Origin of the sequence: Oricola nitratireducens, from assembly GCF_014904745.1 — a bacterium.
In the GTDB taxonomy this organism is placed as follows: domain Bacteria; phylum Pseudomonadota; class Alphaproteobacteria; order Rhizobiales; family Rhizobiaceae; genus Oricola; species Oricola nitratireducens.
In genome coordinates this window covers 111,742-206,906 of sequence record NZ_JACZCS010000023.1, presented here as the reverse complement: position 1 = coordinate 206,906, position 95,165 = coordinate 111,742, and the positions used below count along the sequence as shown (strand labels likewise).

Annotated in this window: 91 protein-coding genes and 1 other RNA gene (1 of these 92 running past the window's edge); 47 read left to right on the top strand and 45 right to left on the bottom strand. The window is 64.4% G+C overall.

Annotation, left to right across the window (positions count from 1 at the left end):
- The coding region (locus IG169_RS12790) for a hypothetical protein (RefSeq protein ID WP_210325987.1) at positions 1–392 on the bottom strand (392 nt) is incomplete at its 3' end.
- 153 nt (positions 393–545) lie between these two features.
- On the opposite strand from IG169_RS12790, the gene IG169_RS12785 reads away from it, so the two are divergent.
- The 3 genes from IG169_RS12785 (at position 546) to IG169_RS12775 (ending at position 3,212) form a co-directional block, all read left to right on the top strand.
- Entirely contained in the window at positions 546–977 is a 432-nt protein-coding gene (locus IG169_RS12785; RefSeq protein ID WP_193176589.1) for a potassium channel family protein, read from the top strand.
- A 146-nt stretch (positions 978–1,123) separates the two neighbouring features.
- Positions 1,124–2,050, top strand: a complete 927-nt coding sequence (locus IG169_RS12780; RefSeq protein WP_193176588.1) for a glycosyltransferase family 25 protein — start codon at positions 1,124–1,126, stop codon at positions 2,048–2,050.
- A 16-nt stretch (positions 2,051–2,066) separates the two neighbouring features.
- Positions 2,067–3,212: a radical SAM protein gene (locus IG169_RS12775; RefSeq protein WP_246717345.1), complete on the top strand. Its 1,146-nt coding sequence runs from the start codon at positions 2,067–2,069 to the stop codon at positions 3,210–3,212.
- On the opposite strand, the gene IG169_RS12770 is transcribed toward IG169_RS12775, so the two are convergent.
- Positions 3,209–3,961: a pyridoxine 5'-phosphate synthase gene (locus IG169_RS12770; protein ID WP_193176586.1), complete on the bottom strand. Its 753-nt coding sequence runs from the start codon at positions 3,959–3,961 to the stop codon at positions 3,209–3,211. The genes IG169_RS12775 and IG169_RS12770 overlap by 4 nt on opposite strands.
- 293 nt (positions 3,962–4,254) lie before the next feature.
- Here IG169_RS12770 and IG169_RS12765 point away from each other — a divergent pair, with 293 nt between their 5' ends.
- Positions 4,255–4,737 (top strand): sulfocyanin-like copper-binding protein, encoded by a 483-nt coding sequence (locus tag IG169_RS12765; protein WP_246717344.1) that lies wholly within the window; start codon positions 4,255–4,257, stop codon positions 4,735–4,737.
- A gap of 74 nt (positions 4,738–4,811) precedes the next feature.
- Here IG169_RS12765 and IG169_RS12760 read toward each other — a convergent pair whose 3' ends face one another.
- Positions 4,812–4,976: a DUF1328 family protein gene (locus IG169_RS12760; protein ID WP_193176585.1), complete on the bottom strand. Its 165-nt coding sequence runs from the start codon at positions 4,974–4,976 to the stop codon at positions 4,812–4,814.
- A 127-nt stretch (positions 4,977–5,103) separates the two neighbouring features.
- Here IG169_RS12760 and IG169_RS12755 point away from each other — a divergent pair, with 127 nt between their 5' ends.
- On the top strand, positions 5,104–5,493 hold the full coding sequence (locus IG169_RS12755) for a SpoIIAA family protein (RefSeq protein ID WP_193176584.1): 390 nt from the start codon (positions 5,104–5,106) through the stop codon (positions 5,491–5,493).
- Positions 5,494–5,547: 54 nt separating this feature from the next.
- A complete protein-coding gene (locus IG169_RS12750) occupies positions 5,548–6,435 on the top strand; it encodes a hypothetical protein (protein ID WP_193176583.1) in 888 nt (295 codons plus the stop codon).
- A 9-nt stretch (positions 6,436–6,444) separates the two neighbouring features.
- Here the strand turns inward: IG169_RS12750 and IG169_RS12745 are convergent, their stop codons facing one another.
- The 3 genes from IG169_RS12745 to IG169_RS12735 form a co-directional block, all read right to left on the bottom strand.
- Positions 6,445–6,714, bottom strand: coding sequence for a hypothetical protein (locus IG169_RS12745; protein ID WP_193176582.1), 270 nt, complete (start codon positions 6,712–6,714; stop codon positions 6,445–6,447).
- Positions 6,715–6,777: 63 nt separating this feature from the next.
- Complete coding sequence (locus IG169_RS12740; protein WP_193176581.1) at positions 6,778–7,905, bottom strand: ATP-dependent DNA helicase; 1,128 nt, start codon at positions 7,903–7,905, stop codon at positions 6,778–6,780.
- Positions 7,906–7,986: 81 nt separating this feature from the next.
- Positions 7,987–8,475: an HXXEE domain-containing protein gene (locus tag IG169_RS12735; protein ID WP_193176580.1), complete on the bottom strand. Its 489-nt coding sequence runs from the start codon at positions 8,473–8,475 to the stop codon at positions 7,987–7,989.
- Between the two features lie 256 nt (positions 8,476–8,731).
- Here IG169_RS12735 and IG169_RS12730 point away from each other — a divergent pair, with 256 nt between their 5' ends.
- Positions 8,732–9,466: a hypothetical protein gene (locus tag IG169_RS12730; RefSeq protein ID WP_210325986.1), complete on the top strand. Its 735-nt coding sequence runs from the start codon at positions 8,732–8,734 to the stop codon at positions 9,464–9,466.
- Positions 9,467–9,475: 9 nt separating this feature from the next.
- Here the strand turns inward: IG169_RS12730 and IG169_RS24075 are convergent, their stop codons facing one another.
- Genes IG169_RS24075 through IG169_RS12710 form a run of 4 tightly spaced genes read right to left on the bottom strand, consistent with a single transcriptional unit; the run spans position 9,476 to position 13,095 of the window.
- A complete protein-coding gene (locus tag IG169_RS24075; RefSeq protein ID WP_343225648.1) occupies positions 9,476–9,790 on the bottom strand; it encodes a putative quinol monooxygenase in 315 nt (104 codons plus the stop codon).
- Positions 9,787–10,359 carry an acetolactate synthase small subunit gene (ilvN, locus tag IG169_RS12720; protein WP_193176579.1) on the bottom strand — a complete coding sequence of 191 codons (573 nt, stop codon included), beginning with the start codon at positions 10,357–10,359 and terminating at the stop codon, positions 9,787–9,789. Before ilvN ends, IG169_RS24075 begins: the two co-directional genes overlap by 4 nt.
- A complete protein-coding gene (locus IG169_RS12715; protein ID WP_193176578.1) occupies positions 10,356–11,273 on the bottom strand; it encodes a DMT family transporter in 918 nt (305 codons plus the stop codon). The genes ilvN and IG169_RS12715 overlap by 4 nt, the downstream gene beginning before the upstream one ends.
- A 16-nt stretch (positions 11,274–11,289) precedes the next feature.
- Positions 11,290–13,095, bottom strand: a complete 1,806-nt coding sequence (locus IG169_RS12710) for an acetolactate synthase 3 large subunit (protein WP_193176577.1) — start codon at positions 13,093–13,095, stop codon at positions 11,290–11,292.
- A 310-nt stretch (positions 13,096–13,405) separates the two neighbouring features.
- Between IG169_RS12710 and IG169_RS12705 the strand changes: the two genes are divergently transcribed.
- The gene (locus tag IG169_RS12705) at positions 13,406–15,349 is read left to right on the top strand and encodes an ATP-binding protein (protein ID WP_246717343.1); all 1,944 of its coding nucleotides are present in this window, start codon (positions 13,406–13,408) and stop codon (positions 15,347–15,349) included.
- Positions 15,350–15,480: 131 nt separating this feature from the next.
- On the opposite strand, the gene IG169_RS12700 is transcribed toward IG169_RS12705, so the two are convergent.
- Complete coding sequence (locus tag IG169_RS12700) at positions 15,481–16,260, bottom strand: GGDEF domain-containing protein (RefSeq protein ID WP_193176575.1); 780 nt, start codon at positions 16,258–16,260, stop codon at positions 15,481–15,483.
- 118 nt (positions 16,261–16,378) lie between these two features.
- Entirely contained in the window at positions 16,379–17,266 is an 888-nt protein-coding gene (gene miaA / locus IG169_RS12695) for a tRNA (adenosine(37)-N6)-dimethylallyltransferase MiaA (RefSeq protein ID WP_193176574.1), read from the bottom strand.
- 41 nt (positions 17,267–17,307) lie between these two features.
- Here miaA and serB point away from each other — a divergent pair, with 41 nt between their 5' ends.
- A complete protein-coding gene (gene serB, locus IG169_RS12690) occupies positions 17,308–18,210 on the top strand; it encodes a phosphoserine phosphatase SerB (RefSeq protein WP_193176573.1) in 903 nt (300 codons plus the stop codon).
- A complete protein-coding gene (locus IG169_RS12685) occupies positions 18,207–18,776 on the top strand; it encodes a GNAT family N-acetyltransferase (RefSeq protein WP_193176572.1) in 570 nt (189 codons plus the stop codon). Before serB ends, IG169_RS12685 begins: the two co-directional genes overlap by 4 nt.
- A gap of 31 nt (positions 18,777–18,807) precedes the next feature.
- Here the strand turns inward: IG169_RS12685 and IG169_RS12680 are convergent, their stop codons facing one another.
- The 4 genes from IG169_RS12680 to hflK all read right to left on the bottom strand — a co-directional run bounded on the left by IG169_RS12680 (position 18,808) and on the right by hflK (position 22,738).
- A complete protein-coding gene (locus tag IG169_RS12680; RefSeq protein WP_193176571.1) occupies positions 18,808–20,325 on the bottom strand; it encodes a Do family serine endopeptidase in 1,518 nt (505 codons plus the stop codon).
- Positions 20,326–20,465: 140 nt separating this feature from the next.
- On the bottom strand, positions 20,466–20,654 hold the full coding sequence (locus IG169_RS12675; protein ID WP_193176570.1) for a DUF2065 domain-containing protein: 189 nt from the start codon (positions 20,652–20,654) through the stop codon (positions 20,466–20,468).
- Between the two features lie 12 nt (positions 20,655–20,666).
- Entirely contained in the window at positions 20,667–21,581 is a 915-nt protein-coding gene (hflC, locus tag IG169_RS12670) for a protease modulator HflC (protein WP_193176569.1), read from the bottom strand.
- Entirely contained in the window at positions 21,581–22,738 is a 1,158-nt protein-coding gene (gene hflK / locus IG169_RS12665; RefSeq protein WP_193176568.1) for an FtsH protease activity modulator HflK, read from the bottom strand. The genes hflC and hflK overlap by 1 nt, the downstream gene beginning before the upstream one ends.
- Before the next feature lie 213 nt (positions 22,739–22,951).
- Here hflK and IG169_RS24350 point away from each other — a divergent pair, with 213 nt between their 5' ends.
- The 6 genes from IG169_RS24350 (at position 22,952) to IG169_RS12635 (ending at position 30,774) form a co-directional block, all read left to right on the top strand.
- A complete protein-coding gene (locus tag IG169_RS24350; RefSeq protein ID WP_193176567.1) occupies positions 22,952–24,760 on the top strand; it encodes an ATP-binding protein in 1,809 nt (602 codons plus the stop codon).
- Positions 24,757–26,103, top strand: a complete 1,347-nt coding sequence (locus IG169_RS12655; RefSeq protein WP_193176566.1) for a sigma-54-dependent transcriptional regulator — start codon at positions 24,757–24,759, stop codon at positions 26,101–26,103. Before IG169_RS24350 ends, IG169_RS12655 begins: the two co-directional genes overlap by 4 nt.
- 205 nt (positions 26,104–26,308) lie before the next feature.
- A complete protein-coding gene (locus tag IG169_RS12650; RefSeq protein ID WP_193176565.1) occupies positions 26,309–27,331 on the top strand; it encodes a TAXI family TRAP transporter solute-binding subunit in 1,023 nt (340 codons plus the stop codon).
- A 124-nt stretch (positions 27,332–27,455) separates the two neighbouring features.
- Positions 27,456–29,549 (top strand): TRAP transporter permease, encoded by a 2,094-nt coding sequence (locus IG169_RS12645; RefSeq protein ID WP_193176564.1) that lies wholly within the window; start codon positions 27,456–27,458, stop codon positions 29,547–29,549.
- A gap of 251 nt (positions 29,550–29,800) precedes the next feature.
- The gene (locus IG169_RS12640) at positions 29,801–30,226 is read left to right on the top strand and encodes a hypothetical protein (RefSeq protein WP_193176563.1); all 426 of its coding nucleotides are present in this window, start codon (positions 29,801–29,803) and stop codon (positions 30,224–30,226) included.
- 83 nt (positions 30,227–30,309) lie between these two features.
- Positions 30,310–30,774 (top strand): hypothetical protein, encoded by a 465-nt coding sequence (locus tag IG169_RS12635; protein WP_193176562.1) that lies wholly within the window; start codon positions 30,310–30,312, stop codon positions 30,772–30,774.
- Positions 30,775–30,885: 111 nt separating this feature from the next.
- On the opposite strand, the gene IG169_RS12630 is transcribed toward IG169_RS12635, so the two are convergent.
- The 6 genes from IG169_RS12630 to IG169_RS12605 all read right to left on the bottom strand — a co-directional run bounded on the left by IG169_RS12630 (position 30,886) and on the right by IG169_RS12605 (position 35,095).
- On the bottom strand, positions 30,886–31,734 hold the full coding sequence (locus IG169_RS12630) for a class III extradiol dioxygenase subunit beta (RefSeq protein WP_193176561.1): 849 nt from the start codon (positions 31,732–31,734) through the stop codon (positions 30,886–30,888).
- Complete coding sequence (gene ligA, locus IG169_RS12625; protein WP_246717342.1) at positions 31,734–32,126, bottom strand: protocatechuate 4,5-dioxygenase subunit alpha; 393 nt, start codon at positions 32,124–32,126, stop codon at positions 31,734–31,736. Before ligA (IG169_RS12625) ends, IG169_RS12630 begins: the two co-directional genes overlap by 1 nt.
- 201 nt (positions 32,127–32,327) lie before the next feature.
- Complete coding sequence (locus IG169_RS12620) at positions 32,328–32,882, bottom strand: dihydrofolate reductase (RefSeq protein ID WP_193176559.1); 555 nt, start codon at positions 32,880–32,882, stop codon at positions 32,328–32,330.
- Positions 32,879–33,880: a DUF4424 domain-containing protein gene (locus tag IG169_RS12615; protein WP_193176558.1), complete on the bottom strand. Its 1,002-nt coding sequence runs from the start codon at positions 33,878–33,880 to the stop codon at positions 32,879–32,881. The genes IG169_RS12620 and IG169_RS12615 overlap by 4 nt, the downstream gene beginning before the upstream one ends.
- Complete coding sequence (locus tag IG169_RS12610) at positions 33,877–34,671, bottom strand: thymidylate synthase (RefSeq protein WP_193176606.1); 795 nt, start codon at positions 34,669–34,671, stop codon at positions 33,877–33,879. Before IG169_RS12610 ends, IG169_RS12615 begins: the two co-directional genes overlap by 4 nt.
- 112 nt (positions 34,672–34,783) lie before the next feature.
- Positions 34,784–35,095, bottom strand: a complete 312-nt coding sequence (locus IG169_RS12605; protein WP_193176557.1) for a DUF2853 family protein — start codon at positions 35,093–35,095, stop codon at positions 34,784–34,786.
- A 109-nt stretch (positions 35,096–35,204) separates the two neighbouring features.
- Between IG169_RS12605 and ssrA the strand changes: the two genes are divergently transcribed.
- The 3 genes from ssrA to IG169_RS12590 all read left to right on the top strand — a co-directional run bounded on the left by ssrA (position 35,205) and on the right by IG169_RS12590 (position 36,503).
- Positions 35,205–35,579, top strand: a transfer-messenger RNA (tmRNA) gene (gene ssrA / locus IG169_RS12600).
- A gap of 129 nt (positions 35,580–35,708) precedes the next feature.
- Entirely contained in the window at positions 35,709–36,257 is a 549-nt protein-coding gene (locus IG169_RS12595) for an SspB family protein (protein ID WP_193176556.1), read from the top strand.
- 15 nt (positions 36,258–36,272) lie between these two features.
- Positions 36,273–36,503 carry a ribbon-helix-helix domain-containing protein gene (locus tag IG169_RS12590; protein WP_193176555.1) on the top strand — a complete coding sequence of 77 codons (231 nt, stop codon included), beginning with the start codon at positions 36,273–36,275 and terminating at the stop codon, positions 36,501–36,503.
- Here the strand turns inward: IG169_RS12590 and IG169_RS24345 are convergent.
- From IG169_RS24345 to IG169_RS12575, 3 genes are all read right to left on the bottom strand, one after another.
- Positions 36,497–40,258: a hypothetical protein gene (locus tag IG169_RS24345; RefSeq protein WP_487345382.1), complete on the bottom strand. Its 3,762-nt coding sequence runs from the start codon at positions 40,256–40,258 to the stop codon at positions 36,497–36,499. The genes IG169_RS12590 and IG169_RS24345 overlap by 7 nt on opposite strands.
- Before the next feature lie 117 nt (positions 40,259–40,375).
- Positions 40,376–41,785, bottom strand: coding sequence for an FAD-linked oxidase C-terminal domain-containing protein (locus tag IG169_RS12580; protein WP_193176553.1), 1,410 nt, complete (start codon positions 41,783–41,785; stop codon positions 40,376–40,378).
- Positions 41,786–41,901: 116 nt separating this feature from the next.
- Complete coding sequence (locus IG169_RS12575; RefSeq protein ID WP_343225647.1) at positions 41,902–43,647, bottom strand: chloride channel protein; 1,746 nt, start codon at positions 43,645–43,647, stop codon at positions 41,902–41,904.
- Between the two features lie 370 nt (positions 43,648–44,017).
- On the opposite strand from IG169_RS12575, the gene IG169_RS12570 reads away from it, so the two are divergent.
- Both IG169_RS12570 and IG169_RS12565 read left to right on the top strand, forming a co-directional pair.
- The gene (locus IG169_RS12570; RefSeq protein WP_193176551.1) at positions 44,018–45,694 is read left to right on the top strand and encodes a chloride channel protein; all 1,677 of its coding nucleotides are present in this window, start codon (positions 44,018–44,020) and stop codon (positions 45,692–45,694) included.
- Positions 45,695–45,794: 100 nt separating this feature from the next.
- The gene (locus IG169_RS12565) at positions 45,795–49,613 is read left to right on the top strand and encodes a response regulator (RefSeq protein WP_193176550.1); all 3,819 of its coding nucleotides are present in this window, start codon (positions 45,795–45,797) and stop codon (positions 49,611–49,613) included.
- Between the two features lies 1 nt (position 49,614).
- Here the strand turns inward: IG169_RS12565 and IG169_RS12560 are convergent, their stop codons facing one another.
- Positions 49,615–50,493, bottom strand: a complete 879-nt coding sequence (locus IG169_RS12560) for a dienelactone hydrolase family protein (RefSeq protein ID WP_193176549.1) — start codon at positions 50,491–50,493, stop codon at positions 49,615–49,617.
- A gap of 490 nt (positions 50,494–50,983) precedes the next feature.
- On the opposite strand from IG169_RS12560, the gene IG169_RS12555 reads away from it, so the two are divergent.
- Together IG169_RS12555 and IG169_RS12550 are read left to right on the top strand one after the other, a co-directional pair.
- Entirely contained in the window at positions 50,984–51,643 is a 660-nt protein-coding gene (locus tag IG169_RS12555) for a class I SAM-dependent methyltransferase (RefSeq protein ID WP_193176548.1), read from the top strand.
- 525 nt (positions 51,644–52,168) lie between these two features.
- Positions 52,169–53,698, top strand: coding sequence for a helicase HerA domain-containing protein (locus IG169_RS12550; protein WP_193176547.1), 1,530 nt, complete (start codon positions 52,169–52,171; stop codon positions 53,696–53,698).
- Between the two features lie 24 nt (positions 53,699–53,722).
- Here the strand turns inward: IG169_RS12550 and IG169_RS12545 are convergent, their stop codons facing one another.
- From IG169_RS12545 to IG169_RS12525, 5 genes are all read right to left on the bottom strand, one after another.
- Positions 53,723–55,177 carry a TrkH family potassium uptake protein gene (locus IG169_RS12545; RefSeq protein ID WP_210325985.1) on the bottom strand — a complete coding sequence of 485 codons (1,455 nt, stop codon included), beginning with the start codon at positions 55,175–55,177 and terminating at the stop codon, positions 53,723–53,725.
- A gap of 188 nt (positions 55,178–55,365) precedes the next feature.
- Positions 55,366–55,767, bottom strand: a complete 402-nt coding sequence (locus tag IG169_RS12540; RefSeq protein ID WP_193176546.1) for a GFA family protein — start codon at positions 55,765–55,767, stop codon at positions 55,366–55,368.
- Between the two features lie 118 nt (positions 55,768–55,885).
- Positions 55,886–56,383 carry a type II RES/Xre toxin-antitoxin system toxin gene (locus IG169_RS12535; RefSeq protein WP_193176545.1) on the bottom strand — a complete coding sequence of 166 codons (498 nt, stop codon included), beginning with the start codon at positions 56,381–56,383 and terminating at the stop codon, positions 55,886–55,888.
- A complete protein-coding gene (gene parS, locus IG169_RS12530; protein ID WP_193176544.1) occupies positions 56,380–56,847 on the bottom strand; it encodes a type II RES/Xre toxin-antitoxin system antitoxin in 468 nt (155 codons plus the stop codon). The genes IG169_RS12535 and parS overlap by 4 nt, the downstream gene beginning before the upstream one ends.
- Before the next feature lie 90 nt (positions 56,848–56,937).
- Positions 56,938–58,584, bottom strand: a complete 1,647-nt coding sequence (locus tag IG169_RS12525) for an acyl-CoA synthetase (protein WP_246717341.1) — start codon at positions 58,582–58,584, stop codon at positions 56,938–56,940.
- A gap of 207 nt (positions 58,585–58,791) precedes the next feature.
- Here IG169_RS12525 and IG169_RS24225 point away from each other — a divergent pair, with 207 nt between their 5' ends.
- A complete protein-coding gene (locus tag IG169_RS24225; protein ID WP_281435921.1) occupies positions 58,792–58,926 on the top strand; it encodes a hypothetical protein in 135 nt (44 codons plus the stop codon).
- 22 nt (positions 58,927–58,948) lie between these two features.
- On the top strand, positions 58,949–59,431 hold the full coding sequence (locus tag IG169_RS12520; protein ID WP_193176543.1) for a PRC-barrel domain-containing protein: 483 nt from the start codon (positions 58,949–58,951) through the stop codon (positions 59,429–59,431).
- 147 nt (positions 59,432–59,578) lie between these two features.
- Here IG169_RS12520 and IG169_RS12515 read toward each other — a convergent pair whose 3' ends face one another.
- Positions 59,579–60,475: a LysR family transcriptional regulator gene (locus IG169_RS12515; RefSeq protein ID WP_193176542.1), complete on the bottom strand. Its 897-nt coding sequence runs from the start codon at positions 60,473–60,475 to the stop codon at positions 59,579–59,581.
- Positions 60,476–60,571: 96 nt separating this feature from the next.
- Here IG169_RS12515 and IG169_RS12510 point away from each other — a divergent pair, with 96 nt between their 5' ends.
- A complete protein-coding gene (locus tag IG169_RS12510) occupies positions 60,572–60,790 on the top strand; it encodes a hypothetical protein (RefSeq protein WP_193176541.1) in 219 nt (72 codons plus the stop codon).
- Between the two features lie 55 nt (positions 60,791–60,845).
- Here the strand turns inward: IG169_RS12510 and IG169_RS12505 are convergent, their stop codons facing one another.
- Positions 60,846–61,907, bottom strand: a complete 1,062-nt coding sequence (locus tag IG169_RS12505) for an aminopeptidase (RefSeq protein WP_193176540.1) — start codon at positions 61,905–61,907, stop codon at positions 60,846–60,848.
- A gap of 75 nt (positions 61,908–61,982) precedes the next feature.
- Positions 61,983–62,804, bottom strand: a complete 822-nt coding sequence (locus IG169_RS12500) for a hypothetical protein (RefSeq protein ID WP_193176539.1) — start codon at positions 62,802–62,804, stop codon at positions 61,983–61,985.
- A 116-nt stretch (positions 62,805–62,920) separates the two neighbouring features.
- On the opposite strand from IG169_RS12500, the gene IG169_RS12495 reads away from it, so the two are divergent.
- The gene (locus IG169_RS12495) at positions 62,921–63,580 is read left to right on the top strand and encodes a Fe2+-dependent dioxygenase (protein WP_193176538.1); all 660 of its coding nucleotides are present in this window, start codon (positions 62,921–62,923) and stop codon (positions 63,578–63,580) included.
- A 77-nt stretch (positions 63,581–63,657) separates the two neighbouring features.
- The gene (locus IG169_RS12490; RefSeq protein WP_193176537.1) at positions 63,658–66,264 is read left to right on the top strand and encodes an ATP-dependent helicase; all 2,607 of its coding nucleotides are present in this window, start codon (positions 63,658–63,660) and stop codon (positions 66,262–66,264) included.
- Positions 66,265–66,305: 41 nt separating this feature from the next.
- Here IG169_RS12490 and IG169_RS12485 read toward each other — a convergent pair whose 3' ends face one another.
- Positions 66,306–67,403, bottom strand: a complete 1,098-nt coding sequence (locus IG169_RS12485) for a pPIWI-associating nuclease domain-containing protein (RefSeq protein ID WP_193176536.1) — start codon at positions 67,401–67,403, stop codon at positions 66,306–66,308.
- Positions 67,404–67,638: 235 nt separating this feature from the next.
- Between IG169_RS12485 and IG169_RS24220 the strand changes: the two genes are divergently transcribed.
- The 3 genes from IG169_RS24220 to IG169_RS12475 all read left to right on the top strand — a co-directional run bounded on the left by IG169_RS24220 (position 67,639) and on the right by IG169_RS12475 (position 69,354).
- Positions 67,639–67,764 carry a hypothetical protein gene (locus IG169_RS24220; RefSeq protein WP_281435919.1) on the top strand — a complete coding sequence of 42 codons (126 nt, stop codon included), beginning with the start codon at positions 67,639–67,641 and terminating at the stop codon, positions 67,762–67,764.
- A gap of 232 nt (positions 67,765–67,996) precedes the next feature.
- Positions 67,997–68,236, top strand: a complete 240-nt coding sequence (locus IG169_RS12480; protein WP_343225646.1) for a Flp family type IVb pilin — start codon at positions 67,997–67,999, stop codon at positions 68,234–68,236.
- A gap of 341 nt (positions 68,237–68,577) precedes the next feature.
- Positions 68,578–69,354: a hypothetical protein gene (locus IG169_RS12475; protein ID WP_210325984.1), complete on the top strand. Its 777-nt coding sequence runs from the start codon at positions 68,578–68,580 to the stop codon at positions 69,352–69,354.
- A 259-nt stretch (positions 69,355–69,613) separates the two neighbouring features.
- Here the strand turns inward: IG169_RS12475 and IG169_RS12470 are convergent, their stop codons facing one another.
- Positions 69,614–71,002: an MFS transporter gene (locus tag IG169_RS12470; RefSeq protein WP_246717340.1), complete on the bottom strand. Its 1,389-nt coding sequence runs from the start codon at positions 71,000–71,002 to the stop codon at positions 69,614–69,616.
- 282 nt (positions 71,003–71,284) lie between these two features.
- Between IG169_RS12470 and IG169_RS12465 the strand changes: the two genes are divergently transcribed.
- Together IG169_RS12465 and IG169_RS12460 are read left to right on the top strand one after the other, a co-directional pair.
- A complete protein-coding gene (locus tag IG169_RS12465) occupies positions 71,285–71,623 on the top strand; it encodes a hypothetical protein (protein ID WP_193176535.1) in 339 nt (112 codons plus the stop codon).
- Positions 71,624–71,702: 79 nt separating this feature from the next.
- Positions 71,703–72,881 (top strand): cytochrome c oxidase assembly protein, encoded by a 1,179-nt coding sequence (locus tag IG169_RS12460; RefSeq protein WP_193176534.1) that lies wholly within the window; start codon positions 71,703–71,705, stop codon positions 72,879–72,881.
- Positions 72,882–72,887: 6 nt separating this feature from the next.
- Here IG169_RS12460 and IG169_RS12455 read toward each other — a convergent pair whose 3' ends face one another.
- Together IG169_RS12455 and IG169_RS12450 are read right to left on the bottom strand one after the other, a co-directional pair.
- A complete protein-coding gene (locus IG169_RS12455; protein WP_193176533.1) occupies positions 72,888–73,619 on the bottom strand; it encodes a glutamine amidotransferase in 732 nt (243 codons plus the stop codon).
- Between the two features lie 99 nt (positions 73,620–73,718).
- Complete coding sequence (locus tag IG169_RS12450) at positions 73,719–74,528, bottom strand: trypsin-like peptidase domain-containing protein (RefSeq protein WP_193176532.1); 810 nt, start codon at positions 74,526–74,528, stop codon at positions 73,719–73,721.
- Positions 74,529–74,901: 373 nt separating this feature from the next.
- On the opposite strand from IG169_RS12450, the gene IG169_RS12445 reads away from it, so the two are divergent.
- From IG169_RS12445 to ppk2, 4 genes are all read left to right on the top strand, one after another.
- Positions 74,902–75,366, top strand: a complete 465-nt coding sequence (locus tag IG169_RS12445) for a protein tyrosine phosphatase family protein (RefSeq protein ID WP_193176531.1) — start codon at positions 74,902–74,904, stop codon at positions 75,364–75,366.
- A gap of 215 nt (positions 75,367–75,581) precedes the next feature.
- Positions 75,582–75,800: an EF-hand domain-containing protein gene (locus IG169_RS12440; protein ID WP_193176530.1), complete on the top strand. Its 219-nt coding sequence runs from the start codon at positions 75,582–75,584 to the stop codon at positions 75,798–75,800.
- Between the two features lie 262 nt (positions 75,801–76,062).
- Positions 76,063–77,658, top strand: coding sequence for an isocitrate lyase (locus IG169_RS12435; RefSeq protein WP_193176529.1), 1,596 nt, complete (start codon positions 76,063–76,065; stop codon positions 77,656–77,658).
- A 196-nt stretch (positions 77,659–77,854) separates the two neighbouring features.
- Entirely contained in the window at positions 77,855–78,775 is a 921-nt protein-coding gene (ppk2, locus tag IG169_RS12430; RefSeq protein WP_193176528.1) for a polyphosphate kinase 2, read from the top strand.
- Positions 78,776–78,793: 18 nt separating this feature from the next.
- On the opposite strand, the gene IG169_RS12425 is transcribed toward ppk2, so the two are convergent.
- Positions 78,794–79,708 (bottom strand): diacylglycerol/lipid kinase family protein, encoded by a 915-nt coding sequence (locus IG169_RS12425; protein ID WP_193176527.1) that lies wholly within the window; start codon positions 79,706–79,708, stop codon positions 78,794–78,796.
- Between the two features lie 235 nt (positions 79,709–79,943).
- On the opposite strand from IG169_RS12425, the gene IG169_RS12420 reads away from it, so the two are divergent.
- A complete protein-coding gene (locus IG169_RS12420) occupies positions 79,944–80,684 on the top strand; it encodes a helix-turn-helix transcriptional regulator (RefSeq protein ID WP_193176526.1) in 741 nt (246 codons plus the stop codon).
- A gap of 53 nt (positions 80,685–80,737) precedes the next feature.
- The gene (locus IG169_RS12415; protein WP_193176525.1) at positions 80,738–81,460 is read left to right on the top strand and encodes an acyl-homoserine-lactone synthase; all 723 of its coding nucleotides are present in this window, start codon (positions 80,738–80,740) and stop codon (positions 81,458–81,460) included.
- On the opposite strand, the gene IG169_RS12410 is transcribed toward IG169_RS12415, so the two are convergent.
- The gene (locus IG169_RS12410; RefSeq protein WP_193176524.1) at positions 81,345–82,145 is read right to left on the bottom strand and encodes a DUF2189 domain-containing protein; all 801 of its coding nucleotides are present in this window, start codon (positions 82,143–82,145) and stop codon (positions 81,345–81,347) included. The two genes, IG169_RS12415 and IG169_RS12410, sit on opposite strands and share 116 nt — an antisense overlap.
- Before the next feature lie 154 nt (positions 82,146–82,299).
- On the opposite strand from IG169_RS12410, the gene IG169_RS12405 reads away from it, so the two are divergent.
- The 4 genes from IG169_RS12405 to IG169_RS12390 all read left to right on the top strand — a co-directional run bounded on the left by IG169_RS12405 (position 82,300) and on the right by IG169_RS12390 (position 85,950).
- Complete coding sequence (locus IG169_RS12405) at positions 82,300–82,473, top strand: hypothetical protein (protein WP_193176523.1); 174 nt, start codon at positions 82,300–82,302, stop codon at positions 82,471–82,473.
- Positions 82,474–82,553: 80 nt separating this feature from the next.
- Positions 82,554–83,135 carry an SCO family protein gene (locus IG169_RS12400; protein WP_193176600.1) on the top strand — a complete coding sequence of 194 codons (582 nt, stop codon included), beginning with the start codon at positions 82,554–82,556 and terminating at the stop codon, positions 83,133–83,135.
- An 81-nt stretch (positions 83,136–83,216) separates the two neighbouring features.
- A complete protein-coding gene (locus tag IG169_RS12395) occupies positions 83,217–85,064 on the top strand; it encodes a cation:proton antiporter (RefSeq protein WP_193176522.1) in 1,848 nt (615 codons plus the stop codon).
- A gap of 1 nt (position 85,065) precedes the next feature.
- Entirely contained in the window at positions 85,066–85,950 is an 885-nt protein-coding gene (locus tag IG169_RS12390) for a 50S ribosomal protein L11 methyltransferase (protein ID WP_193176521.1), read from the top strand.
- 55 nt (positions 85,951–86,005) lie between these two features.
- Here the strand turns inward: IG169_RS12390 and IG169_RS12385 are convergent, their stop codons facing one another.
- On the bottom strand, positions 86,006–86,191 hold the full coding sequence (locus IG169_RS12385) for a hypothetical protein (RefSeq protein WP_193176520.1): 186 nt from the start codon (positions 86,189–86,191) through the stop codon (positions 86,006–86,008).
- Positions 86,192–86,402: 211 nt separating this feature from the next.
- Between IG169_RS12385 and IG169_RS12380 the strand changes: the two genes are divergently transcribed.
- Positions 86,403–88,238, top strand: a complete 1,836-nt coding sequence (locus tag IG169_RS12380; RefSeq protein WP_193176519.1) for an aminopeptidase P family protein — start codon at positions 86,403–86,405, stop codon at positions 88,236–88,238.
- On the opposite strand, the gene IG169_RS12375 is transcribed toward IG169_RS12380, so the two are convergent.
- Positions 88,228–88,530, bottom strand: a complete 303-nt coding sequence (locus IG169_RS12375) for an AzlD family protein (protein WP_193176518.1) — start codon at positions 88,528–88,530, stop codon at positions 88,228–88,230. The two genes, IG169_RS12380 and IG169_RS12375, sit on opposite strands and share 11 nt — an antisense overlap.
- Before the next feature lie 3 nt (positions 88,531–88,533).
- Entirely contained in the window at positions 88,534–89,232 is a 699-nt protein-coding gene (locus tag IG169_RS12370; protein WP_193176517.1) for an AzlC family ABC transporter permease, read from the bottom strand.
- A gap of 94 nt (positions 89,233–89,326) precedes the next feature.
- On the opposite strand from IG169_RS12370, the gene IG169_RS12365 reads away from it, so the two are divergent.
- Positions 89,327–90,010, top strand: a complete 684-nt coding sequence (locus tag IG169_RS12365) for a dimethylsulfonioproprionate lyase family protein (protein ID WP_210325981.1) — start codon at positions 89,327–89,329, stop codon at positions 90,008–90,010.
- Between the two features lie 86 nt (positions 90,011–90,096).
- Here IG169_RS12365 and IG169_RS12360 read toward each other — a convergent pair whose 3' ends face one another.
- Complete coding sequence (locus tag IG169_RS12360; protein WP_193176516.1) at positions 90,097–90,933, bottom strand: hypothetical protein; 837 nt, start codon at positions 90,931–90,933, stop codon at positions 90,097–90,099.
- A 422-nt stretch (positions 90,934–91,355) separates the two neighbouring features.
- Between IG169_RS12360 and IG169_RS12355 the strand changes: the two genes are divergently transcribed.
- Positions 91,356–93,239: a caspase family protein gene (locus tag IG169_RS12355; RefSeq protein ID WP_343225645.1), complete on the top strand. Its 1,884-nt coding sequence runs from the start codon at positions 91,356–91,358 to the stop codon at positions 93,237–93,239.
- A gap of 38 nt (positions 93,240–93,277) precedes the next feature.
- On the top strand, positions 93,278–94,183 hold the full coding sequence (locus IG169_RS12350) for a lipase family protein (protein ID WP_193176514.1): 906 nt from the start codon (positions 93,278–93,280) through the stop codon (positions 94,181–94,183).
- A gap of 217 nt (positions 94,184–94,400) precedes the next feature.
- Here IG169_RS12350 and ligA (IG169_RS12345) read toward each other — a convergent pair whose 3' ends face one another.
- Positions 94,401–95,165, bottom strand: the 3' portion of a protein-coding gene (gene ligA / locus IG169_RS12345) for an NAD-dependent DNA ligase LigA (RefSeq protein ID WP_193176513.1). Its footprint extends 1,356 nt past the window's final position; 765 of the gene's 2,121 nt are visible here — the last part of the coding sequence; its start codon lies off the right edge, out of view — the gene reads right to left on this strand; its stop codon occupies positions 94,401–94,403.

Sequence of the window (95,165 nt, the reverse complement as noted above, 5' to 3'; positions counted from 1 at the left end):
GCCCGAGCGGTTCCCGCCGCTTGCGCGGCAAGGCCCCCGGCAGCTGTCGTTTCGGCGGCCGCCGCTTCCAGAGCCGTCGCCTCGACGGCGCCCATATCGGCCTGCGCGGTTTCGGCACCCATGCCCGTTTCCGCTGTGGCTGTCGCCTCGATGGCGGCTGCGGCCTCGGTGGTGGTTTCGGCTTCCAGCGCCGCACGGTCGGCCGCTTCCCTGGCCGCCTGGCGTTCTTCCAGCTCGATCCGGCGCAACTCGGCACGCTTGCGTTCCAGCCGGTCGAGAATGACCGCACTGCGCTCGCGCAGGGCGTCGCGTTGCTCGGCGTCCTTGCTGTGATCGATCGCGTCCTGGACCCGGTCCTCGGGCGCGTTGCGTGCGAACAGGCGATTTAGCATTGCCGCCTCCTTGAATTCGATCCGACAAGCCTAAACGCAAATGGTGAACGGGTTCTTTCCGCTGAGTTAACCTTTTTGCGTCGCCGCGAAGCCTCTGCGAGCCGCGACGCATGAGCCGATTGACACCGCCGAAGGCTCGGTTATGGATCGCTCATGTTCGCCAATCTCGCCCTCGGAACGCTGATCATTTCGGCGACGGTCATCATCCACACCTTCGGGCTGATCTGGGTGACGCATGCCATGAACTGGCTGACCGACAAGATTCGCCCGCAAGCCCACCGCAGCCGCGTGCTCGCCATGAACACGGTCGTGATCGGAATCTTCGCCGTGCTGACGATCGAGGTCTGGCTGTGGGCGGCCTGCTATTATGCGCTTGGCGTCTTCGGCGATTTCGAAACCGCCCTCTACTTCGCGACCGCCACCTTCTCGACGGTCGGTTACGGCGACGTGATCACCAGCCAGGAGTGGCGCATGCTGGCGGGTCTCGAAGGCGTCAACGGCTTTCTGCTGATCGGCTGGTCGACGGCCTATCTCGTTGCAGCGAGCATGCGCGTCGGCCCGTTCAAGGCCGGCGAGCACTTCTGAGTACAATGGCGGGCACATGCGCCGGAGTTGAAATTCGAAAGAACTTCGGGGATCTCCGCATGCGCGGCGCCAAACTACCGTGCGTAAACAAGTATTTCTGAGCCTATCTGGTTGTCTTGCCTCGCGAGCGGCCATAAGACGGCGCTATGTCTGGTCCGACCATGCCGCCCGTTTACTTCATCAACCTCGCCCGCCGCACCGACCGTCGCGAGCGGCTGGAAACGCGTTTGCAGGCGCTTGGATTGACCGGCATCCGGATCGATGCGGTGACCCCGGACACGATTCCTGCGGACGTCATGAAGCGCCATCAGGCATCGCCGAAGGATCGGCGGATGACAAACCCGGAAGTCGCGTGCCTGATGAGCCACCGGCGCGCCCTCGAAACCTTCCTCGACAGCGGGGCGCCCGTAGCCGTGATCCTCGAGGATGACGTGATACTCGCCTCGCGGTTTGCCGAGACCATAGCCTCCCTGGCCGCCGATAGCGCCATCGGCATCGTGCGGCTGGAACGCATGACGCCGCGTTTCAAGGTCGGGGCCGCGAAACGCAGCCATGGCGACCTTGGCGCATTATACCCGGTGCGCCAGTACGACTGGGGCGCCGCCGCCTATCTCCTGACCGCCTCCGCCGCCCGAAAACTGCTTGATCTCGACTACCCGATGATGGTCCCGGCCGACTATTGGGTGTTCGACCTGGGATTCGCCAAGCCGCGCGGAGAAGCGCTCGAACAGTTTGTTCCCGCCATAGCGATCCAGGAGCGGCTTCTGGCTGACAGGTGCGGCGCGAACCCCGACAGCGACCTGGAGGAGGAGCGCGTCAAGCGCGGAAATCTGTTCGATATCCCGCGCTACTACATAGAATGGAATCCGCGTTTTCGCGAATTCGGGCGGTTCGCATATCGCCTGCATGTTGGCTGGCGTCGGTGGAGGGCCGGAAATCCGGTTTTCGCCCGCACCCTGAAGGTCGACGTCCCTTTCGCCGATCCTTTACCCGGCCTTGCCGATACCCTGCCGGGTCGCGACGAGAAGGCCCCGCGGCAGGAGGCAACGGGGCAGCCGCATGCAGCGACATGAGACACGGAAGAATATGATGAGTTTTCCTTTTCTCGCGAGGCTGACCGGAAAAACCGCGTCGCCGCCCCCGGCGGGCCTCCTGCCGCCGCGCTTCATGTTCATGGAGGTGAACAAGCGCTGCAACCTGAAATGCACCCATTGCGATTTCTGGCTGCGTGACGACCGGGACCGCGCCAATTACCTGTCCCGGGACCGCAAGCGGGAGATTATCGCGGAATTCGCGCGCATGAGCCCGCACGGCTCGCTTGTCATTTGCGGCGGCGAGCCGATGCTCGACCTCAAGGAGTATTTCGCCATGTGCCGCGATGCGCGCGCGCATGGCCTGCGCGTGCTCTCGGTCGTCAACGGAACCCGCATCCGCGATGCCGCCATGGCGGACCGCATGGTGCTGGAAGGCCCGCACGAGATATCCGTCTCGCTCAACAGCCACGATCCCGCCATCCACAACGCGACGCGCGGCGTGCGCACGGCATTCGACAAGGCCGTGAAGGCCCTGCGCCTCCTGACGGAAGCGCGCGACCGCCATCGGCAAGCCCGTTCCCGCATCGTCGTGATGGGGCTGATCTTCCGGTCGAACTACCGCCTGGTCGAGGAATTCTACGACTTCGTGCTCAACGACATCGGCGCGGACAACCTGAAACTGAATTTCGTGCAGCCGAGTTTCGGACGCGGCGGCGTTGTCGACGACTTCTTCGAGAATGAAGGCGAACTGGACTCCGCGGAACTGGCGCGGCTGATCGACCGATGCGACGAGCGTTTCAACCTCGGCCTCAATCCGGTCTGGAAGGAAAATGTCGCAATGTACTTCCGGTCGCTCGCCCGCACCCGCGACCGCGAGAAAGGCTGGGCATCGCAGAACGGCACGACCGACCGCATCTGCAATAGCTTCGACCGCAATCTGATGGTCGATCACTACGGGACCGTCCGCCTGTGCTTTTCGACCGGGTTTCCGGGCCGGAAACTTGAACGGCCCGGCGATCTGGAGGATTTCTGGTACACGGCTGAGTTCATCCGGACCAGGATGCGCAAGTGCAACCAGTTCTGCGGCATCAGCCACTCGGTGCGCGCCCAGTCGAGCACGATCGAAGGCCAGGCAAAGAAGGATACGTTCGAGGCGGTAAGCGGCGATCTGGTCCGGCCGCGCGAAACCGGAAAGGTCTAGCGGGGAGCCTCCAGGGCGCTCCGAAACCGCCTCACCGCGCCGTCCATGCCGTGGATCAGCGCGTCCGCTGTCAGGCCGTGGCCGATCGAGACCTCGGCGAGATCGGGAACGCGTTTGACCAGAGCCGGCAGATTGTCGACCGTCAGGTCATGGCCGGCATTGACGCCAAGCCCCAGCGCATGCGCCGCATCGGCGGTCTTGCCAAGCAACGCGATCTGCTCGGCCGCTTTCGCCGGATCGTCGTAACAGGCGCCATACGGCCCGGTATAGAGTTCCACCCGGTCGGCGCCGGTGGTCCTGGCCGCCTCGATCTGCTCCTCGCTTGCGTCCGGATCGCAAAACAGCGACAGCCGCGCGCCGGTCCGTTTCAGCCGCGTCACGATGGCCTTGAGCATGTCGCGATTGGCGACGAAATCCCAGCCATGGTCGGATGTCGGCTGCTCCGGGTCGTCCGGAACCAGCGTCACCTGCTCCGGCTCGGCCGCCTCGACCAGCGCCAGGAAATCGCCGGTCGGATAGCCCTCGATATTGAACTCCGCCTGCGGGAACTCGTCGTCGATCAGCGCGCGGATCTCCGGCAGGTCGGTAAACCGGATATGGCGCTGGTCGGGGCGCGGATGCACGGTCAGCCCGTGCGCGCCGGCCGCGAGCGCGATACGGCCGAGGCCGGTGACGCTCGGCCACGGCAGGTCGCGCCGATTGCGCAGCATGGCGATGGCATTGAGATTGACAGAAAGCTTGGCAGGCATGGGGATCGGCCACAGGTTCGAAACAGAGCATCGACGCCTAGTCCATCCGCGCGTGATTTGGAACCCGCCTCCCGTAATTTCGCGCGGGCATTGCCTCGCCCGGATCCTGTCAGCGCTTTGTAATTTTCGCCCGCCTATCGTCCGCCCGGCCGCCCGACAGGGGCTGGAGGCGGCGCCAGGGACCGGTGTCGCATTCCGCGGCGCCGGTCCGTTCCCGTCGCGCCGGATGGTTCGGAGACCTTCGGAAAACCCGGCCGGACAGACGCGCAACAAACGGAAAAGGAGAATTTTCCATGAAGATCACACGCAGAACAGTCTTTGCAGCCATCGCATCCGCATCGCTACTGGCCGCGTTCCCGGCCTCGGCCGCGACCACTGTCTCTGTCTCGTTGTGGGATAAGCCGGACATGGACATGGCGACGGGGCTCGGTCACGGAATGGGCGGCGACATGTCCAAGGCCAATATGGGCATTACCGCGACGCCGAAATCGGTGCCGGCGGGCCCGGTGACATTCCAGGTCACCAACGACTCCAAGGACATCGTTCACGAGATGATCGTCGCGCCGCTGAAGTCGGCTGACGAAAAACTCCCCTATATCGACAGCGAAGGCCGCGTCGACGAGGAAGCGGCCGGCCATCTTGGCGAGGTGGCGGAACTCGATCCCGGCGCCACCGGCGCCCTGACCGTCACCCTGAAACCGGGTTCCTATATCCTCTACTGCAACATCGCCGGGCACTATATGGGCGGCATGTGGACGGATATCGAGGTCAAGTGACCCTCTCCGCCTGAGCGCATTCGAACGGCCCGGCAGCCTTGCCGCCGGGCCGGTGCCTGCGATTGCGTCCGCCGCTAGGCGACGGCCAGCAGGCCGAACAGCAGCATCAGCGCCAGCGCGACGAGCACGATGAAGATCAGGACCCTGGCCGCCGTTCCGGCCATTCCCGCGACTCCGTGAAAGCCGAGCAGGCTGGCGATGGCGGCGATGATGAGGAGGATGAGAATCCATTTGAGCATGATCGACGTCTCCGTTTTGTACCGCAATGAAACGCCGCCGCCTCCAATTCGTTGCATTTGCCCGCCATGATTGCATCCGGCCGCACCGCGCTGCCGCGCGAGGCCCGCGCCATTTCGGAGAGAAACGATGAACGAGACAGTCACCGCCGCTTCCATCCGCCCGCTCGCCACCGACCGTGATGATCTCTACGCCTTCGAAGTCGTCGGCCGCCTCAATGCCGATGATGTGCGCGACACCTACGCGATCCTCATGGACGCCTATGACCGGCACGGCACCATCGATCTGATGGTCACCCTCGAAAAATTCGACGGCTTCGAATGGCGCGCCGCCTTCGAGGATACGACGCGCGCCGCGAAGACGCGTTCATTGAAGCACATCCGCCGCTACGCCGTCGTCGGCGGGCCCGGATGGATCCGCTCCCTCGTCGAGCTTTTCGATCCGCTCTTCCATGTCGAGATGAGGACTTTCGGCGGTGGCGAGGAAGAAAAAGCCCTCGCCTGGCTCAACGAAAAATGACCCGCGGGAACCGCCTGTCAAACACCTGAAACAAAGGCGCGATTTACGGGCGCCATGTTGACGCTTTCGATCATCGATTCGCTGAGCCTGCCGGGCTCCGGGGACCGCCGCAACGAGGACCAGATGGGATGGACCGCCCATTGCGCCTTCGTCATCGACGGCGCGACCGGACTCGGCCCCGATTTCGTCGTCGGACGCCACGACAGCGACGCCGCGTGGCTCGCCACCTTCGCCAAGGTCCATTTCGAGGAGACGATCGCGCCCGGCCGCGCGATCGCGGACATCGTGCGCTCGACCAACGCGCTGGCGCGCCGGATCGTCACCTTCGCCGCCAACGGCCGCGACATGCCGGCCTGGAACCTGCCTGTCGCGGGCTTCCAGATGGTGCATATCGAGGGCGACGCCGTCGTCACCCACGGCCTCGGCGACTGCACCCTGTTTCTGCGCGACGGCGCCGGCGAGACGTCTGCGCATTCCGCCCTGCCGGACATTGCCGGCATCGAGAAAGCTGCGGCACGCGAAGCGATCGAAAAGAGCGGCGGTCTTTCAAAACTGCCGCGCCTCGTCGACGAACCCACGCTCATGGCCCGCGAACGCGCGTTGCGATCGACATATAATTCCCCGAAAAGCGGAATCTGGACGCTGGGCGCGGCCCCCGAGGCCGCCGACTATCTCGTCTCGGCGCCGCTTCCCGCGCAATTTCCGCTGACAGGGCTCCTGTGCTCCGACGGCTTCGCGGCGCTGGCGACGAATTACGGCCGCTACGAGCCCGACGAAATGATCGATATGGCGAAACGCGAGGGCCTCGCCCCGCTGGGCGCGCATCTGCGCGAGATCGAGACACTGGAGGATCCCGACGGCCTGATCTATCCGCGCATGAAGCCAAGCGACGACGCGACCGCGGTGCTGTTCGAAATCAGGTCGGCGGCGCAGCCCGCCTAGGGTCAGGACCTAGTCCTTGCCGCCCTTGCGAATGGCGTCCAGCTCTTTCTGGTAGATGTCGGAAAAACCTTGTTTCTCGTGCTTGCCGCGCCGGCGGAAAGCGAAAATGGCGACATAGACCGCGATCAGCGCGCCCCAGACGATGCCGGCCTGCACGAGGAAATCGACGCTGAAATAGCTGGACGACAAAAGGCCCGGGGCCGTGTCTGCGACCAATGGCGAGCCCCCGGAGGCGGAAACCTGCAACATTAGTGCGGGAAAGGCGGCAAAATATGTCACGATTTTCCTGTTATACTAACAATTATACTTATCACGCATTTATGACGTCTGAAATATTGTCAATTACTTAACGACGGTAAGGGTATTCGCGGCGCGTGTGATCGCCGTGTAAAGCCAGCGGCTGCGCATGTCGCGAAAAGCATAGCTCTCGTCGAAAAGCACAACGTTGTCCCACTGCGAGCCCTGCGCCTTGTGTACGGTCAGCGCGTAACCGAAATCGAAGTCGTCATAGCGTTTCTTGGTCTGCCAGGGGATGTCGTCGTCCGGAGAATCGAACGCCGCTTTCAGAAGCTTGATCTTGGCGACGCCCCTGTCCGTATCGCCGTCATCCGGCGAAACCAGCAGGTTGATGCCCGGCTTCACCGTCTCCTTCGACGCCGTCATGACCTTCCACAGCGACCCGTTGAGAAGCCCCTTGGCAGGATCGTTGCGCAGACACACCAGCTTGTCGCCCGCCTGCGGATAGGTCGCCGTAAAGCCCTTCAGTTCGCGCAATCGCTGATTGTAGCGCCGCCGCGTCCTGTTGATGCCGACAAGCACCTGGTCGGCGGCGAGCACGAGGTCGGCATCGACTTCGTTTTTCGGGATGATCTGCGTCGTGCCGTAGTCGCCATACATGATCTCCTTGCCGGCGCGCACATCCATCGCCAGCCGGATGATCGGATTTTCCGCCGCCTGGCGGTGGATTTCCGTCAGCAGGAAATCCGGATCCGCCTCGGTGAAGAAACCGCCGCCCGAAATCGGCGGCAACTGGCCCGGATCGCCCAGCACCAGGATCGGCGTGCCGAAGCTCATCAGGTCGCGCCCGAGATTTTCGTCGACCATCGAACATTCGTCGACGATGACCAGCTTCGCCTTGGCGATGTCGCTCTGCCTGTTGAGCGAAAAGGTCGGCGCCATCGACGTCTTGCCGGTGGTCTCGTTCTCCACCGCTTCCTCGCCGCGCGGCCGGTAGATCAGCGAGTGGATCGTCTTGGCGTTCGACGCGCCCTTCGCCCTGAGCACCTGCGCCGCCTTGCCGGTGAAGGCGGCGAATTGTACATGCCCATCGACATGTTCGGCGAAGTGGCGCGCCAGCGTCGTCTTGCCGGTGCCGGCATAGCCGAACAGCCGGAACAATTGCCTGTCACCCGTCTTGAGCCAGCGCGAGACGGCCTGCAGCGCTTCATCCTGTTGTGGAGAGAATTTCATGGCGATCCGTGTACCGGATTCGTTCGCGCTCCGCCACGTGGGATTCACCTCCGCGGCACATTCGCCGAAACGCCTGGTCTGTCAGGTGTCGGGACCGGGAGGCGCCGCGCCGCCGGCGGCGAAAAGCACCGGGATCGACATCGCGATCACGATGGCGGTCAGGGGGCCTGCCCAGAGGAACGTATTGGGTTCGATCCGCCCTTCCGCGAAGGCCTGCTGGAGCAGCAGCGCCGTCACCGGAAGATTGAACAGCACCGCCGTCGCCGTTCCCGGCGCATAGCGACGCAGGCCGAACGTCGCGGCAAGATGCGGAAATACGACATTGACCAGCATCGCCAGCGCATAGCCGGAAAGGAGATAATCGGCGAACCGGCTTCCCAGTTCCGACCACATGACAACGACCCAGGCGGCGACGGTCAGCACGAGGACGGCGAAACGGAACTGGCGCGCCGAAACCGGGACGTGGTAGCGGCCCGCATTCGCCGCCCAGCGCGGCAGCCAGATCGCCTCTTCCAGATTGTGGATCGTGACGGCGGCCGCGAACAGCCATGAAAGCGTCGTGAAAGTCATTGCGCGGGGAACTCGCCTGACAGATGCGGCCGGACCATAGAGCAATTCCAGGAAAAGTGGAAACCGGTTTTCCGTCCGGAATTGTGTGAAAACAAAGAGTTGGAGGCGTTCATCGAGCCCGTGAAACGATGAACGTCTCCAAGCTGACGCCGGACGGATTGACAACCGGCCGGATTCTATCGGAAACCGCTTTACCGGCAGATAAGCCGGGCGGTAGATTGATCGCCATGCAAGGCCAAACCCGCATGGTATTCCTGTGAGCGCCGAATTACCCGATCTCATCGCCCATGCCACGGCCAGCATCGAGGCCGCCGAAGTCTTCTCTGCGCCCTTCCCGCATATTTTCTTTCGCGAGTTCTTCCCCGGGGATTTCTATCGCGACCTGCTCGACAATCTGCCCGGCGATGCGGCGTTCGAACAGTTGAACAACGAAAGGACCCGTTTCCTGGCCCGCATTTATGACGGCCATGTCGACGCGATCGATCCGGAACCCGACGGACGCTGGCGCAAGGTTTCCGCGGTTCTGCAGTCGCCGGAACTCGAACGCGCGATCCGCACGAAGCTCGCCGAGGGACTTGAGATCCGGCGGCGCGGAGACGGCCGCAAGAGCCCGGACGACCTCGGCCTCTACGCCAAGCCTGTGCTCTACAAGGACCTCGACGGCTACCGGATCAAGCCGCATCCCGACACGCGAAAGAAGGTTGTCACGATGCAGCTCTACCTGCCGCGCGACGAGACCCGGGCCGATATGGGCACGACGCTCTACCGGCTGTCGCCCAAGGGGATATTCCGGGCCGGGTCCTGGTTTCTGGAACCGGCGAAGACGTTCCCCTTCCTGCCCAATGTCGGTTACGCCTTCGTCGTGCTCAAGCCCAACCACAGTGTCCTGAAGACCAGCTGGCACGGCCGTCCAGCGATCTGCACCGAACCCGGCCGGCCGCGCGTCAGCATCCTCAACACCTTCTACGCGGAGGATTCCCTCGGCGTCTGACGATCCGGGCTAAGCCGTCCGGATCTCGTATTGGCGCGGAATGTCGCGCGTCACCTCCGCCCATGCGGAAGCTGCGGCGCGCGCCTGATGCGCCTCGAACGCCGCCTGGTCGGTAAAGATTTCCGAAACGAGCAACCGCCCCGGAACATCCGCACACGGAGTAACGCTGAAATAGAGACAGCCGGGCTCGCCATGCGTGAGCCTGACATGGTCCGGCAGGGCTTTCCCGACGGCCGCCAAGCGGTCCGCGGGCACGTCGATATGCCCGTCGAGCAGCACCGCCCCCTCGGGCGCCTCCGGCCGGATGGTCTTGTCGGCGATCACATCCCGTCCTTGCCACGGCTCATCGCGGCGACGCCGGTGCGGCAGACCTCGACGAGGCCGAGCGGCGCCATGATGGAGATGAACTGCTCGATCTTCGACGTGCGGCCGGTGACCTCAAAAATGAAGTGTTCCACATTGGCGTCGATCACCGTCGCCTTGAAGGCGTCGGCAAGCCGCAGCGCCTCGACCCGGTGGTCGCCGGTACCGGCGACCTTGACCAGCGCCAGTTCGCGTTCGAGCGGCTTTTCGTGTCCGCGTTCCTCCGCCGTGACCGTCAGGTCGACGACCCGGTGCACCGGCACGATGCGCTCCAGCTGCGCCTTGATCTGTTCGAGCACATGCGGCGTGCCGCGCGTGACGATGGTGATGCGCGAGATATGCTTCTGGTGCTCGGTTTCCGACACCGTCAGGCTTTCGATGTTGTAGCCGCGGCCGGAAAACAGGCCGATCACGCGGGCGAGGACACCCGGCTCGTTGTCGACGACGGCCGACAGCGTGTGCGTCTCGGGCCGTTCGGTTTCCTTGGCGATGAAATAGGCCGATGCCGGCTGCTTGGCCGCTTTGTTCATGGATGGCTCCCCTGAGCGATGGATGTCTTTCGAATGGGTTTGATACGCGCGGCCATCAGGCCGCAGAAAATGACGCAGAGCGCGATCAGCGCATGCGCTCCCGGTCTTTCGCCGAGGAAGATGACGGCGAGCACGACGCCCGCTACCGGCACCAGCAGGTTGATCTGACCGAAGAAGGTCGCGCCCTGGCGGCGGATGAGCGCCACCATGAACAACGCCCCGGCGGCCGACGGCAGGATCCCGAGCGCGGCCAGCGCCATCGCGACGCGCGGCGACGGATGGATCGACAGCGGCGCCTCGAACAGGAATGCCGCCGGCACCAGGATCACCAGCGTCCAGGCGGTGATATAGGCCATCAGCGCCAGCGGCGGCCGGCCGACCAGCTGCTTGGTCGACAGCGCGTTAACCGCATAGGCGACGGCTGCGCCGAGCACCGCGAGCTGGCGGATCAGGTCCTGACCGAAACCCGCCTGCAACTGCGGCCAGAACAGGATCGCGAGCCCGCTCAGCCCGAGCATGACGCCGGCGAGCCGCGGCAGGCTCATCTTCTCGTCATGGGTGATGAAATGCGCGAGCACCAGCACGGTCAGCGGCATGAAGCCCATTAGGATCGCCGCCAGCCCGCTGTCGATGACCTCGACGCCCCAGTTGATCAGCGTGAACGGCAGCACCGTGCCGGTCAGCGCGCACAACACCATGAAGCCATGCTCGCGCGCGCTCGGCCGGAACCACCGCTGCGCGAACGCCGCGAACACGAACAGCAGAACAACCGCGATCGTCTGCCGGATCAGCGTGATGGTGATCGGCGTTACCTCGGCCACGGCCACCTTCGACAACAGGAACGAGCTGCCCCACAACAGCGCGAGCGCCGTCAGCAGCGAGTAGTCGAGGAGGCCGGGCGGGTTTTTCTGCATGGCGAATGGAAGGCGCTCAGACGAGCGCCTTTCCTTCCGCGCCGATCGCGTTGGCGACCGCTTCGTCCGTTGCCTCGTCGGGCAGCAGCATCTCGTTATGCGCCTTGCCCGACGGGATCATCGGGAAACAGTTGGCGAGATTGGCCACCCGGCAGTCGAAGATCACCGGCTTGTCGGTGGCGATCATCTGGTCGAGCGCATCGTCCAGTTCGTCCGGCTTCTCCGCACGGATGCCGACGCAGCCATAGGCTTCGGCGAGCTTAACGAAGTCCGGCATCGCTTCCGTGTAGGAGTGCGACAGCCGGTTGCCGTGCAGCAGCTGCTGCCACTGCCGCACCATGCCCATATACTGGTTGTTCAGGATGAAGATCTTGATCGGCGCATTGTGCTGCACCGCCGCCGACATCTCCTGAATCGTCATCTGCACCGAGGCGTCGCCGGCAATGTCGACGACCAGCGCGTCGGGATGCGCGATCTGCACGCCGAGCGCCGCCGGCAGGCCATAGCCCATCGTGCCCAGACCGCCGGAGGTCATCCAGCGGTTCGGCTTCTCGAAACCGAAGAACTGCGCCGCCCACATCTGGTGCTGGCCGACTTCGGTGGTAATGAACGTCTCCTTGCCGGACCGCTTCGACGCGTCGTAGAGTCGCTGGATCGCATATTGCGGCATGATAACGTCTTTGTTCGGCTTGTAGGCGAGCGAGTTGCGCGCCCTCCACTTGCCGATCTGCTGCCACCACTCTGCCAGTGCCGGCTTGTCCTGCGTGCCGCCGGAGGCGCGCCAGATGCGCACCAGATCCTCCAGGACACGGCCGACATCGCCGATGATGCCGACATCGACATGCACCACCTTGTTGATCGAGGACGGATCGATGTCGATGTGGATCTTCTTGGCGCGCGGCGCGAACTTGTCGAGCCGGCCGGTGATGCGGTCGTCGAAGCGCGCGCCGATATTGATCATGACGTCGCAGTCATGCATCGTCATGTTGGCCTCGTAGGTCCCGTGCATGCCCAGCATGCCGAGCCAGTTCTTGCCGCTGGCCGGATAGGCGCCCAGCCCCATCAGCGTCGAGGTAATCGGGAAGCCGGTCAGGTCGACCAGCTCGCGCAGCAGCCGGCTTGCCTCCGGCCCGGAATTGATCACGCCGCCGCCCGAATAGATCACCGGCCGCTTCGCCGACATCAGCAGGTCGACTGCGTCCTTGATCAGTTCCTCGTCGCCGGACAGCCTCGGCTGGTAGGAGAGCCGCATCTTCGTGGCGTCGGGCGCGTGATAGATGCCCTTGGCGAACTGGACGTCCTTGGGGATGTCGACCACGACGGGACCGGGACGCCCGGTCGTCGCGACGCGAAACGCCTCGTGCAGGACGCGCGCCAGGTCGTTGACGTCCTTGACCAGCCAGTTGTGCTTGGTGCAGGGCCGGGTGATGCCGACGGTGTCGCATTCCTGGAAGGCGTCGGAGCCGATCAGCGAGGTCGGCACCTGCCCGGTGATGCAGACCAGCGGAATGGAATCCATCAAGGCGTCCTGCAGCGGCGTCACCGCATTGGTGGCGCCCGGACCGGAGGTCACCAGCATCACGCCGGGCTTGCCGGTGGAGCGTGCGTAGCCTTCCGCAGCGTGGCCGGCGCCCTGCTCGTGGCGCACCAGGATGTGCTGGACGTCGTCCTGCTGGAAGATTTCGTCATAGATCGGAAGGACGGCGCCGCCGGGATAGCCGAAGATGTGTTCGACCTCGTTGTCCTTCAGCGCCTGGATCACCATTTCGGCGCCGGTCATTTCCCGTTTGTCGCTCGCCTTTGCGTTCGCGTTCGCGTTCATGATTGTATTCCCGTCTTCGGCGTCTCGTATGCCCTTGTCGTGCCTGAGACCTAATGATGTGTTTGGAGGAGAGGTGCAATAAAAAAGGCCCCGTCAGGGCCTCGTGTTTTCCGCGCATGGGTGCAATTGCCGGGCGATTAAATCGCCCTGCCCATGCGCGGCCGTACTACGATAAGGGTCATCGTCATGGCTGCGGACAATATGACCGGTCCGCGATCGCGTCAAGTACGCACAAATCCGTAGTCTTTCCTTAACTTCGCCTGTCCAGAATAAAGCGAGCAAAATGCCGGGATCGAGCGGAATGATGGATATGCACGCAAGTACCGTACCCGCAACTGCAGCGGGAACGCAGGAAGACCAGCGCAATCGCACCGAAGGTTTCGTCGTCTCTTGTGACGGCACCCAGGCAGTTATCGCCGCATCGGTCGGCGCCGGCGAAAGCGCCAATATCGACTATTGGTCGGTCGGCCAGCTGATCTCGATCCAGGTCGGGCGCAACCGCATCGTCGGCATGCTCTACAAGGTCGACACCGGCGCGGACGGAGACCGCTGGAACCGCGACGGCGAAAACAACATCCACATTCACGTCGAACTCGTCGGCGAGATCACCGAGGATGACGACGGCAAGATCGCCTTTTCCGGCGGCATTGCCACCTATCCGCATCTCGGCGCGGTCGCCCACCGGATCCGGACCGATGATCTGGCCGCCATCTACGAAAACGAGGACGCGCGCGCCATTCCGGTCGGCCACCTGTCGCAGAGCGCGGAAATCCCCGCGCTGATTTCCATCGACAGCCTGATTTCGCGCCACTTCGCCGTGGTCGGCACCACCGGCGTCGGCAAGTCGACCGCCGTGACGCTGTTGCTGCGCAAGATCGTCGAGGCGCGTCCTGACGTGCGTATCCTCATTCTCGATCCGCACAACGAATTCTCCTGCGCCTTCCCGGATCTCGCGATCACCATCAACGACACCGATCTCGACCTGCCCTTCTGGATGTTCCGCCTGGAAGAGTTCGCAGAGGTTCTGTTCCGCGGCAGGCCGGCCATCCCGGAAGAGGTCGACGCGCTACGCGAACTCATTCCGCTCGCCAAGATGCAGTTCAAGGGCAATGACCAGCAAAGCCTTCGCAAGGCGCCCGAGAACTCCTCGATCACCTCGGACACGCCGGTTCCCTACCGCATCTCCGACCTGATGAACCTGATCGAAGAACGCATCGGCATGCTTGAGGGACGCAACGAGCGGCCGCATCTGAAAGCGCTGAAGAATCGCATCGACGCCGCCGCCAACGATCCGCGCTACCGCTTCATGTTCGTGCGCAAAACCATCGACGACAATATCGCAGACGTCGTCTCGACGATCTTCCGCGTGCCGGCCAACGGCAGGCCGATCACCGCCTTCCAGATGAGCGGCATGCCTTCGGAAGTCGTCAACTCGGTCGCCTCGGTGCTGTGCCGCCTCGCCTTCGACCTCGCCATCTGGTCGAAGTCGAAAATCCAGACCCTCGTCGTCTGCGAGGAAGCCCACCGCTATATCCCCGCCGACACGAGCGCCGGCTTCGCGCCGACGCGCTCGGCGATCGCCCGCATCGCCAAGGAAGGCCGTAAATACGGCGTTTATCTCGCCATCATCACACAGCGCCCGGGTGAACTGGACGAGACCATTCTATCCCAGTGCAACACCTTCTTCTCCATGCGCCTCGGCAACGAGCGCGACCAGGAGATCATGCGCAAGGCCATCGCCGGATCGTCCCGGTCCGCCATCAACTTCCTGCCCTCGCTCTCCAACCGCGAGGCGATCGCCTTCGGTCAGGGCGTGTCGACGCCGATGCGCATGATGTTCGAGACGGTGCGCGCCGAACGGCTACCGGGCAACCATCTCTACGACGAGCAGGCGTCGGTCCAGGCCGGCGGCGCGGATGTCAATGTCGCCGACGTCATCCACAAGATGCGTTATCCGCGTGGCACCAGCGACGGCGTCGAAGAAGAAGTCCTGGGCAAAATGGGCGTCAAGCAGCCGCTCGGCGAACAGCAGGTCGGCGAACAACGGCCAAGCATTTCCGCTCCGGACATGTCCGCGACACCACCGCCCCTCTACAACAACGGCGTGAACAAGTCGGAGATCGCCGGCCTGTTCCGCGAGGAAGCGTCGCTACGCGCCGGACGCGACCGTTTCCAGCGGCCCGCGCCCGCAGAGCCGGCAAACCCCGAAGCCCAGCGCGCCACGCGCGACCTGATCAACCGTTTCCGCAAGTAAGCCGGCACAAGGACGGTCGGCTTGCGGCGCGTCCGTCATTGGCGATCCCGATCTCCCGTTGTGTCGAAACGCAACGATAGGCGGTTTCGTCGCGCGGATGGATATCACGCTCGCGCGCCGTGATCAGGCCTTTAGGCGCAGACGCGGTTCCGGCCGGAGCGTTTCGCGTTGTAGAGATTGGAGTCGGCGCGCTTGTAGAGCGCGGCGCCGCTTTCCTTGCCGTCCCAGATCGCGATCCCGATCGAGATGGTGATGCGCAGCCGCACATTGCCGACATTGAAGGCGAGATTGGAAACCGCCAGCCGCAGGCGGTTCGCCAGCTTGTCGAGCTCGTTGACGGTGAGGTTGGGCGCCACGACCGCGAATTCCTCGCCGCCGATCCGCGCCGCGATATCGTGATAGCGCGTATATTCGATGATCGTGTTCGCCAAACCCTTGATGACCTCGTCGCCAACGTCGTGGCCATGGGTGTCGTTGATCGATTTGAAATGGTCGATATCGACGATCATGATGCCAAGCGGCCGTTCGATGCGCGAGAATTCGTCCATGTATTGCGCCAGCGCATCGTCGAAATAGCGCCGGTTCTGCAACCCGGTGAGCGGATCGGTCAGCGCTGCATGCTGGAATGTCGCCGATTTCGCGGTCAGCGATTTCGTCATCTGCTGCAGCTGGCCGTGTTCGCGCGCCTGCTTGCGGATCATCGGATAGAAATAGAACAGCCCGATCAGGATGGCTCCGCTCAGCAGGACGAGCGCGATCCTGAGCGCCAGGATACCGCCGCCAAGCGCGCCGTCCTGCGCCGCGGGAAATTGCCGGAAGACGATGTCGCTCGCCCAGAAGGCGCAAGCCGCCGCCCCGACGAGCAGCAGAAGATAGGCCATGAAGGCCAGTTCCGAACGATAGAAACGCATATGTACCCGCCAACCTGTGGATGCAGGTTAGCCCAAGCATGTTGCCCTGACGTTAACCGCGATGGTTTAACAGCGGCTAAGATGATCGGTCCATTCCTCGAAGAGAGGCGTCACGCCGTCAGCCCATCACCGTCCAGCCGTCGCCCAACTGGTTGCGAAACCACGTCATTTGACGTTTGGCGTATTGCCGCGTCGCGGTCTTCGCCCGCTCGATCGCCTCGCCCGTCGCGAGACTGCCGTCCAGCACCGCCGCGAATTCTCGCACGCCGATCGCCTTCATCGCCGGCATGGCCGGGTCGAGGTCGAGCGAAAGCAGGTTTTCAACCTCTGATAGAACCCCTTCCTCGACCATCCGGTCGAGCCGGCGCTCGATGTTGCGGTAAAGAACCTCCCGCTCGGGCAGGATCACGAAACGTGTCGAACGCGCCTCATCGATGAGGCCGTGACCGGCTTCGGCCTGCCATGCGGATATCGGCCGGCCGGACACCTCCAGCACTTCCAGCGCCCGCACGATGCGCTGCCCGTCGGCCGGCCGGATCGCCAGCGCCGCCTCCGGATCCTCCCGCCTCAGAATCCGGTGCAGCTTTTCCGCGCCCTCCTCGGCGAGCCGGTAGCGCCAGCGCGTGCGCACCGGTTCCGGTATGGCCGGCATCGGCGAAAGCCCCTGCGTCAGCGCGCGGAAGTAAAGCCCCGTCCCGCCGGTAAAGATCAGCGGCCGTCCGGCAATCGCCGGATCGGCCATGACGCCGCGCACGTCGTCGAGCCAACGTCCGGTCGAATAGGCCTCCCCCGGATGCACATGGCCGTAGAGACGGTGCGGCGCGCGCGCCATTTCCTCCGCCGACGGCCGCGCCGTCAGGATGCACAACACGTCGTAGACCTGCATGGAATCCGCGTTGACGATCACGCCGCCGGTTTCCTCGGCCTTGCGCAGCGCAAACGCCGACTTGCCGCTCGCCGTCGGCCCCGCTATCAACACGGCGCGCCGGATTTCATCCTCGCTCATCGATCCATTCCACTCCGCACAGGCCTGCGCTTCTAACGCCCATGAACACGATCGTCACCCTGATTGCCAATCCGGCGCAAACCGCGCTCGATCCCGGCCTTGTCCGGTCCGTCGAGGCGCCGTTTGCCGGCGCCCGCATCGAATGGCTTGCGGAAGGCGAGGCCGCCGACATCGTCATCGACGATCCGCTGTCGAACGACGGCCGCGCGACGCTCGCCGCAGACATATCCATCCTCCTGCACGGGCGGCCGGTCGATTTCGCGATCCAGACCGTCACGGCTGCAGACCGCAGGAAGAAAATCCTGATCGCCGACATGGACTCCACCATGATCCGGCAGGAATGCGTCGACGAGCTCGCCGACGAGGCCGGCGTCGGTCCCTATGTCGCCTCCATCACCGCGCGCGCCATGAATGGCGAGATCGGCTTCGAGGGCGCGCTGCGCGAACGCGTCGCCCTGCTTGCGGGCATGCCGGTCGAGGTCATCGACCGCGTCATCGCGACCCGCATCAAGCTGATGCCGGGCGGACCGGAACTGGTCGCGACCATGCGGCAGCACGGCGCCTGGTGCGCGCTCGTCTCCGGCGGCTTCACCGATTTCACCAGTCGCATCGCCGAAATGATCGGCTTTCAGGAAAACCGCGCCAACCGCCTGCTGCAGGAAAACGGCAAGCTGACCGGCAAGGTCGCCGAACCGATCCTCGGCCGCCAGGCCAAGGCCGACGCGCTGCTCGACATCTCGAAACGCCTCGGCCTGACCCCCGCCGACGCCATCGCCGTCGGCGACGGCGCCAACGATCTCACCATGCTCGACATGGCCGGCACCGGCGTCGCTCTGCACGCCAAGCCGAAGGTCGCCGAACAGGCCGATATCCGAATCGATAACAACGACCTGACCGCGCTTCTTTACATCCAGGGTTACCGCCGCGAAGAGATTGTCCGGTGACCATACTGGAAACGGACCGCCTGATCCTGCGCCCGTGGCAGGAGCGCGACCGCGACCTCTTTTTCGAGATCAATTCCGATCCGCAGGTGATGGAATTCTTTCCCTTTCGTCGTGATCGCGAACAGTCGGATGCCTTCTTCGACACACTGTTGGAACGTCAGGCGAAGAAGATCACCTACCCCGCGGCCGAATTGCGCTCGACAGGCGAATGCGTCGGCTTCTGTGGCCTGCACGAAAGCGATGCGGAGCCGCCCCACATCCCGGCGGGAACCATCGAGATCGGCTGGCGGCTGGCCACGCGCTACTGGGGCAAGGGCTACGCGACCGAAGGCGCACTGGCGGCCCTCGACTACGGCTTCACCGAACTCGGCCTGCCCGAGATCGTCTCCTTCGCCGTCCACGACAACCGCCGCTCGACCGCGGTGATGGAGCGCATCGGTATGCGACGCGATACCGCCGGCGATTTCGATCATTCGAACATCCCCGACACCCATCCGCATCTCAGGCGCCACGTCTTCTACCGGCTGACGGCTGCGGATTGGCGCAACAAAAAAGGCGGCCTCTAGCCGCCTTTTCTGTCCGGTATGGCCGGAAGGATCAGTCGATCCTGAGCGTCGCGAAGCGCAATTCGCCGGTCTTCGACGACAGCATGAACAGCGCATTGCGCCGGTTATCCTCTTTCAGCTTGGCGATGGCGTCGACGACATCCTGCGGCGTCGACACGGCTTCCTGCGCGATCTCGACGATCACCTCGCCCGGCTGGATGCCCTTTTCGGCCGCCGCCGAATCCGGGTCGACCTCGGTGATGACGACGCCATTCTCCACGGCCTTGTCGATCGCGAATTTCTCGCGCTGCGTGTCGTCGAGCTCGGCCAGCTTCATCCCGTAGAGGTCGACCGTCTCCGTCGCCTCGGGCATCGCGCCGTCCTTGTTGTCCTCGGCGCCCTGCGCCATCGCCATCTCCTCGCCGTCCTCGAGCCGGCCGAGCGTCACCTTCACGTCCTCGCGCTTGCCCTTGCGGATGACGACCACGTCGACCTCCTTGCCGACCGGGCTGTCGGCGACGACCCGTGGCAATTCGCGCATGTTGGCGACTTCCTTGCCGTCGAACTCGACGATCACGTCGCCCGGCAGGATCGAGCCGTCGTCGACGGGACCGCCCTTGACCACCCCGGCGACCAGCGCGCCCTTGGCTTCCTTCATGCCGAGGCTCTCGGCGATCTCGTCGGTCACTGCCTGGATGCGCACGCCGAGCCAGCCGCGCCGCGTCTCGCCGAACTTGACGAGCTGGTCGATCACGCTCTTCGCGAGATCGGACGGGATCGAGAACCCGATGCCGATCGAGCCGCCCGACGGCGAGATGATCGCGGTGTTGATGCCGATGACCTCGCCCTTCATGTTGAACAGCGGGCCGCCGGAGTTGCCGCGGTTGATGGCGGCGTCGGTCTGGATGAAATTGTCGTAGGGGCCGGAATTGATGTCGCGCCCGATGGCCGAGACGATGCCGATGGTCACGGTTCCGCCGAGGCCGAACGGATTGCCGATGGCGAGCACCCAGTCGCCGACGCGCGACTGGGCGGAATCGCCGAAGGGAACAGCCTTCAGAACCTTGGTCCCCGGGTCGATCCGCAGCACCGCGATGTCGGTCTTCGGGTCGTGGCCGATGATTTCGGCCTTGATCTTGGTGCCGTCATTGAAATTGACGCTGACCTCGTCGGCGTCGGCGATGACGTGGTTGTTGGTCACGATGATGCCGGACGCATCCACCACGAAGCCGGAGCCCAGCGACTGCACCTGATGCGAGCGCGGCGCCATGCCGTCCTGCTGCTGCTTGTCGAAGAACTCGTCGAAGAATTCCTGGAACGGCGAGCCTTCCGGCAATTGCGGGCGCGGCACCTTGTTGTCATCGCCGCCGACCGTCTGCGATGTCGAGATATTGACGACGGAATCGATCAGCCGGGCAGACAGGTCGGCGACCGATGCCGGTCCCTCCTGCGCTTGCGCGGACAGGGCGAACCCGCCCGGAACGGCGACGCCGGTCGTCACCATTGTCAGCGTCAGCGCGGCGATGCCGGTCAGTCGCGACAGTTTAAGGGCCAGAGAATCGAAAGCCATCGTGGCTGCCTCCTAGAGATTGCGCGGATACCCGGTCCGCGGGCGATGCGTCACGCGGAACATAAAGCGCCTTGCGCCCGGCACAACGGGAAAGTCACGGATAAGTGACGTGCATGGCCGGATTGTGAAGCAATCCGGCGTCAAATGAAATGCGCCAGCCAGATCAGCGCCAAGCCAAGCAGGGCCGCGCTGATTCCCGCCTTGCGCAGAACCTCGTCGGGCGTGGCGAGCAGCATGGCCGCCATCCGCTTCGCGAACGAGGGTATCCCGCCGTAAAAGAAGCCCTCGATCACAAGCATGAGACCGAGGGCTGTCAGGAATAGCGTCATGGGCGCGCCGGATTACTGCGCCGGCGCGGCCGCGGGCGGCTGCGTGCCGTCGGCGTTCTTGAAGAACTTGAAGAACTCCGAATCCGGCGACAGCACCATCGTCGTGTCGGAATTCTCAAGCGCCCGCTGATACGCGGCCATCGAGCGGTAGAACTCGAAGAATTGCGTGTCCCGGCCGAACGCGTCCGCGAAGATCTTGTTTCGCTTGGCGTCGCCCTCGCCGCGCAGGATTTCCGATTCGCGTTGCGCTTCGGCGACGATCTCGACCACCTGGCGGTCGGCGACCGCGCGGATCCGGCTCGCGGTCTCGCGGCCGCGGGCACGAATGCGTTCGGCCTCGGCGAGACGTTCCGCCTTCATGCGGTCGAAGGTCTGCTGCGAGACTTCCGCCGTCAGGTCGGTGCGCACGATGCGCACGTCTTCCACCGTCAGGCCGAGTGACTGGGCGTCGGGCCGGATCAGGTCGCGCACCTCACGCATCATCTCATTGCGTTCCGCCGACAGCGCCGCCTCGAAGGAGCGCAGGCCGTAGACCCGGCGCAGCGCGGCGTCGAAACGCGTCCGCAGGCGGGCGGCGGCGGAGTCGAGGTTGCCGGAGACCGTTTCGCGGAACCTGCGCGCATCGGTGATCTTGTAGGTCAGGAACGCGTCGACCTCGTAGAAACGGCCGCCCGAAACCTGTACCGGCGGCTGGTCCGACAGGTCGAGGCGCAACACGCGGTCCTCGATGATCTGCACGGTATCGAAACCGGCGAACGCGAAGGGCGCCTTGAAATAGAGGCCCGGCTCTGTCCGCACGTCCTGGATTTCGCCGAAACGCAGGACGATCGCCTGCTGGCGTGCGTTGACCACGAAAACCGATGCGTAAAGGGTAATCAGGACGACGGCGATGGCGATGCCGATGATCGTCAGCTTGTTGGTGCTCATTACTGTGCGCCTCCGGTCGTCGACGACGTCGTCGTGGAGTTGGTGGTCGTGGCGTTTGTCTTGCTGCGGTTCTGGATTTCGGGCAGCGGCAGATACGGGATAACCCCCTGGCTACCGCCTTTCTCGTCCATGATGACCTTGTTGGAACTGCCCAGCACGCGTTCCATCGTCTCGAGGAACAGCCGCTTGCGCGTGACCTCGGGCGCCAGCTTGTACTGGTCGTAGATGGAGATGAAGCGCTGCGCCTCACCCTCGGCTTCCTGAACGACGCGGGTCGCATAGGCCGCGGCTTCTTCGCGAATCTGCGCCGCCTGGCCGCGTGCCGCGCCCAGTTTCTGGTTCGAATACTGGTTGGCTTCCTCGCGGAACTGGTCTTCGTTCTGCTCGGCGCGCTGCACTTCCTCGAAGGCGTCGGCCACTTCGCGCGGCGGCGCGGCGTCCTCGATCGAGACCGTGTTGATCGATATGCCCGCGCCATATTCGTCGAGCGTCGCCTGCATCGAGGAACGCACTTCGGTGGCGATTGCGGCACGGTTGTCGCGGAAGACGTCCTGCGCCGGCCGGCGGCCGACGATCTCGCGCATGGCGCTCTCGGCGACCTGGCGGACCATTTCGTCGGGATCCTTGACATTGAACAGGTAGGCGGCCGGATCGACCACCGCGAACAGAACCGCGAACTGCACGTCGACAATGTTCTGGTCGCCCGACAGCATCAGGCCTGAATTCGGGCCGACGCCGACCGATCCGATGGCGATCTGCTTCTCGACGATCTGCACCTTCTCGACGGTTTCGATCGGCCAGAAGTGGAAATGCAGGCCCGGTCCGGACAGTTCCGCCTTCGGCTTGCCGAAGACAAGCTCGACGGCGCGTTCGTCGGTGTCGACCTGGTAGAAGGCCTGCAGGCAGTAAAGCACAACGAGGGCGATGCCGATCAGGCCGAACAATGCGGGGCTGGAGCCGCCGCCGCCCGGCATGGCGCGTTTCAGACGGTCCTGGCCTTTCCGGATGATTTCCTCGAGATCCGGCGGTTGCCCGCCCGGCCTCTGCGGTCCGCGCGGTCCGGATGGACCTTGCCCCCATGGGCCGCCGCCGCCATTGTTACCTCCGCCGCCGCCCCAAGGGCCGCCGCCGCCACCGTTCTGATTGCTCCAGGGCATCCAGTTCCTCTCAAATGGTAAAAACCGCCGGATTACGCATCCGGCGGCGTTCTCTGTGGCCTGTTATAGGAATGCGCAGAGACGCTTTCAACGCGCATCTTGCGTTTTACGTGAATGTTCAGTGTGTTTGCCGCAACCAGGCCGGCCGCGCGCCATGTTGTGCGTTGGCGAAGATGGTTCTAGTTTTTCGCTTTTGCTGTCCGGAAGAACCGCGTGCGCCAGTTTCAGTTTCTCATTGCCATCGCCCTCGCGGCGCTCGTTGCCGGTTTCGCGGCCTGGCAGGCGGTCTACCGGTCGGCCTATGACGAGCTTGCCGATGTCCAGCGCACCGACCTCGTGCTCGCCCGCCAGTCGCTGCGCAGCGAGATCGAGCGCTTCCGCAACCTGCCGCGCGTCATGCGCCATGACGATCGCATCCGCCTGCTGGTCGACGATCCGTCGGCGCCGCCGCACGTCATGCTGGTCAACCGCCTCCTCGCCACCATCCGCGACCAGACCAACGCCGACGAACTCTTCGTCCTCGACGAGACCGGCCGGACCATCGCCGCCTCCAATTTCGACACGCCGATGACCTTCGTCGGCCAGAACTATGGCTTCCGCCCCTATTTCCGCGACGCCATCGCGACCGGCAGCGGCCAGTTCTACGCCGTTGGCGCGACCACCGGCCGGCCCGGCTACTTCCTGTCGTCGCGCATTGCCGGCGAAACCGGCACCGGCGTCGTCGTCGTCAAGGTCGACATGACCACCTTCGCCCAGGCCTGGCGCGACAACGCGCCGGGCACCGCGCTGATGGACCGCGACGGCGTCGTGTTCCTGGCCGGCGATCCGGACTGGCAGTACCGGCCGTTCTCAGGCCTCGGCGAGGACGCCCGCCGGCGTATCGCCGCAAGCCGCAAATATACCGGCATCGTCCTCGAAGCCGCCGCGCCGCTGTTTTCCCCCGCAATCCTGGCGGCCGCATCTGAAAACGGCCATGCCACCGCGGGCGACACGATCGTCTCCATCCTGCCGGCCGGCGAAAACGATTGGCACCTCGTCAGCGCCAGCACGCTTGCGCCCGTCCGTCGCGCGGCGCTGACCGGCGGCGTGCTCGCCGGCGCCGCCGCCCTGCTGATCGCCGGCGCACTGGTGATCATGCGCCAGCGCCGCTCCATCCTGCGCATGAAACTCGACCGCAACGCCGAACTCGAAGCCAAGGTCACCGAGCGCACCGCCGCGCTCGCCCAGGAGATCGAGGAGCGCAAGCGCGCCGAAAAGGATCTCCGCGACGCCCAGGAAAGCCTCGTCCAGTCGGCCAAGCTCGCCGCGCTCGGGCGCATGTCGGCGGCCATCGTCCACGAGGTCTCGCAGCCGCTCGCCGCCATGGACATGACGCTGGCGACCGCCGGCGCCCACACCAAATCCGGCGATACCGGACGCACGATCTCCGCGCTCGACCACGCCCGCGAGACCGTCCGCCGCATGCAGCGCATGGTCAAGCATCTCAAGACCTTCGCCAAGCGCGACGCCGGCAAGCTCGCCGATATCGACATCCAGTCCTGCATCGACGCCGCCGTCAGTCTCGCCGAACCGCGCCGCAGGGACGCCGACGCGGAGATCGTCGTCGGCGCGAGCGCGCCGCGGACCTTCGTGCGCGCCGGTCCGGTCCGCCTGGAACAGGTCTTTCTCAACATTCTCATCAACGCGCTCGATGCCGTCGACGGCCGCGACGAGCGGCGCGTCACGGTCTACGTCGAGACGAAGGACGGCGTGGTCGCCGTGAGCATCGCCGACACCGGTGTCGGCATCTCCGAAACCGATCTCTCCCGCGTCACCGAACCCTTCTTTTCGACCAAGGAGACCGGCGAGGGCCTCGGCCTCGGCCTGTCGATCTCCAACTCGATCATCGAGGACTTCGGCGGCACGCTTGCCGTCGACAGCGCCCCCGGCGCCGGAACCCGCGTCCGCGTCAGCCTGCCGGTGGCCGGCGGCGGCAAGGCCGGCGCGCCGCATCCCGCCCGCAGCGAAACCGTCGCGGCATGAGCGAAACCCGCATCCTCTTCGTCGACGACGAGGCCGAGGTCCGCCGCTCGGCCGCCGAATGGCTGACGCTCAGCGGCTTCTCCGTGACGACGGCGGCCAATGTCGCCGAAGCGAAGGCGCAATTGGCGCGCCAGGACGCCGACGTCGTCGTCACCGACATCCGCATGCCCGGCGAGGACGGCCTCGCCCTGTTGCGCCATGTCACCGAACACCATGCCGGCGTCCCGGTGATCCTGCTGACCGGTCACGGAGACGTCACCATGGCCGTCTCCGCCATGCGCGACGGCGCCTATGATTTTCTCGAAAAACCCTATGACGCCGATCACCTCGTCGTCGTCCTGCGCAATGCCGGCGAAAAGAATCGCCTGTCACGCGAGCTGGCCCGCCTGCGCGGACGGCTCGCCCACGCCTCCGGCCTTGACCGCCGCATGATCGGACAAAGCGCGGCAATCCAGGGCGCCAGGGAACAGCTGCTGCAGCTCGCCGGCCTCGACATCGACGTTCTTCTGCGCGGCGAAACCGGTACCGGCAAGGAGGTGGCGGCGCACCTGCTGCACGACCTGTCGCCGCGCGCCGCAAAACCCTTCGTGGCGATCAATTGCGCCGCCGTGCCGGAATCGATCTTCGAAAGCGAGCTCTTCGGCCATGCCAGGGGAGCCTTCACCGGCGCCGATCGCGAGCGCGAGGGCAAGCTCGTCTACGCCAATGGCGGCACCGTCTTCCTCGACGAGATCGAATCCATGCCGCTGGCGCTGCAGACCCGGCTGTTGCGCGTCATCCAGGAGCGCGAGGTCGAGGTTCTCGGCCGCAACGCGCCGCTGCCGCTCGACGTGCGCTTCATCGCCGCCACCAAGTCCGACCTCAAGGCGCTCGGCGACAAGGGCGGGTTCCGTCCCGACCTCTATTACCGCCTCGCCGCCTCCGAACTCGACCTGCCGCCGCTGCGCGAGCGCGGCAACGACGTCATCGCCCTGTTCGAGCATTTCGCCGCCGAGGAAGCCGCCCGCAACGGGCTGCAGCCGCGCAAGGCGCCGGAAGCTCTTCTGACCGCCCTCCTCGCCCATGACTGGCCCGGCAATGTGCGAGAGCTGAAATCGCTCGCCATCCGCTTTGCGCTCGGACTGTCCGACGGCATGCCCCGACAGGCCGCGTGCGGCGAACAGGCCCTGGCCGCGCCCGGCCTTGCCGAAACCATGGCGCGCATCGAAAGCGAAATCATCCGCCGCGCCTTGAAGGAGGCCGGCGGCAACCAGGCCGAAGCCGCGCGCCGCCTGCAGATCCCGCGCCGCACGCTCGGCGAAAAGATCGCCCGTCTCGGCATTCTCGACACCAGCCAGCCCTGACCCGATCCGGCGGTTCGCCGCCATCCGGGCGGCGTCATACGGCGGGATTCCGCCGCTTGTTTCGCGCCGCAACAATGCGCGTCGTGAAAATCGCCCCGCAAGCCCTTGATTTTCCTCGCGCCGCCGATCGCTCCCGTGTCTGGCACAGGCTTTGCAGAGAATAACCGACGGCATTCGCCGAGAAACGTCATATTGGGAGGAAACCATGACGCACACCCGACGCACGATTCTGACCGCAATCGCCGGCACGGCACTCGCCGCCACCGTCTCCTTCGGCGCGCAGGCGCAGGAACCGAAGAACTACATCCTGGCGACCGCCTCCACCGGCGGCACCTACTATCCCGTCGGCGTCGCCATCTCGACCCTGACCAAGGTCAAGCTCGAACCGAAACAGAAGATCGGCATGTCGGCCATTTCCTCGGCCGGCTCCGGCGAGAACGTCAAGCTTCTGCGCGACGGCGAAGCCCAGTTCGCGATCCTGCAGGGTCTTTACGGTTATTACGCCGGATCCGGCACCGGCCCGATCGCGGCCGACGGTCCACAGAAAAACCTGCGCTCGGTCTCGATGCTGTGGCAGAACGTCGAGCATTTCGTCATCGACAGCGACAAGGCCAAGACCGGCACGATCGAGGACATGGTCGCGCTCAAGGGCGAACCGATGGCGCTCGGCTCGCAGAACTCCGGCACGATCGGCTCCAACCGCACCATCCTGGCGGGCTTCGGCATCGACATCGACAAGGATTACGAGCTCGTCTACGGCGGCTACGGCCCGAGCGCCGAGGCGGTCCAGAACGGCAAGGCCGTCGGCATGAGCACGCCCGCCGGCGTTCCGGTTTCCGCCGTCACCCAGCTCTTCTCGGCGATGGGCGACAAGGTGACGCTGCTCGGCTTCACGCCCGAAGAGATCGACAAGGCCAACAGCGGCAAGAACCTGTGGACCGAATTCCTCATCCCGGCCGGCACCTATCCCGGTCTCGACAAGGACGTGACGACCATCGCCCAGCCGAACTTCCTGGCGACCAGCGCCGATGTTCCGGAAGAGGACGTCTATCAGATCACCAAGACCATGTACGAGAACCTGGCCTTCCTGCAGGCGATCCATCCGGCGACCAAGGCAATGGCGCTCGAAAAGGCGATTGCCGGGCTTCCCGTCCCGCTGCATCCGGGCGCCGCGCGCTTCTACAAGGAACAGGGCATCGAGATCCCTGACAGCCTGATCGCGCAGTAAGGGCGTCCCGGCCGGTTTTCCTCCGTGACGATCCCGCCGGGGCCAGCGGTCCCGGCGGCATGCGCGGATTGCGCCGGCCGTCTGTTATCCTTTTCCATTCGATCCTGAGACGCGGGAGCCATCCATGCGCGCCGAGACACTGACGCAATCCCGCCTGCCGGGCCTTCACCGCCACGGCCTTGGCTTGGTCACGCTGATCGTCGCGGTAGTGATCTCGCTTGCCCATATCTGGATGAACACGTTCGGCAACGTCTCGACGCTTGCCCAGAACGGTTTCCACTTCGCCGGCTTCGTCCTTCTCTGTGTCCTGGTGTCGCCCTTCGTCTCCGCCGACTGGGCGAAAACCCGCCTCGCCCGAACCATCGACATCGCCTTCGGCGTCGCCGTCGCCGTCGCCGCGCTCTACGTCGTCAATGCGGAGACGGCGATCTACGACCGCGGCGTCCGCCTGATCTGGTCGGACTGGCTCGCCGGCGCGCTCTGCATTTTGGGCGTGCTCGAATTCACCCGCCGCACCACCGGCTGGATCATACCCGTGCTGATCGCGCTCGCGCTCACCTATGTCACCTGGTGGGGCCAGTACGTGCCGGGCGTCTTCCGCTTCGGCGGCCTGCATGTCGAGACCGTGCTGTTCCGCGCGCTCTATGGCGACGACGCCATGTTCGGAACGATCGCCCGCATTTCATCGACCTACGTCTTCATGTTCATCCTCTTCGGCGCCTTTCTTCTGAAATCCGGCGCCGGCGAGTTCATCGTCGACATCTCCCGCGCCGTCGCCGGCAGGATGACCGGCGGGCCGGGTTTCGTCGCCGTCCTGTCGAGCGGCCTGACCGGCACCATCTCCGGCTCCGCCGTCGCCAACACCGCCTCGACCGGCGTCATCACCATACCCCTGATGAAACGCGCCGGCTTCCCCGCGACCTTCGCCGCCGGCGTCGAGGCGGCCGCATCCACCGGCGGCCAGCTGATGCCGCCGATCATGGGCGCCGGCGCCTTCGTCATGGCGACCTTCACCCAGATCCCCTACACGACCATCGTCACCGTCTCGATCCTGCCTGCGATCCTCTATTTCCTGACCGTCGCCTTCTTCGTGCGCATCGAGGCCAAGCGCTCCGACGCCACCGCGCTGGCCGAGGAGGAAGGCCCCGGTCTCGGCCAGGTGTTCCGCAATGGCGGTCCGTCCTTCATCATTCCCGTCGCGCTGCTGATCGTCCTTCTCGTGCGCGGCTACACGCCGACCTATGCCGCCGGCTACGCCATCCTCGCCTGCATCGCGGCCTCCTGGCTGACGCCGAACCGCATGGGCCCGGCCCGCATCGTCGAGGCGCTGGAACTCGGCGCGCGCAACATGATCATGACCGCGATCCTGCTCGTCAGCGTCGGCCTGATCGTCAACGTCATCACCACGGCGGGCATCGGCAACACGTTCTCGCTGATGATCTCGACCTGGTCGCAGGGCAATCTGCTGATCGCCCTCGTCCTCGTCGCGCTCGCCTCGCTGGTCCTCGGCATGGGCCTGCCGGTTACCGCCGCCTATATCGTCCTCGGCACCCTGTCCGCGCCCGCGCTCTACCAGTTGATCCTGCAGTCGCAACTGGCCGACCTGCTCGCCGCCGGGCAATTGCCCGAGGCCGCCAAGGCGATCTTCATGCTCGCCGTGCCGGAAAAGATGGCCGCCCTCGCCGCGCCGATGCCGCTGGCGGAAGCGCAGGCGATGATATCGGCGCTGCCACTGGAGAGCCTGTCGCTTCTCTACGACCAGGCCTTCCAGCCGCATGTGCTGGCCGTGGCGTTGCTGTCGGCGCACATGATCATCTTCTGGCTGAGCCAGGATTCCAACGTTACGCCGCCGGTCTGCCTCGCCGCCTTCACCGGTGCGGCAATCGCCGGAAGCCCGCCGATGAAAACCGGCTTCGCGGCCTGGAAGATCGCCAAGGGGCTCTATCTGGTGCCGCTGCTGTTCGCCTACACGCCGTTCCTGAACGGCGACTGGCCGCAGATGCTCTACATCTTCACCTTCGCTGTCTTCGGCCTGTGGGCGGTGGCGGCGGCCATCGAGGGCTACTGGGAAAACCGCATGAACCTGGCCGAGCGCCTCGTCACCCTCGCCGTCGGCTCGGCGCTGATGTGGCCCGCCCCGCATTGGGTGAACATCTCCGCGCTGGCGGGGTTCGCGGTCCTGTTCTGGTGGAACCTTCGGAAAGAGGCGCCCGCATAGGAAAGAACGACCACACGGTCCGAGAAGGCATCCGCCGGAGAAGCCAATATTCGTAAAGTTTTACGAAAATCCGAACGGCAACATAAAGGTAAGATATATTTATATAGGATTACAAAAATCGCTAAAATATTAAATACATATCATATTAAAGTGCTGTATTCTTAATTTAAAATGCGCTACATTACGTTACGTTAGGTATCGACAACGCTGGAGGGGCGCCCAAACTGATACTTGGCGATGGGAGAAGCGACATGGCTGAAGTCAAACAGCAAGCGAACCTCGAAACAAAAATGGCCAAACTTGACGCGGAGCGCGCAGAGGTCAAGCACCAGCTTGATCGCGAGCGTCTGGTCAAGATAACCGGCAGCGTGATCGAAACCATCACCTCCCCGGAATTCATCGAACGCATGCGCGTCGTCCGCGAAAAGGCGGCAAATGGCGACGGCCTGGAGGAAGTTGGCAAGATGCTGACGCTCGATGGCTTGCGCAAGGCAGGCGCCGATATTCCCGATGACTTCCGGCTCACCAGCCGCGTTTTCGAGGACAGAGTGAACGGGCTTCGATTCGAGGTCACGCCCAAACTCGACGGCATCTCTCCAATCGACCCCCTCGGCTGGGGCGCCTGTGCCGGCGGCGGCGCCGCCACGGTCTGCGGTTGCGGTGGATTTTCGACCTAGAAAGTCCTGCTTTTCGAAACGTGCAACGACGGCGGTGCATGTCACTGCCCCGCCGCCAAGCGTCTCTTTCAAGGGAGAGAAAGATGCCGAAATTACCCTATTCGGGATATGATGGCCTTGCATATGAGCAGGCCGAACTCGCGCGCGTCATGCGTTCCAACTACGATGACATCATCGGTTTCGTGACCACGCCCGAATTCCGTCGCTTGATGGAAGAAATGTCGTCACTGCACCCGAATGATCGCCCGCAATTCGTCTTCGACGTCCTGTTGAACGACGAAGCGCTGGCCGAGCGCGGGATACACCGGCCGGAAGGGATGCTGATTCAGCGATCCGCCTTCGGCGATCGGCGGCCGACCTTGTTCGTTGTGAAGAAATTCCTTCCGGAAGAATACAAGGACGTGTGGCAAAACGTGAACATCACGTTCGACAATGCTTTCATCGATGAAAGCGTGGGCCGCGATCCCGCGACGAGCTGGAGGCCTCCGCTCCCTGCGGATGCGCAGGCGGCGGCCATGGCAAAGGGACTGCCGCTCGAATCTTTGTAGCCTGAAAAAGTGCGGCGGATTTCACATCCGCCGCACCACCTGACGCCCCTGAGGCGCTGATCCTGGCCGTGATTGCCGCCTCCGACCGCCCGGTCGGCCCGGCAACAGGCCTCAGACGTTTTCCAGAATGATATGTCCGACGGCGGTGTTCGACGCCGGCACGTGGTAGTGGCGGTGCACTTCCTTGACCTCGTCGTTCAGCGCGCCGCGCATGACGTGCCACATCACCATCTCGACGCCTTCGGACCCCGCCTCGCGCAGATATTCCACATGCGGAATCTGGCTGGCGAAGACCGGGTCCTCGGTCAGCAGGTCGAGGAAGCGCGTGTCCCATTCGCGGTTGATCAGGCCGGCGCGCTTGTATTGCAGCTGGTGGCTCATGCCGCCGGTGCCGAACACCATGACGTTGAGGTCCTCGTCGAAGCTCTCGATCGCCTTGCGCACCGCCTTGCCGAGATTGTAGCAGCGATTGCCGGTCGGCGCCGGATACTGCACCACGTTGACGGCCAGCGGGATGACCAGGCACGGCCATTCCTCGTCCGGCCCGATTTCCCCGAACATTACCGACAGCGGCACGGTCAGGCCGTGATCGACCTCCATCTCGTTCATGATGGTCAGGTCGAATTCGTCGAGGATCAGCGACTGCGCGATGTGGCTCGCAAGCTTCTGGTGGTTCTTGACCACCGGCACCGGCCGTGGGCCCCAGCCTTCGTCGGCCGGCTTGAATTCGGCCGCGCAGCCGAGCGCGAAGGTCGGAATGCAGGAGGCGTCGAAGGCCGTGCAATGGTCGTTATAGACCAGGAAGATGACGTCGGGCTTGTTTTCCTTCATCCATTCGCGCGACTTCTCGAAGCCCTTGAAGACCGGCTGCCAGTAGGGCTGGTCGGTGATATGGGTATCCATCGCCACGCCGATGGCGGGCACGTGGGAGCACCCCACGCCTGCTGTAATCCGGGCCATTATTCTTCTTCTCCCCATTCGGATTTGTATCGGTTGCCCTCGATCGGGCGGCCGCCCTTGACCATCATCTCGCGATAGGCTTCCACGCCCATACCGGTCATCAGCCCGGCGAGGTTCTGGAAGTTGATCCCGTCGAAGGCGGCGAGTTTCGAGGTGTAGTAGATGTTCCCGCCCAGCTCGAGCAGCCGGTTCCAGTCGCGGTCGAGCACCGCCTGGCGCTGTTCCGGCTTCATCGGGAACTTATCCAGATAGGCCTCTTCACCGGCCTTGAACGCATCGCGGTTGACCTGCTTGCCAAGCGAAATGCAGAACTGGTTGAGGTGATATCCCTCGCGCGACCGGTCCGCGTCGAACACGAACGTGCCGGGGATGTCCTCGTAATCCTTTTTCATGCCCAAGGGCTGTCTCCTTTTCCTCCGGATGCCGACGGCCGCTCCCGGGTCCGGGAAACCGGTCGGCTTTGGGCTGTTGCCGCGCATTGCCCGTCTGAAGATGCATCAATAGTTCATAATTTGGGGAAGAAAAGGTCCGAGTCTCAAAATGAAAGACTCCGACAAAAAACTTATACCGGTGCTTTCGCGCCCTGCGCCGGCCTATGCCGCGCGCCGCTCATAGACAGTGAACCGCGTCGGGTGGCTGTCCTTTTCGCCGGCGGGAACGTCCTCCGCCTCGATCCGCTCCCACACGGCTGGATCGATCTCCGGAAATCCGGTGTCGCCGTCGACTTCGGCCAGCACATGCGTGACATAGAGCATGTCGGCGATGCCGACCGCCTGGGCGTAAATCTCGCCGCCGCCGATGATGAAGATCTCGTCGGCGAGCGGTTCGTCGGGATGCTCCGGGTCCGGCTCGGCGCTTTCCAGCCAGGCGGTGGCCAGTTCGATCGCCGAGTCGAGCGAGCCGACCCGCATGACGCCGTCGGCCGACCAGTCGTAATTGCGCGTCACGACGATGTTGAGCCGGCCCGGCAGCGGCTTGCCGATGCTCTCGAAGGTCTTGCGCCCCATGATGACGGGGCTGCCCATCGTCAGCGCCTTGAAGCGCTTCAGGTCGGACGACAGCCGCCACGGCATGTCCCCGTTACGTCCGATCGTCCCGTTCTGCGAGACTGCGACGATCAGCGAAACGATGGGATGAAGCGTGCTCACTGGTCCACCGACACCGCGAACAGGATGTCGAGATCGCGTGTCGGCCAGAAATCCGTCTTCTCCATCTCGAACCGCGTCGGCCCGGTCTTTTTCACCCCGTCGCCGCAGAACGAGACGAGATTGTCGGTCGAGCCCTTGTCGATGATCAGCCTGAAATGGCCGATCGACCCGGCCCAGTTGCCGCCCGTCGTCAGCACATAGGACAGCCACCGCTCCTGGTAGCCGTAGCCGCCCTTCGCCACAGCCGCCTTCTGGCGCTTTTCGATGCCCCTCACGAAGGACGCATCCGTGCAGTAGCGATGCGCGTAGTCCGCCGCGGTCTCGGCATTGTCCATGAAATAGACGCCGACCGTGCCGCCGACCGACGGCGTGTAGTCATGGTGAACCGCGAGATCGGCGTTTGCCGGAAACGTCATCCGCCACCAGTATGCCGATTTCAGCGTCCAGGCCGGCTCGATCGGGTCGACATAGCGCCCGCTCGCCGCGTCGGTATCCGCCATGAAGATGCCGCGCGAAACCATGTCGGCAAGCGTCTCCTGTGGCAGCTCGGCGAGCTTCATGTCGCCATTGTAATAGGCGAGCGGCGAGACCGGCAGGCCGGCCGCCTCCAGCACGTCGGTCACGTCGACGCCGGCGGCGTAAGCCCGCTGCTGCAACTGCGGCCGGATCGCCTGGCCGTCGGCGACGACCGAAAATCCGAGGAAATTGTCGTCCATCTGCGGGATCGCGATATTGGCGTCCGGACCGAGCTCGATATCGGGCATCGGAAAGGCGACGACCGTTTCGACATCGTGGTCCGCATGGTTTTGGAAGACATAGTCGACACTGACCTTGTCCATCGACAGGAACAGCGTCTCGCTGGCGATCGAAACGACGTCGCTGCGCGCATAGACGAGGCCGCCCGCGCCAAGTTCCGCCGACGTGTCGTTGGCGAGAGCCGGAGACTCGGCAAGCAGGGCCAGCGCAAGGGCCGCCGTCGCGCGCAAACCCCGGCTCATACCGCCACCGGCGCCTTGATATGCGGATGCGGCTCGTAGCCGACGATCTCGAAATCCTCGAACCGGAAATCGGTCAGATCGCTCGCCTTGCGGCCGATCTTCAGGAACGGCAGCGGCCGCGGATCGCGAGACAATTGCGTTTTCGCCTGCTCGAAATGGTTCGAATAGAGATGCGCGTCGCCAAACGTGTGCACGAAGTCGCCCGGCAACAGCCCGCAGACCTCGGCCACCATGTGCGTCAACAGCGCATAGGAGGCGATGTTGAACGGCACGCCGAGGAAGATGTCGGCCGAGCGCTGGTAGAGCTGGCACGACAGTTTCCCGTCGGAGACGTAGAACTGGAACAGGCAGTGGCACGGCGGCAGCGCCATCTCGTCGACCAGCGCCGGGTTCCACGCCGAGACGATGTGGCGGCGCGAATAGGGATTGGTCCTGATCCCCTCGACCAGCTTGGCGATCTGGTCGACATGCCCGCCGTCCGGCTTCGGCCATGACCGCCACTGGTAGCCGTAGACCGGGCCGAGATCGCCATTCTCGTCGGCCCACTCGTCCCAGATCGACACGCCGTTTTCCTTCAGCCATGCGATGTTTGTGTCGCCGCGCAGGAACCACAGCAACTCGTAGATGATCGAGCGCAGGTGCAGTTTCTTCGTCGTCAGGAGCGGAAAACCCTCGGACAGATCGAAGCGCATCTGGTAGCCGAACACCGAGCGCGTGCCGGTTCCCGTCCGGTCGCCGCGGTCGCTGCCGGTCTCCATCACGTGGCGCATGAAATCGAGATACTGCTTCATGCGGTCAGGAGACACGATTCCGGCGGTTTCGTCCACGCGGAAGAATCCGCCACTCACAAGGAAAAAGCCCTCGCCGCGTCGCGGCGAAGGCTCTGTCCGTCATTGCGGGCGATCAGAGATCGCCGAGTTTGCCCATGTGCTTTGCGACGAGATAGTAGAAGGTGACGCGGTTTTTATTCCGATCGCCGCTCATTTCCGCGCAAACCTTCGCGATCACCTCGTCGGAGGCCGCGTCATTCGTGCTGCCGAGCTTCTTCTCGCACCATTTTTCGCGCACCCGCGCCAGTTCGCTCGGATCCGAGCATGACACCAGCGAGGAATCGCGGCTGCGCAGGGCGATGCCGAGATGGCTGACGATCTTTTTAACGGCCGCCTCGTCGGCGTTCGCGTCGTAACGCTGCACGTCCTCGAGATATTCGCTCATTCCTGTTTCCTTCCCGTGCAAACGATTTTCAGTGAAAACATCTTCGCCGGAAACAGCGCCCCGGTTCTTGTCGAAAATCTTCAGGACGGGCACCGCAAAGTCAAGCCGACCCTTTGTAATCCAAGATGAAACCACCTATATCTGGAATTGTCGGGCAACCGGCTATGACAATAAACTGGCGATGCAATAAACCATTCGGACCCGGGGGCGGTACCCGGCGCCTCCACCACAAACGGTTCCTGGTCCAAAGAGGAACCTTACGAACCGCTTGTGATGGGGGCGAAACAGGATCGACGAGGGTGTAAAGATCGTTCTTTTGTCCGGTATGATACCACCGTTATCGGGTCAATCTAGTAGTTGCAAACGACAACTATGCAGAGGCACGTCTCGCTGCCTAATGGCGGTTCGACAGCTTCAAATTAAGTCCTAGAGGGTTGCACTTCTAGGCGGGGTTCGGAGGCACCTGGCAACAGAAGCCTCCACTTTCCCTCCACAGCCATCAATTAGCCTTGTCCGTCGGGCACAACGACGCGCCAAGCCCCTTGACCTGCCGCCGCGAAAAAAGCACATCATGGAGCGGAAAGACGCAATCTCCCGAAGGGCTGGGAAACCGATGACCGAAGACATGATCCGCTATGACATTCTCGTGCAGAATGCTCTGCGTGGCGTGATTCGCAAGGTTTTGACGGAAGTCGCCAAGACGGGCCTGCCCGGCAACCACCATTTCTTCATCACATTCGTCACCAATGCGCCCGGCGTGAAGGTCTCCAACCGGATGCGCGAGCAGTATCCCGAGCAGATGACGATCGTGCTGCAGCACCAGTTCTGGGACCTCGACGTCACCGAGACCGCCTTCGATGTCGGCCTGTCCTTCTCCGACGTTCCCGAGAAGCTGCATGTGCCCTATTCCGCGATCCGCGGTTTCTACGATCCCTCAGTCAATTTCGAGCTCGAATTCGACGTCGAGAATTCCGACACGCTGAGTGCCGTGCCCGAAGCCGCCGCCGGCGCGGACGAGGTCCCGGACGCCGAGCCTGCCAAGATCCCCGCCCCGGCGCGCAAGAAGGCCAAGGCGGAAAAGGAAGAGGACGAAGACGGGGACGAGACGCCGAACGGCGGCGCCGATGTCGTCTCGCTCGATTCCTTCAGGAAGAACAAGTAGGGCCAGGACCGCCTGATGGCCGTCCGCAAGCACTCGGTCACGATTTCCGGCCACCGCACCTCCTTTTCCATCGAGGACGAATTCCTGACGCTGCTCAGGCAGAGCGCCGCGCGGTCCGGCCGGTCGCTGGCCGCGCTGATCGCCGAGATCGACGAGACCAAGCCGCGCGACTCCAACCTCTCTTCGGCCTTGCGTGTCTTCGTGCTGAACGAGGCGCTTGCCGGCCGCCCAGGCGCCACTCACTGAACCGGCTGCAGATCGCGCCGGATGATGCCCTGGTTCAAGGCGTCGTTCAGCCGTTCCATGTCGATGATCCCCGGGATCGTCAGATCCTGGTCGGCCGTTCCGGTTCCACCGGTGGCCGCGCCGTTCGCGGGGCGTCCGTCGCCACCTTCGGAAAGACGCCGTGCCGCCTCTTCCGCCGCCGCCGCGCGCGCCGCCGTGCGCTCGTCCTCGAGCGAGCGCAGCCGCGCCTCTTCCATCGACTGTAGCCGCATGCGCTTGCGGTATTTGAACAGCTGCACCTCGCGGCGGAGCCGCTGCCTTTCGAGCAGCCGCGCCTGCAGCGCCTCGACGCGCGCCTGTTCCTTCTCCAGCGCGCGCTGCGTCAGGTAGCCCGTCACCGCCTCGTAATTGCGCGTGACGTCGAAACCGCCTTCCGCGTTCGACGCGAACGCCAGCGCCAGTTCCGGCTGCGGACCGGCAATGGCCTCCTCGCCCGGATCGAAGTCGACACGCGCCTTGCCCGAAATCGCTCCCGTCAAAAGGTTCACGCCCGCATCGGCGCTCAGCGACATCGCACCGGTCCGTGCCGTCGCGTTGGCGATCCGCACCGTGCCGTTTGCCACCGACACCGGATAGTCGGCGGCCGGCAGCACCGACGTCCCCGCCAGGAACGCGTCGTCGGCAAGCGCCTTCATCTGCTCGGCCTTGATTTCGTATCCGATCGCGTCGGCGCGCGCGATCATCGGCGCGAAGCCCTCGGCGTTGAGACCCGTCACCGTCAGCGGCCCGGTCGAAAGCACCCCCGATCCGCTCAGCGACGACAGAAGCGCCGCATTGCTGCGACCGCTGCCGGTCAGCTGCAGCGCCAGATCGGTCGCGCCCGCGATCACCGGCGCCACCGGCGGAACCAGCGCGTCGACGCTGACGCCCTTGGCCGCGATCTGGACATTGAGGATCATCAGCCCGTCATTGTTCTGCGCGCCTGCAAGGCCACTGATCGTGCCGCCGCCGAACGTCGCCTCGATGCCGCGCAGCGCCATCCCGCCGTCGCGATAGACCAGCGTGCCCGTGAGGTCCCTGAGGCTTTCGTTTCCGGCCGGCAGCGACACCTCGCCGGCCTTCACCCCGACCTCGACATCGTTGCCCGCCAGGATCGGCGGACCGAATTCCTGTTGCAGCAGGCCGCCCGTGTCGATGTCGAAGATCGCAGCGGACGGATCGCCGGAAATCACCGAATAGAGTTCGCCGGCATCGAGATACTCGAACGCCAGATCGCCGCGCACCGTGGGAACCTCCCCGGTCGCGTCGACGGTCAGGTCGCCGGTGACCCGGTTGCCGTTCAGCACGGCGTCGATCTGGCGCAGCACGGCCTTGCCGCTGCGCCAGGACGCCGATGCGGAAATGTCGGTCGTCGTGCCGAGCCCCATGCCCGGCAGCCCGTATCCGAGCGACAGCAGCCATGGTTCGATGTCGCCGCTCTCCACCTGCAACTGGCCGGTGAAGCCGGTCGACAGGATGTCCGTGGTCGTCACGCCATCGAGATGCGTGATCATGTCCTCGCCGGTGATCTTGATGTTGGTCCTCATGCCCGAAAACAGGCTGCCATTGACATTGGCTTCGACCCGCATCGCGCCGGCGCTCTCGGCGGGAATGCTGCTCAGCCCGGCCTGCGCGAACATCTGCTCGGCAACAGGGTTGTCCAATGACGCGTTGAGGATGACCTTGGCTTCCTCCGGCTTCTCGACGCTGCCGTTTGCGGTGCTGGTGATCGACAGTTTCGTCCCGCCCGTCTCACCGGAAACGCTGAGGCTCGCCTCGCCGGACAGCGTCTTTTCGAAGACGACGGACCCGACGACATCGAGCCGCGTGTCGGAGAAGGCGGCGCTGTCGCCGGCAGCGATGCCGGCAAGCTTCGCCAGCGGTCCCGCGCCGGGAAACCGCTGCGACAGCCCCTCGATCAGTTGCGCGCCGTCGCCCGCGACGACCGTGGCGTCGACATCGGCATGCATGCCGTCCTTTTTGCGCGCAAGACTCGCCGTCGCCGAGACCGACGCGCCATAGAGCCCGGTCACCGAAAGCCGGTCGATCTCCGTCTTGGTGTCGCGCGAGCGGATCGAGGCTTCCAGCGTTCCGAGCTTCACGCCGCGAATATCCGGCTCCTTCAGGTCGAGCGCGATATCGAGGTCATGATCGGCAAACCGCGCCGCGCCGTCCTTGCCGACGAACACCGCCGACAGCGCCTCCAGCGCGTCGAAATCCAGCGCCTCGCCCGACAGCTTCACGTCCAGCGTCGAGCGCCGCGCCGGGTCGGAGACGCGCACCAGCGAACCGCGCAGGCGCGCCGGCCCGAGGATCACCTCCAGATCGTCGACCTGCTGGCGCACCGGCGTGATGTCGACGCGCGCCGCAAAACCGGCATTGGCGAGCTTGCGGATCGGTTCGTCCGCCGTGCCCGTCAGCCACGTCGCGAGCCCCGACGGCTGCCGCGAGGCGACCAGAAGATTGCCCGAAAATCCGGCCTGTCTCTCCGCTTCGCTCCCCTTGGCCAGCGGCAGTTGCAGCACGCCGTCCGCCTCGACGGTCGTCCGCCCCGGCAGCTGCGCCGTAAAGCGCGACACCTTCCAGCGCCGCCGCGACGCCGCGCCGCCGCTTTCGTCCGGCGACGCCGCAAGCTTGATCTCGCGGATGCTGGTGTCGCCGGCGACAATGGCCGGGAGATCGACATTGATGCTGCCGGGGATCGGCGGGAACGGCAGCGTCGAAAGCGTCGATTGCACCAGCGCCAGCCGGTCGGAAACGGACAGTATCCCGCCCCCCGCCGCCGGCGGCAGACCGGTCGCCGCCTTGTCCTCGGGAAGCGTCACCTGCGTCCCCTTGACGTCGACGCGGTAGCGCGGTTCGGCGCCGCCGGTGACCCCCGCCGTGCCGGTGACGACATAGGGATCGTCCTGCGACCCGAACTCGGCCCGGTATTCGGCGACATCGACGGCGCGCGGCGACGCCGCGAACTTGCCTTCGACGACATAGCGGCTGTCGGCGGCGGGTTTCAGCGGCCGCACCGTGAACGTGCCGTTATAAGGGCTCGCATCGGCCGTCTTCGGTTCGGCGACACGTCCTTCCGTGCTGAGCTCGATACCCGCCGACGGCAGTTGCAGCGCGGTGCGCAGCGAGAACCCGTCCTTCGAAAGCCCGCCCGTGTTGACGCGGAAATCGAGCGGCGTGTCGTTCAGCCGGGTCGAGCCGGCGATGCGGTAAGGGCCGAAGAGACTTTCGGCGGAAACCGACGCGTTGAAACCGTCGAGGCGCCAGTCGCGCCCGGCAACCCGGTCATGCAGCACCATTTTCGCATTGATGACGCGGGCGTTTTCCAGCGTCACCTGCGCCGGGCTGACCGGGCTGTTCTCCGGCAGCGGCCAGTCCGGCAGGCCGCGTTCGTCGAGATCGAGCGTGATGGTCGGATTGACCAGCCGCATGTCGAAGATCAGCACTTCGCCCGAGAGAAAGGGCGCCAGTTCCGCGTCCATCGAAAACCGGTCGGCGACGACCAGCGGATGGTCCGGATCGCCGACCAGCACATGCTCGAAGGTGACCGAGGGAAACGGCAGCAACCGCGCCGTCGCATCGCCGGTCACCGTCACCTTCTCGCCCAGGATGCGCGTCGCCTCGCGTTCGAACGCGCTGCGATATTCGCTCCAGTTGATGAAATAGGGAGCCACCAGGGCGGTGATCAGCGCCAGTGCGACGAGACCGCCGAGTATCACAAAGAGGCGTGCCAGCTGTCTGCTCCGTGCATCGTTTCGTCCCCGCCGCGCCGGCGGGACGATGCGCTCAGTTGTTGCGCCTCACGGCGACAAGATCAAGGCGCAAGATCGCGCAGGCGGCCTGTATGGCCGTTACAGCCGGATGATCTTGCCCGGATTCATGATGTTGTCGGGATCGAGCGCCCGTTTGATCGAGCGCATCACGTCGACCGCGCCGCCGAGTTCAAGTTCCAGGAACGCCATCTTGCCCTGGCCGATGCCGTGTTCGCCGGTGCAGGTCCCGCCCATCCCGAGCGCGCGCAGGTTCAGCCGCTCGACGAAATTCTCCAGTGCCTCGATCTCCTTCGGATCGGTATCGTCGATCAGCACCGAGACATGGAAATTGCCGTCGCCGGCATGGCCGACGATCGGCGCCAGAAGGCCGGCTTCGGCGATGTCGGCCTCGGTCTCGGCGATGCAGTCGGCAAGCCGCGAGATCGGCACGCAGACGTCGGTCGCGATCGCCTTGGCGCCCGGCCGCAGGCCGAGGCACGACCAGTAGGCGTCATGGCGCGCCTGCCACAGTTTCGCGCGCTCTTCCTCGCGCGTCGACCAGATGAAATCCGCGCCGCCCAGTTCCGCGGCGATCTCGCCAAAGGTCTCGGCCTGTTCCTTCACCCCGGCCTCGGTGCCGTGGAACTCGACGAACAGGCAGGGCGAGACCGGCAGGGAGAGCTTCGAATAGGCGTTGATCGCCTGCACCTGCAAGGCGTTGACCAGTTCGATACGCGCCACCGGCAAGCCCATCTGGATCGTCATGATGACGGCGTTTGCCGCCGCCTCCAGCGTCGGGAACGGGCAGACGCCGCCGGAAATCGCTTGCGGAATGCCCTGCAGGCGAAGCGTCAGCGAGGTGATGACGCCGAGCGTTCCCTCCGAACCGACGATCAGCCGCGTTAGGTCGTAGCCGGCCGAGCTTTTGCGCGCCCGTTTCGCCGTGGTGATCTTGCGCCCGTTCGGCATAACCACATCGAGCGAGATCACGTTGTCGCGCATGGTCCCGTAGCGCACCGCATTGGTGCCGGAGGCGCGTGTCGCCGCCATGCCGCCGAGGCTGGCATCGGCGCCCGGATCGATCGGGAAGAACAGGCCGGTATCGCGCAGATATTCGTTCAGTTGCTTGCGCGTGATGCCCGGTTCGACGACGCAGTCGAGATCCTCGGCATTGACCTGGATGACGCGGTCCATCCGGCTGACGTCGATCGAGATGCCGCCGGCCGGCGCGTTGATATGGCCTTCCAGCGATGTCCCCGTCCCGAACGGGATGATCGGCACCTTGTGCTCGGCGCAGACCTGCACCGTTTCCTGCACCTCGTCGGCATTGTCCGCGAACACCACCCCGTCGGGCAGTTGCGCCGGAATATAGGTGGTCGTGTGGGCATGCTGGCGGCGCAGCGCCTCGCCGGTCGAGAACCGGTCGCCGAAGCGCTGCTTCAGGATCTGAAGTGCCAGCGCGATCCCGCTTTCGTTGCGTTCGACGAGCTTGATGTCTTTGAGAGCCACGGTTTCCTCCCGTTGGGCCCGCGCCCGCGCAACCGGAACCGGTCACGCGCGGCGCGATGTCTTGTTGTCGTTCTATGCCCCGTATCGGACCCGCGCAACCAGGGTCGGATTTGGCGTCAGTCGTAGTGGTTGGCGATCACCGCGTCGGCGATTTCGGTGGAATCGATCACGCCGACGATGTTTTCCGGCCGCGGCACCACGCCCGGTCCCTCGACCACGATGGCATAGGACCGGTTGCGCTGGCTCATGCGCGAAATCACCGAGTTGAGGATATGGTTCTGCGACGCGATCACATAGTCGCTCGACATGACCTCGCGCAACGTCTGGTGCGCGAACCGGTCGGCCATGTAGGGGATCGTGCCGAAGCGGACGAATCCGGCGATGCGCTGTCCGTCGGCGGCGATCACATGCATCGGCCCCTCTTCCTTCGACACCGCCGCCAGCGCCTCGGCGATCGGCGTGTCGATCGGCAGGATCATGAAGTTGCGCGCCATCAGCTCCTTGGCCTGGCGCACCAGGTACATGTTGGTGTGCCGGTTCTGCGGGATCGGCCGGCCGCGGTGGCGCAGCTTGATGGTGTAGATGTTGTCGGGAACGAGCCAGCGCCGCACGCCCACCGAGATCGCCACCGCGAGCACCAGCGGCACGATCACGTTGTAGTCGCGCGTCATCTCGAAGATCATCACGATCGCCGTCATCGACGCGCCGGTCGCGCCGCCGACCAGCGCCCCCATCCCGACCAGCGCGAATTCCGCCGGCGTGAAGCCGTGGCCGGGAAAGATGATCATGCCGACGAGACCGACAGCCCCGCCCAGCGCCGCGCCGATGAACAGCGACGGCGAGAACACCCCGCCGGACGCGCCCGCGCCCAGGCTGATCGAGGTCGCGACGACCTTCGCCGCGAGCAGCGCGAGAAGCACCACCAGCGTATAGGGATCGGAGTTCAGGATCGACTGGATCGTGGCGTAGCCGACGCCCATCGTGTGGTACTGGCCGGACACGAGGAAAAAGCCGTAGCCGAGCACGCCGATCATCAGCATGCCGATGATGTTTTGCGTGTATTCGTTGCCCGGCAGCGTCGGGAACACGTCCTCGCTCCATGCCAGCGACTTGATGAACGCCCAGGAAGCGATGCCGGCGAAGGCGCCGAGCAGCGCATAACCGACCAGCTGGATATAGTCGACCGTCTCGTGCGCCGGCACGGTGGCGAGCGGCACGATGAAGGCCGGATCGAGACCGAAGGCCATGCGCCCGGCATAGGTCGCCGTCGCCGTCGCGACGACCACCGGCAGGAAGGTCCGGTTCGAGACTTCCGGCAACAGCATCTCGACCGCGAACAGCACGCCGCCGAGCGGCGTGTTGAAGGTCGCGGCGATACCGGCGCCCGCGCCGGCCGAAAGCAGCGTGATCTTCTCCCAGCGCGCGAGATTGAGGGCGCGTGCGAGCGTCGAGCCGAATGACGCGCCGATCTGGATGATCGGGCCCTCGCGCCCGACCGATGCGCCGCTGCCGATCGAGATCGCCGAGGCGATCGACTTCACGATCGCCACGACGCCGCGCACGTTGCCCTTGTTGTGGTAGATCGCGTACATCACTTCCGGCACGCCGTGGCCCTTGGCTTCCGGCGCGAATGTCCGCACCAGGAAGACGACGATCAGGCCGCCGACCACCGGCGCCAGGATGACGAACGGCCCGAACGGGCTCGGCGGATCGAACTGGTTCGCGTCGTAGACGCTCGAAAACGTACCGAAGAAAAACAGGTTGTGAACGACCGAGATGAGGATCCGGAAGATCACGGCGCCGGCCGCCGCGACGAGTCCGATCAGGAAGGCGAGAATGCCCAGCATTGGCAGGCTGAGCACGCGCGCTTCGGGTTGGGGCGATTGGGCTTCGGCTGCGCCGGAAGATTCGGCGCGGCTGGCTGGGGTATCTTCTATTGAGGACATGACTGCCTGTATTCCACGGATTGTGTTCTGGCCGACGGGATCGGTCGTGAAATGTAACGGGCCGTCGGGCGTGACGGGCATAGAACCCGGCAGGAAACACCACCTAGCCCCGGAAGTGGCCTTCTCCTGAACCTGCATGATCCGAAAATCAAGGTCTCGGATTGTTTTGTTCGCCACAACATGCCGAAACCGGCATCTTGGCCTGTCGCCCCTGCTCCAGGCATGCGGTAACATGGCGGAAACCTGCGCCGGGTAGCCTGTGCGAAGCCGGGAAATGACAAACCGAATGCCAGAAATGCCGAACCGCACGCCGTCCCGTCTCCGCAGGGTCCTGACGCCGCTGAAAACCGGCTATGCCGCGGCCATGACCGAGATGTCGGCGAATTTGCGCCTGTTTTCCACGCGGGGCCAGCCGCTGATCTGGCTGCTCGCGCCCGTCATCGGCGCAGTCGTCGCCATCGCGGCCATCCTGTTTCGCATCGGCATCGGCCTCGTCCAGTATCTCTGGCTCGGCACCACGTCGGAGAATGTCGTCTCCGCGACCCACCAGATACCCGCGCTGGTCATCTTCGCCGCGCCCGTCATCGGCGGACTCGCCGTCGGCATCCTGCTCCAGACGATCCAGCCGAAACAGCGCACGTCGAGCGTCGCCGATGTCATGGAGGCGCGCGCCCGCGGCGGACGCGGCCTGCCGTTCTGGCCCGGCATCTCCTCTGCGCTGTTGACCGTCCTGTCGCTCGGCTCCGGCGCCAGCGCCGGCCGCGAGGGCCCGATGGTCCATCTCGGCGCGACGCTCGGCGCCGCCCTCTGCGAAAAGCTGCGCCTGCCCGATTCCGCGCGCCGCGTCCTGCTCGCCTGCGGCGTCGCCAGCGCCGTTTCGGCGTCGTTCAACGCCCCGATCGCCGGCATGATCTTCGCCCACGAGGTCGTGCTCGGTCATTACGCCCTGTCGGCGATCGTCCCGGTCGTCCTGTCGTCGGTGGTCGGCACGCTGCTATCGCGGCTGTGGTTCGGCGACGTCGCCGCCTTCATCATCCCGGGGCACCAGATCACCTCCTACTGGGAGTTCCCCGCCTTCGCGCTGCTCGGCGTCACCTGCGCCGCCGTCGCCGTGATCTTCCAGTTCGCGCTGATCGGAACCGACTGGGTGGCCCGTCACGTGCGCGTGCCGACATGGTCGCGGCCCGTCATCGGCGGCGTCGCGATCGGCGCCATTGCCGTCCTCTTTCCGGAGATCATCGGCGTCGGCTATGAGACGACGGACGCCGCGCTCAAGAACAACCTGCCACTGACCCTGATGCTGACGCTGCTCGTGGTGAAAACGGCAGCGACCGCGATCGCCCTCGCCTCGCGCTTCGGCGGCGGCATCTTTTCGCCCGCCCTCTATCTCGGCGCCATGACCGGCGGCTCCTACGGACTGATCGCCGCCTCGGCCTTCCCGGAACTCGCCTCTTCGGAGGGCCTTTACGCGATCCTCGGCATGGGCGCGGTCGCCGCCGCGATGCTCGGCGCTCCGTTTTCCACGACGATGATCGTCTTCGAACTGACCGGCGGCTACGCGCTGTCGATCGCGTTGCTCGTCGCCGTGTCGGTATCGACCGGGCTCACCTTCGCCTTTACCGGCAGGTCCTATTTCGACTGGCAACTGGAGATGCGCGGCATCGTCGTGCGCGAGGGATCGCACCGCTTCCTCGCGCGCACCGTCTCGGTTTCGTCCTTCCTCGAACCGATCGCCGAGGACGAGGAGAAACCGCCCTTCGACCCGGCCTCCGGCGATCCCAGGCTGCACGCCGACGACAGCCTCGAAAAGGCTCTGCGGCTGTTCGACCAGACCGGCGCGTCGCGCATCGCCGTCATCGATCCGCTGAACCCTGACAAGGTCGTCGCCTGGGCCAGCCAGGTCCGCGCGCTGCGGCATTTCAACCGGGCTTTGATCGACGCTTCGGTAGAGGAACATCGATAGCGAAATCCTGCCGTGAGCCCATAAGGTTAACGGGTGGTTCACCAGTTTCGGCGAATCTTGAGTTTGGGCTACGGGAAACGCGCCGTTAACGGCCATGCCCGTGATCGATTCTGGGGACGTCATGAACAGCAGTCACATGAAAGGATCGCCGGCGCATTTGCCGGAGACTGCTACTCTGGCGGATTACAAACGGCTGGCAGCGATTGCCGCCGACTGGGTCTGGGTCACCGACAAGGAACATGACTTCACCCATATCGCGGGCTCTCCGGAGGAAATCACCGGCGTTACCTCCGATGAAATGATCGGCACGTCCCGCAAGGACATTTTCCGCGCCAGGGCAAAGGATGATCCCCGCTTCCAGGCGCATCTGGACCTTATCGACCGTCACGAACCTTTCCGGAATTTCGTCTACAAGTTCATCGATCCGCGCGGTGGCGAACACTGGATCTCGGTGGACGGGTCGCCGGTCTTCGACGCCAACGGAGAATTTCAGGGCTACCAGGGGTTGGGCCGGAACGTTTCCAGCCTTATCGACCTCGTCGAGGACGCCGACCGGGCGCGCAGCGAAAACCGGCGCCTCAACAGCATCGTCGACGCGAGCCTGGACGCGATCAGTTCCGGCGTCGTCATCTACGACGAGAACGACCGGCTGGTCTACGCCAACAACGCAATGCGCGAACTCTACGCCGTGGTGGCCGGTCATCTCGTGCCCGGATCCCGGCTTGAGGATAATCTGCGCGAAAGCATGCGCTGCAAGGTCTATGCCAGCGACAGCGAAATCGATGCCTCGACAAGCGCCGCCGGGGCGCTGATCGCGGAGCGCCTCGCGAACCATCGCTGCCCGCATTTCGAGACCGTCGAGCAGTTCAGCGACGGGCGCTGGTGCCAGATCGAAAACAGGCGGTTGGCAAACGGGCTTCTGGTCGGGATCCGCACCGACATCACGCAGGTCAAGCAGCACGAGGAGGAACTGAAAAAGGCGAAGGCAAAGGTCGAACAGTCCTTCGGCGTTCTGCAGACCATCCTCGACAAAATCCCGATCGGTGTCATCGTTTATGACGAAAACGAGGAATTTCTGCTCTCCAACAACATGCTGAGAGCCGACCAGCCGAAGATGATCCCGGCGATGAAGCCCGGCAGATCATTGCTGGACGCGATCGAGCACGCCCACAGCAACAATCTGTGGCGCACGTCCGGTGATGCCGAGATGGACGAGCTCTATGACTCCGATCCGGAGGAATGGAAGCGCCGGAAGCATAGCGAGTACCAGCCCCCGATTTTCGAGGCGCTGCGCGGCTCCCCCGACGGAAAATGGTTCAAGACCGTCAATCTGCGCACCGACAAGGGTATGCTGATCGGCCTGCGCATGGACGTGACGGAACTCAAGAACCAGCAGACGGCGCTGGCTGAGCGCCTGCGCGAGAACGAGCTCTACCAGAACATCATCGAGGCGATTCCCGCCGCCGTTTACGCCAAGACGCCGGATCTGAAATTCGTCTATGCGAATTCGTGGTGGGAGAAGATCGCCGGCCTCACGATGGAGGAAGCGCAGGGCAAGACCGACCATGACGTGTTCGGCGAGGTCGGGCTCGAATACATGGAATCGGACCGCGCGGTTATGGAATCCGGTGAGGACCAGCAGTTCGAGGAAATCGGCGCCAACCCGGATGGCACGCCGAACTTCCGCCTTGCCCATAAAAGCAAGGCGTACGGATCGGACGGTTCGGTCTACATCGTCGGCATCACCACCGACATTAGCGAACTGAAGGCCCGGGAATGCGAGGCCATCGCCGCGCGCACCAAGGCGGAACTGGCGCAGAACGTCCTCGATCGCCTGTCGAGCCCCGTCCTCGTCAAGGACGCCAACGGCGTCTGCGTCATCGCCAACAAGGCGTTCGCCGAAATCCACGGCAAGTCGGTCGAGGACATCGTCGGCAAGACGGCGTCGGACATCGAGCCGCGGGAAAATGTCAAAAAGGCGACGATGTTCGAGACCGAGGTCATGGCCACCGGCACGACCTTTGCCCACGAGCACGACATCAGGCGCGCCGACGGCACGGTCTTTGCGGCCAAGGCCTACAAGTCGCGCGAAAGGCTCGCCGACGGCAACGACTATCTCGTCATCCGCATCGAGGACATCTCCAGGTTCCGCGACCGCGAGAAGGCCCTGCGCGACGCCCAGCTCAAGGCGGAGGCCGCCGACCGCGCCAAGTCGGAATTCCTCGCCAATATGAGTCACGAGATCCGCACGCCGATGAACGGCGTTCTCGGCATGGCGGAACTGCTCGCGGGCACCGAACTGGATTCCAAGCAGCGCACATTCGCCGACGTGATCATCAAGTCGGGCAATGCGCTCCTGACCATCATCAACGACATTCTCGACTTCTCGAAGATCGACGCCGGCCAGATGGAACTGGACCCGGAGCCCTTCGATCTGCACGAGGCGGTCTCCGACGTCGCGACCCTGATGACCGCGCGGGCGCGCCAGAAGGACATCGAGTTAATCGTGCGTGTCGCACCGGCGGTCCACAACATCCATGTCGGCGATGTCGGCCGCCTGCGCCAGGTTCTCACCAATCTCGTCTCCAACGCCGTGAAATTCACCGAATTCGGCCATGTCCTCATCGATGTCGACGGCCACGACCATGGCGACAGGACCGAACTGAAATTCAAGGTGACCGACACCGGCATCGGCATCCCGAAGGACAAACTCGACACAATTTTTGAAAAGTTCTCCCAGGTCGACGGCTCCTCGACCCGCCGCCACGAGGGCACCGGCCTCGGCCTGGCGATCTCGTCTGCGATCATCACCATGATGGGCGGCAAATACGGCGTCGAAAGCGTCCTCAACGAGGGATCGACCTTCTGGTTCACGATGACCCTGCCCAAGCATGGCGAACTGAAAGCGCTGGCAAATGCCGCCATCGACATCACCGGAGCGCGGGCCCTGATCGTCGATGACAATTCGGTCAATCGCTCGATCCTGATGGAACAGATGGATGCCTGGAACATCGACAGTTGCGCCGTCGGCTCCGGGATCGAGGCGTTGCAGGTCCTGCGCGATGCGGCGAAGCTCGATGCGCCGTTTGACTGCGTCGTCCTCGATTACCAGATGCCGGGAATGAACGGCGCAGATGTCGCCGCCGCGGTGCGCTCCGACAGCCGCATCGCGCATGTCCCGATCGTCATCCTGACATCCGCCGACAACGGCATTTCGCTCGAGGATATCCGCCGCCTGCGCATTGATAAGAACCTGATGAAACCGGCGCGCTCCTCGCAGCTTCTCGACGCCATCGCCGCGGCGATCGCGCCCGCGCGCCGCGCCGCTGCCCCGCAGCCGGCATCCTCCGGGCCGGCGGTTTCCGTGCGGCGATCCGCGCCGCCCGACGCGCGTGCGGCGCACCGGGACGCGGAAACGCCGGTAACGGACAAAGTCCCCGGGAACACGGCACCCGAAACCGCGCATGAAAACGTTGCGCAGGAGGACATCGCGCCTCCGCCCGTGCCGGACGCCGTCGACTATGCCCTCGACATCCTGATCGCCGAGGATAACGAGGTGAACCAGCTCGTCTTCTCGCAAATCCTGTTCGACAGCGGCTATTCCTTCGAGATCGTCAGCGACGGCCGCCAGGCCATTGAAACCAGCGAGCGCAAGCCGCCCCGCATCATCCTGATGGACGTGTCCATGCCTGATATAAACGGCCTGGAGGCGACCGGCTGCATCCGAGCCCGCGAGGATGCGACCGGGCACCACACCCCTATCATCGGCGTCACCGCGCATGCCCTGAAGGGCGACCGCGAGAAATGTATCGAGGCCGGTATGGACGATTACATGTCGAAGCCGATCAGCCCGGACGCGCTACTGCAGAAGGTCGACGAATGGCTGGGCCGGACGGACCCGGCATCGGCCCGCGCCTGATCTACGACAGTTTTTCCCTGAAGAACGCGATGGTCCGGCTCCACGCCAGATCGGCCGCCTGCTTGTCGTAGCGGGCTTCCGACGTGTCGTTGTTGAAGGCATGGTTCACGCCGTCATAGACATGCATCGTGAACTCCTTGCCATTCGCTTGCAGCGCCGCACGATAGTCGTCGATGCCCGCATTGATCCGCTGGTCGAGCCCGGCATAGTGTAACAGCAGCGGCGCCGCGATCGACGGCACCTGGTCGGCCGCCGGCTGCCGTCCGTAATAGGCGACCGCCGCGTTGAGCCCGCTGTCGGCGACGGCGAGCGAATTGACGAGGCCGCCGCCCCAGCAGAAACCGACGGCGCCGACCCTGCCGTTCGTCGCTGCGTGGGCGGCGAGAAACTGCCGCGCCGCCGCCGCGTTGGCGACAGTCTGTCCGGCGTCGAGTTGGCCGATCATCTCGCGCGCCTTGTCCTCGTCGCCGGGCGTGCCGCCCATCGGCGACAGGAAGTCGACCGCCAGCGCCGCGAACCCTTCCAGCGCCAGCCGCCGCGCGACGTCGCGGATATGCGGGTTGAGGCCGCGGTTCTCGTGGATCACGACAACCGCCGGAAGTTTCTCCGCCATGCCCGCCGGCGTGACGAGATATCCGGAAACGCCGCCCGACGCGCCCTGGAAGGTGATGTCCTCGCCGGCGATGCGCTGGTCGTCGGCGGCGACCATCCCGGCCCTGGCGCTGCTGGCCGCCAGCATCGGCGCGATGACCGCGGCCGCCGCGCTCGTCCCCGCCAGTTTCGTCAGCTTTCCCATGAACCCGCGCCGGTCGAGCGTCAGGTGGGTGTATTCGTCATAGGCGTCGATCATCGCCTGGGTGATTTGCGGCCTTTTCGCCATGCGTACCTCCTCGATCAGCAATTCTTCCGGAAAGTAACCTGTCTTCTTCGCCGCGCCACGACAATGCGCCGCTGCGCCGATCACAAATTGGAGAGCGCCCAGAATTCCCGCTGCAGGCCGAGCGCGTGGATCAGCCTTCGGGCCGGAGGCCCGCAAGCCCGACCGGGCGTCCGGCCGGCCAAGCCACCCCGCGGAGGCCAGCGAGCAACGCGAGCGCTCGGCCGCGAGCGAAATCAACGGCCGAAGGCCGCAAGGGCGACCACCCGTCCGAGCCTTCGCGAGGCCCCCGCGGAGCGAGCCGCGCAGTGGCGACAGCGTGAGCGCAAACAACGGCCAAACACCCGCAAGCCCGACCGGGCGCTCGGCCACGAGTGATAAAACGCCTCCCGCGAGCACAAGAAATAACCCGTGAGCGAAACCGTAACACGGCACAGGACCAACCCCGCGATATGATATCCTGGAACGGGGGAATCATCGAGCGGAGGCCGGGATGAACGTGAACAGGGATGTTGCGGCGGGACAGGCCGTCTACACGCCTTTCACGCTTGCTGCCTATGACTGGTTCGTGCTGGGCTTTTCCAACCGGCTTCTGTGGCGCTGCCCGACGTCCAATCTGCGTGATCTCTACGCTCGCAATGTCGGCGCGACGCATGTCGATATCGGGGTGGGAACCGGCTACTTCCTCGACAAGACGCCCTGGCCGGTGCCCGATCCACGCATCACGCTGGTGGACCTGAATCCGCACAGCTTGGAAGCCGCGGCGAAACGCATCGCGCGCTACAAGCCTGAAACGGTAACCGCCAATTGCCTCGAACCGCTGCCGGTCGAGGGACCCTTCGACTCCGTCGGCCTGTGCTACCTGCTGCATTGCCTGCCGGGCGGCATCGCCGAGAAAGCGATCGTCTTCGACCGCGTCGCGCCCGTGCTGGCGGAGAACGGCGTAATCTTCGGCGCGACCATCCTGCAGGGCGACACGCCGCGCTCGCTGCCCGCCCGGGCGCTTATGAAGCTCTACAACCGCAAGGGCGTCTTTTCCAACGCGGCCGACACCTTCCAGGATTTGCGGCAGGCACTGGAAAACCGGTTCGCCGACGTGGCGCTGCGCCGGTTCGGCGCCGTCGTGCTGTTCGAGGCGCGCAGGCCGCTCTAAACGGCGACAGCGTGAGCGCAAACAACGGCCGAAGGCCGCGAGGGCGACCGCCCGTCCGAGCCTTCGCGAGGCCCCCGCGGAGCGAGCCGCGCGGCGGCGACAGCGTGAGCGCAAACAACGGCCCAAGGCCGCAAGGGCGACCGCCCGTCCGAGCCTTCGCGAGGCCCCCGCGGAGCGAGCCGCGCGGCGGCGACAGCGTGAGCGCAAACAACGGCCCAAGGCCGCAAGGGCGACCGCCCGTCCGAGCCTTCGCGAGGCCCCCCGCGGAGCGAGCCGCGCAGCGGCGACAGCGTGAGCGAAAACAACGGCCCAAGGCCGCGAGGGCGACCGCCCGTCCGAGCCTTCGCGAGGCCCCCGCGGAGCGAGCTGCGCAGCGGCGACAGCGTGAGCGCAAACAACTTGCGAAAACATCCGTGGACCGCGCCTCCTGCCCGCTTCCCGTCACCCGCCCGAATCCTCTATTCAGGGACAGCCGGCGCGTCCGCCGGCGACTCCACGAACCAATTCACGCGAGCGAGCACGGCCTTGAAAGTCGACATCGACATGGGAACGACGTCCGCCAGCGAGGCGGCCAGGCTCGATATCGAGGAATTGCTGGCGACCCGCCTGCTGGTGCAGGGCAATTCCGGCTCCGGAAAATCCCATCTGCTACGCCGCCTGCTGGAGCAATCCGCCAAATGGGTCCAGCAGGTCGTGGTCGATCCCGAGGGCGATTTCGTCACGCTCGCCGACGCCTTCGGCCATATCGTGGTCGACGCCGACCGCTCGGAGGGCGAGTTGATCGGCATCGCCAACCGCATCCGCCAGCACCGCGTCTCCTGCGTGCTGACGCTGGAAGGTCTGGAAATCGATGACCAGATGCGCGCCGCCGCGACCTTTCTGAACGCGCTGTTCGACGCCGAGCGCGAGTTCTGGTTCCCGGTTCTCGTCGTGGTCGACGAAGCGCAGATGTTTGCGCCCGCGGCCGGCGGCGAAGTCGCCGAGGATGCCCGGCGCGCCGCGCTTGGCGCGATGACCAACCTGATGTGCCGCGGCCGCAAGCGCGGCCTTGCCGGCGTCATCGCCACGCAGCGCCTCGCCAAGCTCGCCAAGAACGTCGCCGCCGAAGCCTCCAACTTCCTGATGGGCCGCACCTTTCTCGATATCGACATGGCGCGCGCCGCCGATCTTCTCGGCATGGACCGCCGCCAGGCCGAGCAGTTCCGCGACCTGAAGCGCGGCTCCTTCGTGGCGCTCGGCCCCGCGCTGTCGCGCCGTCCGCTGCATGTGACGATCGGCCCGGTCGAAACCGGCGCCAGATCGTCGAGCCCCAGGCTGATGCCGCTCCCCGACAAGCCGGCCGATGTCGAGGACCTGATCTTCACGCCGGACCCGCAGGATTTCGCCCGGCCGCCGGCCCCGAGACGGGCAACGCCCGCGCCGCGCGCGACCACCGACATCATGGAGGACCTCGCCCAGGCCGTCTCGAGACAGGAGAACGAACCGCAAGGGGCCGAACCGGAAACGCCCGGCCGCCGGCCGCCGATGGACGCCGGGGAGATGGAGAACTGGATCGTCGACACGCTCGCCGAAATCACGGCGAGCCCGGACTCGTCTTTCCGTTCGGATTCAGAGCTCTACCAGGATTTCCTGATGCGCGGCCGCATGCGCCGCATCGCCGGCGCGCCGCTATCGATGAGCGAGTTCCGCCTGCGCCTCGCCATCGCCCGCTCCGGCGTCGACGAGGAGACCGCGGCGAGCGACGCCTGGCAGACGGCGCTGTCGCTCGCCAGACGCGTCACCGACGACCTGCAGGGCGTCTTCCTGATGCTGGCGCGTGCCGCGATCACTTGCGATCCCTGCCCCTCCGACGCCGAAATCGCCCGCGCCTACGGCACCCACTCGCCCCGCCGCGCCCGGCGTTTTCTCGACTGGTTCGAGGAACAGGGCCTGATCGTCCTCCACGCCGACCACGCCGGCAGGCGCATCGTGGCGTTTCCCGATTTCGACGCCCAGACGGCGGGCGGCGATGCCGACGCGCCGTTGCCGGAGGGCAAGACGGAGGCTGCGGAGTAGCCATCGGGCCGCCCTGCGGCGGCGCTAGATCAGCCAGAATTCCGGCAGCAGCACCACATAGACGGTCGCAAGCTCCAGCCGGCCGAGGATCATCGCGGCCATGATCAGCCACTTCGCGACGTCGGGAACCCCGCCGAAATTCGACGCCGGCCCGACGACCGGACCGAGGCCGGGTCCCGCATTCGCCATCGCCTGGGCGATCGCCGACGTACTCGACAGGAAGTCGAGACCGGTCGCCATGACCAGAAGCGACAGGAAGACGAAGGTGGCGAGATAGATGAACAGGAAATTGCGGACAGCGCCGAGCGTGTCGGCGTCGACGATGCGATCCTGGTATTTGAGCACGACGACGCGGCTGGGCGACAGCGCCGTCTTGAGATGCGCCCGGGCGCTGGCGAACAGGATCTGCCAGCGGAAGATCTTCACCGCGCCCGCCGTCGAGCCGGCGCAGCCGCCGATGAAGAACAGCAGGAAGAACAGCCCGACCGCGAAACTGCCCCAGCGGGAGAAGTCGGTGGTGGAAAAGCCCGTGTCGGTCAGGATCGACGTGACGTTGAAGGCGGATTCGCGCAGCGCCCGCAAGGGAGCCATCCCCTGCGTGACGTTCCAGGCGGTGGCGGCGAGAATCGCCACGGCCAGGATCTTGAGAAATCCGGCGATCTGCTCGTCCTCGAGAACGGCCTGCCGGCCCCGCATCAGGAGCTTCGCGTAGAAGATCAGCGGCAGCGCGCTCAGCGCCATGAACACCGTGAGAACCACCTCGATGCCGACCGAGTGGTAGTAGCCGACCGACGCGTCCCGGGTCGAGAAGCCGCCGGTCGCGATCGTCGTCATCGCGTGGTTGATGGCGTCGAAAAAGTTCATGCCGGTCATCAGCAGGCCGGCCGTGCAGGCGAAGGTCAGCCCGACATAGGCCGTCCCGATCGCCTGCGCCAGCTGGGTCACTTTCGGGAACGCCTTGCCGGAGACGTCCGACGATTCGAGCTTGAACAGCTGCATCCCGCCGACACGCATCATCGGCAGCATCGCGATCGCCATCCCGACGATTCCGACGCCGCCGATCCACTGTAACAGCGAGCGCCAGAGCAGGATGCCCGGCGGCATCGCGTCGAGCCCGGAAAACGCGGTCGCGCCGGTCGTCGTCAGGCCGGACACGGTCTCGAACATCGCATCGGCGAGCGACGGATGCAGCGAGGAAAAGACCAGCGGCAGGGAGCCGAAGAAACTGACGGAGAGCCAGGAGGAAACGGTGATCACATAGCCCGTGCGCCGGTCGATGGAGACGAAGCCCGGTTTGCGAAAGGCCGTGAACAGCAGCGCGCCGATTCCCGCGGTCAGGGCGGCCGAGGCGAGAAACGCGTCGGCGTCGCGCGCGTCGGTCGACAGATCGACGATGGCCGGAAGCAGCATCACGGTGGCGAGCGTCATCAGGAACACCCCGTTGACGTGAGCCGAGAAGCGCAGGACCCGTGTGTTCAATGCCCGCCTTCCGAAAAGAACCGGGATTTCAGGAAACGCCGGTCCGCTGTTCGAGGCAGAACGGACACGACGCGCTCCCCTGCCGACGACGGCCGGGGCCGATTTCGAGCGGGTTCCTATACCCGTCGGCGCGGGGTGGCAAGACGGATTGTGCGGTGCGGGATGAGGGGTGGCCGGAACCTGCCCCCTCACCCTGGCCGCTGATCGAACGTCTCCACATCCTCCAGGTGCTCGTCCCAGTTCGCCCTGTCGGCAAAGAAGATATGCGCGTCAGGCTTGATCTCGACCGGGGTGTCGAGGCATCCGGCCGGCACCATCACGCCCTCGCCGCGCTGGCGCGGCAGCGGCGAGCCGCACTCCGCGCAGAAGTTCTTCGAAAACCGCGTGCCGGGCACCTCGAAGGGCTTCACCTTGTCCTCCCCGGACAGCCAGGTGATCCGCGCGTCGGAGGAAAACAGGTTCGACGCATGCGCCGTCCCGGAAAACTTCCGGCAGCGGCTGCAATGGCACAGGAAGAACTTGTCGAAGTCGCCCGTAATCTCGAAGGTGACAGCGCCGCAAAGGCAGGAACCGGTATGTGTGCCGCTCATCGATGAACTCCTATCCTTGTCGTCGCGCTTCTGCAGATCGCCGCTACGCCCCAAATTTCCGCACATTCATGCTGGGGCGGTCAAAAGAACCTTTTCGACCAAGCCGTCCGCCACACTGTCAGTCCTGCAACCTCGGATCCAGCGCGAAGCGTTCCTGTTTCACGTCTTTGTAGTCGCTTGAGGGTTTTGTCGAATTAAAGATGAGGTTCCAGCTGTGCGGAGAAACCGCGCTTGGGATCAGGATGAACCGATAGTGAGCCAGGAGATTGTCGCCGAACTTCTGTTGATTCGTGTTCGGAGGGCACGGCGCAAGCCAATTGGGATTGGGCACGTGCACCGGTTTCACAACATGGATCGTGCCCGGATCCGTTATACGCGCTGACGTCATGACATGCGGTTTCGTATCGAGGACGCGGAAAGTCTTGTGAACGGCGACCTCCAGTATCGCCGTGGAAGGATCGAGTGAAGCATAGACCGCGCGAACGCCCGGAGAGTTCCAACGCCCACCGACGCGGAAGCTGCCTTCGCCGCTGTCCCAGGTCTGCGCGTGAACCTGGTCATCGAGCCGCCAGAACCGGATTTCCCCTGTCCCAAGCGGCGGCGGCAAAGGCGTCACGTATAAACCCCGAATTCGATGCGGGTAAGATAGTCCTCCACCGCCTCGACGCCGGCGGTTGTCGCCATCAGATCCAACGGCTTGCGCTGGTCTAGACCGATTGCCGGGCGCGTCATCCAGGCTTCCGCCTCCTCCTTGGAGCCGAACACCTCCGTCGCTCGTCCGAGAATTTCGGCGAATTTCCAGGTCCTGTTGCCCTGCTCGACGCTGAGATTGGTCGCCGCGTCCTTTCTTCGCCGCTGCAGCGTTCTCAAGCTGATCCCGATCGCCTTCTCGAATCCACTTTCCGCGCTTGGCAAATCGATCCGTTCAATGAGGTGCAACAGGGCCAAAACCGGCAGCCCCGTCATCAAAAGATCATGAGCTTCCATGCTGTTCCGCACAGGCGTGGAAATCGTCGCCTTCCCGCCAAGAAGGTCAAATGTTCGCACGACATCTTGCTCGATGGGTGTTGCTTCAATCATGACAGCCTCTCGAAACGTCAATTGTCGCTATATTTATGACAGCTGTCGTTAAGCGTTTCAAGCTCGAGCCGCAATCGCGGCGAGGGGCATTCAGACTCCTTTCGCGTGCTCCCGCAGCACATATTTCTGCACCTTGCCCGTCGAGGTCTTCGGCAGTTCCGTGAACACCACGTGGCGCGGGCATTTGAACCGCGCGATCAGGGCGCGGCAGTGCTCGATGATCTCGTCGGCGCTCGCCGCCTTGCCGGGCTTCAGTTCGATGAAGGCGCAGGGCGTTTCGCCCCATTTGTCGTCGGGCCGCGCCACCACCGCCACCGCCGCGACGGCGGGGTGCTTGTAGATCGCGTCCTCAACCTCGATCGACGAGATGTTCTCGCCGCCGGAGATGATGATGTCCTTGGAGCGGTCCTTCAGCTGGATATAGCCGTCCTCGTGCATCACGCCGAGATCCCCGGAATGGAACCAGCCGCCGCGAAACGCCTCGTCGGTCGCCGACGGGTTCTTGAGGTAGCCCTTCATGACGATATTGCCGCGGAACATCACCTCGCCCATCGTCTCGCCGTCGGCGGGCACCTTTTGCATCGTCTCCGGGTCCATCACGGTGACGTCCTCCAGCGCCGTGTAGCGCACGCCCTGGCGCGCCTTCTGCGCCGCCTTGTGCGGCCCGTCGAGCAGGTTCCACTGCGCGTGCCACTCGTTGACCACCGCCGGCCCGTAGGTCTCGGTCAGCCCGTAGAGATGCGTCACCTCGAAACCGGCATCGGCCATGCCGGCGAGCACGCTTTCCGGCGGCGGCGCGGCGGCGGTGTTGAAGGTCACCGTCTGCGGAAATTCGCGCTTCTCGTCGTCCGGCGCGTTGATCAGCGTCGACATGACGATCGGGGCCCCGCATAAGTGCGTCACCCCGTGGTCGGCGATCGCGTCATACATCGCGTTGGCGCGCACCCATCTCAGACACACATGCGTGCCCGCCTGCACCGCGAGCGTCCACGGAAAGCACCAGCCGTTGCAGTGGAACATCGGCAGCGTCCACAGATAGACCGGGTGCTTGGTCATGCCGGACGCAATGACGTTGGCATAGCCCATCAGCGCCGCGCCGCGATGGTGGTAGACGACGCCCTTCGGGTTGCCGGTCGTCCCCGACGTGTAGTTGAGCGAGATCGCGTCCCACTCGTCCTGCGGCATCGCCCACGCGTAATCCGGGTCGCCGTCGGCGATGAAATCCTCGTATTCGATGACGCCCAGCATCTCGCCCTTGGGGAACGGCGCGTCGTCGGGATAGTCCGGATCGTCGTAATTGATCACCAGCGGATTGGCCTCCGCCCGCTTCAGCGCCGAGGCCATCACGGCGGAAAACTCGCGGTCGACGATCACCACCTTGGCCTCGCCATGGTCGAGCTGGAAGGCGATGATGTCGGCGTCGAGACGCGTGTTGAGCGACAGCAGCACCGCGCCGGCCATCGGCACGCCGTGATGGGCCTCCAGCATCGCCGGCGTGTTCGACAGCATCGCCGCCACCGTCTCGCCGCGCTTGACGCCGGCCTTTTCCAGCGCCGAGGCGAGCTTGCGCGAGCGGGCGTAGAAATCGGCATAGGTCCGGCGCAGCGATCCGTGGATGATGGCGACATGGTCCGGGAATATCCCGGCTGCGCGCTGCAGGTGCTTCAGCGGCGTCAGCGGCTGGTAATTGGCCGCGTTGCGGTCGAGCCCTTCGCCATAGATCGTGCCTTCCATCATGTCCTCCCGGTGGTGACGAATTCCAGACGGCCAATCTAGGGACTTCGCCGGGCGGCGTCATCCGGGAAATCGCTGAAAACGGTTCCATCACGATCTGTGTCGGGGAGAAAACCGGTTTGTTCCCGCGCTCGGGAACCGGTGCCGGTCCGCCGCCGTTTTCCGTTCGATGGCGCGCCACGTGCGACGCCGCGAAAAGAGGAGACTGTCATGAAACGCAAGCTTTTGACTTCGACCGCGACCCTCGCCCTGATCATGGCCCCGATGGCCCCGGTTTTCGCGCAGGACAGCGGACAAGCCGGCCATCATCGTGCCCGGCGACGACGGAGCAACTGCCACCGTTGACGGAACAATGGATGGCGGCTCCATGGACACCGGGAATACCGTGACGGGACAGGCCGAAACCGGCAGCGACATCTTCTTCGTCTACGAGGCGGACAACCAGTATCGCTCGACCAAGCTGGTCGGCCACACGGTCACCGACAGCCAGGACGAAACGCTCGGCGATATCAACGATCTCGTCGTCTCGGCCGACGGCAAGCTCGAGGGCGTCATCATCGGCGTCGGCGGGTTTCTCGGCATCGGCGAGAAGAATGTCGGCGTCCGTTTCAGCGCGCTGACCATCACGGAAAATCCGGAAGCCGGCGACATGAGGGTGACGCTCGACACCACCCGCGACCAGCTGGAATCCGCTCCGGAATTCGTGACGAAGGAGGCCCAGGCGGCCGCCGAGCGGCGCCAGCAGGACATGCAGGGCATCGGCGGCACGGATACGGGCGTGACGGGCGCGCTTCCGCCGGCGACCCCGGCCGTTCCCGGGGAGGAACCGCCCGCCGCTCCGGCGCAGTGATCCCCGACGTCGCGGCAGGAACCGGGCGGCCGAAAGCCGTCCGGTTCAATCCGTCCGGGAAAACGCCTGCCCGATGCCCACATCAATTCCGGCGATGACGGAGGAACCGGTTCCGGCGCGCTTTTCGCCCGCGAGCGGGCGGAGCCGCTATCGGAAAATCGCCGCGTAGCGCGGGCCGAAAAATTTCGTGAACGCCTTCACTTCCGGCCGCCGATAGGCGTCCGGCGAGATGAGGATCATGTGCTGCGCCGACATCTCCTCGGGCGGCTCGAAGCAGCGTATCAGCGTTCCGGCTCTCTCATCGGCTTCGGCCAGCTTCAGGTTCATGACGCCAAGACCGTGCCCGGCCCTTATGGCGGCGTCCATCAATTCGATCTCGCTGAACGACATGACGATCTGCTCCGGCGAAATTTGTCGCAGCAGCCATTCGCGAAATTGAAAGTGCATGCCGGTGCGCTCGAAAGTCACGAACGAATGACCCTGCATTTCTTCGGGGGACCGCGGCAGGCCGTGTTTCTTCGCATAGGCCGGCGCGCCGTAAAGCGTGAAACGCGCCGTGCTGATTTTCCTGCAAATAAGGTTTTGATCCGGTTCGCTTGCCGTTATGCGCAATGCGATATCGGCTTCGCCTGCCGAAAGATCGAGCGTTTTGACGCCCGGCAGGAACTCGAACCGCACCTCCGGATGCAGTGTGGAGAATTCGCTGAAAACCTGCGTCACGCGCGGCGAAAAATTGGCCGAGAACGCGGTTATCCGGATGGGACGCGGACGCGACAGGCTGTCTGCGTTCTTCGCCAGTTCTGACGCTGCTGCCTCCAGCACTTCTGCATGCGGCAGCAGCGACCGGGCGGCTTCGGTTGGCCGGAACCCGCGATTGTCTCGCTCGAAAAGGATCAGCCCGAGCTGGTGCTCCAATGCCTCGATTCGGCGCGCGACGGTTGGCTGCGCGACTCCGAGCGCGTGCGAGGCCGCAAGCGTCGACCCCTTCCTGAACACGGCCAGAAAGACCCTGACGTCGGACCAGTTCTGAAAATCGTTCTTCATTTTTGAAGATCAGCACAACGTTTGGGAATGTTCCAGCCTGAATCGCGGCGGCTTACCCTCGGCGACAGCGAAGCAACCCGGGACAGGATCGGAAAAATGACATCGCTGACGCTTTCTCCGCGAATTCGGGACTATGTCGACATGCTTCTTGGCCGTCGCGCCGGGTCCGAACCGTCACGGTCCGGCAAGCCGAACCCTCCACAAAGCCGGGAAGAAAGGCACGAGTTGATCGACGAGATGCTGCTGACCAATCCGGCGATTTGCGCAAGCGAGTTCGGCGTTCAATGGATGTATACGAGATACGGCAGGGATTGACCGCGCGGCGGCCGATGGACAGGGATGGCGCGGCCGGCGGGTCGCAGCCGCCCCGTCAATCGCAGCTCTTCGCCGCCTTCAGCGCATCGTGGCGCTTGTCCCTGTCCAGCGCGCCAAGGCGCGCGACCGCCGCGTAGAAATCCGGATAGTCGCCCGAGCAGACGTCCAGCAGATGCACGAAAGCCGGCGCCAGATCGTTGTAGAAGCCGGTCGCCGCGAGCTTCGCGTTGTTGATCGGGCTATCGAACCAGGCATCGTACCCGTCATATCCGCCCCAGCGGCCGTCCCTTAGACGCCGATACCGCAGCCGCAGATTTTCGATGACGGCTTCTTTCGCCACCCGTTTTTGCTCTGCGTCGCCCGAACCGCCATAGACGGCCTTCAACTCGTTTCGCGCCTCGGCCACGAGCGCGAGAAAATCGGCCTCGCGCTTCCGGCCGGCTTCGTAACGCCGTAACGCTGCGGTCTCGTGCCTCCGCCTCAGCCACTTCTTCACACCGGTCGTCTCGACGGCGACGGCGAAGGCCTCGTTGAATGCGGTGTCGCCACGCACATAGAAGCGCTGGTGGGCAAGTTCGTGAAACACCAGTCCGGCGAGGTAGGTTTCATCATGGCGGAGCATCGTGTTGAGCAGCGGGTCGCTGAACAATCCGAGCGTCGAATAGGCGGTAACGCCCGATATGTAGACGTCCAGGCCTTGCCGTTCGATCCCGGCGGCGAACCGGGATGCCGCCTCGCGGGAAAAATAGCCCCGATAGGGCACGCATCCGTAGAGCGGAAAGCACCAGCTGCGTGCGTTCAGCGAGAATTCGGGCGCCGCGAAGACGGCCCATGTGACGAAATCCCGGTGGGTGTCGACATAGACGCGATAGCTGTTGTTGTCCGGCAGCGCGAGTTCACCGGTTGCGAAGCGGCGGATGTCGCTTGCCAGTTCCAGCTGCGCGCGCAATGCGCTCGGCTCGGAAGGATCGTCGATGAGCCTTTCGACCTTCTGGCGAGCCGAGATCATGCGGATATGGCCGTTCAGGGACTGCGCATAGTAGGAAATGCCGGTGCAGCCGGTGAGGACCAAAAGCAGGACGGCCGCCGCCATCGATCGAAAGAATGCGCGATACATGCTTCGCCCCTGTCACGGCTGCCTGTCCTGTCGAGCAATTGCCGCGCAAGCCCGGCCGCTCCGCGCGAACGGTACTCAATCCATCCGCAGCGACACCAGTTCGATGCGCGCCGCCGTTCCGGCGATGACGGAGGACTCGGTCCCGGCGGGCTTTTCGCCGGTGAGGTCCGGCCACGCGCTGTCCAGCCCGTCCAGATAGGCGGAGATCTTCTCGAACTCCTTGCCATATTCCTCGCGCATGAAGTCGGGCGCGCCGCCAAGCAGCCGCTTCGCCGCCTGCACGTAGCCCCAGGCGTCCTGGTATTCATGCGCGTCCGTCACCTTGCCGTCCGTCACGCCATTCGCATAGTCGCCGCCGGCATTGCGCACCAGGTGCACGATGGTCAGCGCCAGTTCGCGCGGCGCTTCCGGCGCGCCGTTTTCCTGCGTGGCGGCGGTCAGCGCCGCAAGCTTCGATTTCACCTCATCGGCCGGCGCGCCTTGGTCGATCGCGTCGGCCAGCGCTGTCAGTTCCGCGGCAAAGCCCGGCATGTTGAACTCGGTCAGCATCGGCTTGAGCGCCGTGTAGATGTCGTCGGACGGGCGCACCAGGTGGCCCTTCGCCGCCGCGGCCTGGCCCTGTTCGTAGAGCGCCGCCGCGGCGATCATCTTGCCGGCGATCTCGCCGACCCCGATATGAAACGCCAGGTCTTCGTCGACCCCCGTGCCGACGCCCTCGCCGGCCTCGCCGCCCGAACCGGCCGCCAGGATCAGCGGCGCCAACGCTCCGGCGATCGCGCTCGTATCGTGGAAAGTCTTGCCCGGGAAATTGTTGCCGACAAGCGGGCCCGCCTGCGCCGCGGTCGTCGCCGCCACCGCCGTGCCCAGCACCGCGAGCTTTCTGATCGTTTTCTTCATGGTCGCCTCGCAACTCGAAGTCCGTATTGCCGAAATTCGCTATCATCGGCTAAGAGTTAACTCAACCGGAAATGTCAACTTTAAGAACCGGAACCATTCGCGAAGAAAGGCGGCGCATGCTGACGATCGAGAACATCCTGAGCGAGGCCGAGGTCGACGCCATCGCGGAGACGCTCGCCGAGGCCGAGGCCGGTTTCGCCGACGGCGCGAAGACCGCCGGCTGGCAGGCGAAAGACGTCAAGCGCAACCAGCAGCTCGACGCGAAGGCAGCCGCCGCCATCACCGCCAAGGTCGAGGCGGCGCTGCGCGCCAACCCCGTCTTTGCGGCCTTTGCCCGCCCGCGCGATTTCGTCAGGCTGATGGTGTCGCGCTACCGCGAGGCCATGGAATACGGCATGCATGTCGACGACGCGCTGATGGACGGCAGGCGCACCGACCTCTCCTTCACCCTGTTCATCTCCGCCCCGGACGCTTATCGGGGCGGCGAACTGGAGATCGAGGCGCCGGGCGGCAACGTTTCGGTCAAGGAGGCCGCCGGCTCCGCCTTCGTCTATCCCTCGACGACGCTGCACCGCGTCGCCCCCGTCACGTCCGGCGAGCGCCTCGTGGTCGTCGGCTGGGTGCGCAGCCTCGTGCGCGGCGCCGAACAGCGCGACATCCTGTTCGAGCTCGACAACGTCATCGCCGCGTCGCGGCAGGAGGGCGCGTCGCGCGCCACGCTCGACCGACTGCTCAAGGTGCAAAACAACCTGCTCCGGCTCTGGGCGGAAGACTAGAACATTTCGGGATCGTTTGGCGGGATAAACGCCCGGATTGCTGGCTTTCTTCCGCCGAATCACTACATTCCCTGTCAATGAGCGATCCTTTCGACGACATCCCCTTCGGCGACGAGCCATCCCGCCCTGCCCCGGCGGCATCGGGCATCGCCGCGCGCGCCATGGCCGCCCGGCAGCCCCGGCGGCCCGACTATCTCGAGGGCCTCAACGCGGAGCAGCGCCGCGCCGTCGAGACGACCGAGGGTCCGGTGCTCGTGCTCGCCGGCGCCGGCACCGGCAAGACCCGCGTCCTGACCACCCGCATCGCCCATATATTGTCGCTCGGCCTCGCCTGGCCGTCGCAGATCCTCGCCGTCACCTTCACCAACAAGGCCGCCCGCGAGATGAAGGAGCGTATCGGCATGCTGGTCGGCGAGGCGGTCGAGGGCATGCCCTGGCTCGGGACCTTCCACTCCATCGGGGTGAAGATCCTGCGCCGCCACGCCGAACTGGCGGGCCTCAGGTCCGATTTCACCATCCTCGACACCGACGACCAGATCCGCCTGATCAAGCAGGTCATCCAGGCCGAGGGCCTCGACGACAAGCGCTGGACGCCGCGCACCTTCGCCCAGATGATCGACGGCTGGAAGAACAAGGGCTGGGGCCCGAAGGACATCCCCGAGGGCGACGCCCGCGCTTTCGCGAATGGAAAGGGCCGCGAACTGTTTTCCGCCTATCAGGACCGCCTCAGGACGCTGAACGCCTGCGACTTCGGCGATCTTCTGTGCCACCCGATCCGGATCCTGCGCGACAACCCGGACGTGCTGGCCGAGTATCACGCCAAGTTCAAATACATCCTGGTCGACGAGTACCAGGACACCAACACCGCGCAATATATGTGGCTGCGCCTGCTGGCGCAGCGGCCCAAAACCAAATCCGGCGGATTGGCCGAAGCGCCCGCTCCCTTCGATGCTTCCGGCGCGCCCGCCCCCGCCGAAGGCGGCAAGGGCGACCGCCCGTCCGAGCCTTTGCGAGGCCCCCGCGGAGGGCCAGCGCCGCAAGGCGCGGAACGGCCCGTGAGCGAAAACACAGTCAATATTTGCTGCGTCGGAGATGATGATCAGAGTATTTACGGCTGGCGTGGCGCCGAGGTCGACAACATCCTGCGCTTCGAGAAGGATTTTCCCGGCGCCACCGTCATCAGGCTGGAGCGCAACTACCGCTCGACCGAACACATTCTCGGCGCCGCCTCGCATCTGATCGCCCACAATGAGGGCCGGCTCGGCAAGACGCTGTTCACCGAGATGGCCGATCCCGACCACTCACGCGTGCAGGTCCACGCCGCCTGGGATTCCGAGGAGGAAGCCCGCGCCGTCGGCGAGGAGATCGAGCAGGCGCAGCGCGGCGGCCACGCCCTCAACGACATGGCCATCTTGGTCCGCGCCTCCTTCCAGATGCGCGAATTCGAGGATCGTTTCGTCACGCTCGGCCTCAACTACCGCGTCATCGGCGGCCCGCGCTTCTACGAGCGCATGGAGATCCGCGACGCCATGGCCTATTTCCGCGTCGTCGCCCAGCCGGCCGACGATCTCGCCTTCGAGCGCATCGTCAACACGCCGAAGCGCGGCCTCGGCGACGCCTCGGTGCGCATGCTCCACGACTATGCCCGCGCGCGAAACATCCCGATGCTGGAGGCGGCCGGCGAGATCGTCCAGACCGAGGAGATGAAGCCGAAGCCGCGCGCCGCCTTGCGCGAACTGGTCGAGAATTTCGCCCGCTGGCAGCAGCGGCTGGAAAACTCGCCGCACGCCCAGCTCGCCGAGGAGATCCTCGACGAGAGCGGCTACACCGCGATGTGGCAGAACGACCGCTCGGCCGAGGCGCCGGGGCGCCTGGAAAACCTCAAGGAACTCGTCAACAACATGGAGGAATACGAGAGCCTGCGCTCCTTCCTCGAACATGTCGCCCTCGTCATGGACGCCGAGCAGAACGAGGACATGGACGCCGTCTCCATCATGACGCTGCACGCCGCCAAGGGGCTGGAATTCCAGACCGTCTTCCTGCCCGGCTGGGAGGAAGGCCTGTTTCCGCACCAGCGCGCCCTCGACGAGGGAGGTCGTTCGGGTTTGGAAGAAGAACGCCGCCTCGCCTATGTCGGCCTGACGCGCGCCAAGCGCCATTGCCACATCTGGTTCGTCTCCAACCGCCGCATTCACGGCTTGTGGCAGTCGACCGTGCCGTCGCGCTTCCTCGACGAACTCCCCGCCGTCCATTGCGACGTCGCCGAGCCGTCATCCAACTATGGCGGCTACGGCTCCTATGGCGCCTCGCGCTTCGACAATGCCGACGCCTTTTCCTCCAACCGCTCGTCGCCCGGCTGGCAGCGCGCCCGCGCCAACCGCTCCGAGGCAACCTCGAAAAACTGGGGCGCGCGCTCCGGCCACGCGGTCGAACGCATCGGCTACGGCGAGACCGATTCCGGCTACGGCGCCGGGCGAAAGAGCGTGAAGGGCCGCGTCATCGAGGGCGAACTCGTCGCCAAGTCCGTCTCCGACACCCCGTCGGATTTCGAAGTCGGCGACCGCGTCTTCCACCTCAAATTCGGCAACGGCAACGTGGTGAATGTTGAAGGCAATAAGCTCACCGTCGATTTCGACAAGGCCGGGCAGAAAAGGGTTCTGGACGGGTTCGTGGAGAGGGTGTGAAATATTTTTATTAAATCTACCTACGTCATTAGCAGTGAGGGCTATAGAAGCAGAAGAGCGAGGGCCATTTCTGTCGTCTGCAAATATGTCTTGATATGACGCTCAGCAATCGCTCCGCGCTGATGGGCAAGGCCACTCATCTTCTTATGCATTGACTCAAGAAGCGCTGCGGCATTTTCCAAAATCTCCGCATCGTTTTTCGAATCTCCAGACTTTCTATTTTTTAGAGCGTACCTAAACCGCATTTTTCGCGTCACGCCGCTCGTGCTTTCCTTCGCAGGTTGAAATCCCGGTTCAGCTGTAATTTTTTCTATCGGAGCGACTGCATCTAAAGTTTGGATGATAAGCTCCCTCGCAGAATGCGCAGCTTGACGCGCCGCATCTGGCGATGAAGATAATGACGCTGACCATGCTCCGCTTCTGAGTTCCACCAAATGAGAGCCGAGTTCCATCAGAGCTGCATCCAGTTCATCCGGCGCCCCACGCTTCAAGGCTTCTTGTCCCAATTCTGTGATGGTTAGCCAGTCCTTGGGCGCTGCGAGATCAGACATCGTCGGCATTAGAAAACCGTCACGTACTAACGCATCGATACATTGGTCTGCCTGAAATCGTTCTTCAGGTGTGAACTTGCGATTAAGCATTTTTTCTAGTGGGCCGTCCTGATAGGAACGACCAATCACATTATTTCGGTTCGTTTTTTCTGCGCCGAGGAAAATACGCAGTATCGCAATCTTGAGTTCATGATCACCCAATCCATGTGTCAGACTAGAGCTCGGCTTACTAGCAGATAATTTAAAATCAGAAATCGCATTGTCTTTCTCACGATTGAGCGAAAGCCGGAATTCAAGAAACTCTGCCCGATCCGCGAACTCCGAAATAGAAGAGAACCCTCCGCTAAACCTAAAGATCTCCAAAACTCTTGATATTAGATTTTGCAGAAGGGAATCGTACGATTCAAGGTATGCTGAAGCGTTAGGCGCATCGTATTCGAAAATATGCGCCCCGCCGATTTCAGCGGCCTCTCTAAAACCATCAATGCAAATGTCTTGGATAGAATTAAATTCAGCTTTGCTACCTGGTCTCCCAAAACCAACTGCTTGGAAGTGTTTTTCCGTGACCTTTCTATCGATATCTTTCAAGGATTATTCCATAGCGCGCCACGCCGATTCGATAACTTCCTGATCTCGCGACATAAGCTTTGCCTTCACGGATTTTTCGACTTTGGAATTTGTTCGATAGTTAAGGTTCATCCATATTCGGTCCGATTAAAAGTGCCTCATATAATCTCTCCTGTTCTCCGCCCTTCATAACGTCTCGTAAAACTGCGGTCGAAGGGAAAAGGCCGGCTTTCCGGCGCGCGGCAGCACCGACATCGTGGTCGCCTTGATCCCGACGCTGACCAAGCTGGGATTTTCCACCAACGAGAAATACCGTTGCACCGCGCGCGTGGTCGGCGACAAGAAAATCGGCAGGAAGTGCAAGAAGGCGCTCAACCAGTAGGGATCGGCCAACGGGCCGCGTGGGCGGCCGCCTCGCCGCCAACCTTGTCTGGTCCAACGGCGCCTGAGCGGGTGTCAGATTCCCTAGCGGCGAGGCGCGTGACGTCCCCCCTTGCCATTTCCCTAATCCCCGCCTGTGAAATCGGCCGCCGCTGCTTAAACATATCTGAACACCGCCAGCGTATGACGATCCCCTGACGTTCGAATGACTCGAACCGGAATTGGGGAATGTGATGGATCGATCCGCGAAGACCATGAGCCGCAGGGCCTTCCTTTTCGGCGCCAGGGCGGCGCGCAACGAGGACGGCACGACCGCTATCGCCTACGGATTGATCGCCGCGATCATCGCGGTCGCCTTGATCCCGACGCTGACCAAGCTGGGATTTTCCACCAACGAGAAATACCGCTGCACCTCGCGCGTGGTCGCCAACAAGAAAATCGGCAAGAAGTGCAAGAAAGCGCTCTACCAGTAGAGACCGGCCGACGGGACGCGCGGGCCTGAAGACTGGCATCTACGCGCGCTGACTCGCATGCGCAGGAACGCGCAACGGGAAACATCGCTACCCCCACCCTGTATCCCTCCCCACAAGGGGGAGGGAGGTCGCTGGCATCCAGCCTACGCATGACTCGATGGTGCGAATGGAAGTGATGGAGTGGATGTCTTCCCTCCCCCTTGTGGGGAGGGATACAGGGTGGGGGTCGTCGCGAAGCGACCACTAGAAATCCGCGCGTTTCCATAGCCCCGGCGGCCAATCGCCAAATTCCCGGCATGATCTTGTCCACCGCTCCCCCGCCTTCCGTTACCCTTGCCCGAATGACGAACGCGCAAGCAAGCACGATCAACTGGGACAGGGCGATTGCCCGCAACCGCGACGCGCTTCTGCGCATTCTCGCGGCGCTGTTCGCCATGGCCGGACTGGGTGAGCGGGAGCCCGTCACGACTTTGCCCCGCCATCTCCACAATCACATCCTGCGCATTCTCCGTGCGGCCGAATCCGCCGTCCGCCGCCTGGTCGTGATCGCCGCCCGCGACCTTGTTGTTGTGGTGGCGCCGGCGCGCCACAAACAGGCCACCACAACATCCACAACATCCACAACCACCACAACAACAACAAGCAAGCCCCCTCGCTCCGTCATCCTCGGGCTCGACCCGAGGACCCATTCCGTGAAGCCCGCCGTTCAGGCTCGAACCTTTTCATTACCGTTGCTCGATCCGCGCAAGCGCTTCGAATTCCGCCCGCGCCGCCGCCGCGCGAAATCCTTCCCCCGCATCTGCGTCATCGGCGTTTCCGAGCCGCGCCCGATCCCCGACAACTGGCTCCCCTCGCCCGATGACGAGATCGACGCCGCGCCTCTCTGCCGCCGGCTCGCCGGGCTGAAACGCGCGTTGGACAATCTCGACGGCCACGCCAGACGCCTCGCCCGCTGGAAAGCCAGGCGCGATCTCGGCCTCAACCGCACAAGACGCTTTCACCCCATGCGCCCCGGCCGCCCGCCCGGCCACCGCAAGCGGCCGGTCCACGAGATCGACGATATCCTGCGCGAGTGTCACGCGCTGGCGCATGACGCGCAGCGGGACGATACGTCGTGAGGGGTCGGGGACCCGGCAGCGACGAGCACGGCGAGGAGCTTAAGGCCGGGGCCAAAGGGGCTCGCGGAGCCGATGCCGCGCGCTTCGCCTCCCCCTTGTGGGGAGGCAGGAGAAGCAAGGCGGCCGCGCAGCGGACGGCGCAGCTGATCCGGGTGAGGGTAACAAGTCTCCTCGATGGAGGTTCTTACCCCCACCCGGCTCTGTCTCGCTGCGCGAGCCACTCGCCGACCTCCCCACAAGGGGGAGGTAAAATCCACAGCTACTTCGCCTCGTGCGTCCTGAAGAACCCGATCCGCGCGAGGCTCACCGCCGCCGCCAGCGCCGCGAAGCCCGAGGCGACGCCGAGCGCCGTCACCGCGCCGGTGATGCCGAACCGCGCCAGCAGCAGCGAGGCGAGCGCCGCGCCGGTGGTCTGGCCGGTCAGCCGCGCGGTCGACAGCATGCCGCTCGCCGAACCGCTGCGCTCCTTCGGCGCCGACGTGATCAGCGTGCGGTTGTTCGGCGTCTGGAAGAAGCCGAAGCCCGCGCCGCACAAGAGCATGCGCCAGGCGACGTCGGGGATCGAGGGATGCTCCGGCAGGGCCATCAGCGCCGCCAGCCCGGCCGCCATCGCCGCAAGCCCGATGCCGCCGAGGATCGCCGGCGAATACCGGTCGGCGAGCCGGCCGGCCAGCGGCGCGGAAAAGCCGGTGGCCAGCGGCCAGGGCATCATCAGCATGCCGACCTCGGCCGGCGAGAAGCCCATGATCGTCTGGAAGGCAAACGGCAGCGACACGAAGGCCAGCATCTGCGCCGTGAACGACGAGATCGAGGTGCCGATCGACATGGCGAAGACCGGCAGGCGCAACAGGTCGAGCGGCAGCAGCGGCTCGGCGACCCGCATCGCGCGGCGCACCAGCAGCGTCGCGGCGGCGGCCATGCCGGCGATCCCGGCGGCGACCCATGCCGCCCGCGCGCCGTGGCCGAGCGTATCGATGGTCGCCACCATCAGGCCGATGGTCATCGCCGAGAGAAGCGCGCTCACCCAGTCGAAGCGGCGCTGGGCGCGGTCGCTCATCGGCAGGTTGAAGAAGCCGATGGCGATGGCCAGGACGCCGAGCGGCACGTTGATCGCGAACAGCCAGGGCCATGCGAACCAGGTCAGCATGAAGCCGGCGATCGCCGGGCCGGCGGTCGCGGCGCAGGCGACGATCAGCGCGTTGATGCCGAGCGCGGTGCCGAACTTCGCCTTCGGCACGACATAGCGGATCAGCGCAGTGTTGACGCTCATCACGCCCGCCCCGCCGAAGCCCTGCATGACGCGCGCCGCCGACAGCGCCGGCAGCGAGGTCGACAGCATGCAGGCCAGCGACGCGGCGGTGAACAGCGCGACGCCGGCGAGATAGACGCGCCGGTAGCCGAGGATCTCGCCCAGTGATGCGATCGGCAGCAGCGAGACGACGACGGCGAGCTGGTAGCCGTTGACGATCCAGATCGAGGCCGACGGGCTGGCGCCGAAATCGGCGGCGATCGACGGCAGCGCCACGGTCGCGATGGTGCCGTCGAGCACGGCGAGCGTCACCGTCAGCAGGATCGCCAGCCACGCCCAGTAGCGTTGCGGCGCGTCGAGACCGTCCGAGGCGGGCACGGCTTGCGGTCTGTGAAGCAATTCTGCGGCTCCGGTTTTTCGGCGTGACGCGGGGAGGAAATCCGCGGCTGAAGGGCGCCTGCCGCCGCGGGCCGGTCACGGCGCCGGAGCGGCAGTTAACATGGCAACGAAACTAGGTCGCGGCGCCGGGCGCGGCAACCCTGATGCGATGCGGAAACGGCCGTCCGCCGCATCCCGGCGGCGCAACCTTACGAAAAGTTCATGTAGCTTGCAGTTTTGTAACTTGGGATTTCACGGTTCTGCCTCCATCTTCGCACCGTCTCGGATACACCGGAGGACCCGATGCGATTCTATCTGTTGGCCATCGCCGTTACCGCCGCCGGCGTCGCGGCGACCACCGCGCTCGCGCAAGGTCCCGCGCCGCTGAAGAACGATCCGCGCCGCCCGGTCGCCAGGATCGCCGCCGATCTCGGCGTCACGCAGGAGCAATTCGCCGCCTGCTTCTCCAACGTCGATCCGGCGCCGCAGGGCACCCGCGCTTCCGCTGCGCGCGAACGGGCCAACAAGGCGGTGCTGCTACCCTGCCTGCGCGAGGCCAATCCGGCGATCACCAATGCAAGGCTCGACGCCGTGATGGACAAGTACCGTCCTAAGGGCCGCGTCGCCGGCGGCAAGGCCTGACCACGCCCGCGTCTTCCGCCGTGAGCCTGCGACGATCCAACGGGTTGCACAGAGATACATCGAGGGGCATGAAGGGCGCATGGCGTTTCTACGAAAAGCAATTCTTCCCGCCGTCGCCCTTGTCCTGTTCACTCATCCGGCCCTCGCCCATGGCGGTGGGGAAATCGATGCCGATGACGCGTGGCAGGCATGGCGGCTGACCCCCGACATCGTGATCGCGACCCTCCTCGTCCTGGCGGTCTATGGCGCCGGCATGTGGCGTCGCCGGACAACCCTGCACGGCGCGCAGGCCGCGCGCAGCGCCGCCTTCATCGGCGGCGTGGCGACGGTGTTCCTGGCGTTGCAGTCGCCCGTTGACCCGATCGCCGAGCGATTGTTTTCCATGCACCAGATCCAGCACATGCTGCTGCGGGTCATCGGCCCGCTGCTGATCGCCTGGTCCTTGCCCGCCGCCATGCTGGTCGCCGGCCTGCCGCGATGGGCGCGCGCGAATGTCCTGGTGCCGCTGCTCTCCGACCGCGGTTTCCGCGGGTTCTTCGGCGTCCTCGGCAATCCCGTCGTCGCGACCGCGCTCTTCATCGCCTCGCTCTATGTCTGGGAGGTGCCGTCCATCCACGATGCCGCGCTGCTCGACGACGGGCTGCATTACACGATGCATGTCACCATGCTGGCGGCCGGCCTCCTGTTCTGGGCGCGGATTTTCGACAGCCGCGTGGCGCCGAAGGGCATCCGCTTCGGCATCCGGCTGATGATGCTGTGGATCGCGATCATCGCCAACATCCTCATCGGCGCGGCGACGACGCTGAAGCCGATGGTGCTCTATCACGCCTACGACCTCGAAGGCCGGTTGTTCGGCATGCCGCCGCTCGCCGACGAGCAGCTCGGCGGCGTGCTGATCTGGATTCCGTCCTCGATGATGTGCCTGATTGCGATCATCGTCGTCATTCACACGCTTGGCCGCCACGAAGAAAAGATCGAGGCGGCGCGCACCCGCTGGACGCCGTCCAACTCGGCCGCCATGGCATGGCCCACCACCGGCGCCGAGCTGATCGCCCGCGCCCGCGTCAAGAACCGGCAAATGGCGCTCGGCTTCGCCGGCTTCTCGGCCTCCGTCTTCGTCACGGCGATCATGATCGGCATCCTGTCGCTGAGCTTCGGCCATGGCGCAACGGGAACCCAGCGCTTCGCCGGCGCACGGCGCTCGGTGACGCGCCGGCTGGCGCCAGCCGCGCAGATCGGTGCCGGGGTAACGCGGTAGCGGGCGCTAGCCGTAGCGCTCGACGAAATTCTTCAGGATTTTCGCGCCCGCCTCCGGGTTGCCCCGCCGCGCCGCCGCCGTCAGGTGCTCGGCGTCTTCCGGCGCGAAATAGCCCTTGTCGCGGTAGATGCGGATCCTGAGCGCGAAGACATCGCCATCGGCTTCCGGGTGGAACTGGGTCGCATAGACATTTTCGCCGTAGCGGATCATCTGGAACGGACACGCGTCGCCCGAAACGAGATGCACGCAGCCGTCGGGCAATGCCTGCACCGCCTCCTTGTGACCGACAAAAGCGTCGAACGGCCCGTCGATCCCGGCCAGCACCGGATCGGCCCGCCCGGCTTCGGTCACCCGCGCGCGCACGACCGAGACCGGCTCGCCAAAACGCGCCTTTGAAACCGGCGCGCCGAGATGATGCGCCAGGATGCCGATGCCGTAGCAGCACCCGAGAAACGGCACGTCATTCGTCGTGATCGCCGGCATCAGCGACATCACCTCGTCCTCGATATGTTTCTCGATCGGCGATTTCCGGTCTTCCGGATCGCTGACGCAGCCCGGCCCGCCACCGACGATCACGCCGGCATAATCGGCAAGGTCGAGTTCGGGCAGTTCCTCGCGCTCCAGCCGCACACGGCGCACCCGGCTCTCGTCGAGTCCGCCCTTGGCGAGCATCGCGCGGAATTCATCGTCGGACGCTTCCGCTTCGGGTCTGAGCTGCAAAATGAGGAAAGGCTTCATGGGTACGCAGGCAATAGGGACGGATCGGATCGCCGCGCTCTATGCGGCAATCCTTCCCCTCCGTCAAACCGGGTCGGCGGCCAGCGGCGATTGTCTCGTTCAGTCTTCTCCGCTTTCGTCGAGTGCCGCGACATAGGCGTTGATGTCCGCCCGCAGCCCGTCACTCAGCAGCGCTCCGATATTGGCCCGCGCGGTGGAGAATTCGGCATATTCCCCGGCATATCCGCGCAAGTGAATACCGACGAGCTTGCCGTCGATCCGGAATGACGCGCCGCTTTCGCCGTTCCAGCTGTCGCCGTCATGCGCGAACAGGTCCGGATTGCGGCAGGACGGATCGTGCCGTTCCGCCGGATAGGCGCGGGCCGAGACGATGGACCAGTAGCGCCCGAAATCGACGGACGGATGGTTTGCGAAGCCGATCTTGATCGCGGTCTTCTGTCCCGAGCGGAACTCCTCGACAAGTTCGGGAGAGGCAAGATCCAGCGGTCGGTAGCTACGAACATGGCCACCCAGCCGGAACAGGGCGACATCGAGATGCGCGCACATCGGATTGGCCGGATCGTCTGTGAACGCCTTGAAACCAATGATCGGATAGCTCTGCAGGATGCATTGTCCGCCGGCCGGTTCGAGGACTTCGAAGACGAGCCTTTCGTCGCGCTGCAATCTCTCCCGGCCATCGCGCATGACGATATGTGCCGCCGAAATGATGACGTCGTCGCGGATGAGCGTCTCGCCGGTGGCCAGATAGGTCTTGAACCCGGCACGGTCGATCTTCGCGATCCGGCCCGCGGCCGGCGTTTCATAACCTAGCTTCTCGCGCAACGCGCAGTTGTCGGGAATAGGGACATCGAAACGGCCTTCTCCGCGCGAAGCGTCATCGAGATTGTTCTCGCCGAATATCGCAGCCATTCCGAGCCCGGGGGCCAGGACGAGCCATCCGAATACGGCGATAACCCGGAGCAGGCGGCCTGCCCGGCTGATGCCGCCGCTCAAATTGCCCGCCCGGGCTCGATCGTGATCATTGCGCGGTTTCCCCTCCCCTCGATGACCCCGGGAACGAGACTATCCCGGAAGTTCGTAATCATTTACGCAACGGAAATTGCAGGCGCCGCCGATTGAGCGCGATGGTTGCGCCGCGATCCTGCGGATTCCTGTTCCATGGAATGGCCGGACGGCGAAAAGGATTTTCCCTGCCGTTCCGATAATGGGTTTTCCAGAGTTATCCGCCAGGGAAAGGGCCCGCCATAATGGGCCAAAGCCCGGTCTGCGTTATGCGTCGGGCATGATTGATCTGAAAGGCGGCCCGATGGCCCGGATTGTCCAGCTCGAAAAGAACGTCTTCGTCGCCTCCCAGTTGACGGAAGCCGATTTCGCCGAAATCGCCGCCCGCGGCATCCGGTCCGTGGTCAACAACCGTCCGGACGGCGAAGCCGACGACCAGTTGCATAGCGCGCAGGCCGAAGCCGCCGCGCGCCGCCACGGTCTCGCCTTTCATCATGCGCCGGTCACCAATTACGACGTCACCGAGGATGCCCCGGTCGACACCCAGACGCGCCTGATCGCCGACCTGCCCGGCCCGATCCTCTTTTATTGCCGCACCGGCAACCGGTCCTCGATCCTCTGGGCCCAGGCCTCGGCTGCCCGTCTCGGTGCGGAAACCGTACTGGACCGTGCGGCGGCCGCCGGCTTCGACCTCGCCGAACTGCGCGAATTCATCGATGATCGCGCCGGCGCTCTGGCCGCCTGAGCGGTTTTGTGCCCCGCAACCGGTAACTCCTGCCGAATTTCCGTTGGAAATCGTGTGTGAGACTCGCACAACAAATTGAAAATTAAAGGTTTTCTGGAAAGACCGCCCTAATTCTCGCCAAATTTGCTCCAAGTACGCGCCACAATTGGTCGACACGATTTGGCTTCGCCGCGGCAATCGCCACGGCGATGTAAACGGGAAAGGGATATGTCACCATGAAGAAACTTCTATTTGCCGCTGCCGCCCTCGCTGCCACCTCCACTCTGGCTCTCGCCGCCGATTTTGCCGCCGTCGATGCCGACGGTTCCGGTACGGTGTCGATGGACGAAGCCAAGGCGGCCATGCCGGATATGACCGACGAAGCCTTCCAGGCCGCCGACGCCGACGGTTCCGGCGACCTGTCTCCGGAAGAATTCGCCACCCTCGCCGGCTGATTCCGGCCGACAAGACGTTCGATGGGCGCGCTCCGGCCTCGGAGCGCGCCTTTTTGTAAATATTTTACAAATTTACACCTCGCGTTTCCGCGCCGCAACAAATCGACACGATTTCACGCTCGAAAAATCGAGATTTTCGTGACATTTCACTGAAACAGGCGCATCTCGGCTCCGAAAACCGCTGTCACGGCGGGTCGGCGCGCCTATGCATCCTCTTCGTCGTGACAAATCTTTACAAACTGACGAAACGAGGACCTCTCTCATGTCTTACTCGCAGGATATCCAGTCGGCCCGCGACCTCATCAAGAGCCACAATGGCACCTGGGACGCCATCGACGCGGAAGCCGTCGCCCGCATGCAGACGATGAACCGCTTCAAGACCGGCCTCGACATCGCCCGTTACACCGCGAAGATCATGCGCGAGGACATGGCCGCCTACGATCAGGACCCGGCCAACTACACCCAGTCGCTCGGTTGCTGGCATGGCTTCATCGGCCAGCAGAAGATGATCTCCATCAAGAAGCATTTCGGCTCCACCAAGCGCCGCTACCTCTATCTCTCGGGCTGGATGGTCGCCGCGCTGCGCTCCGAGTTCGGCCCGCTGCCGGACCAGTCGATGCACGAGAAGACCTCCGTTCCCGCGCTGATCGAGGAGCTTTACACCTTCCTGCGCCAGGCAGATGCGCGCGAACTGAACCAGCTGTTCCGCGAGTTCGATGCCGCCCGCGAAGCCGGCGACGCCAACAAGGAACGCGAGATCCAGCACAAGATCGACAATTACGAGACCCATGTCGTGCCGATCATCGCTGACATCGACGCCGGTTTCGGCAACGCGGAAGCCACCTACCTGCTCGCCAAGAAGATGATCGAGGCCGGCGCCTGCGCCCTGCAGATCGAGAACCAAGTTTCGGACGAGAAGCAGTGCGGCCACCAGGACGGCAAGGTCACGGTCCCGCATGAAGACTTCCTCGCCAAGGTCCGCGCCTGCCGCTACGCCTTCCTCGAACTTGGCGTCGAAGACGGTGTCGTCGTCACCCGCACCGACTCGCTCGGCGCAGGCCTGACCAAGCAGATCGCCTTCTCCAAGGAGCCGGGCGACCTCGGCGACCAGTACAATTCCTACCTCGACTGCGAGGAGGTCACCGCCGAGGAACTCGGTCCCAACGACGTCGTCATCAAGCGCGACGGCAAGCTGATGCGTCCGAAGCGCCTGCCCTCCAACCTGTTCCAGTTCCGCAAGGGCACTGGCGAGGACCGTTGCGTGCTCGACTCGATCACCTCGCTGCAGAACGGCGCCGACCTGATCTGGATCGAGACCGAGAAGCCGCATATCGGCCAGATCGGCGGCATGATGAACCGCATCCGCGAAGTCATCCCGAACGCCAAGCTGGTCTACAACAACTCGCCGTCCTTCAACTGGACGCTGAACTTCCGCCAGCAGGTCTTCGATGACTGGGAAGCCGAGGGCAAGGACGTTTCCGCCTATGACCGCGAGACGCTGATGAGCGCCGCCTATGACGGGTCGGAACTGGCCGCCGAGGCCGACGAACGCATCCGCACCTTCCAGTCCGACGCCGCCCGCGAGGCCGGCATCTTCCACCACCTCATCACCCTGCCGACCTACCACACGGCTGCCCTGTCGACCGACAACCTGGCCCGCGAGTACTTTGGCGACCAGGGCATGCTCGGCTACGTCAAGAACGTCCAGCGCGCCGAAATCCGCCAGGGCATCGCCTGCGTCAAGCACCAGAACATGGCCGGCTCCGACATCGGCGACGACCACAAGGAGTACTTCGCCGGCGAGGCTGCCCTGAAGGCATCCGGCAAGGACAACACGATGAACCAGTTCGCCGCCTGACGGCGAGCGTGGAACCAGATCGCCGCGCGAGCAGGCGTTCCTTGGAGGAGGAGAAAAGGCGGGCTTCGGCCCGCCTTTTTCATGTCAGCGGTTTGCGCCGGAAAACCCGTCTGTCACAAAAGCTTCAATGACAAAGATCAAGGAAGGAAATCGCGGCAACCGGTCTATGCTGCGATGGATAATCAGGGGAATCATCATGGCGGACAGCGACAAACCGAACGACGTGCAGGACTGGCTCGAGGCGGAACTTGCCGATACGCTCGACGAGGATTTCGAACTCGAACTGTCCGAGCCGGCGCTGTCGCTGGAACTGCGCAAGATCTACAACAAGGCGCATCCCGAAACGATCGAACGCCAGACCTATTTCCGCGAACTGATCCGTCTGCAATCCGAACTGATCAAGCTGCAGGACTGGGTCGCCCACACCGGCGAACGCATCGTCGTCCTGTTCGAGGGCCGCGATTCAGCCGGCAAGGGCGGCGTCATCAAGCGCATCACCCAGCGCCTCAACCCACGCATCTGCCGCGTCGTCGCGCTGCCCGCCCCGACCGATCGCGAAAAGACGCAATGGTATTTTCAGCGCTACATCCCGCATTTGCCCGCCGCCGGCGAGATCGTGCTGTTCGACCGCTCCTGGTACAACCGCGCAGGTGTCGAGCGCGTCATGGACTTCGCCTCGCCCGACCAGGTCGAGCAGTTCTTCCGCGACGTGCCTGAATTCGAGCGCATGCTGGTGCGCGACGGCGTGCGCCTCGTCAAATACTGGTTCTCGATCACCGACGAGGAACAGCAGATGCGGTTCCTCATGCGCATCCACGATCCGATGAAACAGTGGAAACTCTCGCCGATGGACCTGCAGTCGCGCGTGCGCTGGGAGGACTACACCAAGGCAAAGGAAGAGATGTTCGCCCGCACCAACATCCCGGAGGCCCCCTGGTACATCGTCGAGGGCAACGACAAGAAGCGCGCCCGTCTCAACTGCATCGATCACCTGCTCAATCTGATCCCCTACGGACCGGTTCCCCACGAGGAGGTCGAACTGCCCGAGCGCGTGTTCAATCCGGAATACGAACGCGCCGTCCTGCCGCCGGAACTCTACGTGCCGCGCAAGTACTGAACGGTCCGAAGACCGGGGTCACTGCCCGCGCATGGCATCCTGTTCGCGCGGCACGATCACGGTCAGGGCGCCCGGCGCGATGCGAATATCGACCGGGCCGCGCATCTTGACCAGCTCGCCGTCGATCGCCGCCTTCATCGGGCGCCGGCGCGTCAGCCGGACGGATCCAGCGGTGAAAATCTCCATTTGCGGCATCTCCGCCCAAGTGCCGGTGGAAATCCGTGCCGCGATGGCCGCGAGTTCCGCCGGCCGGATCGTATGGGCGATGTAGACGCCGAGTTCGCCACCGTCGATGCGGTCGGTATAGGGCAGATGACCTTCCCCGAACCGGTTGTTCGAAATCGCCAGCGCCGCCGTCGCGATCGCCCTTTCCTGGCCACTGCCGTCATCGAGCCACACGCGCACCCGTGGCGGGCGCAGGATCGTCCGCGACAGCGAACGCAGTCCGCCGACGAGCTTGCCGAGCCGCGATCCGTATCTTTGCCGGTCGCGCGCCTCGATCATTTCCGGATGCAGCCCGAGCGAAAATTCGTGGATGAACGCCCGTTCGTTGGCAAAGGCGATATCGGCGGCGGCCGGTCGGCCTCTCGCCAGCGCGGCGATCGCCGCGCCGAGATCGAGCGGAATACCGAGCGAGCGCGCATAGAGGTTCATGTTGCCGCCGGGCAGGACGGCGAGCGCCTTTCCCGTGCCCTGCAGCATGCCCGCCGCCGCCGAAATCGTGCCGTCGCCGCCGCCCGCGAGAATTGCCTCCGTATCGGGCGCGTCCCTGGCCGCCGCCAGCGCCTCCTCCATCCGGCGTCCCTCGACGAACACGACCGAGATCGAATGGCCGTTTTCCGTAAACTGCGCGGAAATCTTTTCCCGCAGCCCGTCGCGGTCGGCGGTCCGGACCGTGGAGGCACCTGGGTTGATGATCGCTGAAAATCGCATGCGCAACCTGTTAGGACGGGAAAGACGACCGGCTGGCCCGGCTTTCTACACTCCCACAAGACCAAAGCCGTAAAAAGGTTGCGTCAAAGACAGACGAATCCGATTACGCGCGGCAACTTTTCTTTATTCATGCGAAAATGCACTACAATTCTATGCGTTTTTGTCATAGATCTAGAGACGCGCACTGCTCGAACCGCGCAATGGCTTATGGGGATACGGGGAGGCTCGGCAGACTTTGTTTCGCGTTTTGGTTGCACCGGATTTCGAGATTACCGCGGCGGATCCCGATTTTCCGCCGGCGCTTCTCGAAACGCTGAAGACTGCCCGCGACGTCACCGGCAGCAACTATGTTTCCTTCTGGGCGCAGATGGGAGAGACCGGACTGTTGTCGCGGATCGTCGTGTCCACCTATCCCGCCGCATGGCTGCGCAAATACACCGACAAGGACTATTCGCGGATCGATCCGGCCATCACCAAGGGACTCTCATCCGTTGGCGCGGTGATCTTCGACCACAACCACCCTGATACCGCCGAACTTGCGGAATTAGCCGCCGACGCGATGGCGCACGGAATCGGCCTTTATACGATCGGTATTCCCGTGCATGTCGGCCCGAATATCAATGCCGTCATCACCTTCGCCACCGACATCGATGTCACCGGCGACGCCGACGAAACCTCGGCCACCCTGACGAAATGCCGCGAACAGGCGCACATTCTGGCACTTGCCGTCACCGAGCGCTTCCTCAGGACCGAACCGCCGAAGGTGAACCTGACCGACCGCGAGATCGAAGTCCTTTACTGGGGTTCCCTCGGCAAGACCGACCAGCAGACCGCCGACATAATCGGAATATCCCGCTGGACGGTGGTCGCCCATGTCCAGAGCGCCAAGAGCAAGCTCCGCGTCTCCAACAAGGCCGCGGCCATTGCTCGCGCGCTAGAGTTGCGCATGTTCACAAGATTCGATCACAAGTTGTAAATAGCCCGGCGCCGCGATAAAACAACCTCCGGTTTTCCCCGTCGGAGATTGCGATGATCATTCACGTCGAAATGCATGAGCGCGCCAGGCATGCGCGTGCTGTCGCCGAATACTTCCGCCTTCGCAAGAAGGTCTTTCACGACCGGATGGGCTGGAACGTCCCGGTCGAAGGCGACCAGGAGCGCGATCCGCTCGACGACCTGCCCTGCACCTACGCTCTCTCGCTCGATCCCGACGGAGCGGTCAATGCCGGCATTCGGCTCATCCCGACCACCCAGACCACGCTGCTCGACCTCGCCTTCGACGGTCTGGTGCCCGACGCCTGCAACTTTCGCTCGCCGACGATCTGGGAACTGTCGCGCTACTGTGTCGATCATGACGTTGCACAGGACCGCCTGCCCGCCGGACTGGGCCTCGCCTCGCTCGAACTGACGCTGGCCAATGTCGATTATGCCCGCCGCAACGGCATCACCCACTTCATCACCGTGACAGAGGAGCGCATTTTCGAACTGACGAAACTCTTCGATCTCGGCATGGAATTGCTCGCACGCAAGACGATCGACGACTGCCCCGTCGTCTGCGGCCTGTTTTCGATCAACGCACGCACGCTGGAACTCGCAGAACGGATGCGTCCTTTCGCCTCCGGAACCGCAGCCGCGCTTATGCCGGGGACACCGCCTTCCGGTACAGGTGCCACGTCGCATGCCCCAGCACCGGCAACGCCACCACGAGTCCGAGAAACAGCGGAACCGAAGAGACGATCACCGCCAGCGTAACAAAAATCCCCCACGCGACCATCGGCGCGGGATTGGACGTCACGGTCTTCACGCTGGTGATCATCGCGGTCACGAAGTCGGCCTCGCGGTCGAGCAGCAGCGGGATCGAGATCACCGTGATCGAAAACAGGGCCAGCGCCAGAACCGCCCCGACGACATGGCCAATGGCAAGGAAGATCCAGCCCTGCGGCGTGGTGAAGACGACATGGACAAACCGGTCGAGGGTCGAGAAGGACGAGTGTTGCAGGATGATCGCGACCAGCAGGCGCACCTGATACATCCAGACCCAGAACACGAACAGCATCACGAAGGCCATCCAGGCGAGTTCACGCTGGCGCTGCAGCCAGACGACACCGAGAATTTCGCTCCACACCAGCGGTTTGCCGGCCTGCAGCCGGCGGCTGACCTCGTAAAGCCCGACGGCGATGAACGGTCCAATCAGCGGGAAGCCGATCGCCACCGGATAGATCATCCACGGAATGTCCCAGACCGTCAGCGACAAGGCGATGATGATGCCGCCCGCCGCATAGACGCCGCCGAAAAACAATCCGAACAGCGGTGCGCTAGCGAAATCCGCCAAGCCTTTTCGCAAGACCTCGGCGAGATCCGCGAAACCGATCCTGTTCACTTGCGGCATGGCGGGCGGACGCGGCGTTGCGCCCGCTGTTCTGTTCTCTTCGGCCATGGTCTCTCCTCCCTCGTCCGAAACTTTAATGTGTGTCCGCACATGCCCGCGCACATTGACGCAGGTCAATAGGGCGCAACTGTCCCGCGCCGATTCGCATCCCTGGATTGGTTTGTGCGGTGAAATCCGCTAAAAATCCGGCATGAGCGAACGAATGACCACCCGCACCGACAGACCGCGCGAATCGCGCACGGACAATATCCGCCTGGGGGTGGCGCTCACCGCTGGCGTCGCGGTGATCGGCCTTGCCGGTTTCGCCGGCTGGTTCGCCCATGGCGACACGCTGTTCTGGTCGCTTCTGCAGGCGGGACTGGCCTGGTGCATGTAATTCGCGCCGCCGCGCCAATTTGACCGGATGAAATCACACCCCCGGATTGCTAGATAAAGGCCGCAAACACAAAGAGGTGCATAATGCGCGCGATTTTCGCTGCCCTGATCGTCGTGCTGGTCGCGGCCGGTGCCTGGCTCGGATACGAGATCTACAACCAGTCCGCCGTGAACTCCGAAAAACCTTACGGCGTGGCCTTTAACCTGACCGATCAGGACGGACAGCCGATCACGGAACAGGCCTTTCGCGGCCACCCGACCGTGGTGTTCTTCGGCTTCACCCATTGCCCCGAGATTTGCCCCACCACGCTTTACGAACTTGGCAACTGGTTCGAGGCGCTCGGCAAGGACGGCGAAAACATCAAGGCCTATTTCGTATCGATCGATCCCGAGCGCGATACGCCCGAGGTGCTCGGCAACTATCTCGGCAACGTGACCGACCGCGTGCGCGGCATCACCGGCGATCCCGAGGCGGTGCGCACCATGGCGCGCGGCTTCAACATTTATTTCAAGCGCATCGACACCGGCGATGGCGATTACACGATGGACCACACCGCCTCGATCCTGCTGCTCGACAGCAAGGGCCGGTTCCGCAAGACAATCGCATTCGGCGAAGACTCCGACAGCGCGATCCAGAAACTGCGCGATCTCGCCGCCACCTGACCGGTTCTGCCCGCCGCGCCCTTGCCGCAGCGGCGCTAAACGCAATATGACCGGCGAATTGTTCAACAACGCCGGGCGGTCATGGAAAACATAGCGGTCAAACTGGCCTTCGTCGGCGCCGCGGGCATTGCCGCCCAGTGGCTTGCCTGGCGCTTGCGCCTGCCGGCCATCGTTCTTCTGCTGGCCGCCGGTTTCGTTGCCGGCCCCGTCACCGGCTTCATCCAGCCGGCCGAGGATTTCGGCAAGGTCTATCAGCCCGCCATCGGCCTCGCCGTGGCGATCATCCTGTTCGAGGGCGGGCTGACGCTCAATTTCCGCGAAATCCGCGAAACCTCCAGGGCGGTGCGCCGGATCGTCCTTCTGGGCGGTCCGCTGACATGGCTTGGCGCGGCACTGGCCGGCCACTATGTCGGCGGCCTGTCATGGGCCGTGGCGATCATTCTCGGCGCCATCCTCGTTGTCACCGGACCGACAGTCATCATGCCGTTGCTGCGCTCGGCGAAGCTGAATCCGCGCCCGGCATCGCTGCTGCGCTGGGAGGCGATCGTCAACGATCCGATCGGCGCCCTCTTCGCAGTTGTCTCCTTCGAGATCTTCCTCGTCTTTCAGGGCGGCCACGCCGCACACGGACTGGCGTTCAACATCGTCCTTGCCTTTCTGTTCGCGCTCCTGGCCGGCCTCGGCATGGCGCAATTGCTGATCTGGGCCTTCATTCGCGGCCATGTGCCGGAATATCTGAAGGTCCCGGTGCTCTTCGCATCCGTGCTCGCTGTCTTTGCCGCCTCCAACCTGTTCCTCGAGGAATCGGGCCTGCTGGCCGTCACGGTCATGGGCATTCGGATGGCCAATTCACGCATGGCCTCACTCGGCGAGATCCGCCGCTTCAAGGAAACGATCACCGTGCTGCTCGTTTCCGGCCTGTTCGTCATGTTGACGGCGGCGCTCGAATGGCCGGTGATCCGCAGCCTCGACTGGCGGGCGGCCGGTTTCGTGATCGCGCTGCTCTTCGTCATCCGGCCGGTCGCGATCCTTGTCGCCACCATCGGCACCGGCCTGAAATGGCAGGAACGCCTGCTCGCCGCATGGATCGCGCCGCGCGGCATCGTCGCCGTCGCGGTCGCCAGCCTGTTCGGCTCACTGCTCGCGGCCTCCGGCACGGCGGACGGCGAACGCATGGTCGCCTTCACCTTCGCCGTCGTGGTCGCCACCATTCTCCTGCATGGCTTCACCCTGGCGCCGCTCGCCCGCATTCTCGGCCTGCGCATGGCGGGCAAGCCCGGCATCCTGATCGTCGGCGGTTCGCGCTGGGCGACCGCGCTAGCCTCCAAGCTGAAGGACATGGAAATCCCGGTCACCATCGCCGACGGCAACTGGAACCATCTCATAGAAGCGCGCCAGGCCGGGCTGGAAACCTATTTCGGCGAAGCGCTGTCCGAGCACGCCCACCACAATCTCAACGTCGAACGCTTCAACGCGCTGATCGCGGCGACCGACAACGACGCCTACAACGCGCTTGTCTGCTCCGACTTCGGGCCGGAAATCGGCCGCAACAACGTCTACGAGATCGGCGGCATGCGCGAGCAGTCCGACCGCCGCGCCATGCATTTCACCATCGGCGGACGGCAATTGTTCAAGCCCGGCCTCGATTTCCGCGAATTGCGCTGGCGCCACGCCAGCGGCTGGACCTTCCAGTCCACCCGGCTGACCGAAGAGTTCGGCCGCGAAGCCTACATCGCCAGCCGGCACGAGGATGCCCGCGTCATCCTCTGGCGCAAGCCCGACGGTTCTCTGGTCTTCGAGAGCAGCGGCAAGGACACGAAAGCACAGGAAGGCGACGTGATTTTAAGCTTCGCACCGCCGAAACAAGCTGATACGGCGGATGGCCGCAAGAGAAAACGCGCCGAAACGGCCGATAGGGAAGACACATAGCATGCCGCAAACCCGTCTCCATCTCTCCGCCGAAAAGCTCGAGGCGGAGCGTATCTTCGAGCTCCTCGAGCGCGAATTCGAGGATGACGGATACGCGCTCGCCAACACGGAGATCGACGAGCCGGCGCAGATATTCGAGGTCTCGCTCTACGCGGATGGCGAGGACGATGAAATCGCGGCGATCGAGACGCGCATGGCGGATTGCCTCGGATCCGACGGTTTCGGCCTCGGCATAGACCGCGAGATCCTGCCGGACATCGACTGGGTGGCGAAATCGCTGGAGGGGCTGAAGCCCGTGCGCGCCGGACGTTTCCTCGTCCATGGCCGCCACGACCGCGCCGCCGCGCGCGCCAACGACATCGCCATCGAAATCGAGGCCGGCCAGGCCTTCGGCACCGGTCATCACGGCACGACCTCCGGATGCCTCGTCATGCTGGAACGGCTGATCCGCACCCGCCGGCCGAAAAACGTGCTCGATCTGGGAACCGGCAGCGGCGTGCTGGCGATCGCGGTTGCCAAGCTCGCCAAATGCCCGGTGCTGGCGACCGACATCGACCCTGTCGCGACCCGCGTCGCCAAATCCAATGCGAGGCTGAACGGCGAAGCCGGGCTGATCCGTTTCGAGACGGCGGCCGGCTTCTCGAACCGCGCCTTCCTCGAGGAAGGTCCGTTCGACCTGATCGTCGCCAATATCCTGGCGCGCCCGCTGATGCGCATGGCACCCGATATCGCCGCCGAACTCTCGCCCGGCGGAGATGTCGTCCTGTCGGGCATTCTCGCCACGCAGCGCCAGATGGTGCTCGCCGGCTTCCGCGCGGCGGGGCTCTTTCACCGCCGCACGATCTGGCGCGACGAATGGGTCACCATACATCTCGACCGCGGCTGAAACGCAAAAGGGCGGCCACAAGGGCCGCCCTTTGCTTAACGCGGAAAGAAACTCTTTAGAACGGATAGAAGGCCGTCGGGCGGCGGCGCAGTTCCGAACGGTCGTAGCCATGCGATTTCAGCGTGTCATCGTCGAGCATCAACAATGCGCCGTTGACATAAGCGGAAACCTGGCGGGCACGGGCGTTGACCATTGCGTCGAAAGCATTGTGAAGCATGCTCTTGTTCGATCTGACGGTCATTTTCATTCTCCTGATTACAACCGGCTCGTGCCGGTGACTTGAATATGAGCGCGGTCACGGCCGATGACCACGCCCAAAGCGGCAGGGCAGCCATGCATATTTCGCATATGCGAAATAAACTTGTGCACTACAGCAAACACCAATCACCGGATTGATCCGGTCCGGGCCTCGGCATAACGTCCGCGCGACAATGCGAAGCGAAGGCGCCCACATGTTCCAGCAATTTTCCGAAAAGAGTGATCCCTCCGCAGGCAAGGCGCGGGTCGCAGCGCTGCGCGCCCGCATGCGCGAAGAAAAGCTCGACGCCTTTATCGTCCCGCATGCCGACGAGCACCAGAACGAATATCTTCCCGAGCGCGCCGAGCGCCTTGCCTGGCTGACCGGTTTCACCGGGTCCGCCGGCAGTGCGATCATCCTCGCCGAGACCGCGCATGTCTTCACGGACGGCCGCTACACGCTGCAGGTCCGTTCGCAGACCGACCCGACCGTCTTCACGCCGCAGGACATGATGGCGACCCCGCCGCACGAGTGGCTGGCCGAAAACATCAAAACCGGCATGCGCATCGGCTTCGATCCCTGGCTGCACACCGTCGACGATGCGAAACGGCTTGCCAAGGCCTGCTCGGGCAACAAGGCGGAACTCGTCGCCGTCGACCGCAACCTCGTCGACGCCATCCGCAACGACCTGCCGCCCCCGCCGCTCGAGCCGGTCGCCATCCATCCGTTCGAATTCGCAGGCGAGACGCCGCGCGACAAGATCGGCCGCATCGCCGACGCCGTGGACGACAAGGGCGCAGAAGCACTCGTCGTCACCGACCCGGCCTCGATCTGCTGGCTGTTCAACATTCGCGGCGCCGATGTCGCCCACACGCCGCTGGCGCTGGCCTTCGCCATCCTGCCGGTAAAAGGCGAGCCGACGCTGTTCATCGACAATCGCAAGCTGCCGGTCAAAACCGAAGCCTATCTCACCCAGCTCGCCGGCCTGCGCCCGCCGTCCGAATTCGACGACGGATTGCGCGAACTCGGGAAGGCCGGAACGAAGGTGATGATCGACCCGACGCTGACCGCCCGCCGGATCGCCGACGAATTGACGGGAGCCGGCGCGCACCTTGTCGAAGAGGCGGATCCCGTCCGCCTGCCCCGCGCGCGCAAGAACGCCGCCGAGCAGCAGGGCGCCCGCAACGCCCAGCGCCGCGACGGCGCCGCCCTCGCCGCCTTTCTCGCCTGGCTCGACGCGCAGCAGCCGGGCTCGCTCGACGAGATCGCCGTCGTCACCGCGCTGGAGGAATTCCGCCGCGAGACCGGCGAGCGTCTTTCCATGCCGCTGGCCGAGATTTCCTTCGACACGATCTGCGGCGCGGGCCCGAACGGCGCCGTCGTCCACTACCGGGTGACGGAGAAGACCAACCGCAAGGTCGATGCCGGCGATTTGCTGCTGGTCGATTCCGGCGCGCAATATCACGACGGCACCACCGACATCACCCGCGTCATCCCGATCGATAAACCGACGGACGAATACCGCCGCCACTTCACGCTGGTGCTGAAGGGCATGATCGCGATTTCGGTGGCGCGTTTTCCGGCCGGCACGCGCGGCGTCGACATCGACGTGCTGGCGCGCAACGCGCTCTGGCAGGCCGGCCTCGACTATGCCCACGGCACCGGCCATGGCGTCGGCTCCTTCCTCGGCGTCCATGAGGGGCCGCAAAACATTTCCCGGCGCGGCATGCAGGCGCTGCTGCCCGGCATGATTGTTTCCAACGAGCCCGGTTACTACAAGGCGGGATCGCACGGCATCCGCATCGAGAACCTCGTTCTGGTGCGCCCGGTCGATGTCCCGGAAGGCGGCGAGATCGCGATGCATTCCTTCGAGACGCTGACGCTGTGCCCGATCGACCGCCGCCTGATCGACGTCTCGCTGCTGGCCGACGCCGAACTCGACTGGCTCAACGCCTATCACGCCCGCGTGCGCGAGGAGGTTTCGCCGCTGGTCGAGGACGGGAACGTGCTCGCATGGCTGGAGAAGATGACGGCCGAACTCAGCCGATGAGGGCTCTGAAGGCAAGGACCGCGATCCAGCCCAGCACGAAGACGGCCATCATCGGCAGATAGAAGGCCGCGACGAAGGCGACGATGATCGTCGCCGTCTCCGCCGGCCCCGTGAACACCGCCGCCGGCGCGACCAGCGTCGTCAGGACGGCGGCGGGAACCGCGTTCAGCCCCGCATTGACGCGCGGATGGATCGTCTTGAAACGCGACAGCACCAGGTGCCCGCCGATCCGCGTCAGATAGGTCGCGAAGGCGCCCGCCAGAATGATCCATGTCGTCGTCGAGAGTTCCATGTCCTACTCCGCCGCTTCCGCCGGTTCGCCGCCGATTGCGGCCGCCGCCAGCACGCCGGCGAGCGCACCCAGCGAGACATGCCAGGGCGAGCCGACCAGAACATAGGCGCCGATCGAGGCCACTGCGCTGACCGCCACAACCGGCAACCAGCTGGGGCGCTTGCGAAAGCCCATCACCAGGCCGAGGAAATAGACCGGCAGCAGAAAATCGACGCCGTAATCGGCGGGGTTGGCCACCAGCTTGCCGAAGACCGCGCCGAGCCAGCCTTCCAGAATCCATGACGCATAGATCGCGGTCGCGGTGCTCATGTACCAGAGGAAGGTTACGGTCTTGCCGTCCTCCGCGCGCTTTTCTGCCTCGGCGAATTGCGGATCGATCAGGAAGAAGAAGCCGAAATAGCGCTGCAGCTTCGACCAGTGGCCGACATGCCGGCCGACGACCGCGGAATAGAGCACATGGCGGAAATTGACCGCGAAGATCGACAGGACGATCAGCCACGGCGCAATATGGTCGCCGAACAGGTTGATCCCGACCATCTGGCTGGCGCCGGCATAGACGGTCGCGCTCATCAGCACCGCCTCGAACACGCTGAAACCGTTGTCGATGGCGAGCGCGCCGAACAGCAGGCCGAACGGCGCCGCGGCGAAAATGACCGGCATGGCCGATCTGATTCCGTCGGCGATTTCCCGTTTCGCGTTCATGATGGTTTGCTCCGCGACGCGGTATAGGTCAAGGATACTGACGCGTCACGGGCAATAATGTGACCGTGACAACTCTTTGGGTTCAGGAGGCCCCATGCAGACGACCCAGGACCAGATGCCGGCCGCGCCGCATCTCGCCGACGATATCGACCTGTTCTATCTCCTGCGGGAGTTCGAAACCGCCTATCGCTACGCGCCGACCGGCGGCAGCGCCCCGATCCGCGCGCATATGCGCATGGTTCGCGAGCGGCTGGCGAAGATCCTCAAAGCCGGGCCGCAGACGCGCATGCCGGAGCCGGCAAGCCTGCCCGCCACGCGGCATCTCGGCCGCGCCCTCGACAATGGCGTGCGCGAACCGACCGAGATCTTCGTGCGCGCGACCGCCAAGCTGGCGCCGCGGCTGCGCTGGGAATATGGCTACGAGAAGCTGCCCGCCGCGCTGGCGCGCAAATATGCCTATGCCGACATTCTCGGCCCCGGCGGCTTCGTCGATTGCGCCGAACTCGTCCTGGGTTTCGTGCTGTTCGCGCCGGGATGCGTCTATCCCTCGCATCGCCACGACGGCATTACCGAGAGCTATATCGTCCTGTCGGGCGCCGTCTCCGAAAACGATCTCGGCGTCTTCCGCCCGCCATCGATGATCTTCAACGCCGCCGGCACGACCCACACGATCCGCACCTCGCTGCACGAGCCGGCCCTGCTCGCCTATGCGTGGACCGGCGCGGCCGACGCGATTGCCGGCCACACCATGAAATTCACCCGCGCGCGCAAAAAATAACGCTTGCGGGCCCCACCCGCGCATGCGGCCGCCCTCCCCCGCGCGGGCGGAGAAGGGTTGCGCGGCCGGCGCGGGATACGCGGCGGTCACGACGTGTCGGGATCTTTTGCCGGCAGATTGCGCGCCAGCGTGTCGCATTCGCGCAGGATGTCGTCGATCGCGTGGACCGGCCGCTTGCGCCAGCCGGGCGGCCAGCCGGCGCGCACCGGCGACGAGCGCAGACCGCGGACATGGCGGCCGGACAGCCACGCCTGGTTTGCGCGCGCCCGCATGCGCGCAAGCCGGATCGCCTCGCCGCCGATGTCGTCGAGCGCGGCCTTCAGCGCCGCGACACGGCGGCAGATCCGCTTGGCGCCGATCTCGCTGTCCGGCGCGGGATCGAAACGCCCCGGCGGCGCGGGCGCAGGCTCCGGTTCGAACGCGAACCGCTTCAGCGGATCGAACAGCCGGAAGGCCGGGACGCGGGCGGCGGACGTTTCCGGTTCGGGCAACGGCCCGGCCCAGGCGAGCCCGAAGCGGCGGCAGATCTCGTGCGCCGGGACCGGCCTCGGTTTCGCTGCGCCCGGACGCATCGCGGCGACCACCGGCGGCGGCGCCGCGCGCCGGCCGGTTTCGGCAGGCGCGGCCTTCGCGGCCTTTGCCCGCGCGCGCCGCCTGACGGCCCACCACGGCACATATTTCGGCGCGGCCGGCGCGCGCACCGTCACCGCGATGCCGTGCGCCGCGATCATGATCAGGCGGCGCAGCGCCGTTTCGGCCGGACGCAGCACCTTGAGGATGCGGCGAAAGACCCGGCGCGGCAGCGTCGCCGCCCCGCCCTCGTCCAGCCCCGCCATGAGGAACAGCACCGTGACGATCGGCGTCAGCGCCGCGCGGTTGCGCGCGACAGCGAGTTCCCACCAATTGTCCGTGTCGCGGTCCATGCGGGCAGTATGGGAGCGGGTTTCGGGCGGTGGACAAGAATTTGGGCGCGGTGCGGGGAAGGTGTTGAGATCGAAGGGAAAGGGATATTGGGAGGGGACGCGGTTATCCAACGCTTGGGCGGCGTGTGGAGCGTGCTGAATGGGCATTCGCGGCCCGAGGCAGACGGCGAGGAAATGGTTGCCGAACGGCGGCTTTGCGTACCATTAAAGAAGACGTATGCTTTGCGCAGCTCCCGATATAAATGATGCGCCATATCCTGAACGCATCCGGTCAATATCTGAATGAATACTCAAAGCAAGCCAAATTCCACCATCAGAAAAATAGACTGTGTCTGCTGTCAACGGAAAATCTATTGTGTTGGCGAGCATAGTCAATTGTGGTATAGTTAATTTTGACTGCATTACGGCTTGGCAATATTGACATGGGTCACCTATCGAAACGCGTAGGACGGCGACACGTATTGGTGGGGGGTATGACCTTGTTCGGAAGCCTTGCCACTAGGCACCTTCATGCGCAGGGCACATTCGATATCAGCAGGTTGCGGCGGGCGGCTGTAGTTATTGGCATCGACTCCTACCCGCATCTTCCTCACCTCAGAGCTGCCGTTTCAGGCGCCGAGGAAATGTCTGCCTTTCTGCGCGGCGAAGGTTTCGATACGCGACTGTTCACCGATAGCGGTGGTCCTGTCAGAGGCTCGGATCTCTTCGATGCCGTCGCCGGTTTCGTCGACGATCCGGCCGGTCTGGACCAGCTCGTCATTTACTTCTCGGGGCACGGCTTCCTGAGCGGCACGACCGAGATCTGGATGCTGTCGAACGCGCCTTACGACACGGCGGAAGCCGTATCGGTGCTCGAAAGCACCGAACTTGCCTACCAGTCGAACATTCCCAACGTCGTCATGATATCGGATGCCTGCAGGTCTCTCGCTAGCGACCTCGGAACCAGCCAGGTGACGGGACGCAAGATCTTCCCCGCCGGGCGGACGCCGGATCGCCGCACCGACGTCGACGTCTTCTTCGGCACGAGGCCCGGTGCTGATTCCTACGAACTTCCCGTCAGCGAGAGCGTTCCGCAGCATGAAGGCATCTACACGGCCGCCTTCCTCAAGGCGTTCACCCGGCCCACGGACGACATGGTCTATCGCTTCGACAATGGCGTGACCGTGATTCCGAACCGGAAAATGCGCGACTTCCTGTTTCGCGAAGTCAGCGCGCGGGCGCAGGACCATTCGATCCGGTTGACGCAATATCCCGAAGCGCGCATCACCTCCGACATCCCGACATTCGTCGGCCAGCTCCATGTGGCGGACGACGGTCCCGCTCCGCCGCCAAGAGGGCCCGAACCGTCGGACATCGCCGTGCCCGATGCGGTGCAGAAGGCGGTGCAGGACATCGTGACCGGTACCAGGGCGGCGGGAGAGCTGTTTGTCGTTACCGGTGACATGTCCCCGGCGGCACGCAAGGCCGGCGAACTCGTCTTCCAGTCGGTCGATTTCCAGCGCAAGGACGTGGAAGTGGAGGATACCGGGTTCGTCGTCTACGGAGCCAAGGTCGCACAGGTCGGGGCATGGGGGATCGATACGGGCAGGGCGCCCGAAGTGCCGGGCGCCGACAACTGGCGCGCCTACATGCCCGATGGCCAGCGGGCTGCGCATGCGGCGGTGCTCTTCGAGGATGGTCGCGGGACGGTTCTTCCCATCCTGAAGGATTTCGGGACACACGTGACAGTCGGGCCACAAGGCGTCATCGACCTGCGCTTCAATCCGGCGCAATCAAACTATCTTTTCTTCGAATATCTGAACGAGGTCGACCGGTTGGCGTTCCTGCGCGGGCTCGCGGCCGAAGCGACGCGGCAGGGCGCGCTCGTCTTTGAAGGATCGCGCGAGGAGCGGGAGGCGGCGGCGCGCAGCTTCGCCGGCCGGGTCCGCATGGGCAAGGGATTCGATCCGACCCTCGGCATCTTCGCCGCCTACGCTTACGCAACCGGCTTCATGGAGGACGGCGTTCGCTCGGTACACGATATCATACTCGATTCGCTCGGCGCCGAGATCTTCGACATCGGACTGCTCGCCGGGCGTCTCGATCCGGACGGACGCAGCCGGAATGGCGTGCCCGTGGTGCCGCCGTTTCCGTTGATGCGCCAAGGCTGGGAATATCTGAGGGTCCGCGGCGTGGCGATGTCGCGCATCATGGCCATCGCGCGGCCGGCGTTGCTCGACAGCCTCTGGACCACATACGGCGACGAAGCCGCCAAACTCATCACCGATATTGTCGCCAACACACCCCCGAGAGGCGTTCCGCAATGATTGGACGACGCGAATTCATGGCCGGGGCGACAGCCGCAATGTCGGCGCTGGCGTTCCATGAGGCAAGGGGGGAGCCGATACGGCGAATCCTGTTCGTTCATGGCCGCGCGCAGGGCGGGCGCAATGTTGCCGACATCCGCAGAGAATGGATCAAGGCGCTCAAGGAGGGGGCTAGCGCTGCGGGGATGGCCCTTCCGGACGATCTCAATATCGCGCTGCCGTTCTACGGAGACGAGCTCGACCGCCTGACGGCCGAGTTCGATCTGCCGCTCGCCGCGGACGTAACGGCCCGCGGAACGGCCGAGCAGGACGCTTTCCTGGCATTCCAGGCCGAAGTCGCGCAGGACCTGCGAATTAAGGCTGGCGTCACCGACGCTGAGGTTGATGATGCCTACGGAGACAATCCGCGCCCGAAGGGGCCGCTCAACTGGGAATGGGTGCAAGCGATCTTCCGCGCAATCGACAGCCATAGCGACGGCATCACCTCCGATGCACTGCAGATCGCACTCCGCGATGTCTATGTCTACAATTCGAGCCCGGCGGTACGTCGGATCATCAACGGTATCGTCAGCAGGGAAATCGATGATCGTCCGACGGTAATCATCGCCCATTCGCTTGGTTCGGTCGTCGCCTACTATATCCTACGGGAACTTACGGCGCCAAAGGTGCCGTTACTCGTCACCCTCGGATCGCCGCTCGGTATCCGAGCCATCCGCCGGCCGCTCAAGCCGCTCCATCACCCCGCCGTCGTCCAGGCGTGGCTCAACGGCTATGACAATCGAGACGTTGTGGCGCTCTATCCGCTCGATGCGGACAATTTCGACATCGATCCGGCGATCGAGAATATCGCCACCTTGCGAAACCAAACAGAAAATCGTCACGGAATCATCGGTTACTTGGACAAGCCGAAAATCGCTGGCCGCATCATCGAGGCGTTGAACTGATGAAGTTCACTACGCGACTCCCAAGCCTACAGCGAATGTCAACTTCGAGGAATCTGCATTGCAGCGGCGGGCCGCCCGCTCCATGAAAGCTATGGGCCGGAAGCGGCTATGGGCGTTAGATAATTGGATGTCCGCTTCGGTTGCTCGGCTCGCCACAAGCCGCCAGTCCGTTCCCGCCCCACAAACCGGCCACAACGGCTCGCGCTCCCCTACTCCCTCACAGCCCCTCCACCCGTCGGAACCACTCGTCCTCGTCGATCACTTCGACGCCGAATTCCTGCGCCTTGGCGAGCTTGGAGCCAGCGCCCGGGCCGGCGACGACGAGGTCGGTCTTTTTCGACACCGAGCCCGCCGCCTTGGCGCCGAAGCGTTCCGCCAACGCCTTCGCCTCGTCGCGCGACATCCGTTCCAGTGCCCCGGTGAACACGATGGTCTTGCCGGACAGCGCCGTGTCGGTCGCCGGCCGTTCGGCCTCCTCGACGGTCAGTTCGCCGATCAGCTTCTCGACCATGTCGCGGTTGTGCGGCTCGGAGAAATAGCGCGCGATGGAATCGATCACCGCGTCGCCGACATCGTCGAGCGCGTCCATCTCCTCGCGTGCCGCCTCGTCGCCATCGGCGATCTTCAGCGCCGCCTCCTCGAAGGACGGCCAGTCGAGATAGGCCCGAGCCAGCGTCTTGGCGGTGGATTCGCCGACATGGCGGATGCCGAGGCCGTAGATCAGCCGTTCGAGCGGAATCGTGCGCCGTTCCTCGATGGCGTCGAACAGCTTCTGCGCCGAGACCTCGCCATAGCCGTCGCGGTTCTTCAGCTTGGTCAGAGCGGTCTCGTCGCGTTTCGCCAAAGTGAAGATCTGCGCCGGCGTCCTGATCTCGAGCCCCCCTTCGTCGTCGAAGAAATACTCGATCTGCTTTTCGCCGAGCCCCTCGATGTCGAAGGCGCGCCGCGACACGAAATGCTTCAGGTGCTCCTTGCGCTGGAA

Excerpts from the sequence above, each read along its gene's own strand:
- IG169_RS12360 (WP_193176516.1), bottom strand. The coding sequence starts at position 90,933 with ATGGACCGCGACACGGACAATTGGTGGGAACTCGCTGTCGCGCGCAAC.
- IG169_RS12355 (WP_343225645.1), top strand. The coding sequence starts at position 91,356 with ATGGGTCACCTATCGAAACGCGTAGGACGGCGACACGTATTGGTGGGG.
- IG169_RS12570 (WP_193176551.1), top strand. The coding sequence starts at position 44,018 with ATGCCAGAAATGCCGAACCGCACGCCGTCCCGTCTCCGCAGGGTCCTG.
- IG169_RS12615 (WP_193176558.1), bottom strand. The coding sequence starts at position 33,880 with ATGAGCCGGGGTTTGCGCGCGACGGCGGCCCTTGCGCTGGCCCTGCTT.
- IG169_RS12480 (WP_343225646.1), top strand. The coding sequence starts at position 67,997 with ATGGATCGATCCGCGAAGACCATGAGCCGCAGGGCCTTCCTTTTCGGC.
- IG169_RS12405 (WP_193176523.1), top strand. The coding sequence starts at position 82,300 with ATGACCACCCGCACCGACAGACCGCGCGAATCGCGCACGGACAATATC.
- IG169_RS12650 (WP_193176565.1), top strand. The coding sequence starts at position 26,309 with ATGACGCACACCCGACGCACGATTCTGACCGCAATCGCCGGCACGGCA.
- IG169_RS12710 (WP_193176577.1), bottom strand. The coding sequence starts at position 13,095 with ATGAACGCGAACGCGAACGCAAAGGCGAGCGACAAACGGGAAATGACC.
- hflC (WP_193176569.1), bottom strand. The coding sequence starts at position 21,581 with ATGAGCACCAACAAGCTGACGATCATCGGCATCGCCATCGCCGTCGTC.
- IG169_RS12785 (WP_193176589.1), top strand. The coding sequence starts at position 546 with ATGTTCGCCAATCTCGCCCTCGGAACGCTGATCATTTCGGCGACGGTC.
- IG169_RS12525 (WP_246717341.1), bottom strand. The coding sequence starts at position 58,584 with ATGATGGAAGGCACGATCTATGGCGAAGGGCTCGACCGCAACGCGGCC.
- IG169_RS12395 (WP_193176522.1), top strand. The coding sequence starts at position 83,217 with ATGGAAAACATAGCGGTCAAACTGGCCTTCGTCGGCGCCGCGGGCATT.
- IG169_RS12750 (WP_193176583.1), top strand. The coding sequence starts at position 5,548 with ATGTTGACGCTTTCGATCATCGATTCGCTGAGCCTGCCGGGCTCCGGG.
- IG169_RS12455 (WP_193176533.1), bottom strand. The coding sequence starts at position 73,619 with ATGAAGCCTTTCCTCATTTTGCAGCTCAGACCCGAAGCGGAAGCGTCC.
- IG169_RS12595 (WP_193176556.1), top strand. The coding sequence starts at position 35,709 with ATGACCGAAGACATGATCCGCTATGACATTCTCGTGCAGAATGCTCTG.
- IG169_RS12415 (WP_193176525.1), top strand. The coding sequence starts at position 80,738 with ATGATCATTCACGTCGAAATGCATGAGCGCGCCAGGCATGCGCGTGCT.
- IG169_RS12630 (WP_193176561.1), bottom strand. The coding sequence starts at position 31,734 with ATGGCCCGGATTACAGCAGGCGTGGGGTGCTCCCACGTGCCCGCCATC.
- IG169_RS12755 (WP_193176584.1), top strand. The coding sequence starts at position 5,104 with ATGAACGAGACAGTCACCGCCGCTTCCATCCGCCCGCTCGCCACCGAC.
- IG169_RS12460 (WP_193176534.1), top strand. The coding sequence starts at position 71,703 with ATGGCGTTTCTACGAAAAGCAATTCTTCCCGCCGTCGCCCTTGTCCTG.
- IG169_RS12385 (WP_193176520.1), bottom strand. The coding sequence starts at position 86,191 with ATGACCGTCAGATCGAACAAGAGCATGCTTCACAATGCTTTCGACGCA.
- IG169_RS12765 (WP_246717344.1), top strand. The coding sequence starts at position 4,255 with ATGAAGATCACACGCAGAACAGTCTTTGCAGCCATCGCATCCGCATCG.
- IG169_RS12490 (WP_193176537.1), top strand. The coding sequence starts at position 63,658 with ATGAGCGATCCTTTCGACGACATCCCCTTCGGCGACGAGCCATCCCGC.
- ligA (WP_246717342.1), bottom strand. The coding sequence starts at position 32,126 with ATGAAAAAGGATTACGAGGACATCCCCGGCACGTTCGTGTTCGACGCG.
- IG169_RS12705 (WP_246717343.1), top strand. The coding sequence starts at position 13,406 with ATGCACGCAAGTACCGTACCCGCAACTGCAGCGGGAACGCAGGAAGAC.
- IG169_RS12715 (WP_193176578.1), bottom strand. The coding sequence starts at position 11,273 with ATGCAGAAAAACCCGCCCGGCCTCCTCGACTACTCGCTGCTGACGGCG.
- ilvN (WP_193176579.1), bottom strand. The coding sequence starts at position 10,359 with ATGAACAAAGCGGCCAAGCAGCCGGCATCGGCCTATTTCATCGCCAAG.
- IG169_RS12500 (WP_193176539.1), bottom strand. The coding sequence starts at position 62,804 with ATGAAGAAAACGATCAGAAAGCTCGCGGTGCTGGGCACGGCGGTGGCG.
- IG169_RS12370 (WP_193176517.1), bottom strand. The coding sequence starts at position 89,232 with ATGAACGCGAAACGGGAAATCGCCGACGGAATCAGATCGGCCATGCCG.
- IG169_RS12680 (WP_193176571.1), bottom strand. The coding sequence starts at position 20,325 with ATGGCTTTCGATTCTCTGGCCCTTAAACTGTCGCGACTGACCGGCATC.
- IG169_RS12505 (WP_193176540.1), bottom strand. The coding sequence starts at position 61,907 with ATGTATCGCGCATTCTTTCGATCGATGGCGGCGGCCGTCCTGCTTTTG.
- IG169_RS12450 (WP_193176532.1), bottom strand. The coding sequence starts at position 74,528 with ATGGCTGCGATATTCGGCGAGAACAATCTCGATGACGCTTCGCGCGGA.
- IG169_RS12380 (WP_193176519.1), top strand. The coding sequence starts at position 86,403 with ATGTTCCAGCAATTTTCCGAAAAGAGTGATCCCTCCGCAGGCAAGGCG.
- IG169_RS12435 (WP_193176529.1), top strand. The coding sequence starts at position 76,063 with ATGTCTTACTCGCAGGATATCCAGTCGGCCCGCGACCTCATCAAGAGC.
- IG169_RS12770 (WP_193176586.1), bottom strand. The coding sequence starts at position 3,961 with ATGCCTGCCAAGCTTTCTGTCAATCTCAATGCCATCGCCATGCTGCGC.
- IG169_RS12390 (WP_193176521.1), top strand. The coding sequence starts at position 85,066 with ATGCCGCAAACCCGTCTCCATCTCTCCGCCGAAAAGCTCGAGGCGGAG.
- IG169_RS12510 (WP_193176541.1), top strand. The coding sequence starts at position 60,572 with ATGACATCGCTGACGCTTTCTCCGCGAATTCGGGACTATGTCGACATG.
- IG169_RS12655 (WP_193176566.1), top strand. The coding sequence starts at position 24,757 with ATGAGCGAAACCCGCATCCTCTTCGTCGACGACGAGGCCGAGGTCCGC.
- ppk2 (WP_193176528.1), top strand. The coding sequence starts at position 77,855 with ATGGCGGACAGCGACAAACCGAACGACGTGCAGGACTGGCTCGAGGCG.
- hflK (WP_193176568.1), bottom strand. The coding sequence starts at position 22,738 with ATGCCCTGGAGCAATCAGAACGGTGGCGGCGGCGGCCCTTGGGGCGGC.
- IG169_RS12425 (WP_193176527.1), bottom strand. The coding sequence starts at position 79,708 with ATGCGATTTTCAGCGATCATCAACCCAGGTGCCTCCACGGTCCGGACC.
- IG169_RS12740 (WP_193176581.1), bottom strand. The coding sequence starts at position 7,905 with ATGAAATTCTCTCCACAACAGGATGAAGCGCTGCAGGCCGTCTCGCGC.
- IG169_RS12440 (WP_193176530.1), top strand. The coding sequence starts at position 75,582 with ATGAAGAAACTTCTATTTGCCGCTGCCGCCCTCGCTGCCACCTCCACT.
- IG169_RS12645 (WP_193176564.1), top strand. The coding sequence starts at position 27,456 with ATGCGCGCCGAGACACTGACGCAATCCCGCCTGCCGGGCCTTCACCGC.
- IG169_RS12735 (WP_193176580.1), bottom strand. The coding sequence starts at position 8,475 with ATGACTTTCACGACGCTTTCATGGCTGTTCGCGGCCGCCGTCACGATC.
- IG169_RS12515 (WP_193176542.1), bottom strand. The coding sequence starts at position 60,475 with ATGAAGAACGATTTTCAGAACTGGTCCGACGTCAGGGTCTTTCTGGCC.
- IG169_RS12700 (WP_193176575.1), bottom strand. The coding sequence starts at position 16,260 with ATGCGTTTCTATCGTTCGGAACTGGCCTTCATGGCCTATCTTCTGCTG.
- serB (WP_193176573.1), top strand. The coding sequence starts at position 17,308 with ATGAACACGATCGTCACCCTGATTGCCAATCCGGCGCAAACCGCGCTC.
- IG169_RS12610 (WP_193176606.1), bottom strand. The coding sequence starts at position 34,671 with ATGAAGCAGTATCTCGATTTCATGCGCCACGTGATGGAGACCGGCAGC.
- IG169_RS12590 (WP_193176555.1), top strand. The coding sequence starts at position 36,273 with ATGGCCGTCCGCAAGCACTCGGTCACGATTTCCGGCCACCGCACCTCC.
- IG169_RS12540 (WP_193176546.1), bottom strand. The coding sequence starts at position 55,767 with ATGAGCGGCACACATACCGGTTCCTGCCTTTGCGGCGCTGTCACCTTC.
- IG169_RS12410 (WP_193176524.1), bottom strand. The coding sequence starts at position 82,145 with ATGGCCGAAGAGAACAGAACAGCGGGCGCAACGCCGCGTCCGCCCGCC.
- IG169_RS12675 (WP_193176570.1), bottom strand. The coding sequence starts at position 20,654 with ATGACGCTATTCCTGACAGCCCTCGGTCTCATGCTTGTGATCGAGGGC.
- IG169_RS12350 (WP_193176514.1), top strand. The coding sequence starts at position 93,278 with ATGTCGGCGCTGGCGTTCCATGAGGCAAGGGGGGAGCCGATACGGCGA.
- IG169_RS12605 (WP_193176557.1), bottom strand. The coding sequence starts at position 35,095 with ATGAGCGAATATCTCGAGGACGTGCAGCGTTACGACGCGAACGCCGAC.
- IG169_RS12495 (WP_193176538.1), top strand. The coding sequence starts at position 62,921 with ATGCTGACGATCGAGAACATCCTGAGCGAGGCCGAGGTCGACGCCATC.
- parS (WP_193176544.1), bottom strand. The coding sequence starts at position 56,847 with ATGATTGAAGCAACACCCATCGAGCAAGATGTCGTGCGAACATTTGAC.
- IG169_RS12635 (WP_193176562.1), top strand. The coding sequence starts at position 30,310 with ATGCCGAAATTACCCTATTCGGGATATGATGGCCTTGCATATGAGCAG.
- IG169_RS12445 (WP_193176531.1), top strand. The coding sequence starts at position 74,902 with ATGATTGATCTGAAAGGCGGCCCGATGGCCCGGATTGTCCAGCTCGAA.
- IG169_RS12560 (WP_193176549.1), bottom strand. The coding sequence starts at position 50,493 with ATGGCGAAAAGGCCGCAAATCACCCAGGCGATGATCGACGCCTATGAC.
- IG169_RS12760 (WP_193176585.1), bottom strand. The coding sequence starts at position 4,976 with ATGCTCAAATGGATTCTCATCCTCCTCATCATCGCCGCCATCGCCAGC.
- IG169_RS12465 (WP_193176535.1), top strand. The coding sequence starts at position 71,285 with ATGCGATTCTATCTGTTGGCCATCGCCGTTACCGCCGCCGGCGTCGCG.
- IG169_RS12780 (WP_193176588.1), top strand. The coding sequence starts at position 1,124 with ATGTCTGGTCCGACCATGCCGCCCGTTTACTTCATCAACCTCGCCCGC.
- IG169_RS12640 (WP_193176563.1), top strand. The coding sequence starts at position 29,801 with ATGGCTGAAGTCAAACAGCAAGCGAACCTCGAAACAAAAATGGCCAAA.
- IG169_RS12475 (WP_210325984.1), top strand. The coding sequence starts at position 68,578 with ATGACGAACGCGCAAGCAAGCACGATCAACTGGGACAGGGCGATTGCC.
- IG169_RS24225 (WP_281435921.1), top strand. The coding sequence starts at position 58,792 with ATGAAACGCAAGCTTTTGACTTCGACCGCGACCCTCGCCCTGATCATG.
- IG169_RS12375 (WP_193176518.1), bottom strand. The coding sequence starts at position 88,530 with ATGGAACTCTCGACGACGACATGGATCATTCTGGCGGGCGCCTTCGCG.
- IG169_RS12775 (WP_246717345.1), top strand. The coding sequence starts at position 2,067 with ATGAGTTTTCCTTTTCTCGCGAGGCTGACCGGAAAAACCGCGTCGCCG.
- miaA (WP_193176574.1), bottom strand. The coding sequence starts at position 17,266 with ATGAGCGAGGATGAAATCCGGCGCGCCGTGTTGATAGCGGGGCCGACG.
- IG169_RS12520 (WP_193176543.1), top strand. The coding sequence starts at position 58,949 with ATGGACACCGGGAATACCGTGACGGGACAGGCCGAAACCGGCAGCGAC.
- IG169_RS12555 (WP_193176548.1), top strand. The coding sequence starts at position 50,984 with ATGAACGTGAACAGGGATGTTGCGGCGGGACAGGCCGTCTACACGCCT.
- IG169_RS12365 (WP_210325981.1), top strand. The coding sequence starts at position 89,327 with ATGCAGACGACCCAGGACCAGATGCCGGCCGCGCCGCATCTCGCCGAC.